The organism is Endozoicomonas montiporae CL-33, assembly GCF_001583435.1.
Classification (GTDB): Bacteria; Pseudomonadota; Gammaproteobacteria; order Pseudomonadales; family Endozoicomonadaceae; genus Endozoicomonas_A; species Endozoicomonas_A montiporae.
The window spans coordinates 1,732,835-1,814,616 of the sequence record NZ_CP013251.1; the positions used below are offsets into that span (position 1 = coordinate 1,732,835).

74 protein-coding genes and 6 pseudogenes (2 of these 80 running past the window's edge) are annotated in these 81,782 nt (G+C 47.6%); 40 read left to right on the plus strand and 40 right to left on the minus strand.

The window, feature by feature from the left end:
• The 3 genes in view from EZMO1_RS07780 to EZMO1_RS07790 are tightly spaced (each overlapping or abutting the next) and all read right to left on the minus strand, a layout consistent with a single transcriptional unit that may run on beyond the window.
• Positions 1-823, minus strand: the 5' portion of a protein-coding gene (locus tag EZMO1_RS07780; RefSeq protein WP_082211835.1) for a PilW family protein. The gene continues 272 nt to the left of window position 1, outside the view; 823 of the gene's 1,095 nt are visible here — the first part of the coding sequence; its start codon is at positions 821-823; its stop codon lies off the left edge, out of view.
• Entirely contained in the window at positions 823-1,314 is a 492-nt protein-coding gene (gene pilV / locus EZMO1_RS07785) for a type IV pilus modification protein PilV (RefSeq protein ID WP_051789680.1), read from the minus strand. The genes EZMO1_RS07780 and pilV overlap by 1 nt, the downstream gene beginning before the upstream one ends.
• Complete coding sequence (locus EZMO1_RS07790) at positions 1,311-1,883, minus strand: GspH/FimT family pseudopilin (RefSeq protein ID WP_061509361.1); 573 nt, start codon at positions 1,881-1,883, stop codon at positions 1,311-1,313. The genes pilV and EZMO1_RS07790 overlap by 4 nt, the downstream gene beginning before the upstream one ends.
• 291 nt (positions 1,884-2,174) lie before the next feature.
• Between EZMO1_RS07790 and EZMO1_RS07795 the strand changes: the two genes are divergently transcribed.
• Positions 2,175-4,259, plus strand: a complete 2,085-nt coding sequence (locus EZMO1_RS07795; RefSeq protein WP_034874293.1) for a GGDEF/EAL domain-containing response regulator — start codon at positions 2,175-2,177, stop codon at positions 4,257-4,259.
• 141 nt (positions 4,260-4,400) lie between these two features.
• The gene (locus tag EZMO1_RS07800; protein WP_034874292.1) at positions 4,401-6,026 is read left to right on the plus strand and encodes an NAD+ synthase; all 1,626 of its coding nucleotides are present in this window, start codon (positions 4,401-4,403) and stop codon (positions 6,024-6,026) included.
• Positions 6,027-6,067: 41 nt separating this feature from the next.
• Here EZMO1_RS07800 and EZMO1_RS07805 read toward each other — a convergent pair whose 3' ends face one another.
• The 7 genes from EZMO1_RS07805 to dgt all read right to left on the minus strand — a co-directional run bounded on the left by EZMO1_RS07805 (position 6,068) and on the right by dgt (position 11,836).
• Positions 6,068-6,895, minus strand: a complete 828-nt coding sequence (locus EZMO1_RS07805; RefSeq protein ID WP_034874291.1) for a hypothetical protein — start codon at positions 6,893-6,895, stop codon at positions 6,068-6,070.
• A 122-nt stretch (positions 6,896-7,017) separates the two neighbouring features.
• Positions 7,018-7,620: a dephospho-CoA kinase gene (gene coaE, locus EZMO1_RS07810; protein ID WP_034874289.1), complete on the minus strand. Its 603-nt coding sequence runs from the start codon at positions 7,618-7,620 to the stop codon at positions 7,018-7,020.
• Positions 7,620-8,492, minus strand: a complete 873-nt coding sequence (locus EZMO1_RS07815; RefSeq protein ID WP_034874287.1) for a prepilin peptidase — start codon at positions 8,490-8,492, stop codon at positions 7,620-7,622. The genes coaE and EZMO1_RS07815 overlap by 1 nt, the downstream gene beginning before the upstream one ends.
• Before the next feature lie 171 nt (positions 8,493-8,663).
• Positions 8,664-9,227 carry a hypothetical protein gene (locus EZMO1_RS07820; protein ID WP_034874285.1) on the minus strand — a complete coding sequence of 188 codons (564 nt, stop codon included), beginning with the start codon at positions 9,225-9,227 and terminating at the stop codon, positions 8,664-8,666.
• Positions 9,228-9,229: 2 nt separating this feature from the next.
• Positions 9,230-9,502, minus strand: a complete 273-nt coding sequence (locus tag EZMO1_RS26150) for a hypothetical protein (RefSeq protein ID WP_145912527.1) — start codon at positions 9,500-9,502, stop codon at positions 9,230-9,232.
• A 56-nt stretch (positions 9,503-9,558) separates the two neighbouring features.
• Positions 9,559-10,374, minus strand: a complete 816-nt coding sequence (locus tag EZMO1_RS07825) for an aldo/keto reductase family protein (RefSeq protein WP_034874283.1) — start codon at positions 10,372-10,374, stop codon at positions 9,559-9,561.
• A gap of 13 nt (positions 10,375-10,387) precedes the next feature.
• Positions 10,388-11,836 (minus strand): dGTPase, encoded by a 1,449-nt coding sequence (dgt, locus tag EZMO1_RS07830; protein ID WP_034874281.1) that lies wholly within the window; start codon positions 11,834-11,836, stop codon positions 10,388-10,390.
• A 71-nt stretch (positions 11,837-11,907) separates the two neighbouring features.
• Here dgt and EZMO1_RS07835 point away from each other — a divergent pair, with 71 nt between their 5' ends.
• From EZMO1_RS07835 to EZMO1_RS28035, 9 genes and pseudogenes are all read left to right on the plus strand, one after another.
• The gene (locus EZMO1_RS07835; RefSeq protein ID WP_236631987.1) at positions 11,908-13,905 is read left to right on the plus strand and encodes a DNA topoisomerase III; all 1,998 of its coding nucleotides are present in this window, start codon (positions 11,908-11,910) and stop codon (positions 13,903-13,905) included.
• A 372-nt stretch (positions 13,906-14,277) separates the two neighbouring features.
• Entirely contained in the window at positions 14,278-15,762 is a 1,485-nt protein-coding gene (locus EZMO1_RS07840) for a hypothetical protein (RefSeq protein ID WP_034874279.1), read from the plus strand.
• Positions 15,763-16,149: 387 nt separating this feature from the next.
• Positions 16,150-16,853, plus strand: a protein-coding gene (locus tag EZMO1_RS25400) for an IS5 family transposase (protein ID WP_145912528.1) whose coding sequence is annotated in 2 segments (ribosomal slippage) — positions 16,150-16,425 and positions 16,428-16,853 — 702 coding nt in all. Because the reading frame shifts where the segments join, the coding sequence is not laid out codon by codon here.
• A gap of 116 nt (positions 16,854-16,969) precedes the next feature.
• Positions 16,970-17,335, plus strand: coding sequence for a hypothetical protein (locus EZMO1_RS07855; protein WP_051789676.1), 366 nt, complete (start codon positions 16,970-16,972; stop codon positions 17,333-17,335).
• Between the two features lie 157 nt (positions 17,336-17,492).
• The gene (locus EZMO1_RS07860) at positions 17,493-17,966 is read left to right on the plus strand and encodes a hypothetical protein (protein WP_145912529.1); all 474 of its coding nucleotides are present in this window, start codon (positions 17,493-17,495) and stop codon (positions 17,964-17,966) included.
• A gap of 29 nt (positions 17,967-17,995) precedes the next feature.
• Positions 17,996-18,307, plus strand: a pseudogene (locus EZMO1_RS07865) (IS5 family transposase); the annotation flags it as partial.
• A gap of 149 nt (positions 18,308-18,456) precedes the next feature.
• Positions 18,457-19,635 (plus strand): IS21 family transposase, encoded by a 1,179-nt coding sequence (istA, locus tag EZMO1_RS07870; protein ID WP_034874476.1) that lies wholly within the window; start codon positions 18,457-18,459, stop codon positions 19,633-19,635.
• A complete protein-coding gene (gene istB / locus EZMO1_RS07875) occupies positions 19,635-20,396 on the plus strand; it encodes an IS21-like element helper ATPase IstB (RefSeq protein WP_034873160.1) in 762 nt (253 codons plus the stop codon). Before istA ends, istB begins: the two co-directional genes overlap by 1 nt.
• 156 nt (positions 20,397-20,552) lie before the next feature.
• Positions 20,553-20,906, plus strand: a complete 354-nt coding sequence (locus EZMO1_RS28035; RefSeq protein ID WP_420809940.1) for an IS5 family transposase — start codon at positions 20,553-20,555, stop codon at positions 20,904-20,906.
• A 19-nt stretch (positions 20,907-20,925) separates the two neighbouring features.
• On the opposite strand, the gene EZMO1_RS07880 is transcribed toward EZMO1_RS28035, so the two are convergent.
• Positions 20,926-22,230, minus strand: a complete 1,305-nt coding sequence (locus EZMO1_RS07880) for a dicarboxylate/amino acid:cation symporter (RefSeq protein WP_034874273.1) — start codon at positions 22,228-22,230, stop codon at positions 20,926-20,928.
• 412 nt (positions 22,231-22,642) lie between these two features.
• Between EZMO1_RS07880 and EZMO1_RS07885 the strand changes: the two genes are divergently transcribed.
• The 3 genes and pseudogenes from EZMO1_RS07885 to EZMO1_RS07895 all read left to right on the plus strand — a co-directional run.
• Complete coding sequence (locus EZMO1_RS07885) at positions 22,643-23,944, plus strand: IS4 family transposase (protein ID WP_160174033.1); 1,302 nt, start codon at positions 22,643-22,645, stop codon at positions 23,942-23,944.
• A 13-nt stretch (positions 23,945-23,957) separates the two neighbouring features.
• Positions 23,958-24,176: pseudogene (locus EZMO1_RS07890) on the plus strand (IS66 family transposase); the annotation flags it as partial.
• A pseudogene (locus EZMO1_RS07895) lies at positions 24,173-24,553 on the plus strand (IS1634 family transposase); the annotation flags it as partial. The pseudogenes EZMO1_RS07890 and EZMO1_RS07895, both read left to right, overlap by 4 nt.
• A 36-nt stretch (positions 24,554-24,589) precedes the next feature.
• Here EZMO1_RS07895 and EZMO1_RS28040 read toward each other — a convergent pair.
• From EZMO1_RS28040 to EZMO1_RS07930, 5 genes are all read right to left on the minus strand, one after another.
• Positions 24,590-25,347, minus strand: a protein-coding gene (locus EZMO1_RS28040) for an IS1 family transposase (protein ID WP_420809906.1) whose coding sequence is annotated in 2 segments (ribosomal slippage) — positions 24,590-25,080 and positions 25,080-25,347 — 759 coding nt in all. Because the reading frame shifts where the segments join, the coding sequence is not laid out codon by codon here.
• Between the two features lie 88 nt (positions 25,348-25,435).
• On the minus strand, positions 25,436-26,647 hold the full coding sequence (locus EZMO1_RS26625) for a hypothetical protein (protein ID WP_034874266.1): 1,212 nt from the start codon (positions 26,645-26,647) through the stop codon (positions 25,436-25,438).
• Positions 26,648-26,892: 245 nt separating this feature from the next.
• A complete protein-coding gene (locus EZMO1_RS07915) occupies positions 26,893-27,561 on the minus strand; it encodes a transposase (protein WP_051789672.1) in 669 nt (222 codons plus the stop codon).
• Between the two features lie 317 nt (positions 27,562-27,878).
• The gene (locus tag EZMO1_RS07925) at positions 27,879-28,256 is read right to left on the minus strand and encodes a hypothetical protein (protein WP_061509365.1); all 378 of its coding nucleotides are present in this window, start codon (positions 28,254-28,256) and stop codon (positions 27,879-27,881) included.
• A gap of 12 nt (positions 28,257-28,268) precedes the next feature.
• Positions 28,269-28,622: a hypothetical protein gene (locus tag EZMO1_RS07930; protein WP_034874264.1), complete on the minus strand. Its 354-nt coding sequence runs from the start codon at positions 28,620-28,622 to the stop codon at positions 28,269-28,271.
• Between the two features lie 355 nt (positions 28,623-28,977).
• On the opposite strand from EZMO1_RS07930, the gene EZMO1_RS07935 reads away from it, so the two are divergent.
• On the plus strand, positions 28,978-29,208 hold the full coding sequence (locus tag EZMO1_RS07935) for a zinc ribbon domain-containing protein (protein ID WP_051789669.1): 231 nt from the start codon (positions 28,978-28,980) through the stop codon (positions 29,206-29,208).
• Between the two features lie 69 nt (positions 29,209-29,277).
• Positions 29,278-30,891, plus strand: a complete 1,614-nt coding sequence (locus EZMO1_RS07940) for a hypothetical protein (RefSeq protein WP_222842211.1) — start codon at positions 29,278-29,280, stop codon at positions 30,889-30,891.
• A 204-nt stretch (positions 30,892-31,095) separates the two neighbouring features.
• On the opposite strand, the gene EZMO1_RS25410 is transcribed toward EZMO1_RS07940, so the two are convergent.
• Positions 31,096-32,519 (minus strand): ISNCY family transposase gene (locus tag EZMO1_RS25410; protein WP_236631984.1). Its coding sequence is split into 2 segments (ribosomal slippage): positions 31,096-32,075 and positions 32,075-32,519, totalling 1,425 coding nucleotides; the frame shifts between segments, so codons are not numbered across the junction.
• Positions 32,520-32,615: 96 nt separating this feature from the next.
• Here EZMO1_RS25410 and EZMO1_RS07955 point away from each other — a divergent pair.
• Positions 32,616-33,140: pseudogene (locus tag EZMO1_RS07955) on the plus strand (transposase); the annotation flags it as partial.
• A gap of 119 nt (positions 33,141-33,259) precedes the next feature.
• Here the strand turns inward: EZMO1_RS07955 and EZMO1_RS07960 are convergent.
• The gene (locus EZMO1_RS07960; RefSeq protein ID WP_034874261.1) at positions 33,260-33,550 is read right to left on the minus strand and encodes a putative quinol monooxygenase; all 291 of its coding nucleotides are present in this window, start codon (positions 33,548-33,550) and stop codon (positions 33,260-33,262) included.
• Positions 33,551-33,714: 164 nt separating this feature from the next.
• Between EZMO1_RS07960 and EZMO1_RS07965 the strand changes: the two genes are divergently transcribed.
• Positions 33,715-35,100, plus strand: coding sequence for a TldD/PmbA family protein (locus tag EZMO1_RS07965; protein WP_051789662.1), 1,386 nt, complete (start codon positions 33,715-33,717; stop codon positions 35,098-35,100).
• 34 nt (positions 35,101-35,134) lie between these two features.
• Here the strand turns inward: EZMO1_RS07965 and EZMO1_RS07970 are convergent, their stop codons facing one another.
• Entirely contained in the window at positions 35,135-35,848 is a 714-nt protein-coding gene (locus EZMO1_RS07970) for a hypothetical protein (RefSeq protein WP_034874259.1), read from the minus strand.
• 261 nt (positions 35,849-36,109) lie between these two features.
• On the opposite strand from EZMO1_RS07970, the gene EZMO1_RS07975 reads away from it, so the two are divergent.
• Positions 36,110-37,405: a TldD/PmbA family protein gene (locus EZMO1_RS07975; RefSeq protein ID WP_034874258.1), complete on the plus strand. Its 1,296-nt coding sequence runs from the start codon at positions 36,110-36,112 to the stop codon at positions 37,403-37,405.
• A gap of 75 nt (positions 37,406-37,480) precedes the next feature.
• On the opposite strand, the gene EZMO1_RS07980 is transcribed toward EZMO1_RS07975, so the two are convergent.
• The gene (locus EZMO1_RS07980) at positions 37,481-37,810 is read right to left on the minus strand and encodes a PBPRA1643 family SWIM/SEC-C metal-binding motif protein (RefSeq protein ID WP_034874256.1); all 330 of its coding nucleotides are present in this window, start codon (positions 37,808-37,810) and stop codon (positions 37,481-37,483) included.
• 326 nt (positions 37,811-38,136) lie between these two features.
• Between EZMO1_RS07980 and EZMO1_RS07985 the strand changes: the two genes are divergently transcribed.
• From EZMO1_RS07985 to gltS, 3 genes are all read left to right on the plus strand, one after another.
• Positions 38,137-40,779, plus strand: a complete 2,643-nt coding sequence (locus tag EZMO1_RS07985) for a M1 family aminopeptidase (RefSeq protein WP_034874254.1) — start codon at positions 38,137-38,139, stop codon at positions 40,777-40,779.
• A gap of 80 nt (positions 40,780-40,859) precedes the next feature.
• Positions 40,860-41,459: an HNH endonuclease gene (locus EZMO1_RS07990; RefSeq protein WP_236631983.1), complete on the plus strand. Its 600-nt coding sequence runs from the start codon at positions 40,860-40,862 to the stop codon at positions 41,457-41,459.
• A gap of 83 nt (positions 41,460-41,542) precedes the next feature.
• Complete coding sequence (gltS, locus tag EZMO1_RS07995; protein WP_051789660.1) at positions 41,543-42,715, plus strand: sodium/glutamate symporter; 1,173 nt, start codon at positions 41,543-41,545, stop codon at positions 42,713-42,715.
• 174 nt (positions 42,716-42,889) lie between these two features.
• Here gltS and EZMO1_RS08000 read toward each other — a convergent pair whose 3' ends face one another.
• Positions 42,890-44,290 (minus strand): IS1380 family transposase, encoded by a 1,401-nt coding sequence (locus EZMO1_RS08000; protein ID WP_034873155.1) that lies wholly within the window; start codon positions 44,288-44,290, stop codon positions 42,890-42,892.
• Between the two features lie 246 nt (positions 44,291-44,536).
• Here EZMO1_RS08000 and EZMO1_RS08005 point away from each other — a divergent pair, with 246 nt between their 5' ends.
• The 6 genes from EZMO1_RS08005 to EZMO1_RS08030 all read left to right on the plus strand — a co-directional run bounded on the left by EZMO1_RS08005 (position 44,537) and on the right by EZMO1_RS08030 (position 50,655).
• The gene (locus EZMO1_RS08005) at positions 44,537-45,571 is read left to right on the plus strand and encodes an aldo/keto reductase (RefSeq protein ID WP_034874249.1); all 1,035 of its coding nucleotides are present in this window, start codon (positions 44,537-44,539) and stop codon (positions 45,569-45,571) included.
• Between the two features lie 135 nt (positions 45,572-45,706).
• Entirely contained in the window at positions 45,707-46,690 is a 984-nt protein-coding gene (locus tag EZMO1_RS08010; RefSeq protein WP_034874247.1) for a DUF2860 domain-containing protein, read from the plus strand.
• Positions 46,691-46,889: 199 nt separating this feature from the next.
• Complete coding sequence (locus EZMO1_RS08015) at positions 46,890-47,201, plus strand: metalloregulator ArsR/SmtB family transcription factor (RefSeq protein ID WP_236631982.1); 312 nt, start codon at positions 46,890-46,892, stop codon at positions 47,199-47,201.
• Between the two features lie 79 nt (positions 47,202-47,280).
• Entirely contained in the window at positions 47,281-48,282 is a 1,002-nt protein-coding gene (locus EZMO1_RS08020; protein ID WP_034874245.1) for an ArsJ-associated glyceraldehyde-3-phosphate dehydrogenase, read from the plus strand.
• A gap of 1 nt (position 48,283) precedes the next feature.
• Entirely contained in the window at positions 48,284-49,510 is a 1,227-nt protein-coding gene (gene arsJ, locus EZMO1_RS08025; RefSeq protein WP_201772160.1) for an organoarsenical effux MFS transporter ArsJ, read from the plus strand.
• 416 nt (positions 49,511-49,926) lie between these two features.
• The gene (locus EZMO1_RS08030) at positions 49,927-50,655 is read left to right on the plus strand and encodes a BamJ family beta-barrel-assembly machinery protein (RefSeq protein WP_034874244.1); all 729 of its coding nucleotides are present in this window, start codon (positions 49,927-49,929) and stop codon (positions 50,653-50,655) included.
• A gap of 82 nt (positions 50,656-50,737) precedes the next feature.
• Here EZMO1_RS08030 and EZMO1_RS08035 read toward each other — a convergent pair whose 3' ends face one another.
• The 10 genes from EZMO1_RS08035 to argR all read right to left on the minus strand — a co-directional run bounded on the left by EZMO1_RS08035 (position 50,738) and on the right by argR (position 60,594).
• A complete protein-coding gene (locus EZMO1_RS08035; RefSeq protein ID WP_051789659.1) occupies positions 50,738-51,298 on the minus strand; it encodes a PqiC family protein in 561 nt (186 codons plus the stop codon).
• Positions 51,295-52,281: an MlaD family protein gene (locus tag EZMO1_RS08040; RefSeq protein WP_034874243.1), complete on the minus strand. Its 987-nt coding sequence runs from the start codon at positions 52,279-52,281 to the stop codon at positions 51,295-51,297. Before EZMO1_RS08040 ends, EZMO1_RS08035 begins: the two co-directional genes overlap by 4 nt.
• 72 nt (positions 52,282-52,353) lie before the next feature.
• Positions 52,354-53,154: an ABC transporter ATP-binding protein gene (locus tag EZMO1_RS08045; RefSeq protein WP_051789657.1), complete on the minus strand. Its 801-nt coding sequence runs from the start codon at positions 53,152-53,154 to the stop codon at positions 52,354-52,356.
• 7 nt (positions 53,155-53,161) lie between these two features.
• Positions 53,162-54,292, minus strand: coding sequence for an ABC transporter permease (locus EZMO1_RS08050; RefSeq protein ID WP_051789655.1), 1,131 nt, complete (start codon positions 54,290-54,292; stop codon positions 53,162-53,164).
• 136 nt (positions 54,293-54,428) lie between these two features.
• Complete coding sequence (locus tag EZMO1_RS08055) at positions 54,429-55,382, minus strand: ABC transporter ATP-binding protein (RefSeq protein WP_034874242.1); 954 nt, start codon at positions 55,380-55,382, stop codon at positions 54,429-54,431.
• Between the two features lie 10 nt (positions 55,383-55,392).
• Positions 55,393-56,397, minus strand: coding sequence for an ABC transporter ATP-binding protein (locus tag EZMO1_RS08060; protein ID WP_034874240.1), 1,005 nt, complete (start codon positions 56,395-56,397; stop codon positions 55,393-55,395).
• Positions 56,398-56,429: 32 nt separating this feature from the next.
• Complete coding sequence (locus tag EZMO1_RS08065; protein WP_082211829.1) at positions 56,430-57,335, minus strand: ABC transporter permease; 906 nt, start codon at positions 57,333-57,335, stop codon at positions 56,430-56,432.
• Between the two features lie 21 nt (positions 57,336-57,356).
• Positions 57,357-58,283 carry a nickel ABC transporter permease gene (gene nikB / locus EZMO1_RS08070; protein WP_034874239.1) on the minus strand — a complete coding sequence of 309 codons (927 nt, stop codon included), beginning with the start codon at positions 58,281-58,283 and terminating at the stop codon, positions 57,357-57,359.
• 120 nt (positions 58,284-58,403) lie between these two features.
• Positions 58,404-59,918, minus strand: coding sequence for a glutathione ABC transporter substrate-binding protein (locus tag EZMO1_RS08075; RefSeq protein ID WP_034874238.1), 1,515 nt, complete (start codon positions 59,916-59,918; stop codon positions 58,404-58,406).
• A gap of 217 nt (positions 59,919-60,135) precedes the next feature.
• Complete coding sequence (argR, locus tag EZMO1_RS08080) at positions 60,136-60,594, minus strand: transcriptional regulator ArgR (protein WP_034874237.1); 459 nt, start codon at positions 60,592-60,594, stop codon at positions 60,136-60,138.
• 179 nt (positions 60,595-60,773) lie between these two features.
• Between argR and EZMO1_RS08085 the strand changes: the two genes are divergently transcribed.
• From EZMO1_RS08085 to artM, 4 genes are read left to right on the plus strand one after another with little or no spacing between them, the layout of a single operon-like run.
• Positions 60,774-61,508, plus strand: a complete 735-nt coding sequence (locus tag EZMO1_RS08085; RefSeq protein WP_034874236.1) for an ATP-binding cassette domain-containing protein — start codon at positions 60,774-60,776, stop codon at positions 61,506-61,508.
• A gap of 54 nt (positions 61,509-61,562) precedes the next feature.
• Entirely contained in the window at positions 61,563-62,348 is a 786-nt protein-coding gene (locus EZMO1_RS08090; RefSeq protein WP_236631981.1) for a lysine/arginine/ornithine ABC transporter substrate-binding protein, read from the plus strand.
• An 18-nt stretch (positions 62,349-62,366) separates the two neighbouring features.
• Positions 62,367-63,065, plus strand: coding sequence for an arginine ABC transporter permease ArtQ (gene artQ, locus EZMO1_RS08095; RefSeq protein ID WP_051789653.1), 699 nt, complete (start codon positions 62,367-62,369; stop codon positions 63,063-63,065).
• Positions 63,062-63,742 (plus strand): arginine ABC transporter permease ArtM, encoded by a 681-nt coding sequence (artM, locus tag EZMO1_RS08100; RefSeq protein WP_236631980.1) that lies wholly within the window; start codon positions 63,062-63,064, stop codon positions 63,740-63,742. Before artQ ends, artM begins: the two co-directional genes overlap by 4 nt.
• Positions 63,743-63,872: 130 nt before the next feature.
• Here artM and EZMO1_RS08105 read toward each other — a convergent pair whose 3' ends face one another.
• The 4 genes and pseudogenes from EZMO1_RS08105 to EZMO1_RS25425 form a co-directional block, all read right to left on the minus strand.
• Entirely contained in the window at positions 63,873-64,421 is a 549-nt protein-coding gene (locus EZMO1_RS08105) for a hypothetical protein (protein ID WP_034874235.1), read from the minus strand.
• Positions 64,422-64,448: 27 nt separating this feature from the next.
• A pseudogene (locus tag EZMO1_RS28045) lies at positions 64,449-64,838 on the minus strand (IS5 family transposase); the annotation flags it as partial.
• A gap of 160 nt (positions 64,839-64,998) precedes the next feature.
• Positions 64,999-65,756, minus strand: a protein-coding gene (locus tag EZMO1_RS28050; RefSeq protein ID WP_420809930.1) for an IS1 family transposase whose coding sequence is annotated in 2 segments (ribosomal slippage) — positions 64,999-65,489 and positions 65,489-65,756 — 759 coding nt in all. Because the reading frame shifts where the segments join, the coding sequence is not laid out codon by codon here.
• Between the two features lie 82 nt (positions 65,757-65,838).
• Positions 65,839-66,063, minus strand: a pseudogene (locus EZMO1_RS25425) (transposase); the annotation flags it as partial.
• 157 nt (positions 66,064-66,220) lie between these two features.
• Here EZMO1_RS25425 and EZMO1_RS08120 point away from each other — a divergent pair.
• The 4 genes from EZMO1_RS08120 to EZMO1_RS08135 all read left to right on the plus strand — a co-directional run bounded on the left by EZMO1_RS08120 (position 66,221) and on the right by EZMO1_RS08135 (position 72,123).
• Positions 66,221-66,706: a helix-turn-helix domain-containing protein gene (locus tag EZMO1_RS08120; RefSeq protein WP_051789651.1), complete on the plus strand. Its 486-nt coding sequence runs from the start codon at positions 66,221-66,223 to the stop codon at positions 66,704-66,706.
• 136 nt (positions 66,707-66,842) lie between these two features.
• Positions 66,843-67,421 carry a transposase gene (locus tag EZMO1_RS08125; protein ID WP_413783212.1) on the plus strand — a complete coding sequence of 193 codons (579 nt, stop codon included), beginning with the start codon at positions 66,843-66,845 and terminating at the stop codon, positions 67,419-67,421.
• 316 nt (positions 67,422-67,737) lie between these two features.
• Complete coding sequence (locus tag EZMO1_RS08130) at positions 67,738-68,949, plus strand: efflux RND transporter periplasmic adaptor subunit (RefSeq protein WP_034874232.1); 1,212 nt, start codon at positions 67,738-67,740, stop codon at positions 68,947-68,949.
• Positions 68,950-68,958: 9 nt separating this feature from the next.
• Entirely contained in the window at positions 68,959-72,123 is a 3,165-nt protein-coding gene (locus EZMO1_RS08135; protein ID WP_082211818.1) for an efflux RND transporter permease subunit, read from the plus strand.
• A gap of 56 nt (positions 72,124-72,179) precedes the next feature.
• On the opposite strand, the gene EZMO1_RS08140 is transcribed toward EZMO1_RS08135, so the two are convergent.
• Entirely contained in the window at positions 72,180-72,380 is a 201-nt protein-coding gene (locus EZMO1_RS08140; RefSeq protein ID WP_034874230.1) for a hypothetical protein, read from the minus strand.
• A 211-nt stretch (positions 72,381-72,591) separates the two neighbouring features.
• On the opposite strand from EZMO1_RS08140, the gene EZMO1_RS08145 reads away from it, so the two are divergent.
• On the plus strand, positions 72,592-74,055 hold the full coding sequence (locus EZMO1_RS08145) for a protein kinase family protein (RefSeq protein WP_034874229.1): 1,464 nt from the start codon (positions 72,592-72,594) through the stop codon (positions 74,053-74,055).
• A 57-nt stretch (positions 74,056-74,112) separates the two neighbouring features.
• Here EZMO1_RS08145 and EZMO1_RS08150 read toward each other — a convergent pair whose 3' ends face one another.
• From EZMO1_RS08150 to EZMO1_RS25430, 3 genes are all read right to left on the minus strand, one after another.
• Complete coding sequence (locus EZMO1_RS08150; RefSeq protein ID WP_034874228.1) at positions 74,113-75,681, minus strand: AbgT family transporter; 1,569 nt, start codon at positions 75,679-75,681, stop codon at positions 74,113-74,115.
• 425 nt (positions 75,682-76,106) lie between these two features.
• Entirely contained in the window at positions 76,107-77,555 is a 1,449-nt protein-coding gene (locus EZMO1_RS08155) for a hypothetical protein (RefSeq protein WP_160174032.1), read from the minus strand.
• Between the two features lie 71 nt (positions 77,556-77,626).
• Positions 77,627-78,378 (minus strand): IS5 family transposase gene (locus EZMO1_RS25430; protein ID WP_413783208.1). Its coding sequence is split into 2 segments (ribosomal slippage): positions 77,627-78,052 and positions 78,055-78,378, totalling 750 coding nucleotides; the frame shifts between segments, so codons are not numbered across the junction.
• A gap of 177 nt (positions 78,379-78,555) precedes the next feature.
• Between EZMO1_RS25430 and EZMO1_RS08165 the strand changes: the two genes are divergently transcribed.
• Positions 78,556-79,653: a radical SAM protein gene (locus EZMO1_RS08165; protein ID WP_145912531.1), complete on the plus strand. Its 1,098-nt coding sequence runs from the start codon at positions 78,556-78,558 to the stop codon at positions 79,651-79,653.
• A 74-nt stretch (positions 79,654-79,727) separates the two neighbouring features.
• On the plus strand, positions 79,728-80,240 hold the full coding sequence (locus EZMO1_RS08170; protein ID WP_034874223.1) for a GAF domain-containing protein: 513 nt from the start codon (positions 79,728-79,730) through the stop codon (positions 80,238-80,240).
• 67 nt (positions 80,241-80,307) lie between these two features.
• Here EZMO1_RS08170 and EZMO1_RS08175 read toward each other — a convergent pair whose 3' ends face one another.
• On the minus strand, positions 80,308-80,865 hold the full coding sequence (locus EZMO1_RS08175; protein ID WP_034874222.1) for a chalcone isomerase family protein: 558 nt from the start codon (positions 80,863-80,865) through the stop codon (positions 80,308-80,310).
• 253 nt (positions 80,866-81,118) lie between these two features.
• On the opposite strand from EZMO1_RS08175, the gene EZMO1_RS26160 reads away from it, so the two are divergent.
• Positions 81,119-81,782 carry the 5' portion of a hypothetical protein gene (locus EZMO1_RS26160; protein WP_145912532.1) on the plus strand. 212 nt of this gene lie beyond the right edge of the window, so the window shows 664 of its 876 coding nt (coding positions 1-664); its start codon is at positions 81,119-81,121; the stop codon falls past the right edge of the window.

Here is an 81,782-nt window from a genome sequence, read left to right on the forward strand (position 1 = left end):
TACGCATGTTTTCAATACCATCTACAAGAGGGATGCCGTTTATGTTCTCGACATCTTTTCGGAAAAGCGTAGGCAGGTCATTTTCCATGCGAATATAATAAGCGACAGAGTCAAGAGGAATAACATACCCCGGGTTAAATGAGGTAATTCCTGTAGAACTGGAGCTATCATAGCAGCGAAAATTACCTTTAAGTTGAACCGTGCAGTTCTGGAAATTTGTTCCACTGCCTGCGGAATACTGGATATTGGTTGTACTCACGGAAGACAATGTGATGAGAGACACCTGATAGCAATCCTGCCGGATAAGCCCAACAGGTCGATCAGCGGCAAGTAAGTTGCTGGCGTCACTATTAAGTGTCAATGTATTTGAGCCAGTGTTATCACGAGTGACTTCAAATGCAACATCGGGATTAAGCTTGAAAATGGTCAGGCCTTCCGTTATTGAGGATGTGTCAATTTTGGATTGCGTATCAGATAGTGAAAGGCCTTGAACTTTGTGATTATTGGTTAACCATTCATGGGTAGTCAGGCTACTGCGCAACGCATTTCCGATTTGTGTTTGTTTAATACAGCCTGTATAGCCTGCCATATAAAGGTCACTGACCATTTTATTGATAGCAAATCTTGCAGCTTCCTGCATCAGCCCAAGCTGCCGATTTAGAGTATTACTGCGATTATTTGCCAAGAATATATGAGTAATGGCTGTAATAATGATCAGGCTGATCAACATGGATATCAATAGTTCAATGAGCGTAAGGCCGCTCTGCCCATTTTTGGAAGGGGCTACTGTCTTTGCAAGGGGGGGCGTTACTCTACCAGTCATTACATTAGTCCCCTCAGAATAACCTCTTGTGGGAGACTTTGTCCTTTACTGTCATCAAAGGAAATGGTGATGGTGTATTCTCTAATCCCGGAAGTATCGGTAAAAGCAATGGTTCCATCACCACTGGGCAAGTGTGTGTTGATTAAGAATTTCCATTGGTTAATATCATACTGAGCCAGTTGAGCTGGAGTACAGGAAGACGTTTCACAAGTAGTCGGGTAAACGGCTGGAATATTGCCTGTTGTAATGGAATAGCCGGTTCCAGTTGTTGAGTATGTTCTATTGGCAATAATTCGGTTCATCATATCGTAAGCGAATTGATTAGCCAGAGTGTTTAGTCTGGCTTGGTTATGATATTGGATACTTTGATTCTGTAAGGCCGCTGCGCCGAGCAAACCGGAACCAACAATTAAAGTGGCGATCATAACCTCAATGAGAGTTAAGCCCCTGTTAGCTTTCTTTCTGGGCAAATGTGCTTGATATTTTATCATGGGCAGCTTACCGAATCTGTAGCCCGAACCCTTCCGGAAAGGCTGATATTAATCCCTTTTGCTATGCTGTTGTTATTTATGTCACAGAGTTTGAATTGACCAGTATTGGCAGAAGGTACTGTCCCATCCCTAAGAAATAGAATGGTGTTATTTTTTTCCCAGGAAATTGTAACACTGGACTCCAGATGTCTCATTAATAACATTTCATCATCTGTTGAGCTGCGCGTTGCTGCTCCGGAACTTCTGTCAAAGGCAGGGTCAAGTGTACCGTTATTATTTTTGTCAATAAATACGATCCATCCGGTTGACCAATCATTGTTTGTTGTTGTACAGCTGACAGAGTTGCTTTTAATTGAATTTGAAGCACAAATCACGACTTGTGCTCCATTTTGAATGGCTTCTGCTCTGGCAAAAAATAGACCGGACATGAGGCTTTGTTGAATCGAGTTTAAATTAATGTTGCGAACGATTAAACCAACCTGAGAAAAAGCAGCAGCTAATATAATGCTACCAATAAGGATAGTTATCATCAGTTCTATTAGTGTAAAGCCATTATGAAAGTGCTTCATGGTTGGAGTCGATATTTATAAATAGTTAGAGTTGTAATTTTCTATGACCGCAGTAGGGCAGACTATTCTCGGTCAGGCTCCTAGTATAAGTCTAGAATAGTATGAGTCTAGAAAAAACAGGCAAGATGTTTGAATGAATCAATGTTTTGTTGTTATTTTTAAATGGTTTTTTGTATGAGAAAGTTTTGTTTGTTTTTTGACATTCAACTGTTTTATAAAAGTGGCAGTTTAGATTAAATAAATAAACCTGATTGAAATTCGAGACTTCAGTGGTTGAACCGGGGCTCCGTAATGGCAGAAAATAATCAAGATATCATCCGGCTTTTGATTGTTGATGGACTTGCCGAAGAGGCTGAAGCCATTCTTAATGTATTTCGTGATGCAGGACATTCAACCCGCGCCCACCATGTTGTTTCCATGGAAAGTCTGGATGAAGCGCTGTCAGGCCGACAGAAGTGGGATCTGTTATTAATTTCTGAACTGGATGTACCAGAGGCGCTGACTATCAGTGGCGTTATCGAGAGAATTGAGCAGCAGGGACGAGATGTTCCGGCCGTCGTACTCAGTGATCAGCAGGATGACGAAGAGCGGCTGTCATTAATGAAGCTGGGAGTACGCTGCGTTATTCCTCAGAATGATGATGAACTGCTGTTGCTGACTGCTGAGCGTGAAATTGCCGATCTCAATACCCGTCGGAATTATCGTCGCATGAGTGTGGCTCTGAATGAATCCGAAAAACAACGCAGAAACCTTCTTGATGATCAGGTTGATGCCATCGTTTATGTCGGAGAGGGCGTCATTCGTTACGCTAACCCGGCTTTTAGCGAGTTGATACGGCTGGATGACGAGGATTCTCTGGTTGGTAAAGCGTTTAAGGAACTTGTGATTGCTTCAGACCAGTCGGATGTTGACGAATTTCTTGCCAGCATTGAAGACAGTGGACAGGCTCTGGCAGCGGTTCAATGCACATTGATGTCTGAAGGGGATGAGCTGCCGGTCAGGGCGATGGTGACGCCCACCTCTTTCGACGGGCGTTTTACCCTGAGTTTGCTGGTGCGCCAGCAGACAGAACAGCAGTCATCCATAGCTCATACTGAAGAAGCCAGAGTATCGAAACCGGACAGTGAAACCCGGTTGTTTGACAAGAAGCAATTTCAGGAACATCTGGATGTTGCCATCCAGAGGGTCATCTCCGGCAAAGAAAAATTTGCCATCATCTGTGCCTCATTGGATACCTTAAAATCCATTCATGCCAAAGGTGGTAAAAGGGTCAGCCAGCCGTTGCTGATGGAAGTAGCTAAAAGGTTGGGTCTTAGCCTGATTGAACATAAAGCGTGCAGTTGGGGTGGTGGTCAGTTTATGGCACTGGTCAAAGCGGCTGATGAAGCGACGGTTCAGAGCATAGCTGATCAGGTTCTGGAAGAAGTGTCAGGCACTCCGGTCACCGTCGGCAAAAATGAGTTGCCTGTTAAGCTCAGTCTTGGTTCGATTTTTCTCACAGATGCCAACAGTGATGCCAAAACCCTTCTGGTCAGGGCTCGAAACGCCTGTGCAGAAGCGCATCGTCAGGGCGGCGGCAGACTGTGTTTTTATCAGAAGCGTAAAGTTAATGTTGTCAGTTCTGTTGAAAAGCAACTGGCCGGGATGGTCAGTCAGGCGATGCAGAGTGACAACATGAAGCTATTTTACCAGCCGGTCGTCAGTCTTAAAGGCTCAGAGTTTGGACATTATGAAGTCATGTTGCGCATGATGGATCCTCGTGGTCGTGAGCATGATGCCGCTAACTTTCGTTCCAAGCTTGATAAAAACAGCCTCTGGGGGAAAGTGGATCGCTGGCAGGTGATTCAGGCGGCTAAAGATCTGATGACTTCTAAAGCCGATAAGCTTAAAACCCGTATGTTTGTTCACCTTGGTGGCAATGTCATCAGTGATAAGGGGTTTTTGCCATGGATGGGGGTGGCACTGAAGGCAGCCGGTATCAAACCCGAAGCTCTGGTCGTGGAGTTGAGTGAGCAGAATGTGGTTCGTTTCAGTAAGGAAGTTCCGGACTTTTTCAAGGCGGTTAAGGATATGGGATGTGGCACATCAGTCTGTGAGTTTGGTTGCAGCCTTAAACCGCTGGAGACTGTCAAAGCCCTCAATCTGGATTTTGTAAAGGTGGATGCTTCCTTCACCAAGGATCTGACGGCGGAGAGTAAAGGGGAAGAGCTGAAGGAGATGGTCAGAAAACTCTCGGACAGCGGCAAGCAGGTTATTGTCCCCAGAGTGGGCAGTGCGGTTGAAATGGCTCCTTTGTGGCACAGTGGTGTCGATTTCATTCAGGGAGAATTCCTGCAGGGACCTGCCGACAACATGAATTACAATTTCGAAGAATAGCGTCAATTTCTCAGAATCATGGCAACTTTGCTTTGCCGCTGCGCCGTTTTATGCCCTTGTCAGTAACTTCAGTTTTACAGAACCTTCATCTTCGTCGAAAATACCCGCCTTGGATTAAAGATACAGACGTTAGGCATTTCAATGTCCGCAGCTACGCTCAATATCGTGATGGCACAGATCAACCTGAAGGTTGGTGACATCGACGGCAATACCTCATTGGTGATCAACGCCGCTGAACAGGCACGGGACTTACATCAGGCCGACCTGGTGGTGTTTCCCGAACTGACCCTGTGCGGTTATCCCCCTGAAGACCTGCTTCTTCGTCCCAGCCTGATTCTCCGTACTGAACAGGCTTTAAATCGACTGAATGCTGTAAAAGGCATTGATATTGTGATCGGTGCGCCAGGAATGGGCGCACAGGGTCTGGAAAATCAGGCCGTTGTCCTGAGAGATGGTCAGGTCAAAGCCCGCTATGCCAAACAGCACCTGCCGAACTATCAGGTGTTTGATGAAAAGCGTTATTTTGTTCCCGGGCACCAGATGACGACTTTTGACTGCAAGGGTGTGAAGCTGGCTTTAACGATTTGTGAAGATCTCTGGTTTCATGAGCCAGCGATGCAGGCCCGGGAAGCGGGCGCAGACCTGATTCTGAGTCTCAATGCTTCACCTTTCCATAAAGACAAACAGAGTGTTCGTCGTGAAACCGTTCGTCAGCGCTGTCAGGAAACCGGTCTGCCTGTGCTGTACGTTAATCTGTTCGGCGGGCAGGATGAGCTGGTCTTTGATGGTGGCTCTTTTGCCATGAACGGCAATGGTCGGGTGATGGCCTGTGGTGACTATTTTACCGAAACATTGACGCCGGTTCGTTTTGACACTGAAACCGGGCAGTTTGCAGAGGAACAGGTAACACCTTTACTCGATCTGCACAGTCGTGTTTACCAGGCTCTGGTGACCGGAGTTCGGGATTATGTCAATAAGAATGGATTTAAAGGCGTTGTTCTGGGGCTTTCCGGAGGCATTGACTCGGCTCTGACTCTGGCCATTGCGGTGGATGCCTTGGGTGCTGCCCGTGTGCAGGCGGTTATGATGCCTTACCGTTATACCTCGGAAATGAGTTTGCAGGATGCTAAGGAAGAAGCTGATATTCTGGGCGTTGATTATAAAATTATGCCTATCGAGCCGATGTTCGATGCCTTTATGCAGACTCTGAGCGGAGAATTTGCCGACAGCGGTCGGGACACTACGGAAGAAAATCTTCAGTCCCGTTGCCGTGGCGTGCTGCTCATGGCGATTTCCAATAAAAAAGGCTACATGGTGCTGACAACAGGCAATAAAAGTGAAATGGCTGTAGGCTATGCGACCCTCTATGGCGATATGTGTGGCGGTTATAATGCATTGAAAGACGTTCCAAAAACGCTGGTGTTTGAGTTATCGGAGTACCGTAATTCATTGGGTTATGTCATTCCCCAGCGAGTCATTGATCGTCCGCCTTCTGCCGAACTGGCTCCGGATCAGGTGGATGAAGACAGCCTGCCACCTTACAGTGAGCTGGATCGTATTATTGAAATGTATGTCGAAGAAGACTGTAGCGCAGAAACCATCATTGACGAAGGTTTTGACCGCGATACGGTCTATCGTGTACTCCGCCTGATTGATATTAACGAATTTAAACGTCGTCAGGCAGTGGTGGGCGTTCGTATTACTCCGAGAGGGTTTGGGCGGGATCGCCGTTATCCGATCACAAACGGATGGCGTCCCGGCGTATAGCCTGATCTGTCAGAGGCTGCATGTAATCGCAGTCTCTGGAATCATTTTTCGACATTATGCAAGTAAGGACAGTGGTTTTCTTCTTCCTCTGTCGTATGTTGTTTGTCGCATATTATAACGGGTATGAACTGTCCGTTTGCTCTAGCTTGTCGCAGCTGTTCTAACTGATGTTGGGGTAAGTGCACTTGCTTGCACTTTTCCCCCCTATAGCAGCAGCCTTTAACATGATCCAGGCAGATAACACAAACATTGAATTTATCTCTTGGAATATGAGTTCGTTTGCATACCTTTCTCGTACATAATTTCGGGTTTTTTGCAAACTCTCCACAATACATGCCTTTCTCAGTTTTTCCTTCAGGGTTAAATTTTAATTGAACTGAATGGGAAAAATTAGGATATGGCTGAGTATTCAGGGAAGCGGCAGCGTGATGTATACCAGCAAACATTGCAGGGGAAGCTACAGGCACAGGAGTGAAACCCGTAGCTCCAGATCCAGTTACAGGCAATTGAGGCATCATGTGCTGCATAGCTTGCTGCTGAAAAACCATGAAGGGCTGAAAAGCTTGCCCACCTGATCCACCGGGGAATACTCTGGTACCAGACAACCCAGGATAAGGTTGCGCATAAAACCCATAAGGAAATACATAAGGAAATACATAAGGAAATACATAGGCATTACAGACAAACTCGGTACCGTCCATCAGTGAAACCGATGTTGCCTTATGCTGAGCAGCTAAGATCATGTCTTTTTCGCAGTCAGGTATCCATCCTATTACAAGCTGGCCATTGAGCTTAATATTAACGAGCTGCCACGAAAATGTCTGGAAAGAGAGGGTTGATAGAAATAATAAAATCATTATTTTAAACATGTTTGGTTGACCGATTGGTTTTTGAAGGAAGAAATATAGACAAGATGTTTATTTTAATAAATAACCAGCCAATCTGATTTTCGAAGTGTTTCCATAGGCTGGCGGAAGGTTTTGTTTTTCCTTCAGGCTGGTTCGGCCAGATGCAGATACAGTTGATGCAACTTATCAAGCTGCTGGTAGAGCTGTTCCAGTGACTGACTGTTATCAACCAGGTCATCAGCCCTGCTCTTACGTTCCTCTCTTGTTGCCTGTTTGGCGATAATACTTCGGGTCTGTGCCTCAGTCATGCTGTCCCGGTTTATGGTACGGGCAATCTGTATGTCTTCAGGCGCATCCACGACCAGAATGCGGTTTGTCAGAAGGTGCTGATCGGTTTCTATCATCAGGGGCGAAACCAGTATGGTGTAAGGAGACTCGGAAGCCTTGAGTTCGGAAATGATCTGTTCACGAATCAAAGGATGTAGTAATTGCTCAAGCCAGACCTTTTCATCATCATTGGCAAAGATAATCTCCCGCAGCTTGCGACGATTCAGGCTACCGTCTTCCGGGTGGAGAATTCCATCATAACGTTGTGCGATTGCTTCCAGAGCCGGTTGCCCGGGCTCGACCACAACTCTGGCAGCCTGATCGGCGTCAACAACAACGATACCCAGAGACGCAAAATAGTCAGTTACTGACGTTTTTCCACTACCGATTCCACCGGTAACACCGATCACCAGACTCATTATATTCCCATTATCTGAAGGTAAGATTCGGTCAGTGTATTACCCCAAAGCAACGCAACAAAGCCTGCCGCAGCCAGATAAGGCCCAAATGGAATCGGTTGTTCTCGCTGGTGCTGTTTGAAAATCATCAGCCCCAAGCCAACCAGTGTTCCGACCAGAGAAGACAACAGTATAATCAGGGGGAGCATCTGCCAGCCCAGCCAGGCACCCAGTGCCGCCAGCAGTTTAAAGTCGCCATATCCCATACCTTCCTTGCCAGTGGCCAGCTTAAAGCTCCAGTACACCAGCCATAACGACAGATAACCCGCTACTGCGCCGAATACAGCATCGGCCAGCGGTGCAAACACATGTTGAGTATTGGCCAGCAAACCCAGCCAGAGTAGTGGCAGGGTCATGCTGTCAGGGAGCAGCTGGGTGTCCAGATCGATCATGGTCAGTGCCAGCAGGGTCCATGCCAGCAGGCAGACCAGCACCGTGGTGACGGACGCACCAAAAGTTATACCGGCCATGACGGCAAGCACAGCACTGAAGAGTTCAATCAGTGGATAACGAATGGAAATAGTCGTTTTGCAGTGTGAGCATTTACCTTTAAGCAGCAGGTAACTCAGAACCGGAATATTTTCCCATGGACGAATGTTGTGGCCACACTCCATGCAATTGGAACCGGGTGTGATCAGGTTATAGGTGATCGGGTTTTCCGGTACCTTATCCGGGTGCAGGGCTTCCAGGCATTCCAGTTTCCACTGCCGTTCCATCATGATAGGCAGGCGCAGGATGACTACATTGAGGAAACTGCCCACAATCAGTCCCAGCAGGGCTAAGGCGAAAAATAGATAAGTGGGTGAAGCTTGCAGAAGTTCAAGAAGTAGCATCAGAAGGGAAGTCCCTTTTTACTCCGGCAAATAGCCGGACAGGCAAGTGATTTGGTATTTGTTTGATCAGCAGTGTAATCGAAGCACTGGTTGAATGGAAGATAACGACCAGCTTCATAAAGCATAGAATTCAGGCGTTATATTATAGTCATAGGCTTATCTGCAAATGGATCAGACCTTTTGTCCGGTTAGCCACTCAGTGGCCGCTTCCAGCGGGTTGGCAGCCATTTCCCATTTCACCTTTTCACCGGACTGTTTAATGACGCCCCAGTGCCCGGGTTGGAAGAATGAGCGACAGATAACCAGTTTTTCATCCGCTGCCAGATGCTTCGCAGCCACGGCATCCTGGCAGGCAATGTAGAGCTGGCTGGTGAGGTCATAGTCGATAATCTGCTTTTCCTGCCAGCCTTCCGGGGCTTCTGGTAGCCCGTCCTGAAACAGCACGGCAATGTGCTCATCAATCATGTAGTAATGCATCGCTCTGGAAGAGAACCCATGACCGGATACGCCAAAGACGACCATGGACGGGCACTGACCGGTCAGCAACTGATTCAGATAAAATTGAAAATGATAAGGGTCAGGCAACGATGGTTCTGTTGTGAACAGCGCTGAATATCGGGTCTGTTGCAGTTTACTGGTAAATTTATGGTGTACAGGAGGGCAGGGTAGCCCTTCGCTGGTCAGTAAAGCTACGGCTGATTGATAACAGTTGCGTGCAGGATCGTGCTCAAACATGATTATAAACCTTTCGTTTGTCCCTGAACGGATAATAGGTAGCTGTCGGGCGCATAGCGACGCTGGAATTGTGCGGGGTTTAGAAGATGAAGCTGTTTTGCAGGGAGACCCTGTGGATGCTGGTGTTGCCGGATCAGATTTTTTTGTACCGGGCGGGAGAAAACCGCCCGATTGAAGGCCTTGCCAATTTTATTAAATGCCTTCTTAACGGTTGGGTTGAGGTGAAAGTTAACCCCCGTATTGGCATTTGACTGTATTCCTCCTGGTTCAGGCATGTTTTTCCCTAAACTAAACCATTCCTGTATTAACGATAGGAAAAAACCGGAAGGTATCAGTCAGAGACAAGAATGCTTTCAATAACGGCTATGTCTTCTTCAGTCAATGGCACACTATCGCAGCCAAGGTCTTCAAGCATATGCTCCGTGCTGGAAGTACCGGTCAAAGGCACTATCTGCATTTTCCGCGCGCACTGGAAGATAATCTGTGCCGGTGTCAGTCCGGTTCTGGCAACGATGGTCTGAAAAGCAGGCTGCTGACCAACGGCAGGATTTGCAGTCAGAAGGGAGAAGCCCTGATAGCCAATGCCATGGCGCTGGCAGACTTGTCTGACATCCTGATCCCAGCCAGTGACAGCAAAACAGCGGTTCTGAATCCAGCCCGGTTTAATGGCGGAGTGATGGTTAAGGTCTTCGAGTTGGCGGGCAGAAAAATTACTGACGCCAATCGCCTTTACTTTACCGGAATGATAAATCGCTTCCATGGCTGACCAGGCTTCAACATCTTCCTGACAAAGTCTGTCTCTGAACATCGGGCCATGAAGCAGCAGGGCGTCGAGGTAGTCGGTTCCGAGATGCTTCAGTGTACTGGCAAATGACTGCTCTACCTGTTCCCTTACAGTGGCATCCGGATCATAGGGCAGTCGATCGTCCTGACCGGGGCGGAATGTGAATTTGCTTTGCAGAAACAGTTCGTTTCGATCAATAGCCGCCTCGTGCAGGGCTTCGCCAACCGCGGCTTCATAATAATGTTTTCGCTGGTTGGCTGTATCAATGGCTCTGAAACCACATTGCAAGGCTTTAAGCACCAGCTCTCTGGTGGCCTGCTCTTTCCAGGCAGTGCCGTAAATCCACCGGGGAACGTTATTCATAGAATTACCTGATTCAGATGGCAGAAAGGCTTTGAAATTCATCAACGACAAAATGGTCGGTCATACCGCTGACATAATCGATCAATAACCGTGAACGGTAATACCATTCCAGATCCTGCTGATCATGGATACTCAGGTCACGGTTTGTCAGTCCCTCGACTGCACGGGTATAGGCCACTTTGTGTTTTCTGGAAAGGCGGTGGTACAAACGCTGTTCGATAAAGTGCTGATGGTCATCCCGGACAACAATGCGTTGAAACTCATCCGGCGGTAGCGTTAGCAGAGGCTTGAACGTATCCAGTAATCCAATCAATGCTGAGTAGCCCCTCAGTTCAGGCGTTTCCTTTTCCATACTGGTAAAGACATGCCGTACTGCTACCGTCTTCAGTGTTTCCAGAGCCATATGCTGATTTGAACCACCTTCAATCAATGGTTCGTCAAGGCTGCCATCAAACACCTCGTTGTGCCTGCTGATATAACGGTTAGCCGCATAATCCACCAGATCGCGAACCAGTCGGGTTCTCATGCGAACAATAAACTCATGCTCGTTGGTGCCTGAGCGCTGGGCAGCGGATTCCATGATGTCGGGTAGGTAAGCGTTGTCTTTTGTGAATTCATTCCAGATCTGGTTAAGCCAGAACTGCAGCTCTTTTAATGACAGAATGCCTTTGTCCAGGGCATCTTCAAGGTCGGCAATGCAGTAAGCAATGTCGTCGGCGGCTTCCATGATATAGACCAGAGGAAAGCGACATCCATCGTCTATATGCAGATGTTGCTGCATCTGTTGAATCAGTGTGGTTTCCGAATAGTAAAATCCGGGTTTCTTCTTCCGGTAGGTAAATGCTTCGCCCTGTTCCGGTGCAGGCTCACAGGGTGGCCGGGTGTACTTAATCAGAGCAGCCATTTGTGAATAGGTCAGGTTTAAATCCTGCAAATGGTGAATAATACGCAGCCCCTGGGCGTTGCCTTCAAATACACACAGATCCGGTAATAGCGTGGTTTTAAACAGAGATTCCGGGTTTGACGTTCTTTGCAGCGATTGATCATGGCTTTGCTCGGCATGATCTTCCATCCAGCGGCTGATGGCCGCTTCGCCAAAATGCCCAAAGGGCGGGTTGCCTACATCGTGCAACAGGCAGGCCATTTCCACCAGATTGGTAAAAGCCAGCTCCTGACCTTCAAGCCCCAGAGATTTTAATTCTCCGCTTTGTCGCCAGCGATCGAGAATCGTCAGTGCCAGAAAACGACCGGTCTGTTGAACTTCAAGCGAATGAGTCAAACGGCTGCGAACGGCAGCATTGGACTCCAGTGGATAAACCTGAGTTTTCTGCTGTAATCGACGAATGGCTGCAGACTGAATAATCCTGCCACGGTTGCTTTCCGTTTCAGTCACCAGATCTCGTTGAGTATCGGCAGAACTGAGGCGTGGCCGCTGACAGGTGAGTTTACGAAGGTAGTTCATGCTGGTTAATTCGGCAGCGAGGCTGATCTGTTAACAAGGTTGGTTAACAGAGCCTAGATCAATATGAGATCATGGCCGCTCAAACAAAAGATACGGACTGTATGCGACTTATTATTGCTGAAAAGCCCAGTCTTGGGCGGGCGATTGCTGATGTGTTGCCTAAACCCCACAAAAAACATGAGGGGTACATTGAAACTGCGCAGGGTGATTACGTGACCTGGTGCGTCGGGCATTTGCTGGAACAGGCCGAACCGGATCAGTATGACCCTGCCTTTAAACAGTGGAAACTGGAACACCTGCCTATAGTGCCAGACCAGTGGCAGCTGAAGCCCCGCAAAGGTGTCAGCAAACAGCTGGCAGTGATTCGCAAGTTGCTGAAAACCGCTGATACCATTGTTCATGCCGGAGACCCTGACCGTGAAGGTCAGTTGCTGGTGGATGAAGTGTTGGATTACCTGAAGCTTTCCGCTGCCCGCAAAAAGCAGGTCCGTCGTCTGCTGATTAACGATCTGAATGGGGCTGCGGTCAGAAAGGCGTTGCAGAGATTACAGGACAACAGTTCTTTTGTGCCGCTTTCGGTATCGGCTCTGGCACGTTCCCGGGCTGACTGGCTTTACGGGATTAACCTGACCCGTGCTTACACCGTGCTGGGTAGAAAATCGGGACATAATGGTTTGTTGTCGGTTGGACGGGTGCAAACGCCGGTGCTGGGGCTGGTGGTTCAGCGCGATGAAGAACGGGATAACTTTGTACCCAAGCCGTTTTATGATGTGTTTGCCCGGCTGGAGGCAAACGACAGCACACGCTTTCTCGCCAAGTGGCAACCCAGTGAAGCTTGTCAGCCCTGGATGGATGAAGAAGGTCGTGTACTGGATCGACGACTGGCCGAGAATGTGGCCGGACGTATAAAAGGCAAACCCGGAGAAGTCAGCAAGGCTCGGAACAAAAAAGGCAAAGAGTCTCCACCCTTACCGTATTCCTTGTCATCGTTGCAGATCGATGCCGCTAAACAGTTGAAAATGAATGCCAAGGAAACACTGGATGTGTGTCAGAAGCTGTATGAAAAAAAGCTGGTGACCTACCCTCGTTCCGACTGTCGTTATCTACCGGTTGAACACTGGCAGGAGTCGCCGGAAGTGCTGGCTGCCATTCGCAGTAACGATGAATCACTGGCCAAGGCGGTGGATGAGGCGTTGCCTGACCGGAAAAGCAAGGCATGGAATGACAAAAAAGTGGGCGCGCATCACGCCATTATCCCAACTGCCCGAAGGACCGATCTTTTTAAACTGGATGCCCGGCAGCGGCAGCTTTACAGTCTGATTGCCCGTCAATACGTTGCGCAGTTTTATGATGACCATCATTTTACTTCCCGCAGGCTGGAGGTGCTGATTGAAGGCGGATTGTTTGTAGCTAAAAGCCGACAATCCATTCAGGAAGGCTGGAAAGTGCTTTTTGCCAGAAAGGGCAAGCCGCAAAGCTCAGAACCGTCTGGAGATGAAAAAGAGGCGTCCAATGCCTTTTTGCCCGATCTTAATCAGGGCGATTCAGTGCAATGCATTGATTCAGACATCAAAGACAAAATCACCCAGCCACCCAAAGCCTTTACGGATGCTACTTTATTGTCGGCGATGACGGGCATTGCACGTTTTGTCAAAGACCCTGACATTCGTAAAATTCTGAAAGAGACTGATGGTCTGGGAACCGAGGCTACACGCGCAGGCATCATTGAGCTGTTATTCACTCGTCAGTTTCTCACCCGTCAGGGCAAGGAAATTCATGCAACAGTGACCGGCAAGGCATTAATCAGGGCATTGCCTGATGCTGTGGGGCAACCGGATATGACCGCGCAGTGGGAGGCGGCACTGAACGATATTGTTGAACGGAAAGGCTCTTATGCCGGGTTTATGGGGAATTTGGATGGGCAGCTCCGCTATTTGCTGCAACAGGCGGTCAATGGAGGCGCTGATTTCAGTCAATTGCCACAGAGTGATCAAAATACCAGAGGTAAACCCTTTCGTCGTAAAAACGTTACACGTCGTAAAAGTGACAGGCGAAAACAGACTGACTGATAGTCATTAATCAATACCAGGAGGCTGTCCGAGAATAGTCTGCCCTACCGGCAACTGCTCCTGCGTTGCTCTAGCTCCGGCATCCATGCCGTCGTGTGGTCGTAGTAAATTGAGGACAAAAATCCGCTTTTGTTCGTCAAATAGCTCGCTATTCTCCTCTCAAAACCGGATTTTTGTCCTCAATTTTCTTCGATCCTCGCTACGGGCGCTATTCTCGGTCAGCCTCCTGATTGAGGCTTGTAGTGGAACTATTTTCTGATCTTTTGTTCAAAAATGAAACTACAGAGTGTTTGTAAGCAGAACATTTGCACAATGGTATAGCACTGATAACACAGTGCTATCTGATGGTTTGATTTAGGGAAGAAATAAAAAATGACGTACCGGATCAGAAACTATTTTATCTTTTCAATTCTGGTGGCTACGCTGTCCACATGGGCTGGACTGGCTTTTCCAGCGGAATCAAAATACAGCCTGACCCATTTCCTCAAGGCGACGGACCCCGTTAAATTACCAGCTTCAGAGGCATGGAAAGAAAAAGCTGAAACCATCGCGGACAATATTCATAGCGCCAACTGGGATGCCCCTTTGTTGCGAAGTCCGGAGGGTTTTGAAGCACTTCGCTACGCCTATGAACACAAATGGGTTGATATAAACGAATTTCTGGATACCCAGGATTGGCTGCAGATTCAGGCAGATTTTGCTGCCCCCGAGACAACCGCGTTTCAAACGCTGGTTGATAAGGGTCTTCTCCCTGTCAGGGTACCAGCGGTCAGTGTAAAGCGTATTTTTTACACAGATGTTGCTGTTGGGAAGCGGCCCAACATTTTAAAATCAAGAGACACTCCTGGCGCAGAGCAATTTGGCTGGTTGACCGAAGTCGTGATTGATAATGGTATTTTTTGGGATTTTGAGGCCGTCAAACTCCGGAGCCAGATGGATGATCAGTTGGGCGATCCCGAAAAAAGCAGGACTCAAATTCAAAGGAAAGTTCGTCAGGCGTTTATCTTTTGGTATCGCAGCTTGCATAATGCCTCACCAGAGTTGAGCCATCTGTCTCCAAATGGTCAGGGAGGAATGCAGATTTTGCTGACAAGTGTTCCTTTTCAGCTTGAGCACATTAGGAGAACCCATTGGTATGCTCTGGATTTCGCGCCCCTTTATGGTCAGCTTGACTGGAATGACCTGATCGCTATGCGGGTGGAGGATGTCAATCCGGGAACCATTTACCACCCGGATGTCGCTACTAACTTCTTTTACCCTCACCATTATTATGGTGGTGCTTCGGTTTTTCTCCGTCATGATCTTTATCATCATAAAGCCCTCAGCCGTTTATCTAATAATGACAGGCGGTTTCTGGCATGGCTGCATCAGCAGGAAGAGGGGATTTTGAAAAGAATGGACCAGGCTATGGTTGCTTTTGATGGGGAAGCCAGAGAGGCAGAATATAACGAAACCGATATGCCTTTAGCAACAAAGATGGCTGATATTTGTCATGTTGATCAGGAGAAGCTCCTCTCTGGTTTTGATTATCGTCGTTATCCTTTAACCGACTACTGGGCAGAGCCGGGAAAACATAGAACCCTCTTCCCCGGGGAGTTTGCTGACATGTTTCACTTCTCTACTTTTAATACAAAGTTCTCAGAATTTATGTCTGCATATGATAAGCGATGGAGTGATGGCTTCGTTAACTGGAAGAAAACGTTACGCATAATCCTGAAGAACCAATGCGAGGACGCCGGTTATTTCTTCAAATCAAGCTTCAATCTGTATCACGCCCTGCTTGAGGAAATGCTAACAAAAAACAGGGATTATATTTACTCTGAGTTTGGAATTTCAGTGGATGAGATGCTCCCGTAAAACGAATGATAAGGCACTGGGATTGCGTCATAATCACCAGGGCGATTTCACACCAGCCACACTTTCAGAATCTGGCAATCTGCAACCTGATTTGCAGGATGACTTAAGTAACCTTTTTTGATAGGGATTGCCCAGTGACCAGAAATGGCTGACTCATGCACAAATTTAGAACGCGGAATAGGTATGAAAGCAATCTGAACAGACGTTATATGAATTTGTAATCAATTTAGCCAAATGAGATCAGCCTGATTAGGGATCGTTCTCATCTGATCGATCAATCAATTTATTAAAAATTATCTGATGATCAATATCGAGCTACAGTATATATTTTGGATTTCTCATGGCTCGTACAGTACTTAGCGAAAAACATGGGATCGCATAAAAGACATGCTGCCCGGCAAAGCTTCTGATTCTGGAACAACCGCTAAATGCAATCGACTGTTTGTTGAGGCCATTCTCTGGATAGCACGTACCGGAGCCCCCTGGCGGGATTTGCCGCCAGAGTTTGGTGACTGGCACAATGTATACAATCGCTTTAGTCGCTGGTGCTCGAAAGGTACATGGGGTGAAATCTTCGGAATACTCAGTGAAGAGTGCGATATGGAGTATCTCATGGTTGATGGCTCAGTGATTCGTGTACATCAGCATGGAGCACCTAAAAAACAGCTCAAACTGCTGAAGCTACTGGCAAATCAAGAGGCGGATTAACCACCAAAATACATGCTGCTACTGACGCCTTGGGGAACCCTGTTCGCTTCATTCTCACAGCAGGGCAAGCATCAGAGTATGGTCAGGCAAATGCTTTGATAGAGGGTATGACACCTGACTTTGTTCTTGCTGACAAAGGATATGATTCTAATGAATTTATTCTTTTGATCAGGTCGTCTGGTGCTGAGCCAGTTATCCCTCCGAGAGGCAATCGACTTGACCAGAGGGCTTACGACAAGGTGATTTATAAAGAACGGAACCTCGTTGAGCGGCTGTTTCAAAAGTTAAAGAATTTTCGTCGAGTAGCTACTCGATATGAGCGATTGGCACGTAATTATATGGGGATACTTCAAATAGCAGCCATCACGATTTGGTTATCTTAAACCGACCAACAAGCAAGCTGGTCGGTTAGTTGAGAACGCTCCCTAGGCATCCAATTCAATAAAACTTTAATCTGTACTATGGTACATTACATCTGCATTTTTATAAGGTTGATTGAATGAAAAACGCTGCTTTCGCTTTTGCCATTGGTCTGGGTTGTTTCTCAACACTGGCCAGTGCCGGGGATAGTTATTCTTACACCTGTGTTCACGGTCGTGACACCCGGGTGATTGATGTGATTTACCTGCAAAGGGAATCACCTGTTCCCTGTGAAGTCCGTTATACCAAAAAGGGCAGAGTCAAGGGTGAAGAAACGCTATGGAATGCCAATTACACCATTGGTTTTTGTGAAGAAAAAGCCGAGAAATTTATGCAGCAGCAAGAAGAGTGGGGGTGGTCTTGTAAGAAAGACGAGCCGGTACAACCTGCTCAATTACCCGAAGATTCAGAAATGCCCAAGCCGGTGCAGTTACCGGAAATGTGATGGTTGAGGCTCTTAAACTAACGCTTATATAAAAACTCAACCACACGAAATCCTGTTTTCTGACAGGGCCGAAGCCATCAGTTAAAACTGGTGGTTTTTTGTGTGTCGCTAGTTCTATCTCGTCCTCTTAATCGTGTGTGAATTACGAGGTTTTAGGATGCGTTTTAAGCGTTGGTTGAGTCGTTGTTTATTTACGCCTTTCCTGATACTACCAGTATCGCTAAGCGTGGCTGATGGTAGTACTCTGAAATATTTGGCGTATTTTGATGGTAAAGGCGTTCCTTATGAAGTGACGACACTGCAGGAGCAGAGTCAAGCTGACACTTCAGAAAATAAAGTTATCGAAGCTGGTGATCAGCCACATACATTAACGAATAATGAAGATGGAATTCCAACGCTTCGAAATGACATGGCTGGCGATACGGAGTCTGAAACGAAAGTAAATCAGACATCAGCCCCGGGGTTCAGTGACTTACAACTCTATACGCAACATCATGGTCTGACTATAAGTGCATGGGCGCATGACTTCAGAGAGGCCATTCAGGGAGTAACGATAGAGTATGTTATCGAAGTTTTGGGTGAGGCCAGATCTAGGGGGGCGTTCTCAATTAGCTCAAGTATGCATGTTTGAGGTATAGTTTGCGGCTTTTTTGGTTCACTATGCCTCGTACAGTTCTCCGCAATGATCAATGGAATCGAATCAAAGACCTCCTGCCAGGAAAATCATCAGACTGTGGAGTAACAGCCAAGGATAATCGCAAGTTTCTCGAAGCTGTTCTGTGGATTGCCAGAACTGGAGCACCATGGAGAGACCTACCAAATTCTTTCGGAAATTGGCACAGAGTTTATGTTCGCTATAACCGTTGGTGCCACAAGGGAACGTGGCGCGACATCTTTGAAGAGCTTTCCAAGGATAAGGATCTTGAGTATCTGATGGTAGACGGCAGTATTGCTCGAGTTCATCAGCATGGAGCACCAAAAAAACAGCTCAAGATGATGAGGCCGTTGGCAATGTTACCTCCGCCAATAAATGACCCCAAATCACCGGTTTGAAATGACCTCTCGATTTACCACTTCATGGCCGAATCCCATAGTGTTATCAGCACTCAGGAAAAGGAGCCATGATCAACCGAGAGGACTACCTTATGATAAAGCAAGCCAGAGACAAAGGCTGCTATCTTGAGGACATTGCCTGCCAGAGAGGTTGCTCTGTCAGTACCGTCAAGAGAGCCCTGCAAAGGCAAGGGCCACCACCCAGACGCAAATCCGGTGTTCGCCAGAGTAAGCTTGATGATTTCAAATCCGTCATTGACGCGTTACTGGCTGAGAATGTCTGGAATGCCGAGGTCATATTTGCCGAAATCAAAGGGCAGGGATATGCCGGTGGCATCACCATTTTACGGGACTATATCCACCCTAAACGCACCCTGCGTGAAAGCAAGGCGACCACCCGTTATGAAACGGCTCCCGGTCACCAGTTGCAGCACGACTGGGGAGAACTGCAGATCGAAGTTGGAGGTGAGCTTCGCAAAGTTTATGTCTCCGTTAATGTTCTGGGCTACTCACGCCGCTTCTATGCCTTTGCTGCTTACAGCAATGATGCGGAACACACTTATGAAAGCCTGATCCGGGCGTTCGAGTGGTTCGGGGGTTCAAGTGCGCAGGTACTGGTTGATAACCAGAAGGCTGCAGTTCTGGAGCATCCTGGTAACGGACAGGTGAAGTTTAATGAAGGTTTTCTGTTGTTGTCTCGACACTACGAGTTTCAGCCTAAAGCCTGCAAACCCTACAGAGCACAGACCAAGGGAAAAACCGAGCGTATGGTGCGCTACGTAAAAGAAAACTTCTTCCAGCGCTATCGCAGCTTTGAAAGCCTTGAGCACTTGAACCAGCAACTGGGAGACTGGCTGACCAACGTAGCAGATGAACGCCATCATGACACTCTGAAAGAAAAAGTGGCTGACCGCTTTGCTAAAGAACAGCCGCACCTTCAAAAGCTACCGGATATTCGTTATGACACCAGCTACCGGGAAACACGACGTGTGCCGGTTGATGGTTACATTAATTTTAAGACGAATCGCTACAGTGTTCCCAGTACTTTGGTTGGTCAGCAAGTCAGTATCCGCATGGGACTTGACCGGCAGCTACGGGTTTATGGCCCGGACGATACCCTCGTTGCCAGCCATCTGCTGGTTGACGCAAAGAACCGCTGGGTACTCGACGCCACCCACCACCGTGCCCTGTATGACGAGATCAAGGTTGAAACCCGTGACCTCAGCCATTATGAGGAGGTGGTGTGATGGAACAGTTAACGACACTGGTCAATCGCCTTAAGCTTGACCACCTGGCTGACAACCTTGATACCCTGTGTGAGCAAGCCAGCAAGAAAGACCTGAATTACCGGGAGTTCCTGGTAGAAGTGCTTTCTACTGAGTGGGCTGGCCGTCACCAGAAAGGGCTTGAGAGTCGTCTAAAGCAAGCCCGGTTACCATGGCTAAAAACATTAGAGCAGTTTGACTACAGCTTTCAGCCGACCGTTGACCGAAAAGTGGTTCGGGAACTCTCCGGTCTTGGTTTTGTTGATCGTGCTGAAAATGTCGTATTACTCGGACCGCCAGGTGTTGGTAAAACACATCTGGCAATAGCTCTGGCTGTTAAGGCAGCAGAAGCCGGACATCGGGTTATGTTCATGAGCCTCGACAAGCTGATGACTACGCTGAAAAAAGCGTTGCAGGAGAACCGGCTTGAAAGACAGATGCAGCAACTGATGTACCCAAAGCTGCTGGTACTGGATGAAATTGGCTACCTTCCTATGGATCAGGATGAAGCCAGCCTTTTCTTCCGACTCGTGACTCGCCGTTACGAAAAGGCAAGTATCATCCTGACCTCGAATAAGAGCTTTGTCGACTGGGGCGAGATCTTTGGCGATCAAGCCATAGCCACTGCGATCTTGGATCGGCTACTGCATCATGCGACAACTCTCAATATCAAAGGTGAGAGTTACCGCCTGAAAGAGAAGCGCAAAGCTGGATTACTGAAAGGCACTTCTGCCAAGAAATAAACCTGAAAACACAGTGAACTTAACCGTTGAAAGCGGGTCAAAAGTATTGCTGAAAACGGGTCATCTCAAACCGGTGGAAGAAGGTCATATTAAAGCGGAGTTAACAGCAAATCAAGAGGTGGTCTGACGACTAAAATCCATGCTGCTGTAGATGCTCTGGGAAATCCGGTTCGCTTAATACTGACAGCAGGTCAAGCATCAGAATATGGTCAGGCAAATGCATTAATAGAGGCTTTTTCTGCAGATTATGTTCTTGCAGATAAAGGCTATGACTCAGATGCATTCATTCTGGCTATCGGCTGTATAGGGGCTGAACCGGTTATCCCGCCGAGAAAAGGAAGACTGCAACCAAGGCTCTATGACAGAGAGCTTTACAAGGAGCGCAATCTTGTAGAAAGGTTATTTCAAAAGCTGAAGCACTTCCGGAGAATCGCAACCCGATACGAACGGTTGGGTCGAAATTACTTGGGAATGCTTCAGTTGACAGCTTCTTTGGTCTGGTTGGCGTAATTGAGAACGCTCCCTAGTCTTACCGGATGTGATGGAAGTCAATCTCTTCTTCTTTTAGCCCGGCTTCAGGGTTATTGAATACAGTGGTATCGAGTGCGCCTTCACTCTTGGCGACGATACAGGTCACCGCACTGTCACCGGTCACGTTGACGGCACTTCGAATCATATCCAGTAGCCGGTCTACTCCCATAATCAGAGCGATGCCTTCTACCGGCAGCCCGACCTGTTGCAACACCATGGCGAGCATCACCAATCCGACGCCTGGCACGCCCGCTGTACCAATGGAGGCGAGCGTTGCCGTCATAATCACCGTCAAATAGTCGGACAATCCCAGATCAATACTGAATGCCTGTGCAATGAAGACCGTTGCCACGCCCTGCATAATGGCAGTGCCATCCATATTAATGGTGCTACCCAGCGGGACGGTAAACGACGCTACCCGGTTAGCGACACCCATCCGGTGCGTAACGGTTTCCATGGTGACAGGAATCGTGGCATTACTGGAGGCGGTGCTGAAGGCAAACATAATCGCGTCTTCCATTTTCTTCAGGAAAACAATGGGATTGAGCCGTGTAAATACATTGAATAGCAGGCAATACGTTACCACCACATGCAGTAACAAAACCCCGATCAGAACCATGACATATTTCAGCAGACTGAATATTGCCCCTACCTCTATGGTCGTAAACAGTCTTGCCATCAGGCAAAACACGCCATAGGGGGCAAGGTTCATCATCAGCGCCACCAGCTTCATCATGACTTCGTTCATGGATTCAAAGATCCGGGCAATCCGTTCACCGGGTTCGCCCGCAGCGGCAATGGAGATCCCGAACAGTACCGAGAAAACGATAATCTGTAGCGTATTGCCGGATGCCAGTGCTTCTATGGGGTTACTGGGAAATAGACGGATGATGACTTCCCCAAGGGACGGCGCCTCACCCGGTGCAAAGCTGCTCGTGGCTTCAAGATTGGCTCCCTCTCCCGGTTCAAACAGCAGAGCAGCAAGAATGGCCAGAGTGATGGCCACTGCCGTTGTCAGCATATACAAAGCCAGTGTCTTACAGCCCAGACGCCCCAGTGTCGAAGCGTCAGACAACGAGCAGGTACCACAGATAATCGAGGTAAAAATCAGTGGCACCACCAGCATTTTCAGCGAGGTAATAAAAATCTGCCCTGCAACATAGAAAAAACCATCGGTGATGTAGTTGGCTACAAAGGCATTACCCTCAAACAACATTCGTACAAGAATGCCCACAAAGAGCCCAGAGATCATCCCCACCATCACTTTGGTGGTCAATGATAATTCTCTCCACTTCTTGAACATGAGACTTTCCCGACAGTAGCAGACGACAGAAGCACAAAAACTTGGCAGGTAGAGATAAAGATAGTCGAATAACAACAGTTCAAGAATTATTCTTGGAAGAGCCACCAACGATGAAAAAACTGGCAATAACACAAAGATCATTGGTATCAATGACGACCACAGTACTGATCACAGACTTCTTGTGTTTTGCGTTACCTCGATACCTGTAATATTCTCAGTTTATCCATCAATCGCAGGAAGCGGCAGGCTATGAAAGTTGACGGACCAACTAATTTACCAAGCTCAGGTAGTCAGGGAAGTAATGATACATAGGGACGACATTAAGCATTAATCACTAGTGAGAGCAATCCTGCAGGTTCACCTCCCATGGTCAAACTTGTTATAGCAACGACAACTGACCATGGTTAAAGAGATGAACCCCTCTCAGATTAGTACCATCAAAAATACTTTGCAGAAGTGCTTCTCAGAAGATGAATTGACCCTGATGGCAGAAGAGCTTGGTTTTACTGTCAGGCATCGACTCATAAAGCCTCTCGAACTCATCATAGCCTTTATTGCCTGCCTTGGTGGTGACGGGTGCTCAACGACACAGGCTGACTTGTACCGGAAGTTTATTGAGATGACCGGTTTGAACATTTCTGACCATTCATGGCGGGAGCAAGTGAAAAAGACTTCTCTTCCCCTGTTGATTCTCTGGCTCTGGCTGCGGTGTCTTGATGCTCTCAGTCGTAAAGTAATTAGCTTTGAACCAAGCAGTCCCTTTTCTGAATTTCAACCTATCCGGCTCCATGATGGTTCGTCTCAGGCCGTCTATGACGAGCTTAAGGACGTTCTGCCGGGGCGGTTTAACAAAGTCAGTCCAGCTGCCATCGAAATGCATGCTACTGTCGATTTGCTTGAAGATAGTTTTGTCCGCGTACAAATGATGGAAGATACTCGTTCGGAAAGAGCTTGTCTGCGGGCACTTCACTCTTCTCTGAAGCGGACGTTGATACTTATTGATGCCGGTTATTTCGAGCTGGAGTACTTCGGGGCTGTTGATGATCGGGAAGGCTGCTTTCTGTGCAGGGCGCCACAAAGTATCAATCCGGTTATTCACAGGTGTGAAAGAGAGGACGGCAAGCAGTATCACCGTTACGAAGGGAAAAAGCTCAATGAGGTATTATCTTCCTTTCCCAAAGACAAGTGCATGGATCTTGACGTGGAGTGGCCTCAACTGAGTAAGCGAACCTTTCGTCTTGTTGTGCGCTGGAATGGTCAGAGAGAGTGCTGGGTATTTATTGTCACCAACTTAAGCAGAGATAATTTCAGTCTGGAGCAAGTCTTCTTGGGGTATTGCCTGAGATGGCAGATTGAACTTATATTCAAGGAAGTTAAATCATACGCAGGCTGGCACCGGTTCAATACTAAATTTGCCACTCTGGTTATCAGTCTAGTATTACTGTCGTTTATTGTAGCAACACTGAAGCGATATCTGGCTCATGCAACGGAAGCCGATATGGATGCTGAAATATCGACCCATAAAGTGGCGAAATGTGGCACTCATCTTTTTGGAAATGTCATGAAATCGCTAATGAAAAAAAGCCGGTGCTTGTCTCGTGACCTGAAAAACCTGATTTCATTCTGGGAGAAGAGTGCAAAGCGTGAACACCCAGCCAGAGATAGGCAAACCGGGCGTTCTGTATTAGGGTTGGTCTCAGGCGGTGCTGCTTAATGTCGTCCCTATGAACATTCCCTTCGACAATAACGGCAGCGAGCAGGATGTTCGGAATGGCAAGGTGAAGCAGAAAATATCAGGCTGTTTCAGGAGTAAGAAAGGCGCAAAATGGTACTGCCGAATACGAAGTTATGTCTCATCGGCGAGAAAGCAGGGACAAAACACTTTTGAAGCCCTACTTATAGCCATGAAGAATTACGGAAATCATCCTTTGCTGGGTGCTGAATAGTTACGACGTATAAATCCCAGCAGCAGGTTGAAAGGGGTTTTCGCTTTCTGAAAAGCCCGGACTTTCTGGTGTCGTCACTCTATCTCAAGAAGCCGGAACGTATTGAGGCACTGTTAATGGTGATGACTCTCTGCCTGATGGTCTATGCTGCTATTCAACATCGAATCCGCTATGAACTGAAGAAGCAGAGTCGAACGTTCCCGGACATGAAGAAAAAACCAGCCCAAAACCCGACGGGTAGATGGGTTTTCCTCTGCTTTGAAGGCATTTATCTCTTGACACCCAGTAGCACGGAGAGGTACGTGATTGGCATATCGGAAAGTCAGGAGACAATCCTGTCTATATTGGGGCCAACATACCAATCAATTTATTCCTGATTGGGTTGGTGAATGGCGGGTAGTGGGCCAGAACTGTTATATCGCGTGAATATTGACCCCAAACTCAACTTTATTAATCAATAATCCAATAACAATATCGTGCATCTTTTCGAGCTTTGAAAAACAAATTGTCTTTCTGGCCAACCGTTTAATCCAAGTCCGAAAATTAAGGTTTTTACGCTCTATCTTCTGAGTGTTTGCTTTACCAATAATATGCATGTTTTCATCAAGGTGTCGCTCATAGGCTCCCCAATCATCGGTGTAAAATTTATTAATACCAAATGGCTTCAGAAGTGTTTTGAGTTCTTTAAAAACTTCATCTTTCCGTTTTCCGAAAACATAAGCAAGCACGGTATTTGTAGCGTGATCAACAGCATACCAAAGCCAGCGTTGGTTCGATTTATCATGAACATACGACCACTGCTCATCTAGCTCAGCCTCTTGGCAGACAAGCCCTACATGAATAATTGCATCTGACTTGAGATCAATAGTTTGAATATTTGGGTTGACCTTTACCAGACCGCTTTCTTTTTTTTTAGAGTCTTTATTACTGTTGTCTTGCTTATTCCGAGTACTTTACTTGTATCCCTGATTCCGCTGCCATTTATTGCCATATCGATGATTTTTTCTTTAACGCCAGGCTCACAGGCCTTGTAGCGATATTCAAGCATGAAGGTTTTGATTTCACATTTGTCATTACAGCAATAGTATCGTGGAACATCATGAGTGCTGTATCCGAAAGGCCGAACTTGGTTACTGCCACATGTTGTACAGAGGACTTGCGTAAGGCACATTTTTAAACCGCATTTTTCAAAGTTGCCGAATGTCGTATTTTAGCAGACAGGGCTAGAATCACAGAACTGTGCCACTACCGAATGGCGGTTACATTGCGTTAAGCAAAGTGGAAAAATAGTCCAGGGGCGCATAGAGTTTTTTCCACTGAGTCTTGGCTGTATCTGATAGCGAATACTCAATAGGATCACCGTAAATGGCGTAATTGGACAAGCTGTTAAACAGGGCAAAACTCAGGGCCAGGGCCAGAGTATAAGAAGCTCTGACAGCCAGGTTATTTGAGTTTATCTTCGAACTGGCGGTAGTAAGTAAGGCTATGGCTAAGGCTGTGGTTCCGACTCCGGCTCCGTATTTAGCTACGGCTCCGGCTCCGGCTACGGCTACGGCTCCCGCTCCGGCTCCGGCCGCAGCTGCGACTCCGGCTGCGACTCCGGCTGCGACTCCGTCTCTGATTACGGGTTCGGCTCTGGCCTCGGCTGAGATTCCGGCTGTGACTCTGGCTCCGATTCCGGCTCCGAGTCCGGCACTGATTGCGTCTCTGGCTATTGACCGGCCGTCCATACCAAGCATGGATGTAGACGCTACAGCTGATATAGAACCTGTTGTAAACGTGCTTATTATAAAGGCCAGTTCAGCCTTTGCAGGACTTAAGCCCCTTCTAATTAATGCTTCATAAAAGATGCCGCCTACCACCAAACCAGTGGCCATTGAAAGCATTCTGTATTGTTCATAGTCATACTGGACAGGCCTAATGGACGTATTACCTGTTTGTCTTAGAATTAATGATGATAAAGTGCTCCCGGCAGTCCTTGTGCCCGCTTCTGCGGTGAAATAAGTCAGAACCGCAGGAAGTTTTTGATTACGGGTTTGATAAGCCATCCCAACGGCACCCGCAAGGCGTAATGGCTGCCACCAGATTTGCTCTAAAGGCCAGGGTGAGACATGCCCTGCAAGCGCCATCTCAGCGGTTGTAATGACAGGAGTCAGCTGAAGACAAAAATGGTTTCTGAGTTCAGCCAGATCTTCTTCGTCATTGCTGTTCAACCCGAATCGCCTGGTCAGGCCCGAGACTATCCCGGGTGTTTGGCAGACACCATGCCAGATACCCATGGTAACCAGGGTTGACAACGATACCCCTGCCACATTGCCCAACAGCTCGAGGCCAGACTCTACCGCGGTGGTATTTTTTTTATAGTATTCCAGAAAAGTAAAATCGTCCTGTTTGGACAGATCGCCCCTCGCCAAAGAACAAACAGCAATCAGACAAAAAAGCAACGGAAATAGTTTGAATGGCGATTTCATGATGATGCTCTTTAAATGACTGAGAGTTAAATGTAGATCATAAATGAGTTGACCTTGGATTTCCGGGCAGCCGGTTTCGCCATCAAACAGCCATATTGCAGCTATTCCCGCTGAATATACGTCTTAAGACGTTTAAGTTGGTGTAGGAGAGAAACATTTAATGCGTTTAGAGAGTGTCCTTCACTTCCAGCGAATCTCGAACGAACAAAAATTTTGAACCCTGAAGCCAGACTGCCCCACATTATTCATGAGCTGTCGTAAGGCACTATTCCCGCGACGGGACGGCTAATGATGGCATCAAACAACCCTTCCCAGGTTTTGATAAGCCAGGTCTGGAAATAACCTTTCATCAACTCCCACAGATGTATTCGTACACCTCGCGTTCGTTCTTTCAGGGCTTTTTGAAACTCCGGGCTGCCCAGTTGTTGCAGCTGGTCAACCAGAAAGGCCAGTACCGTCAGGTAAGCCAGATTGGTGGCAAGGTGCTGTTCACCGTGCCCGTAGTTGTGCTCAAGGTGGTAGTCTTGTTTCTTCAGGGTATTGAACGTTTGGTTTTCAATGTGCCATCGGCATCGTCCTCCTTTCATCAGGGCTTCAATGGTCTTTTCTGTCAGAGGTATGTCAGTGATCCAACTCCAGGTGTGACGATCATCTTTTTTGTCCGTCTCAACAAAATCCAGCACGTTGACATGCTCAACGGGGTTAGACTTATTGAGGGGCACATCGTTAGCAAAACGATACCAATACTTGATGCCAGTCTCCGGATCAGTTTTGAAAAAACGTGCCACTTTTCCTTGCTTATCCAGTTCATCTACAGCTTCAATCAGCGAGCCGTGATTGCCGTCTTTCGCAATGATAATGTAATGCCAGCCGTAACTCTTGATCAGGCGGATAGTTGGTCCGTCAGCATACAAGCCATCGAGTACGATAATCAGTTTCAGGTAGGGGTGGTCTTTTTTTTACGTTGGCAAGAAAGCGCTTAAGGGCACTCTTTTCACAGTCGTTCTTGGTACAACCATCCTGTCGTACAATAGCTTCGGGAGCCAATGGTATAACGACCTTCTGGTCGGGGTGGACAATGCAATCACCCATCAGTTGGTGATAATAAGCTTCATTGGCTTTGCCCTGGTTTTTTACGCAGCAGTCGTCGCAGTGTAGCTTTCCGGAGAAGAAGGTTTGTGTACCATCAATGGCCAGCAAATAATGGTTTTTGAGGTGGCCGATGTGAAACTCAAACTTCTGCAGGTGCCCCGAACGCTGAAAGCGTGAGAAGATTTTTTTTGTAAGGCTTTTGAAACCAGTGTGGAGAAAGCTGGTCAAGTACCTCTCGCATCCGGGTGTCACTGGGAACTCTGCCATTGACGACATCAAACAGGGTTTCCAGATTGTGAGCCTGGACAGGGTCTTCCCGTTGGCTATCAAAGCGGAGCATGGACGGCATTTTCATTTGCATCATGGCAAAAGCGGACTTGGCAAAGTTGCCAAAGGGAATGCCATTCTTGCAGTGATTAGGTCGGTGATCAGGAATGTCACCCAAACAGTCAGTAACCTCTTTAATCAGGTGGCTTGCAGTCAGGTGCGTGCAATTTTTTTGAATGGGCTTGGCCATGGTTGCAACCGGTCAGATCATGCAGCATAAGGTCAAAAATAGTCGTTCAATTGTGCGGTTGCAGATTTTTTTATCACGCTCTAAAGCCTGATAGCTGGGGGCTTTTGATAAAGGTCGGGAATTGCTGCTGGCTGCCTCTTTATTCACCTGCGCCAGATTATTACCCAAATAGTTAAGGTTCAGCTCCATAAACATGTGGAACATTTGTCCACCGGATTTTTGATTGGCTTTGGACAGTTGTCTGAATTCTTCCGATCCATAATAAACTGGCATAAATGTTTCAAACCACTGATTCAGCTCTTCAATGGCGTCATCCGGGTCGATTTCGTATTTTTTAAGATCGAAAGTGAAGGGATTAATCGTCATTTGATATCTGTTCCTAAAAATCAATCAAGCAGTAAGTTGCCTAATCATACAGATATCCGGAAGATATGCCATAAACCCTTAACTCCCTCTTAATTTTGAGGGCTCTTTATGGATTCCGGTGGGTAGTAGAAAACTATCAAAAAGTTCGCTAGCATTCAGCGGGAATAGCTGGTCATTTTTATACTATAATCCGTCGCTTGAAGTGCAAGAAAGAAGATATCATTCTGAACCTGCACAACCGGCTGGCGTTCGAGCTTGTATCCAGTGATGACGTGATTTTCTTACCAACCTTTGAAACCAGAGGGATGGTCACAAGGAAAGATAAGAAGGTATTCGCCGGAATACTTGCCGCCAGATGTTAGACCTTAATCATTACGGGTTTAAAATGCGCCTGAAGTGGTACGCCAGAAAGTACGGAAAGCACGTTGTGGACTGCAATGAAGCCTATGCATCAAAGACCCGTTCATGGGATGGAAGTATTGATGATCAGCTTGGTTCATCAAAAGTTATAAAAGGTGATGGTTTCATTGTTGATCATGATATCAATGGCTCCCGCAATGTATTGCTTAACAGTTTAACAAGGTAGCTTGAGCCTTAACCATAACAACGAATATTGCGTTCGTTGCGGTTTTAATCAAGAGAAACACAAATGTCAATGATTGGATACAAAAGCGAGACAGTCATGAATTTAAAAACCTCATCACCTGACCTTATTCAAATCCTGATTGCTGGTGCGATTATAAGCACAGGTTTTTGCAGTAGCTACGTGGCAGCACGAGTAACCCCGGATGACGTTGGCGCCTCTTTCTTGCCGTTGTCTGCCAAGCATAAGCTAATGAAAGAGGTTATTGAACTGGGAAGCCACAAAAAGCAAGGCTTTAATGTTAACTTAATGACTAACTATAGTGATATTTTCTGTTACCATGTATATGGTTCTGACATACCCATTCCTGAGATTCCTGAGCCTTTCAGAAAATTAATCCAAGGCGGAGCTGACGATAAAACTCTACCAGAGGCTATTACAGCATTGCAGGGCTGGAATAATAAGTATCATTTGAATCTAACTCACGGAGACTACGTTAAAGTAGTAGGTATTGATATCAATAGCGCGCTCCTACTGATACAAACTCACGTAGACGAACAAATACAGCATCATCCGGAGGATAAAGAACTACTAGACTCAATTAATTCGATTATTACCCATATAATCACAGAAATGCAGCAAGATGTAGGAAATTTAAATGATCCAGAAAATGATGCAGAAGGCAATGGCACAAATAATAGTGATCAAAGCTGTCTGCAAGAGAAATATAATGAAGCCGACAAGAAACAGAGGGATATGTTCGCTGCATTGGTCGCAATAATGACTGCCAGAAATCAAAGTTACACGCTTGAACAAATGGTTCAGATGGTCGGGGCGCTGATAAGGGTCGCTCTTGCCGATAGCCACTCACTGATGATTAAACAATTTGAAAAATATCTTGAGCTTGAAAACGAGAATTTTCTGTTTCATACAACCATTGTAGCAAATGATCCTGTTCTTATAGCTCTTACAAGAATACGCGAGCTGGAAAAGTTTCGTTCAGCCTTAAACGACATGGTTCAAAAGCGTAAGAGTAAGGAAAGCAAAGAAATAAGATTGAATAACAATATGGACGCTGCTCCTGATAACTACTTTAGCGCCATCAACCTGAGTTTTCCATTCAACTTTTCTTTATGGGCTCAACAGGTCAAAATTCAGGATTTGTTGAGGCAAACAATTCAAGATTTGTTGAATAATAACCAACTAACTCCTGCATTGTATATCTATACCCGAGAGTTAACTAATGCTATCACTCAGTTAAACTCTTTTGCACAGGGTAATTCTGTGAATTCAATACCATCTTTGAAAAAGATATTATCAAATGTTGTAAACACATATGAAAAAAGAATTGATTTAGTACAAATTACTCATGATTTTTTTGATAAAAACTCTGATAAAAACCCTGACAAACATTCGGCAAGTGCTTCGACTCAATCAGACGAAACAGACGAAACAGACGAAACAGACGAAACAGACGAAAAAGAAGCTAACAAGCTTTTTGTCAAAGAGGTTGTCACTGTGCTAAATCAGATAAGTAATTCATTAAACACTCCTGATTTTAATTTAAAGCCTCTACATAATGGACTGGCAGATATTTTAAAAAGAATATTAGAAACGGCGGAATTAAATTCTGATATGAGACAATTTATGAATCAAGATATTCTCGAAACATGGAGACTAAATTAGTGCCTGTCAGAAAACCTCAGAAAATTCGCAGCGAATTCTGGCTGTCATGCACCCATCGCAGCTGAATTCTACTGTTATGGCAAGTAGAGGCTATTTTTTGTACTCAGCAGCGTGAAGTAAAAGCAAAAATGCCACTTCTGAAGCGTGCAAAACCCTCATGCCAGGCGTGATAAAACAAAAACTGACCGGTAGCTGGCTGAAAAGCTATTGACGATCTCTGGTCAGAAGAAGTTTGCCCAACCGTTTCAGATTGCCGGCAACAACAGCCAGTGCAACGTATCGCTTAAAGCCCTCAATGCCTTTATCCGGACACTTATCGAGGCCGTTGGATTCCAATGCATTTATATCCGACTCCACGGCTGAGTGTTTTCTTTTTGCCCGGATAAATTCCAGATGGGTTTCACGCTTTTTGTCACTGGCTGACAGTCTGCCTTTCTTGGGCAGAACCGGACGTTCAAGAAGAGCTTCCAACTTCTCAAGATTGTCCGGGCTCCAGAAACCCTTGTCGTAGCTCACCTGATTCAATGCTGGAAACCGCTTTTTAGCATCTTCTGCCATAGGTACAGTAACCTGGTCGTCTGTTTGCTTTTGCATGACCTGATGATGCAAAGTAAAACCAAATTGATCCTGTAGCACGCAAACTCGTAGCCCCAGTTCTACCGGTGTACCGGCCTTGCCTTTGCTGATCCACTCGGTGTGTGGTTCAAAAATCGAGAATATCTTCTCGCTATGGGGAATCTGTTCGTGCTCAATAACTCGCCGGTAAATCAGAGCTATCTGGTGCTTGCCGTGAGCAATGTGGTATTTGAGATTTTCCAGCCTTGGTTCATCGGGTTGTTTCTTCACCAACAAAGACAAGGTCACTTCCGCCTTGTGCAGAACGGCGCTGCTGTACTTGATGTACTCAACATGAGCCATCTCAATATCGTGCTGTCGCAGGCGCTTTTTCAGCTCACAGGAAGCGCCGGAGTGTTTCAGGTTCCGCGCTTTGTGGTAACGCTTACGGTGTTGATTCTTGAGATATTCACGCTGGCGCCACCCCGGAAGCTGGTATTGTTCAGCAAGGGTTGATGCAAACTCGATACTTTTACGGCAAGCATCGCTCAACAGGCTGATATCCGTAGGGAAGTGGACATCGGTTTTAACTACGAACGAATCGGCACGGCCATGTAACGGTTCGTCTTTTTTTTAACCAGCATATGGCCTGCTGCCACGACGACCTGATTGATCTGATCGAGAATTTCAGGGGTGAAGTGGCTGATATTATCCTGCAATGTCTGTATATGGTAAGAGCGCGTACAGTAAGGACCGTGGCCAAGCATTTGTCTAAGAGAACCATGTTCATTGGCAAGCTCTCTCAGACGGTCGTAGTCGCAGTTAGTAACCAAACGAAGTGTGCCAAGCACCAGTATTTTCCAGAACTCCATACCGGGACGACCATTGTTCTGGTCAGTGGTGGTCATGGTATCGAGTACCTGAAAAACCTGATTACGCAGTTCGATATTTGTCCATATGTGCTGTAAAGCCCGCAATAGCCGGGGAATATCGTCCCTCGATTTGGCGTCGAAGGTGATGGCAGAGATATCAATCTCTCCCAGCTGCATTTGTGGGTTGATGGTTTGGCGCATAAATTGAGAAAAACAGCCTGTTTTGGGAAATCTTCATGAACTATATGGGGCTGCAGGCTTCTGTATTCAAGTGCTTGAGGGTTTCCGGACAGGCACTATATACGACACAAATTCGATAAGCATTTTGTCATGGCCAGCAAGTCAAACCGGAAGGTTTCGCTGAGTGAGGAAGATATAAGTCAGGGGCGTTCACAGCGTATAGATTCCATTGACTTCTCAGAAGAAAAGCCCATCAAAGGCTGGATTGCAGGCGTGGACTTCCCCGTTCTGCTGTTCCGGCAGGTCTTTACAAACAAAGATGGCAGCAAGGGCATTCTCTATCTGATATGCAGTGATCTTGAGTGTGACGCAGAGGCTTTGAAGGCGATCTACAAAAAACGGTGGAAAGTTGAAGTCTTCCATAAAACACTCAAATCTAATGCGTCAATGGCCAAGTCACCGACTTATACAGTTTTGACGCAGAGTAATCATCTGTTTATGTCGATATATTCGGCATTTCGTCTCGAGGTGCTGGCTAATAAGCTTGATTTAAACCATTTTGAGTTGCGGGCAAAGCTTTATCTTACTGCATTGAAATCATCGTTCCAGAAACTTCAGTTGATGAAGGGGTGCGTAACATGAGTTAATTTAATTGACCAGCTATTTACAGGCACCACTTTAAAGTGGTGTCCATGTCAAAATCATAAGCATTAAAAGGTGCAAGTATCTACTCTTTGAGCTGCTCTGACTTTACATCTTGATCAACTGATATGTGTCATCTCATTCACAGAAAACTGTGCTACAGCTCCTTCTGTTACCTCCATGAAGCCTTTAAAGTGAGCGCTATCCAGATGACTCTGGAGTGATTCGTGATTTTTCCAGTTTTCAAAAACCAAAAAATGAGCTGAATTATTATTATCCTGATGCAAGTCGTAACTGATGCAACCATCCTCAGTACGAGTAATATCGACCAATTTCTGTAACTCCCCTTTAACCTCTTCAACCTTACTGTCACAGGCTATGACATTGGCAACTATAGTCAGTTTTGTCATAAAGTCTCCTCAGCATCATCAACGACTTAAATAACAGAAATAATAGCTGTTCCATGATCGCACATCGACTTTATAATCAAATCATATTCTCAAAGCCTGACATGCTATATCTTTTCCATGAGTGGGCATTTTCAGAGGCATCATAAACTCAGGATTATCAAATAATGACCGTTAAAGACCACCCCATTCCAAACTTCTCCGACCGTTCGCTCTACACTGAGCTGCGTCTTCAGGAAAACTGGAAGCAAACGCTGCAACTGACTAACGGTGATGTCACCAGCAACTCGGTCGAAACCGTCAGCGGTGCTTCAGCCAGAGTTTGTGATCAGGGACAGTGGGGCTTCGCTTCACTGCCGGAAATAACCAGCGAGGCCATTAAAGCGGTTCTGCAGGAAGCAAGTAACAATGCTGCCTTTCTCGCGCGTCATCAGGGGCAATCATCCAGCAGCTTGTCTGAATCTACGTTCTCTGTGAAGAAAGACCTCTCCAGCCGTTTACCTGCAACATCACTGGAGCAACGACTGACTTTTCTGAAAACACTGGATCAATACATTCTGGACCACTGCCCGAACCTTGAAAGCCGGATCCTTCGATTGCACCTGGAAACCATCAGCAAACGAATTCAAACCAGTACCGGCTCGGAAGGCTTCACCTGCGTCCCCAGAACCGTCCTGTATATCTATCTGACCATTAACAACGATCAGCTAGAGCCAGTGGAGCTGATGCACAGTATCAGTGAACGGGGAGAATATCAGGATGTTTTCACGGAACCCTCCAGCCTGTTTGACGACATTGACAATCTATATCAGCAACTGTTGGATAAAAAAGAAGCGATTCCAGCCAAAGCAGGTTATAAAGACGTTATTCTGGCTTCAGAACTGTCCGGTTTACTGGCTCACGAGGCCATCGGCCATCCAACAGAAGCAGATCTGGTGATGGCAGGTTCCGTTGCGGCAGAGCTGCAGGGCAAGCAGGTCGCCAGCCCGCTGATCAGCATGATGGACTTTGCTCACTCCTACCGGGATGAAACCCTGCCCGTTCCTGTTTTTATTGATGATGAAGGCAGCGAACCGGAAGATGCAGTATTGATAGATCAGGGCAAACTGACCGAGTTCATGCACAATCGCTACAGTGCAGCTCAGCTCGGGCAACCGCTCTCAGGCAACGCCCGGGCCTTTAAATACTTTGACGAACCGCTGATTCGTATGCGCAACACCGCTATTCTGCCCGGCAATGACAAGCTGGAAGATATGATTGCCTCCATTGACGACGGTTACTACCTGATTAAAAGCAACAATGGTGAAGCCGATGCCACTGCCGAGTTTATGTTTGGTGTTACCCTTGGTTACGAAATAAAAAATGGAAAACTGGGGCGCGCCATTGAAGACACCACCATTTCCGGCATGGCTTTTGACGTATTAAACACAGTCACCATGGTGTCCAATGACCTGCATTGGGAATGCTCCGGCTACTGTGGCAAAAAACAAGTCATTCCTGTCGCCTGTGGCGGCCCAGCCATAAAGTGCAAAGTGCATATTGGTGGGGAATGACCCTATCTGGAAGCTGAAACTTCTAAAATAAAGGCTATTGTTTGGAACCGGGAAACACTTTGGAAAATGCTCTTTGGAAAAATTCTTTGACAACTATTCCTGATAACGTTGTCGATTCTTTGAAGGTGCTTTCAGTAAGGGTGGGCGGTATATAACTTGTAGTCCTGTAAGTAATCGTTCCAGAGTCCTGAGGTAGTTGCACATCGATCGCTCTGGAACTCTCTCCGGGACGACTGACAGGTTGAATATCAACCCCAAGGGTAATGTTCGTTGGCCAGATGTTCATCCGGACAAACTGGTTGTGACTATTAAACTCTATTGTGCCGGTTATTATCTGATTCATAACTCTCTGGTTATGATATTCGATATCGTAGACTCTACCGCCCCCGCCATCCTGCCTGAATGAAAGACAATGAAACACAGGGTAAAGTGGATACCCGCTCATAGTGATAACCGGTAAGCTCGGCATGAAGAAAAGCCAGTTCGGGTCTGCCGGTTCAGAATAGTCATTTAGATGCATAGCACTGCCTGTGAAGTGATTACTGCTAAATTGCAACCCCAAAAAAGAGCCCGTTGTTATCTGATAGTCCCGAGCATCCAATTCTGTGTCAGGGTCTGTTGAGACGATCAGGTGACTGACAGGCGGGCTTTCTTGCGATCCGACCATGATTTTAAATGCTTGCTCACCAAAAGTGAGCATTGGCATAAACAATAAAGCAAAGAAAAATACTGTTTTCACAGCTTCCACACCTGTCTTCCTCAAGGTCAGTCATTATTAATGAGCCATGTGGCTTATAGAAAGGAGCCTTGCTACCAATCAATCCGATGAAAGATTTAAATGCAGGCAATATTTTGTAAAAAGCAATGCATCATTAACGGATACAGCTTCATTGGCGTGCCCTGAAAAGTTAATTCTATTTTTAAGCGGATAAAGTATAGTGCAGACTGTGAATGGAATGGTTTGGTCAATATACATCGTCTGAACTATCTTTTAAGGCTTCAATAGAAAATGAACCAAGACTCTTATTCTCATTATCTGGATTACGCACAGAAAAAGCTGCAACAGGTTGGCTTTGAAAAAAGCCTGTGCTCACTCTCCAGCGACTACAAACAAGAACTTAATGTTGAAAACGGCGTCATTACGCTACTGCGCAGCGGCAGTGACAGAGAGCTCTACCTCAGCGGGATCATTGACCGAAAGAAAGCATCACTGTCGATTAACGACCTGAGCCACAGTCGCATTGATTCAGCAATTACAGAACTTCTGCACATGGCCAGAGGCTCTGAGGCAGACGATGCCTATGACATTGCTCCGGCACAACCGGCCGGTGTTTTTACTGCCGGGCCACAGCAGGCAGACCTTGATGCAATGTACGACAGCCTTAGTTCGTTTCTGACCTATCTGAAACGCCACCACCCGGATATTGTTATGACCGAGTGTTCGCTGGATTACACCCGCACTCACTCCAGAATGGTGAACAGCAATGGTATAGATTTCACTGAAACCCGTGGTAATTATAATGGCTCCGCGATGTTTAATGCGAAAGACGACCATGGCATTACCTCTCTGAACTATACCGGCTTCATGACGTTCAACCTCGACCAGCCATTCCATCAGTTTGGCTCCATTGAACAACTGCTCCGAAGCGCTGAAGCCGAACTCAGAGCCAGACCTTTACCAGCAAAGTTTACCGGTGATCTGATTATTACCCCGGACGCCATGGATGATTTTATCGGCTTTCTTATTGGCTCGGTGACGGATGGCCCGATGATTGCCAACACCTCACTGTATAAAGACCAACTGCACAAGCCTGTCACCAGTCATTGCCTGACCCTGAAAAGCCTGCCACTGGATGCCAACATGCCCAATGGTTACCCTTTCACCAGCGATGGCTTTAAAGCGGCCAATATGACCCTGCTTAACAACGGCGTTCTGGAAAGCTTTCTGTTGACCGATTACGGAGCCAGAAAAACCGGTCAGAAAAGAGCAGTTAACGAAGGAGGCTGCATGGTTCTGGAGCCGGGCGATCAGCCCTTGGCAGAGATGATTGCCAGTACCGAAGAGGGCGTTCTGCTTGGCCGTTTGTCCGCAGGCGCCCCGGCAGACAAGGGAGACTTTTCCGGGATTGCCAAAAACAGCTACTACATTAAAGATGGCGAGATACAGTTCCCACTGACTGAAACAATGGTATCTGGCAATATGGCAGCCATTTTAAAAAGCATTTCAGACGTATCAAAAGAGGTGGTGGATTTTGGTGACTGCCGCTATCCGTGGTTAAAGGCAAAGACTGTGAATTTTTCCTGACCGGAAGCAGGGCAGGAACAGACCAGAAACAGAAAGGAGGGGGATAAAGCTTATCCCCCACTCATCATTACGCAATTACGCACAACACTTCTTGTACTTTTTACCACTACCACAGATGCAAGGGTCGTTGCGGCCCGGTGTTTTGTCCACAACAGTGGTTTTTGGAGTGTTCTGCAAAACTTCCAGATCAACCAGGTTTTCTTCCTTCTCTTCGTTCAGCTCAATATCCACAATCCAGCCATTTTCACTGAAAATGGTCTGAATCTCTCTGAATCGCTCTTCAGTCTGAACCACAACACTGGCCGGGTTCTTCTCGGTACCCAGTTTGGCGGTTTTCTTACGCTCGAAACCACGGTTGAACTTGTCAGCCTGGTTCATCAGTCGGTTGCCATCAGTATAAAGCATGAATAACCACCATCCACATCAATTAAAAAACGGTTATCAACAGAGACACAAAGGCACTTCAGGAGTCAACCTAAGGTGTTTTCGTTGATCAGAACCGACCTAATTTACTTGATTTACCAGCATTAAGCCAATAAATCCGGAAAAACACAGCCGCTATTCAGCCTCAATGCAGGCCGCTCAGACGCTGTTCAATTAAAGTCAGGAAGTAAATAAACACTCAGACCAGTATCAGCTGGTCTATCTTTATCTCTTTTATTTTTCTCTTAAAAAGAAAACCTACACGGGCTGCTTCAGCCAGAGATAACGAGAAACACAGGAGAGGATGAATGCTCAGGTACTGCCTAACTCTGCTCTGCACAGTCGCCATCAGTGCTGCATTACTGGTCGGGATGGCAGGCTGTCAGTCTTCCAGCGGCCCTGAGCAGCCTGCCCGCAAGGTTCAGATCAGCCCTTCGGAACCATTCCTGAGCCAGACTCAGGCACAACAACGCAAAGCGATGATTCGTCAGGTCAGCTACGATGTGTACTTTGACCTTACTAACAGCGATGCGCCCGAATACACCGGACGAGTGGCAATACATCTGGATATGCACTCCGTCAACAAGCCCTTGGCTATCGATTTCCAACAGGGGCAAATTCACCGGTTGCTGGTTAACGGCACCTCTCAGACCCCAGACTATAACAACCAGTTTCTCACCCTGCCGCGCAATCTTTTAGCCACCGGTGAAAACACCGTCGAGATTGAATTCAGTCATCCATTCAGCGAGAACAACAGCGGACTGGCCACTTACACAGACCCTGAAGATAAGCTTCGCTACCTTTATACCCAACCGGGCTTATACGCTACCAGCCAGATACTGCCGGTGTTTGACCAACCCGATATCAAGGCCAGCTACAAACTAACCGTTAAAGCCCCCGCCCAGTGGCAGGTGGTTACCCAGTCCCGGAAGCGACAGGCCATTGGTGGCGGGCCTGAACGCTGGTGGTATTTTCCGGAAACCCGGGCCATCAGCCCTCATGCCTTCTCACTGTTTGCCGGACCTTTCAAAACTTGGCGGCATGAACAGGATCAGATACCGGTTCGTCTGCTTGTTCGTCAGTCATTCGGTCACGAACAGGCACCTCAAACACTCTTTACCAGCATTGATCACGCCCTGAACTATTATCAGCAATACTTTGAGCAAGCTTACCCGTACTTCAAGTACGACATGATTGCACTGCCCGTTAATGGTGTGAACACAGACCTGATCTCCGCCAATGTGGTTCTGAATGAGCAAAACTTGTTGCCACAGCATTCAGCAGACCTGCCCGAAACCATTCAACACCTGCTTGAACATCTGGCACACAGCTGGATTGGAGGCAGCGTTAGCCCTGAATGGTGGTCTGACCAATGGCTCTGGAACGGACTCGCAAGATATCTCTCTTATCAGGCTATGGCTCACCCCGATGGCAAAAACAGCGTGAATAGCTGGTCAATGTTTAATACCCGGGTCAAACAGCCTGCCTATCTATATGATCAGCTGCCTGCAGCACAGCCATTGCGGCATGACGTCAGCTTGAATATTCAGGCAACCCGGAACCTTGATATTCGCACCAGCAAAGCTGCAGCCATTCTTCAACAGTTGCATCACCAGCTGGGAGACGACGCCTTTCGTCTGGCATTACAGCAATTAATGCAACAATACGCTGACAGAAGCACCGGAGCACAGACCTTTTTTAACCTGATCCAGACGACGTCAGGCCAGTCCTTGAAAAACTGGCAAAAACAGTGGCTGGACACCACTGGCGTGCCCACCCTTACAGCCTCTTATCAATGCAAAAAGGGCATACTGAACAGCCTGACCATTCAACAGGCCGAAGCCCGTAAACGCTCACAATCCGTAAATATAGGGCTATTCCGGAATAAACAGACATCACTCCAACGCTACCGGACTCTGCCGGTTGTTCTGGACAGCAAAACGACGCAGGTTGACATACCCGGTCAACAGCCCTGCCCGGACTTTGTTTACCCCAATGTCGATGACAAAGGTTATGCACAGGTCAGGCTGAACGACGAATCATTAACAACCGTCCTAAAACTGTCGTTTAATGATGTTTTAATGCAAACCCTGATGGATTATCCGATCTATCAGCAACCTGCCAATCTTCAGGCCACGATAAAATACGCCACGACCAGACTGCCGCAGGAAGACAACAGCCATCGATTGAAAAGCCAACTCTCTGAACTGACACAGCTGGCTGATCAACTGTTCCGGCTGAGGTCGGCTAACCCATCGATGCAGGCTGCCAGTACACACTGGCTACAGGCTCTGGAAGAACTGGCGTGGCAACAGTTGAATATTGCTGAACCCGACAGTCCACAACAGAATCTCTGGTTTGATTTCTTTATTCATATGGCTCACTCCGACGACAGCGCCATGCAGTTAAAGCGACTGCTGCAAGGTCACTGGGAAATAGACGGCCTGACAATAACGCCGTACAGACGCTGGACAATCCTTATACGACTGAACGCTTTCACCAGCAAGGCCGCAAAAGGCAGCTGGGAACTGGCTCGCCGGGAGTACCACAAAGACCCCTCAGCCACGGCCACCATAATGTACGCAATGGCTGATGCCATTCGCCCGGATTCGCTGATCAAAAACCAGTGGCTTAATCGTCTGGATCAACTGAACGCGCAAGAAGCTTTAGCAATCAGCCGTGTGCTGCTTCCCGCCACCCAGTACTCACTGGTTCCGGCTCTGAGGCAAAGCGTGTTTGCTGCACTGCGAAGCAATGAGCCCGAAGTACCTTCTAATACATTGGACCAGATGATCAAACACCTGCTAAACGAATGCTCGGTTAACGGTGTCCAGCAACTTCAGTCATTCAGCACTCAGAAAGCAATGGCACATCACCGTATAAGTATTGAGACACAGCTGCAGCAGGCAAAACACTGCCTGCAGCTGCCAAAGAGCGCTGTATTGAAATAAATACTTGCCGATAGCCCCGTTATTCGGTGAACATAATGAGGTTGACCTTTATCAGGGATTGATAAGCGGGGGTCCTGCAAGTGTATATTCTGCGTCTGAACGCAGCCGGTCAGCCGGTTCAGTGGCTGACCTGGCAACAGACTGTGTGCCTTTACTCAAGGGAGCTGGTGCTCTGGAGTCTGGGTGATATCATTTACAAGGTCAGAGGGGGACGCAACCGCTGGCAAAACGCCACCACCGTGATTGAAGTACCCAGCATTGTAGCCTGCGGCGGTCGTCGCCTATTTCCGTTCCGCAACAACCCTGCACTTACCAACGCCTCCCTGTTTGAACGCGATAACTATCAATGCCTTTACTGTGGCAAACATTTCCGCCGGACGATGCTGACCCGCGACCACATTGTCCCGACATCCCGCGGTGGCAAAGACGACTGGATGAACGTTGTCGCCGCCTGCAAACGCTGTAACCAGTACAAAAGTCACTACCTGCTCGAAGAGCTGAATATGTCGCTTCTGGCCCTGCCTTATCGCCCTAACGCTGCCGAATACCTTGCCATGGTAAACAGTCACCGAATATTGCCCGAGCAGGCTGAATATCTGAGCAGCCAGTTCTCTGCCAACTGCCGCTGGAGCTTAAGACACAGAGCAAACAGCTCTCAGCAGAAGGCAATACCAGTGTAAACGTTCGTCACTGAATAAAATCCATTCGATAAATAACTGACTGCTATATTGTCGGTGGCGTTTTTTTATAACAGGTATGATAAATGATACAACTGTCCGGTTTTGCTTTGCTGCTTGCGTCGATTCTCGCCTATAAGCTGGGCAGGTGGATCACTTCCAAAGTGTACTTCCTTGATCACTATCATATCCCTGCGCCGGTTACCGGTGGACTGATCTGCAGCGCCCTTTTGTCATTCAGTGAATATTTTTTCGGGCTGAAAATTCAGTGGGAGTTTGAACTCCGGGATGCCTTTCTGCTGATTTTTTTCTGTACGGTTGGATTAAACGCTCGCGTTCGTATGTTAATCAGCGGTGGCAAAACCCTGCCCACCCTGTTCTGTGTTATGGCAGTGTTTCTGGTGTTGCAAAACACTGTAGGCATCGTAACGGCTCTGGCGATTAACGATGACCCCATACACGGACTTCTGGCAGGCTCCATTTCAATGGCGGGCGGGCACGGCACCGCGATCAGCTGGGGCACCTTTCTGGAAAGCCAGGGCTTTCAGAACGCCACAGAGTTTGGTTTGATGGCTGCTACCATGGGGCTGATTATGGGCGGACTGCTGGGCGGCCCTGTTACCCACGCCCTGATTAAAAAACACAACCTCAGCCCTGCCGATGCGGATCTTGGCGTTCACACTGAAATGGAAACCATTGAAACCCGCAGAATCACCCTGTGTATGCAACAGGTACTCAAGGTCATTATGCTGATCAGTGCCTGTGTCATTGCCGGAAAGTGGATCAATAGCTACTTTCGGGAGGTTGGTCTGATTATGCCGGACTACCTGCCCGTACTGATGATTGCGATTGTCATGATCAACCTTTCAGAAGCGGGCGGACTCAAATTTAATGAACAGTTCATCAACCTGTTTGGAGATATCTGTCTTGAACTGTTTATCACCATGAGCCTGATGTCCCTTAACCTTATCCAGCTCGCGCAAATGGCCACCCCTGCGTTTATCATCGTTATGGTGCAGTCCGTGGTGATTTGCCTGTTTGCGTACTGGATCATGTATCGGGCCGCAGGCAAAGACTACGACGCCAGTCTGATCACCTCCGGTTTTATTGGCCTCGGCCTCGGAGCCACACCGGTGGGTCTTGCCAACGTTCAGGCATTAACAGAACGTTACGGCCCTTCCCCAAAAGCCTTTCTGGTGGTTCCGCTGCTAGCCCGGATATTTCATAAACAAGCAGCAACTACCATCCCATCCTCTTAATTTTGGACTTTTCCGCAAGCCTGTTGCTCTGTTAACCATGTGAAAGACATTGCAGCCCATACTTGCTTACAGATTAGACGCTAATCAACGAATCCTGCTATTTCAGGATAACGGAAAGCCCCAAAGCTCTTTCATCTGGTTGCTATGTACCTTGATTGAGTATTATGAAAGTTGCTACCCCGGTCGAAGTATCGGCATCTGGTAAAAGACTTCTGTCACATGCTGCAAAAGCCTCTTGAATGGGCAGCTACGCGGCAGATGAAGTTTAATTCGGTCTTTATATTCAACCACTTTGACTGCAACTTTACAGAGCTTCATGATCACCGTTGATGGCTGCGCTTTTTCCAGCTCCGTACCTTTCAAAGTCTTGGTTCTTAACTCATAGTGCAAAACATAAGCGGCACAGGCATAAAACATTCTCAAATGGTTAGCCAAAAAGCCCTGATCGGACAATCTGTCGCCGGACAGATCACTTTTCAGATGTTTGATGAAGTTCTCATCCTGTCCTCTTGGACAGTAAAGCTCTTCATAAATTACCTCTGGAGAAGCTTCCTTCATCGACGTCACAATGAAACGAGGGTTGTCGCCTTTTTGGTTGACCTCCGCCTTGTAAATTATCCGGGTATCGAGACCTTTCCAGCTCTTGGCCTGGTATTCTGCTTCCCCGTAAAGTCTGAGCCGATCAGGTTCTGGCATGTTGTTCAGTCTTGCCAGCTCAGTCTTGACCTTCAGAGCTTGACGCGCTTCATCCAACAACTCTTTGGCTTTTGGCCGCAAAGCCGTTTTGTGGCCTGCACCTTTGCCCAGGACATAATCCGAATGAGGGGCATTCTGAACCACCCACATTAACTCTGGTTGAGCGAAGTGGCTGTCTCCCCGAACCAGTAGATGGGTTTTCGGCCACTTTTTCCGAAGCAGCCGAATGACCCGTTCGAGAATGGCTGCATTTTCCTTGCCCGTTGGGGTTTTCCCCGGACGAAGAATCGCCGTAATCAGCTTGCCGCTGAGTCCCTCAAAAATCATCAGGGGCAAGTAGCAGTAGTCCTGATATTTGGCATTAAACAGGTTCATCTGCTGGCCACCATGAGTAATGGCCGGTGTATGATCAAGATCGATAACGATCACCGGAGGTGGCAGCTTGTAACTGCTGATAAAGTGATGCACAAATGCTTCAGCCATCCTGTAAATGTCGGAGCGGGTCATAGATTGTCCCAGCCGGGTAAAAGTGGGCGCTGATGCGAGATGGTTATCGCTGTCCAACGGATTGCGACCAGTGGCCAGTTTGAACATAGGGTCTTTACGCAAACGGTTACTGTCGTTGGCATCTTCATAGCCGCAGGCCATTTGCAGAACCCGCTGAACCAGAAGTTCTTTCAGGGAGTGGTCGATATAGGATTGATGGCGTCTGTCATTGATGGCATCAGTCATTTTGCAGATAAGACCGCTCTGCAGAATGGTTTCCCGTAGCAGCAGAGTGCCAAAGTCAGAAGATAACTCCCCACCATTGAAGTCTGCCCGGATGGTTTTTCCATTTGAGGGATGAAAACGAAGCTGTTCTTGTGTAGATTTGGGCATGGCAAGTTCCGGTTTGCTTCTTCCGAAGCTTTCTTTTGGTCGACCCAATTATATCAAGTGATTGGGCGGAACTTGCCTCCTTTTATGAAATATTCGGGCTAGGCTCAGTCTTCACTGACACATTGAATGCACTGATACTGCAAGGATTCCTCGGCTTGTCTATTTTTAACTAGTTGATCAATATCTATGATGCCGGCAACCCCATGGGTTATATTGAACACCTAATAACATTAGCGGGGTTGTATCATGGAATTTCGTCAGCTGGGCCAGACCGATATCAACGTCAGTTCCCTTTGCCTCGGGACCATGGCCTGGGGTGAACAAAATACAGAACAGGACGCCTTCCAACAACTGGAATGTGCCATCGATTACGGCATCAACTTTATTGATACCGCTGAAATGTACCCCGTGCCTGCCAGAGAGGAAACCTACACAGCCACTGAAACCATCCTGGGCAACTGGCTGAAAAAAAGGGGACATCATGATGATCTGGTCATTGCCACCAAAGTCTGTGGTCCTGGCTTTGACTATATGAACGGCGGCCGCCTTATGACGCCTCAGCATATTCATCATGCTGTAGAGGGCAGTCTTAAACGACTGGGAGTTGACTGTATTGACCTGTTTCAGCTGCACTGGCCAGACCGCAACACGAATTTCTTTGGTCGTCTGGGCTACAGCCTGCAGCCCGGATTGGATGGCACACCTGTCGAAATCACTCTTGAGGCACTGAATGATCTGGTGCAGGCTGGCAAAATCCGTCACTACGGTTTGTCTAACGAAACGCCCTGGGGAGCGATGAAGCACCTCTCTACCAGCAGAGAAAAACAGCAGACTCGACCAGTCAGTATTCAGAACCCTTACAGCCTGTTAAATCGCAGTTTCGAAGTAGGTCTTGCAGAAATCAGCCACAGAGAACAACTTGGGCTGTTAGCTTATTCTCCACTGGCCTTTGGAACCTTAAGCGGAAAATATCTGAACGACCAAAAACCTGCAAACAGTCGTCTGGCACTGTTTGAGCAATATCAACGCTATACATCGTCGCCTCAGTCATTACTCGCCACAGAAGCCTATGTCAATCTGGCAAAAGAGTCAGGCCTTGATCCGGCACAGATGGCACTAGCTTTTGTGACTTCACGCTTTTTCGTTAGCAGTGCCATTATTGGTGCTACGAACCTTGAGCAGCTCAATAGCAACTTACGTTCTTCTGAGCTGACTTTGTCAAACGATGTTCTGGAAGCAATTGAAGAGATTCACCTGCAATACCCGAACCCGGCTCCTTAATGTTTTTCTGGTTAGCATTAGTTTTTCAACCTGACTTTTCTTGAATCGCTGAAGGGCGGCACTCACGCTGCCCTTATTTTGCGCAAGAAAAAATGATATACTTAACATGGCAACAAATAAAAAGAAGAGAAAGTCATGAATACTCGCCTGTTTGTAGTTTTGGTAAGCGCTTTTTCATCCCCGGCTCTTATGGCAGCCCAATCGGGCAACTGGCAACCGGGCTTTAGTGGAGAGGTCTCTTTGCTAACCGGCTATTCTCAATCGAAATCACAATTCAATGCCGACTACAAACAAACCGATGCTTTGGACAGTGCTTCAAAAAGAAAAAGCAAGGCACTGTTTATGCCGCTATTTTCTCTCCAGTACACACTGAATGAAGGAGATAGTCAGTTCTATGTTGGTTCCGACAGAGCCGATGTTGCACTGGGTCGTTTTCATACCGAAATCGGCTATCGCCAGTCCTTGCAGGAAAATGGTGTTATTTCCGCCAGTATCATTCCCGGTGTTATACCGAATAAAACCTGGCAAGACCCTTTTGTTACTGGTCAGAAGAGAAAAGAAACCGATACCTATATTCAGGCATTGCGTTTTCAGTTTACGAATATCATGAATTCCGGCTTTTCCCTGGAGGTGGCCGGAGGCAAACAGAAGCTGGATAAGGAACGCAGTGGTCAGTCTGACTTTGATACAAGCACTCAAAAACAACTCAACAGGGAAGGTAATGTATATCTCGTTGAAGGTGCCTACCGATTCCCTGTCAGTCGGACACTGTTTGTGCGCACAGGCCTGAACCATACCCGGCTCAGTGCCGATGGCGATGCCATGTCTTATCAGGCCAACGCTCTTGAGCTGGGATTGTTCACCCGGTGGCAACAATCCTCCATGGCTTTTAACCTGAGTTACCAAGTGAGTCAGCACGACAAAACCAGCCCTGTGTTTGCCAAGAAACAAAAAGACCATGAGTGGGGGGCCTTTCTGGCTTATTCTTATGCCGAGCCTTTTGGCTGGAACAACTGGGAACTGGTTTCTCTCTCGGGATACAGCAGGAAAAACTCAAACATCGATTTTTATGATGAAGACTCATTAATGGTGAGTGTGGGTATGACCTATAAGTTCTGAGATACACGATTAAAAGTCTACCATTCGCCGAACGACGCTCGATTTGATCGATACATCATCAAATCGAGTGCACTGTGAGATACCAAAACTATTCAGACCACTGAAAATATTTTTATTGACTTGTTTAACTTAGTATATATGATTATACATATATTCGTATATCAACAAGATAGTAATGTTACCCCACGAATTTTTCAAAATGATGGCAGATGAAACCCGGCTTCGCTGCCTGTTACTGCTGAGTCGCAGTGAGCCCCTGTGCGTTCAGCAACTGGTCGAAGCACTGGATGAATCACAGCCAAAAGTTTCAAGACATCTCGCCCAGATGAGAACAATGGGTGTTCTGTCCACTCGCAGAGAAGGCCAGTGGGTCTATTATTCAGTATCAAAAGAGCTGTCAGGCTGGATGACAAAGGTCATTTCCAACCTTGGCCAGTCCAACTGTCTGAAGCAGGAATATCAGGAAGATATTAAACGATTGTCTTCCAGTTCCGGGACACCCTGCTGCTAACTGATATTTCAATTCTGATCACGCATTCTCTCAATTTATTTTTTCATAAACTCCTTCAAATATTCACTGGAGTACAGTTATGACAATTAAAGTTGGTATAAACGGTTTTGGTCGTATTGGTCGTCTGGCGCTGCGTGCCGCTTTTGACTGGCCTGAACTGGAATTTGTACAGATTAACGATGCAGCTGGCGATGCAACCACGCTGGCACACCTGCTGGAATTCGATTCGGTACAGGGTCGCTGGCACCAACAGACTCAGGCGGAAGACAATGCCATTCTCATCAATGGGAAATCCATCCGGTGTACGCAGGAACGCGACATCAGCGATGTTGACTGGTCCGGCTGCGACGTTGTCATTGAAGGTACCGGTGTTCATCGCAAGAAAGCTCTGCTGGAACAATACCTGGATCAGGGTGTTAAGCGTGTAGTTGTCACCGCACCGGTGAAAGAAGAAGGTGTTCTGAATGTAGTGATGGGTGTTAACGACCACCTGTACGACGCTGAACAACACCGAATTGTCACCGCCGCTTCCTGCACCACCAACTGTCTGGCACCGATTGTTAAGGTGATTCAGGAGAAACTGGGCATCGAGCGCGGTTCCATGACCACCATTCATGACCTGACCAATACCCAGACTATTCTGGACGCTCCTCACAAAGATCTGCGCCGTGCCCGCGCCTGCGGTATGTCCCTGATTCCAACCACGACCGGTTCTGCAACCGCTATCACAGAGATTTTCCCGGAGCTGAAAGGTCGCCTGAATGGCCATGCGGTACGTGTGCCTCTGGCCAATGCATCCATCACCGACATGGTCTTTGACGTTGCCCGCGACACCACCGCTGAAGAAGTCAATCAGCTGTTAAAAGACGCTTCTGAAAATGAGCTGAAAGGCATTTTGGGCTTCGAAGAAAAGCCACTGGTGTCCATCGACTACAAAGGCGATGAGCGTTCCACTATCGTTGATGCACTGAGCACCATGGTGGTTGATGGTCGTATGGTAAAAATCTATGCCTGGTACGACAACGAAATGGGCTACTCCGTTCGTACCGCTGAACTGGTGAAAAAAGTAGGAACCGCCTGAGATGAATCGCCTGCTGTCGTCGCTGAATCGTGATGTGCGCCAATACCTGCTGGTCACGTTCAACTACTGGAACTTCACCATCACCGATGGTGCATTGCGAATGCTGGTTGTACTGCATTTTCACGCGCTGGGTTACCAGTCGCTGGAAATCGCTATGCTGTTTTTGTTCTATGAGTTCTTTGGTGTCGTCACCAATCTGGTCGGAGGCTGGATCGGCGCCCGCATCGGGCTGAACCGCACCATGAATGTCGGTCTTGTCCTGCAGATTCTGTCTCTGTGCCTGCTGGCGGTACCCTCGCAATGGTTGTCGGTGCCACTGGTCATGTTTGCCCAGGCACTGTCGGGTATTGCCAAAGACCTGAACAAAATGAGTGCAAAGACGTCTATTAAAAAGCTGGTCTGTGGCGAACAGCAGGGGCGACTCTATAAATGGGTTGCTATTTTAACGGGTTCCAAAAATGCCCTGAAAGGTGCGGGCTTCTTTATAGGTGGTGCCTTACTGAGCCTGGCAGGTTTTCGCTTTGCAGTGCTTGCCATGGCTGCAGTGCTCGCCGTGGTTCTTTGTCTCAGTCTGCTGTGGCTGGACAAAGACATGGGCAAAGCCAAAAGCAAGGCAAAATTCAGCCATATTTTCTCGGGTCAGCGCAGCATTAACATTCTTTCCGCGGCCAGAATGTTTCTGTTTGGCTCAAGAGATGTCTGGTTTGTCATCGCACTGCCGGTTTACCTGTCCACAGTCTTCGACTGGAGCCACTCAGAAACGGGCGGCTTTATGGCAATCTGGGTCATTGGTTACGGTCTGGTGCAGGGTATTGCCCCTAAAATCACAGGCAATCAGGCGGGTCGATTGTCTGCCATTGTCTGGGCAGGGGTGTTACTGGGCGTATCTGTTTTCGTGGCACTGGGTGTTCAGTGGCAATGGCATCCCCAGTTTACCATTGTCGTTGGTCTGCTGGCGTTCGGAGCCGTGTTTGCCATTAACTCATCGCTACACTCTTACCTGATTGTCAGCTATGCCAGAGAAGACGGAGCTTCAATGGATGTGGGCTTTTACTACATGGCCAATGCCATGGGACGCCTGATCGGAACGGTTCTGTCCGGACTGATGTTCGGGATTGGCGGCTTAACGATCTGCCTCTGGATTTCCAGTCTGTTTATCGCCCTGACCGCTATTTTTTCTCTGGCATTGCCGGATCATCGTTCTCACCATAGTACTGCTTCGATATAACTTCCGCTAAGGAGAGCCCTCAGCGCTCTCCTTACTCTCTGTCTGTTCCATGTCAAAAATGTGTCAATATCAATAAAACTGGTGATTAACGGTTCAACAATGGACACCTATGTGCCATCATTCATGACTTGTTGATTTTTGGTAACCGGTGTCGCTAAGTACTCAGCCATATGGAATCGAACATTTCTGGCTTATTGGGCAGGTGCTATGCAAGGAGCAACGACGGGAGCATAGCAATCTATGTGACCAGAGTTGCAACGCAGTCACAACTGCATGGATGCAGGAGATAGGGTAACGCAGGAGCAGTTACCGAGAGCACCTGAGAATGAGTCAGAAAATATGATTTCATATGGCTGAGTACTTATACATCGGCACAGTGATCCCTGCTCCCTCGCAGGACACGTTGGAGATAAAGAGTGAAACAGATTCTCAAGATTTCTGCCCTGGCCGCAGCCGTTGTTCTGGCAGGTTGTAACCAGCAAGGCGCGACCGACGCTGAAGCCAAACTGGATACTCCGGAGCAGACGTCTGCTTATGCGATGGGTGCTTCCATGGGCAGCTACGCTCAGCAAACTCTGGACAGCCAGGATGAACTGGGTCTGAAAATGGATCGTGAACTGGTCATCAAAGGCTTTGCAGATGCCGTTCACGGCAAGAGCCAGCTGACTGAAGAAGAAATTATCTCCGCCCTGCAGGAACACGATCAGGCTCTGCGCCCGCTGATCGAAAAGCGCCAGCAGGAAATGGTGGAAGAAAGCCGTAAGAAAGCAGAAGACTACCTGAAAGAAAATGCTGAAAAAGAAGGTGTTAAAGTCACCGATTCCGGTCTGCAGTATGAAATTATTGAAGCAGGCAAGGACGATAGCAAGAAGCCTACCCTGGAAGACACCGTTACTGTTCACTACACCGGTAAGCTGACCGATGGCACCACCTTCGACAGCAGTGTTGAACGTGGACAGCCAGCCACCTTCCCGCTGAGTGGCGTCATTGAAGGCTGGCAGGAAGGTCTGCAGCTGATGCCGGAAGGCTCCAAGTACAAGCTGACCATTCCGGCCGAACTGGCTTACGGCGATCGCCCGGCAGGCTCTATTCCTCCGGGCTCCGTTCTGGTGTTTGATGTTGAGCTGATCAAGATTGGTGAATAAACACCACACTGATTAGTAAAAAGTTAGTAAAAAGGGTTTTCAGCCAACGCTGAAAACCCTTTTTTTATGCCTGCGGTCTTCTTTACGAAGCGCCTTTCAAACCTTTCTGAAGGTCATCGGTAAACTGCTCTAACTGCTGACTGATGGCTCTTGCCAGTTCAACCGCCGAAGGCTGCTCATTAATAGCCACCTGATAACGATTTACGCGACGCTCACCGTTTATGCGCCAGCTGACCTCAAGCTCCAGCTGCTGGCCTTTCAGCATCAGGTTCTGAATGTCTACCTGAATCTTGATTTTTGGTCTCTGGCTTCGCAACCATGGGCCATGAAAGACATCCGCCTGCGGGTTCTTGTGTTGCAGGTTCTGGGTCAGCACCCGGGTAATCGCTTCAGCCAGAGGTTCTCCCCAGCGATCCAGACTCAACTGATGCAACTGAAAAGCATCGTCAATGTAGCCCATATTGCTACGATCCAGCCATGACGGAATGGACACCGGCATGATGCCAATGGAGTCCGACAAACCGGCTGACTCCCTCTCTGCCACTGGCTGCAGTGTATAGTAACGATAAGGTACAGAGTTGGCACAACCGGCCAACAGTAAAATCAATAACAGTGCAAATGGGCGATACAAAACAGCTCTCATTGATTTCCCCGGTTTTTACCTGATAACAGTGAGTTAGGCTGCTCTTCCAGCATTTCAGCCAGCCCCTGAACCGCCCTGGCTGAACGCCCAAGGTCAGATGTGCTCCGTTCCAGCTGGTACATCAGTGGCGAGTCTGGTGCCACTGTATCGGACAGCAGTTCAATGGTTTCGTCCATAGAGTTCAGTGCTTGCGTCAGTGTTTCCAGCATTCGGTTGATATTGTCGTTCGTTTGCGGAAAACCTTCGGCAATGATATGAGACATCTCTTCCATGCCCTGTGCCATACCAACAAACTCATTACGTATATCCGTCATACTGCTGCCCACCTCGCCAGCCATGACGTCAAAGGAGCGCATGGCCTGATTAAACTCAGCGGGCAGGTTCTTGAACTCGTCGGTACTGGTGACCTCTGTCAGGTTTCTGGCCAGTAAACCCAGATCAAGCATCAATTCCGGCAGGTTCATTTCCTGCAACTCATTGGCAATACTTTCAAAATCGCTGGGCACTGTCGGAAGCTGCGGATATTGGGTTTTAACGTCCATCATCCGCGGTCGGGCATCATGATAGAAGTCCACCTCCATGTACAGAAGACCCGTCAGCAAACTCTGCGCCTTAAGCTTGACCCCCAGTCCCCGCCGGTAAAGATCATCCAGATTCAGTTCGGGTTTGGAATCATCCGATGACATAATGGTGTCGGGATAAATATCAACAAATACCGTGTTCAGCACCCGATAGGGATCATCGTAGAGTTTGGCCTTGATATCTGCCACTTCACCAATTTTGACACCCCGCAGGGTCACCGGCGCTCCAATGTTTAGCCCCATAATGCTAGTGTCGTATATAGCAACCAGACGTTCCTTGTTTCTGCCCGATAGCTTACCCTGACCCACGAAGACCGTGAGTGCCGTGACCAGTGCCACCATGGCCAGCATAAAAACGCCGACCATAATCGGGCGGGATAACTTATTCGCTGTGCGACTCATTACAGCTTGTCCTTACTCCTTAAGTCATCTCTGATGAAGCCAGAAGTCTTTCGAAACCAGTCCGAAAGGCTTTCAGGAAGACACTTCACCTCGGGATAAAAATTCGCGCACCACGGGCTGCTTGCTGTGCCGGAGCATATAAGACGGTGCACCGGTATCCAGCTGGGTTCTGGACTGGGCATCCAGAAAAACACCATTATTGCCAATAGCAAAAATGCTCGCCAGCTCATGGGTAACAATTACTACGGTTGCCCCGGACGACTGACTGAGCTCCAGAATCAGTTCATCAAGGCGTCCTGCACTGAGCGGATCCAGTCCGGCGGACGGTTCATCAAAAAACAAAATACCGGGATCCAGAGCCAGAGCCCTTGCCAGACCAGCGCGTTTGTTCATACCACCGCTGATTTCTGATGGATAATAATCTTCATAACCCGCTAAACCCACCAGCGCTAGTTTATACGCAACCCGGTCGCTGATTTCAGCTTTGCTCCAGCCTGTGTATTGCTGCATGGGTAGTGCAATATTTTCAGCCAAGGTCATGGCACTGAACAGAGCGCCGCTCTGGTAAGTCACTCCCCAACGCGTCCGCATGGATAGCTGATCCGCGTCACTGGCAGAGAAATAGTCCTCCCCGTGATACAAAATCTGCCCCTGCACCGGAGAATAAAGCCCGATCATATGCTTGAGCAGAGTACTCTTGCCGCAACCACTGCCGCCCATGATGACAAACACATCACCTTTTCGAACTAAAAAATTGAGATCCTTCTGGATCAGTTTGTGCCCATACTGCAATCTGAGATTTCGTACCTCAATGACAGGACTATGGTCAGGATCGGTCTCAGGATCACTGCCCAAATATACTTCAGGATTCATATCTCGTTTAAATGCCCAGATGGAAATACAGAATATTCAGTCCCGCATCGGCAACGACCAGATACATAATGGCAGTCACAACGGCCGTCATGGTAGCCTGACCCACGGCAGCCGACGAACGTCCACACTTCATCCCGGCATGGCAACCGGCAAAACCGATCAGGGCTCCGAAGACAACACTTTTCGCTACACCGGTCATAACATCGGTCATGGTGAACGCCTGCGACAGCTGGAAATAATACATCCTCGGCGTAATACCCATGCCAACGGCCACCATGGCCCCGCCCAGCATGCCCAGAATATTGCTATAGATCGTCAGCAGCGGCATCGCCACAATGAGAGCGATCATTCGGGGCATGACCAGATAGTCCACAGGTTTTATACCCAATGTCGTCAGGGCATCAATCTCTTCGTTAACCTGCATGGTACCCAGCTGTGCCGCATACGAAGCCCCGGTGCGTCCGGCCATGATAATGGCTGTCATCAGGGCGCCCATTTCCCGTACCATACCCAGACCAACAAGATTGGCTACATAGACTTCGACGCCAAACTGCCGCAATTGAACAGTTCCCAAATAGGCAAGAATCATCCCCACCAGAAAACTAAGCAGTGTCACAATAGGCACAGCAGAGGGGCCAGCCTGATGCAAAGAATTAATGCCATCAGACCAGCGGGCATCACTGCGCCCGGACAACATTTTCTGAAAACTGAGCCCCACTTCGCCAAAAAAGGCCAACCAGCCCTTAACCCAGCCTGCACTTTGTCTGAAAACCTGAAAGTAATCGGGTTGTTTTTTATTCTCTTCCCGATTCGGGGGAACACTGGTAGCCAGCTTTAGCAACGATTGAATGTCTTCAGGTAAACAACTGATGTCCAGAGTACACCGATGCTGCTGACACAGGCGCTGGCAGGAAAGGATAAATGCCATGGTGCCAGAATCCCAGCTGAAGCGTTCACCTTGACAAAAGTGAATCACCTCAGGATTTTCCTGCTCCAAGTCATTGGACAATTGTTGTTTATAAGACTGAACAGGAGCACTGACCCAGTTGCCACTCAGTTTATAGCAGTACGACAGACGACGACCATTGCTCACATCAGGCATCTGATGATCGTCAGACAAAAAGGTTGGAGATATCATTCAGCTCATCTATCAGTTCAGCGAAACGCTTATAAGCTGTTCAATGGTGCAAGAGGGAACAACTGAGCCAAGAGTATAGACTATTGTCAGCGCGGTAAACCGCACTGACCTACGTTTACATTGGTACCACCCCTGCCTATTGAGTTAACTGATTACAAGCGGCGTAATGATGATGCGCAATCTCTTGCAATGGAATATCCTTCACTGAGCAACTACTGTTCGCCAGCTTACAGCGCCCGGCAAACCGGCAGCCTGGTGCAGGATCCACAGGCGAAGAAATCTCACCTTCCAACACCTCGCGCTCCATGATTTTATCCAGGTCGGTTGTGGGAATCGCTGACAGTAGTGCGCGAGTATAAGGGTGTGAAGGGTTTGAGAACAAAACACCTGCCGAGGCTTTCTCGACCATTTGCCCGAGGTACATTACCGCAATGTCGTCGCAAAAGTGCTTGACCACTGAAAGATCGTGAGTAATGAAAATATACGTCAGACCCAATCTGTCCTGAAGATCCTGCATCAGGTTCAACACCTGAGCCTGAATCGACACATCCAGAGCTGAAACTGGTTCATCACAGATAATAAACTTGGGGTTCAAAGCCAGTGCTCTGGCAATGCCGATACGCTGACGACGCCCGCCGTCCAACTCATGAGGGTAAGTATTAACCAGCCGCGGGCTCAAGCCAACCAGATCCATTAACTCTTCAACCCGTCTGGTTAACTCTTTCTTGCTTTTGACCAGTTTGTGAATAATTAGCGGTTCAGCAATGATCTCGCTGGCGGTCATGCGAGGGTTCAGCGAAGCAAAAGGATCCTGAAAGATTATCTGCATCTCTTCACGTAATAATCGCATCTGCTTTTTATCCAGCTCACGAATATTTTTTCCTTCAAACAGGATCTCCCCTTCCGTCGCTTCCAGCAGCCTTAAAATCACTCGACCTGTTGTTGATTTACCGCAACCCGACTCACCAACAATACCCAGCGTTTTGCCTTTTTCAATGGAAAAAGACACGCCGTCAACGGCATGTAGTTTGCCCTTAGGTGTGTCGAAGTGTTTTTTCAACCCTCTGACTTCAAGCATAATTTCTGACATAACGATTTCCTTATCCTGCACATTCAAGCTGAGGATGTGCCAAATGGCAGCTGACGATATGGTCCCCGCCCACTAACGTACTGACTGGTTTTGGCGATACTTTCGAACACAATGCGGTTGCCTCCGGACAACGGGGATGAAACCGGCAACCCTTTGGCAGATGAGTAGGATCTGGCATTAACCCTTTGATCGGTACCAGTCGTTCAACGTCTTTATTCAAATCAGGTATGGAGCCAAACAAGCCCTTTGTATAAGGGTGCTGTGTGTTTTGATAAACATCACGAATGGGGCCGCTTTCAACAATTTCACCGGCGTACATAATGGCCACCTTGTCACACACCTGAGCAACCACACCAAGATCATGGGAAATCATAATCATGGCTGTATTGTACTTCTGTTTAAGCCCTTTCATCAGATCCAATACCTGCGCCTGAATGGTGACATCCAGTGCGGTAGTCGGCTCATCGGCAATCAGAAGATCAGGATTACAGGCCAGTGCGATGGCAATAACAACCCGCTGCTTCATCCCTCCGGAAAACTGGTGTGGGTACTCACTGTATCGCCCAGCAGGAATGCCCACCATCTCAAGCATTTCTTTCGCTTTATTGATTGACTGGGGTTTATCAACGCTTTGATGAATCAGTACCACCTCTGCAATCTGGTCCCCAACCGTCATCACCGGATTTAATGATGTCATTGGGTCCTGAAAGATCATCGAAACCTTGTTTCCCCGAATCTCCCTCATCCGGTCTTCCGGTAAATCCAAAAGATCACAACCATCGTAAAATACCTTGCCACCTGCCACCCGCCCGGGCGGGTTAGGTACAAGTCTCATGACACCTAGCGCTGTGGTGGTTTTTCCGGCTCCGGTTTCACCAATCAGACCAAGGGTTTCCCCCCGGTTCAGAGTCAGATTTATATGGCTAACGGCCCGAGTAATTTCACCACCCACTTCATAAACAATACTCAGGTTTTCAACGGACAGCAGTGGCTGTCCTTTATTTTGTTCAGACATACTTCAATCTTGTCCTTGTTGTTCCTGATGCATTAATGCTTTAATCTGGGATCGAGAGCATCACGCAATCCGTCGCCTAACAGATTTAATGCCAAAATGGTGATCATAATCGCCAACCCCGGAAACGTCGTTACATGCCAGGCATGACGAAGGTATTGACGACCACCCGCCAACATCGACCCCCATTCGGGTTCCGGCGGCTGAATGCCCAACCCGATAAAGCTGAGCCCTGCGGTGGAAAGAATGGCAAGAGCTACGCCCAACGCACCCTGAACAATGACCGGAGCCAAAGAGTTAGGAATGATGTGACGAAAGATAATACGCACATCACTGGCACCGATGGCGCGTGCAGCTTCTATAAATTCCTGATCTCTGATGGACAGTACAGAAGCCCTAACTACACGGGCAAACGTTGGAATATTTGAAATGGCAATCGCCAACATAAGATTGGTCAGGTTTGCACCCAGAGCCGAGACAATAGCGATAGCCAGCAAAATACTGGGAACAGCCAGAAAGACATCCATCACCCGCATAATGATGTCGTCTAATCGTCCACCGTAATAACCAGCCACTGCACCCAGCGCCCCACCGATAACAATGGAAATGCCAACAGACAAAACACCCACCAGCAACGAAACCCTTGCACCATGAATTAGCCGGGCAAAAATATCACGCCCAAACTCATCAGTTCCCAGCCAGTATTGGGCACCAGGCCCCTGCAAACGGTCAGCCAGGTTCTGGGCAATCACCACCGATTCATAATCGGCAATAAATCCGGCAAACACTGCAGCAAACACAACAAAAGACAAAATCCACAGCCCAAGCATCGCCATTTTGTTTCGCCTTAGGCGCTGCCATACTTCCAACCACGGGCTGCGTTTGCGCGGAGCTTTTTTAACAGACTCCTCATAAGCATCGAACATTACTTCTTCAGACATAAACAACGCTCCCTGTCATTGTCAGGCGTATTGTGACTTGATACGCGGATCAACATAACCATAAAGCAGATCCACCAGTAGATTCACCAACGTAAAAGCAGCTGCCAAAAACATAACAGCACCCATCACCATCGGCGTATCTTTCTGTCGAATAGCGTCAACCATCATTCGCCCAACCCCCGGCCACGAAAACACCGTTTCTGTCAGAACGGCACCGCCGATCAGGTTACCAAACTGAAGGCCAATAACGGTGATCACTGGAATCAAGGCATTTTTCAGAGCGTGCTTATTAATAACCACATTTTCAGCAACCCCTTTCGCCCTTGCCGTGCGAATATAATCTTGACGAATCACCTCCAACATGGATGAGCGTGTCATTCGAGTAATAATGGCGGCAGAACCCGTTCCCAGCGTGATAGCAGGCAAGATCAATGAACTCCAGTCAGAGTATCCACCGGATGGCAGCCAGCCCAGATTGACGGAGAAGACCAGAATCATCATTAAGCCCAGCCAGAAGTTAGGCATCGATACGCCCAGAAGCGCCATTAACATAGAGCTGCTGTCAATAAATGAATACTGACGTGTTGCCGAGAGTATGCCTACCGGAATACCAATGAGCACAGCAATCACAGTACCCAGAGCTGCCAGAATCAAGGTGTTGGGGAAACGTAGAAAAATTTCATTAAACACATCGCGACCAGAGGAATACGAACGACCCAAGTCGCCTGTAACAGCATTACCAACATAGCGGGCATAACGCATGACAAACGGGTCATTCAGCCCCATCTCTTCCCGGAGTGACTCAACAGCATGAGCAGGTGCATTCTCACCCAGAATCAACTGTGCAGGGTCGCCCGGAGTAAACGACATAATGGCAAAGACCAACAATGAAACACCGAGCAGAACCGGTATCAGCTGAAACAGCCTTTTAAGAATAAAATTATGCATGTACCACCAAACAGCCGTTGGCAGTCAACGAAAGTATCCTGCCAACGTAGGTGCTGATTCTATTTTTTTAATAACAGACTGTTATGCCGACAAAGTGAACCCTGCCGACATCAGAGTTGATTAACCTTCAAAGCGAACGCCGCGAAGCTTGTGATGGCCCGGTGGTGCCAACTCAAAGCCCTTCACGTTACTCTGCATACCTGCATTCTGGAATTCATTGAAGATCGAAATGGTCGGCAGCTCTTCCTGCAAGGTGAGTTGGATGTCTCCATACAGTTTGCTACGCTCAGCCATATCACTGGAGACTCTGGCTGCCTGGAGCATGGAGTCTATATCATCGTTACTGTAGAAAGAACGATTACCTGCGCCGCCGTGTGTGGCCGAGTTAAACAACGCGTACAGACCATAATCCGCATCGCCCGTGACAGTTACCCAACCCATCATAAAGGTTTCATGGTCTCCACGGGATGTGCCATCAAGAAAAGCGCCCCACTCAACAACATCTATCGCCATATGGATACCCACTTCACGCAACTGAGCCTGAATAACCTGAGCAATCTGGATCCGAACCGGGTTGTCACTCACCCACAGAGTGGTCTCAAATCCATTCTCATATCCTGCTTCTTTCAGTAATTGACGAGCTTTATCGTAATTTTGTTCATACTGCTTGGCTTCAGGGTTGTGACCGAAAACACGACTGCTTATGGGAGAGTTCGTGGGTAAACCGCCTCCCATCACTACAGCATCAATAATGTCTTGCGTATTCATGGCATAGGCCATTGCCTGACGTACTTTAACATTGTCATAAGGCGCACGATTGACATTAAACCCAAAGTAAGTGATGGACAGAGACTCCCCTTCAATCAACTTGAGCTGTTTGTGATTATGGATGGTGTCCTTATCAATAGGTTCAATATCATAAGCGATATCGACTTCACCAGTTTCCAGGGCAATGGCACGATTGGTGCCTTCTGAAATGTTTCTGAATATGGCATTAGGTACTTCCTGTTTACCACCATAATAGTCATCAAAGGCTTTCAGCGTCACGCTGTCGCCTACTGACCAACTAACAAACTCATAAGGGCCGGTTCCAATAGGGTTCTGACCATAGCTGTCACCCGCTTCTGTGACTGCTTTTTCATTGAGAATGGATGCTGCCGTATGGCTCAGATGGTAAAGCAGCGGGCCAAAAGGCTCACTGGTTTTAACAGTAACAGTGTACTCATCGATGACAGAGACTGACTCGATTGCGCCCACAATATGAGCAACGGTGGGTGAAGCAATCATACGATCAAGCGTAAATTTGACGTCAGATGCCTTTAGCTCTTCGCCATTGTGAAACTTGACACCTTTTCGCAAATGAAGCTTTAGAGTCTTGTCGTCTACTTGCTCCCACGACTCAGCCAAACCGGGCACTATCTCCATATTGGAGTCGGTTTCAACCAGTTGACTGTAAATTTGCACCGCTACCCGTGAAGAAGGTTGGTCGTTGGTGGCGTGTGGGTCCAGTGTTTTTGCATCAGATCGCTGAGCAACCACAACGGTATCCCGGATTCCTGCTGTATCCTGAGGACTACTGCAGGCAGCCAACAACACTGCCGCACATGAGGCAATAGCTACCTTTAGCTTTCTCATTATATTTTCCTTTGTCCATTATTATTCGGGCTGCGCTCTCGCACCCGACCAACTTATTTGCGCAACAACGAAAAAACAATGCGGAAGCTACTGTTTTTGAAAGACTTTTGATCTGGGACAGAGTTTTTTTGTCAATCTCCACTTTAACGTACAAAAAACAGACAAAAAAAAGGGCTATCTCCATCTGACAGCCCTTTTTAATCATCGCAATAGGCTTTCAGCCAAAGAGTTCCTGAATGCTCTCCTGAATAGCCTTGATTTCTTTCACATCGGCAGGAGCAACAAAAATGGTGTCGTCACCGGCAACACAACCCAGAATGCCTTCTGCCCGACTGATGGAATCAAGCAGCCTTGCGACCATCTGGGCAGCCCCCGGGCTGGTTTTGATCACAATCAGGGCACCATTATGAGCCACTTCCTCTACAAGGTCGCGGACAGAGATGTTAGCATCCAGTTTGCCCATTTCCGGAGGCAGGCAATACACCAGCTCGTTGCGGGCATTGCGAGCCCTGACGGCTCCATGGCGGCTCAGCATCCTTGACACTTTTGACTGGCTGATATTATCGAAGCCCTGCTCCTGAAGCACGCTGACAATCTGACTTTGAGAGCCACAACTCTCATCTTTCAATAGCTGCCTGAACGCTTTGACAAGGTCTTCCTGCTTTTGACTGGCCATATTATTCCTAAAACTATGTCCTGAAATGTTGTCCTGAAATGTTGTCCTGAGATCATTTCCGAAAGCTGATCTGTATAAAAAACCGCTACAGATGAATAATTATTCAAACAGGGCTTGATTTCAAGCACTGTAGTATAAGAAAATCTACCGACATTCATAATCAAAGAAACGTACAGGCAATGGGCATTGAAGTACAAAGCCTCAGTAAATCATTCGGTTCTTCTGAAGTCCTGAAAAAGATCAGTTTCTCCATTCCGAAAGGCGAAACCACCATTCTTCTCGGAGCCAGTGGTGCAGGCAAAAGCACGCTGTTGCGGATGCTGAACCTTCTGGAAATACCGGATACCGGCACTATGGACATTGCCGGTATGTCGTTTCAATTTCATGGAAAAGCCGATACCCAACTGAAGCAGCAGGCGTGCAGCCTGAGAAAAAAAGTTGGCATGGTGTTCCAGCAGTACAACCTCTGGCCACATATGACCGTATTGCAAAACCTGATTGAAGCCCCCGTTGTCCAGGGAGCACCCAAAGAGCAGGCCATCGATCAGGCTCATGAATTACTGGAACGCATGGGACTGGCTGATAAGGCTGAAGCCTGGCCATCTTCCCTGTCCGGCGGCCAGCAGCAACGGGTAGCGATTGCCAGAGCCCTGATGCTGTCTCCCGAGATTCTGCTGTTTGATGAACCCACTGCTGCCCTTGATCCGGCCATTACCAATCAGGTCGTGAACATCATCAGGGAATTAAGCGACTCGGGTATTACCATTGTGGTGGTCACCCACGAAGTGGAGTTTGCCAAAAAAGTCGCCAGTCGTGTGATTTATCTTGAAGATGGTCACATTGTCGAAGACGGCCCCGCCAGTCACTTTTCCCAACCGGAAACAGCCGCATTCAAGTCGTTTCTGGAACATTAATTGCGGACACCTGAGTCATTTCAGGACGAATCATACCAACAACAGGACTCTTCAATGAAAACATCAATGAAAAAATCAATGAAAAAGTTGTTTGCTATCGGCGTTACCACCGGCGTATTCACCATGGGCAGTTTACCGATTCAGGCAACCGAAACCATACGCTTCGGTACTGAAGCAACGTATCCCCCTTTCGAATTTCTGGATGAAAATAACGAACTGACCGGTTTCGACATTGATCTGGCGAAAGCCATCTGTGCAGAGATCAAAGCAGAGTGCACGTTCAGTAATCAGCCATTCGACAGCCTGATCCCCAGCCTGAGATATCGTCGTTTCGATGCAGTGATTGCCGGTATGGATATTACTCCGGATCGTCAGGAGCAAGTTGATTTCAGTATGCCTTACTTTGAAAATTCGGCCTCTTTTGTGGCGGCCAAAAACCAACCGTTTAAGTCCGCTGCGGACCTGAAAGGCAAGGCGGTTGGTGTCCAGAATGGTTCTACTTTCCAGACCTACATGATCGACAAGTTTGAAAAGCATGGCGTCACCATTCGTCCGTATGAAACTATCCAGAACGCCTTTCTGGACATGACGAACGGACGTGTCGATGCCGTTTTCTCTGATACTGCCGTTGCTAATGACTGGCTATTGGAGCGAGGCAAAGGCGAGTATGGTCATCTGGGTGAAACCATCCGGGATGCAGAGTATTTTGGCGTAGGCTATGGTATTGCTGTCCGTCAGAAAGACGCTCTGAAAGACAAGATTGACACGGCTCTGTCCACACTGAAGGCAAACGGCACCTGGCAGACCATCCACGACAAGTATTTCCCAGAAGCCAAGTAAAGCGGTAACGACCTACACATGGATGCATCGACCCTTACTGACGCGGTGACGCGCTACGCCGGGCTGTTTTTTGATGCAACACTCATGACCCTCGGGCTGGCGCTGTCAGCCCTTGGGGTTGGCCTTGTGCTGGCTATGGTGTTTGCATTGGGAGAACTGTCCCGTTTCCGACCTCTGGGATGGCTGACAACCTCCGTTGTTACCATCCTGCGCGGGCTGCCAGAACTGCTGATTATTTTCTTTGTCTATTTTGGCTTCACTCACGCGTTCTTTTTATTAACGGATCAGTTTATTGAACTAAGCCCTTTCACGGCCGGTACCATCGCCCTGTCGCTTATTTACTCGGCTTATGCCAGTCAGATCCTCAGAGGCGCCCTGCTCTCTGTCGGCAAGGGACAAAAGGAAGCCGCAAAGGCGCTTGGCGTCCCGACACGCCGGGCTTTTTTTCGCATCGTCTTGCCCCAGGCGTGGCGTCATGCCTTGCCCGGGCTTGGAAATCAATGGCTGGTGCTGTTAAAAGATACGGCACTTGTCGCCTTGATCGGTATCAACGACATTCTGCGTCAGGCACAGCTGATTTCTGTTCAGACCTATGAACCCTTCACCTGGTACTGTATTGCGGCTCTGATTTATCTGGTGATTACCCTGATCAGCCAGAAACTGTTGCAACGCATGAAACAACATTCCAGCCGTTACGTCAGGGAGTTAAAGGCATGAGTATGGACGCTGCACTCTCTTACCTGCCAGAACTGCTGAAAGGTCTGGGAACCACATTGGAACTGACCTTCGCCAGTTTGCTGCTGGGCTGTACACTGGCTCTGTTATTCACCCTGGTATTGACTCTGCGCATCCGGGTGCTGAACTCTCTGGTCCGGTTACAGATTCTTTTGTTTACCGGCACACCCTTGCTGGTACAGATTTTTTTAATCTATTACGGCCCCGCCCAGTTCGACCTGTTTAAAAACAGCCGCCTCTGGCCCTTGCTGAGTGAACCCTGGTTTTGTGCCATGCTCGCCCTGGCGTTGAACAGCGCCGCTTATTCAACCCAGTTGTTTAAAGGCGCTATTGATAATGTCGCTCCGGGGGAATGGGAAGCCTGCTATGCACTGGGCATGACCAAAGCGCAATCGCTGAGAAACGTTATCCTGCCTCACGCGGTGCGTCGTGCGTTGCCAGCCTATGGCAATGAAATGATTCTGATTATGAAAGGGTCTTCTCTTGCCAGTACCATTACGCTGATGGATTTAATGGGCTATGCCTCACGACTCAATGCACGAACCTACGACACCTTGACGGTATTTACGATGGCGGGGGTAATCTATCTGGTGCTGACCGGCATTATGACATTGCTGGTTCGTCTGCTGGAAAGAAAAGCGCTGGCTTTTTCTCGTTGATTGCTTTTTTATTTAAGAGAGCATGGCTGTCAACTCTTCTGATTGTCAGCCATGCTCTTGTGAAATTGAGATTTTTTACTGGATAATATGCCCCTTCCTGCCTGGCAAAAGTATTCATTTTTCTTCACAATTAGTCGTTGCGTTTATGATGTATAAACAGTAACGACAAAATCGTTACCGTCAATGCAGCTGAATCAGCTCTGTGGAAAGACTGATTTAGAATGACAGGCTCTTCTCTGATGGACTCGAGATGAAGGTTAGCAAAGTTCTCGGTACGGCGAAGTGGGTGCACCTGACGAGGAGCATAGCTCGCATCCAACAGCGGCATTGGCGGCACCTCATCAATCACCCTGATATCTTCTTCGTCCTCTTCCTCATAATGAGGGTTTCGAATCACATCAAAGTGCCAGTCGATAGCTCTATGCCTGGCCGTGAACAAATCAAGATAGCCATGATTATCAAATAATATAGATACGTCCCCTGTTCTTCCCTCAACTCTATAGTATGAGTTGTGACCGTCAGGCTCTTGTTCAACATTTATTGAAGTAACAGTAAAAATTGGAAGAATGGGGTCTTGATTCTGAAGGCCTCTTCTTTCTGCAACATCGCGCGATATTATCAAAATTGGAAGATTCGACAGTATGAGATGTTTATTAGCAAACGTTTCAGTTGTTTCCAAGCTATCCGGATTAGGGGGCGTTCTCAATTACGCCAACCAGACCAAAGAAGCTGTCAACTGAAGCATTCCCAAGTAATTTCGACCCAACCGTTCGTATCGGGTTGCGATTCTCCGGAAGTGCTTCAGCTTTTGAAATAACCTTTCTACAAGATTGCGCTCCTTGTAAAGCTCTCTGTCATAGAGCCTTGGTTGCAGTCTTCCTTTTCTCGGCGGGATAACCGGTTCAGCCCCTATACAGCCGATAGCCAGAATGAATGCATCTGAGTCATAGCCTTTATCTGCAAGAACATAATCTGCAGAAAAAGCCTCTATTAATGCATTTGCCTGACCATATTCTGATGCTTGACCTGCTGTCAGTATTAAGCGAACCGGATTTCCCAGAGCATCTACAGCAGCATGGATTTTAGTCGTCAGACCACCTCTTGATTTGCCAACGGCCTCATCATCTTGAGCTGTTTTTTTGGTGCTCCATGCTGATGAACTCGAGCAATACTGCCGTCTACCATCAGATACTCAAGATCCTTATCCTTGGAAAGCTCTTCAAAGATGTCGCCCCACGGGTAGTGGGCCAGAACTGTTATATCGCGTGAATATTGACCCCAAACTCAACTTTATTAATCAATAATCCAATAACAATATCGTGCATCTTTTCGAGCTTTGAAAAACAAATTGTCTTTCTGGCCAACCGTTTAATCCAAGTCCGAAAATTAAGGTTTTTACGCTCTATCTTCTGAGTGTTTGCTTTACCAATAATATGCATGTTTTCATCAAGGTGTCGCTCATAGGCTCCCCAATCATCGGTGTAAAATTTATTAATACCAAATGGCTTCAGAAGTGTTTTGAGTTCTTTAAAAACTTCATCTTTCCGTTTTCCGAAAACATAAGCAAGCACGGTATTTGTAGCGTGATCAACAGCATACCAAAGCCAGCGTTGGTTCGATTTATCATGAACATACGACCACTGCTCATCTAGCTCAGCCTCTTGGCAGACAAGCCCTACATGAATAATTGCATCTGACTTGAGATCAATAGTTTGAATATTTGGGTTGACCTTTACCAGACCGCTTTCATTTTTTTTAGAGTCTTTATTACTGTTGTCTTGCTTATTCCGAGTACTTTACTTGTATCCCTGATTCCGCTGCCATTTATTGCCATATCGATGATTTTTTCTTTAACGCCAGGCTCACAGGCCTTGTAGCGATATTCAAGCATGAAGGTTTTGATTTCACATTTGTCATTACAGCAATAGTATCGTGGAACATCATGAGTGCTGTATCCGAAAGGCCGAACTTGGTTACTGCCACATGTTGTACAGAGGACTTGCGTAAGGCACATTTTTAAACCGCATTTTTCAAAGTTGCCGAATGTCGTATTTTAGCAGACAGGGCTAGAATCACAGAACTGTGCCACTACCGCCCCACGTTCCCTTGTGGCACCAACGGTTATAGCGAACATAAACTCTGTGCCAATTTCCGAAAGAATTTGGTAGGTCTCTCCATGGTGCTCCAGTTCTGGCAATCCACAGAACAGCTTCGAGAAACTTGCGATTATCCTTGGCTGTTACTCCACAGTCTGATGATTTTCCTGGCAGGAGGTCTTTGATTCGATTCCATTGATCATTGCGGAGAACTGTACGAGGCATAGTGAACCAAAAAAGCCGCAAACTATACCTCAAACATGCATACTTGAGCTAATTGAGAACGCCCCCTAGTGCTGGAAAGCTCTAATATACATACACCTCATGTTGTGTTCTGATCTGCATCCATTTTTCGCCCCCAGCTTTGTCAGAAGCAGCACGGATGCAGTCAAAACACACCCAGAAAATCGTCTTGTCAGACCAGCAGCGTAAAGACCTTGAGCTCATAGTCCGCAGACGCAAAAGTAGTCAGTCACTTGTGCTCAGAGCCAAAATCATACTGGCTGGTGCAGAAGGTAAAAGCCTGCTCGGAACAGCTAAAAAATTAAAATGTACCAGAGAAACGGTTACCCGCTGGCGCAAGCACTGGGTCGAACGACCTGATGACCAATCCACCCTGGAAAAGCTGAAAGAAGCCCAAAGGCCGGGCACTCCGCCCAAGTTTACCGCTGAACAGATTTGCCAGATTATTGCCCTGTCTTGCGACAAGCCAGAAGACCATGGCTACCCCTTCAGCCATTGGTCAGAAAGCTTATTAGCCATGGTGGCAGTAGACAAAAAAATTGTCTCATCCATCTCGCAGAGACAGGTGGGGCGTTTTTTAAAATCAGGCCGACATTCGTCCAGACAAGGTCAAAGGCTGGGTTGATACTCCGAAAGATGAAGCGTTTGAAATCCGCTGCGCCGATATATGTGACACCTATCAGAAAGCCGTTGAGCGTGCAGAGCAAGGCATCAATACCTTTTCCTTTGATGAAAAAACAGGCATGCAAGCTCTGGAGCCCGTGAAACCAAACAAACTGGTTAAGCCGGGTCACATAGAAAAGCGTGAGTTTGAGTATACTCGTCATGGAACGCAAGCTTTGCTGGCCGGTATGGATGTGGCTACAGGAAAGATAATTCCTCTTATTAGAGATACTCGAACAGAGCAGGATTTTGCTGACTGGCTGGATCTTGTTCTGGCCAGTGACCCAAAGGCAGCAGGTTGGCATTTGGTCATGGATCAGCTCAATACACACATGTCAGAAGCGGCTGTCATGAAGGTTGCAGCTATCGAAAACACACCAGCTAATGAGCTTGGCGTCAAAGGTAAATCCGGTATTTTGAAAAATATGGAAACTCGGGCGGCTTACCTCAGTGACCCATCCCATAAAGTAGTATTTCATTACACGCCAAAGCACGCATCATGGCTGAATCAAATTGAAATCTGGTTTTCCATTTTGGTGAGACGGTTTTTGAAAAGAGGCATATTTACATCAACTGAAGACCTGAAAACCAGACTTCATGGTTTTGTAGATTTCTTCAATGAGCGGATGGCCAAGCCTTTTAAGTGGACTTATCGGGCTCGGCCTCTGCAAGCATAAGAGTGTATGGATATTAGAGCTTTCCAGCACTAGGAGGCTGTCCGAGAATAGTCTGCCCTACTGTGGTCGTAGTAAATTGGTCTAAAAATCCGCTTTTGTTCGTCAAATAGCTCGCCATTCTCCTCTCAAAACCGAATCTTTATCCTCAATTTTCTACGATCCTCGCTACGGGCGCTATTCTTGGACAGCCTCCTAGCGTTTAAAGAAAGCCGGACGTTTAAATAAAAGCAAAATTTGCTATGATCCCCAAAGGCTGTCACTTTCAATGCCGTGGCAGTTTTCTGAACAATAATAAAAACGACAACGGATTCCCATCATGGCAAGCAGTAATGCACGTCGTCAGCTGTTCATCTCTCTGGCTGTTCTGGCTATTTGTGCAGGCATCGGTTTTGGCTTAACAAAGCTGAGCAAGCCCCCGGAAGAAGAGAAACAAATCACCACTATTCCTCTGGTCGAGTCACGAGTACTGGCAACCGAATCGGTTCGGTTTTCAATCAACAGTCAGGGGGTTGTGCATCCGGCCATTGAAACAACGTTAGTGACACAGGTCTCTGGTTTGATCACCGAGGTGGCACCGGTGTTTGTCAGTGGTGGCGTTTTTCAAAAAGGCGATCTTTTGGTCCGGATTGACGACAGTGACTATCGGGTGGCGGTACGTCAGGCTGAGGCGTCTCTCGCTGCCAGTGAAGCTCGCCTGACCGAAGAAACAGCCCGTTCCAAAGCTGAAAAACAAAGCTGGTTGCGCAGTGGTCGCAAGCTGGAAGATGCGCCCGAACTCCTCCTCCGTGAACCTTATGTAGCAGAAGCCAGAGCTCAGGTGAAGGCAGCCGGTGCCCAGCTGGATAAAGCCCTCAGAGATCTTGAGCGAACAGTTATTCGGGCACCATACGATGGCATGGTGCGAGAGAGGATGGTCAATCTTGGTCAGTTTCTGGGTACAGGAGCCCAGCTTGGTATGGTGTTTTCGGTAGGGTCTTCGGAAGTGCGCCTGCCATTAAAACCGGCGGATCTTGCCTTCATTGATTTGCCTGCAGCCGGACGACAGGTTTCATCCGACATTCAGGTCTCTCTCAGTCAATCTCTGGGGGGGCAAACGGTTACCTGGGAAGCCGATCTGGTCAGGGTGGAAGGAACGGTGGACGAGAAAAGTCGTATGCATTATGTCGTTGCCCGCGTTACTGACCCGTATGCGCTTAATCCTGCCAAAGGGAATGACTCCCAAAACCCTGAACCATTGAAAGCGGGAAGCTTTGTGACTGCCCGGCTACAGGGCGGCGAAGTGGAAGGGCTGTTTCAGATCCCTCGTCGTGCAGTCTACGCCGATGGCAAGGTGATGGTGATTGATGATAACAACAGTTTGCGTTATCGGACGATCCAGCCGGTTTATGCCGATGAAAACAAAGTTTATGTGTCCCATGGACTAATAGCCGGAGAGCGCTTGTGTCTGACACCGCTGACGAACCCAGTGGAGGGCATGAAAGTCAGGCTGTCTTCTAATGCAACGAAATCCATTAATAATAACGGCTAAACAGGTGGCATGATGTCGCACAATCATGATGACAGCGTGTACAAAAAAGGGGTGATCGCCTGGTTTGCCAATAATCCGGTGGCAGCTAACCTGCTAATGCTCACCATTATTGTCGCGGGTCTTCTCAGCACCTATTCCATCAAGAAAACTATATTTCCGGATTTTGCCGCAGACACTATTCAGGTGTCGGTTAGCTATCCCGGTGCTGGTGCTGATGACATAGAACAAAGTGTTGTACTCAAAATCGAGGAAGCGGTCAGGGATCTGTCGGGTATCAAAAAGGTGGTGAGTACCGCCAGAGAAGGACTTGGGCGTGTTCGCATCGAGGTGGAAACCGGTTTTGATCTGGATACACTCTACAACGATGTCAAAGTCTCTGTGGAAGGTTTAACGACACTGCCTGTTGATGTAGAAACGCCGGTGATCACCAAGATCGAGCCTGAAAATCGTGTGTTACTGGTCACCGTATTTGGCGATATTGAAAGACTGTCACTGCAACGAACGGCGCAATCGTTGCAGGAAGCGTTATTGACATTGCCGACGGTGACCAAAACCCGGTTGCTGGGTGAAGACGATCTGGAAATTTCTATTCAATTGTCAGAATCGGCGCTACGAAAGTACGGCTTAACGTTTGATGAAGTGGCAAGGGCATTGAAAAGCGCTTCCATTGATGTTGCCGGAGGTTCAATTAAAACCCGCGATGGGGATATTTCAGTTAAAACCCGCGGGCAGGCGTATACCGGCTTTGACTTTGCCGACTTTGTTGTAAGAACCAATGCCGATGGCAGTCGGCTTTATCTGCGGGATATCGCCGATATACACGACGGCTTTGTCGAGGATGAAGGTATTGTCCGGTTTAATGGCAGGGAAGCGATTACCATCAGTGTGATTTCCGAAGGGGATATCAGCGCTCTGCAAACTTCCAGGGATGTACGTCACTTTTTGGGTAATTATCAGAGTCAGCTGCCGGTCAGTGTGGAGGCCCGACCTTGGGGTGATGGGGCTTATTACCTGAAAAGTCGTCTGAACATGATGATGAAAAACATGCTCAGTGGCGGCGTTCTGGTGTTTCTGCTGTTAACCCTGTTTTTGCGTATGAGGGTGGCGTTCTGGGTAGTGGTGGGTATTCCGGTCTGTTTTCTCGGAGCCATCTGGCTAATGCCCAATGCCCTGATGCCGGTGTCTATCAATATGCTCAGCCTGTTCGGCTTTATTCTGGTGCTTGGGGTGGTGGTGGATGATGCCATCATTATGGGTGAGAGTGCCTACACCAGCATTTCCCGTTACGGGCATACGACGGATAACGTCGTGGCGGGTGTTCATCGGGTGGTGGTGCCCGCTACCTTCGGTGTATTAACGACCATGGCTGCCTTTTTGCCGGTGTTGTTCGTTACCGGTCAGGCGTCGCCATTCTTTCATGCCATTGGTCTGGTGGTGATTCTCTGCCTGTTCTTTTCCCTTGTGGAATCAAAACTGATTTTGCCTGCACATCTTGCCCATATGCGTAAAGTTGAAGCGGGTAAGCCTCCGTCGAACCGTCTGGCAAGGTTGCAAAATCGCGTTGACCACGGATTGCAGTGGTTTGTAAATACGGTTTATCAGCCGCTGATGGAAAAGGCGCTGCGTAATCGTTATGTCACTCTCAGTGTGTTTGCCGGTGTGATGATCATTACGGTGAGCGTGATGGTCAGTCCGCTGATTCGTTTTGTGTTCTTTCCGAAAATTCCCAGCGATATGATCGAAGTGACACTGGATATGCACGCAGGTGTTTCCATTGCCGACCGAAATGACACTTTGATTCGCCTGGAACAGGCCGCTATGCGTGTGGATGAACGTTACCGACAGGAAAACGAAGGCGAAACGCTGGTTGAAAGTCTGATGCTCTGGTCAAGAGGTGATGACGAGGGTGTGATTATTGCCGAGTTGAGCAAAGCGGAAGCGCGTTCTATTGAAGTGGGCGAGGTCGCGAATTTGTGGCGCGATGAAGCCGGAGCCATGGTCGGGGTGCAGAAACTTGATTTTTCTACCGAGCGCCATGCGGGTGGTTCCAAACCCGTCTATTTTCGTTTGAGCAGTAATGACAACGAACAGCTGCAAAAGGCTGCTGCAGAGCTCGAAGCGCAGTTACGATCCTACCGTGGTGTGTACGATGTCGAGAACACGACAGAGTCTGCCATTGATGAAGTGATTCTGGATATTCTCCCAGGAGCCCAGGCGTTGGGATTGAATCTTGCCAGCCTGGGTAATCAGGTGCGTCAGGGCTTTTATGGGCAGGAAGTTCAGAAAATCCAGCGCGGTCGTGAAGAGGTCAAGGTGATTCTGCGTTATCCAAGGGAAGATCGTGATGATTTAACCGATCTGGATAGGGTGCGCATCCGGACAGCGGATGGCAGTGAGGTACCATTTTACCAGGTGGCGACGATTACACCGGGGCAGGGCACCAGCTATATTCGGCGAACCAATGGTAAGCGTGCTCTGGCGGTATCGGCCAACGTTGATGTGAAGCGGATTGAGCCTGATACGGTCATCAAGGATGTCAGAGAGAACTTCCTGCCGGATCTTTATGCCCGTTATCCGGACGTCGCCAGTGGTCTGGACGGTGCCAGCCTGGAACAGAAACAAACGGTTAAGCAATTATCGGTTCTGGGTTCTGTGGCCCTGCTGATGATCTATGCCCTGATTGCTATTCCCCTTCGTTCTTATGTTCAACCGTTGTTGATTATGGCAATTATTCCTTTCGGGCTGGTGGGAGCTCTGATTGGACATCTGTTGATGGGTAAGTCGTTCAGCCTGATGTCCACCTTTGGTCTGATCGCCCTTGCCGGTGTACTGGTGAATGACAGTCTGATCCTTGTGGATTTCATTAATAAGGCGAAGGCAACAGGCAAAAGCGTCTATGAAGCTGCAATATACGCAGGGCGCGAGCGCTTTCGGGCGATTATACTGACGTCCCTGACGACCTTCCTCGGACTGGTGCCCATTACCATGGAAAAAAGCCTGCAGGCTCAGGCGGTGTCGCCCATGGCGATTTCCCTTGGATTCGGGATTCTGTTTGCTACCGCTATTACGCTTATTCTGACACCCACTCTGTATGTGGTGATCAGCGAGCTGGGGCAGGGTTTTCGCAGGCTCTGGCACGGTGCAGGGTCGGCAAAGCCTGTGGAGGACAAGTAGCTTGGGGGCTTGGAGAGTTGAGTGCTTAAGCCTTTTGCCTGCTGTCGGTTAAAACATCAGAGCAGGTAAAGGCAGAGCATAAAAATCAGCCCTGGTGCGAAAAAGCCGATGAGTGCGCCAGATTCACGATCTCCCCACTTTCGTTCAGAGAACTCTCCAACCATATAAGTGGCAAATGTCCAGATACCAAGGCAGATAAGAACGATTATCCAGCCGGTCAGCGTCATGTTTTCCAGCATTTGATGAAGATTGAACATATTACTACCTCATAACTGTTTTATTGTTCGGTCTGGCTTCCTGAGATCAGGATAGTCGCAGTTCGTAAATTTGCTCTGTCATGGTTTAGATATTGAACAACGGGCTGAGTTCCGGTGAACAGATCAACGGATGTCAGATTCACTGACCGGCTTGTTATGAACCTGCTGTATTGGTTTGGCTCAAAGGCTTCAGGCAGAAAGGAGAGTCTGAATGAATGTATCGAATGTAATGAGTTTTACCACTGGACGGCATGATGAGAAATTTGTGGCGCAGTGTAGCTCTTCTGAAACCAGCGACCAGACTTCATCGGATTCAGATACGACTGAAACAAGCAGTACGGACAATAAAAGTGATACTTCAGTATCAAAGGTAAAATCAGAGAAAACCATCGGGTTGGCTGAACCTTGTGAAAGCCAGAACTCCGGATCTTCAAACAATCAGCTGAACAGAACGCCGGGGTTCTTTGAATCGCGTTTAAGAGATAAACCATTTTCCCAGTTTGATTCAAATGATGTTAATGCTCTATTTGGTTTGGATGGTGAGGATGATTCATTTGTTTTAACAGGGACCAAAGTACCGGGTCTGCCTATGCCGGCAGAAACACCGGGTAAGGTGCACTTAATACCGTTTGAACGTGGTAAAAAGCTGGATGAGATTAGTCCGGGAGTCCTTCACAGGCTGAAAGGGCTTCAAAAGCTTGGTGAAGGCAGCTTTGGTCGGGTTTATTTTGTGGACAAGACTGTTAAGGGAGTAGAGAATGGGGCGCTGAAGCAGTTTCTTGCCGGTCAGGAAGGTTTTTCTGAACGCCAGCACAGGCAAGCAGCCAGAGAAGTATTTACGCACATTGAGTTTGACCACCCTAATATTGTTAAAGCGATGGCTTACCATGTTTGCCAAGAGTCTGTGATGCTTCTAATGGAAGCGTTATCCGGTGATCTTGAACAGTTTGTAATGAACTCAAAAGGAGAGTTACTCCTTGTTAATCTACTGGGTATATTGGAAGGTATTTTTTGTGGTGTGGAGTATCTCCATAAAGACTGCAAACTCTTGCATGGTGATCTTAAGCTGAAGAACATTCTTCTGGATAATCAGGGTAAAGCTAAAATTACAGACTTTGGTTTTGCCTCTCGAATTGATAAGCCCAGAACGCTCGCCAGTGAACCCCCCTGTTTTTATATGGCACCGGAATTAACAAGCCAGCAGCGGGAACACATGAGTGAAAAAACCGAGATTTTCTGTCTTGGGATTATTGCTTTACAGTTATTGGAGAATGAGGTGCTGTTTCATGCCTGGGTGAATCAGTCACACCTCCGCGAAAGTGACTTTTCTTACAGCCCCGGGCTTTTTAAAGCCTATCAGGATTATTTTAATAAAGCTGATTCAGCAGAGCTGGATAAAGTAAACGGCAAGCCGGTGATCACCAGTGTAGTTGATGCGAAAGAAATAGCCTCAAAGTATCGTACGGATCAAGGTGTCAGTAAAAAACATCTGGAGGAATTCATTCAGAAGATGGTGTTGCAATGCATGAGCCATTCCCCGGAAGACCGGTTAACGCTGTCAGAGGCTAAAGATTTTCTGATGCAGTTCATAAAGCAGTATCAGGAAGGCTCTGCTACTAAAAAACACAAGACCAGAGGCGCTTCAGACATACCCGCCAAGAAAAAACTGTTTTGATCATCACCAAGGCAACCGAAGTCAGCTGCCTTTAGGATGATCATCAATAAAAGCAGTTTACATCGGCGGATAGGTGTAATGCCCCTGAATCCCCAAAGGTAGCCCCGTTGCCCAGTACAGTAACAGGAAGATTGTCCAGATAACCGTCAGAGCCAGAGAGTAAGGCATCATCAAAGAGGCCAGCGTTCCAATCCCTGCACTTTTGATATAACGCTGGCAGTAAACCACAATCAGCGGAAAGAAAACCATCAGTGGTGAAATGATATTCGATACCGAGTCGCCCAGACGATAAGCAGCCTGCGACAGCTCCGGTGAAATGCCTACTGCCATTAGCATCGGGATCAGGATTGGTCCCATCAGCGCCCATTTAGCCGAGGCTGAACCGATTACCAAATTAACGACAGCTGTCAAAAGAATCATGCCGACAATGGTGACTTGTCCGGGCAGGTTCATGGCTTGTAGTACTTCGGCACCGCTCAGTGCCAGAACAGTGCCCAGATTGGACTGGCCAAAAGCCGCCAGAAACTGGGCGCAGAAAAAGGCCATGACCATATAAGAGCCCATGCCGGACATGGATTTACCCATGGCATCGATAATGTCTTTGGCTTTTTTGAAAACGCCTGAAGCCAGACCGTAAACAACGCCCGGAAGAACAAAAATCAGAAAAATCAGAGGTACGATGGACTGCATAAGGGGAGACGCCAGTGACGTCAGTTCTCCATCGGCAGAACGCATGGGGGACGACTCTGGTAGAACAAAGGCGCACAGCAGGCCGATACCTGCCAGCATCGACAGACCCGCCATACGGAATGCCCGGCTTTCAACAGCGCTGACGGAGCCCATGTCTTCAACGGGCTCTACATCATCGTCAATGGGCATATGACTGTTCAGGCGGGGCTCTACAATCCGTTCAGTCACAAACCAGATAACCACAGTAACGAGCAGGCTGGAGGCAGCTGCAAAGAACCAGTTGCACAGAGGATTTACCTGATACTCGGGGTCAAACAGCTGGGCTGCCGACTGGGTAAACCCTTGCAGCAAAGGATCGGTTGGCGTAGGAACGAAACTGGCAGCAAAACCGCCCGATACACCGGCAAAAGCTGCGACAACTCCGGCCAGAGGGTGACGCCCGGCTGCGTGAAAGATAATCCCGCCCAGAGGAATAACCAGAACATAGCCCGCATCGGCAGCCAGATGTGAAAGAATAGCGACGACTACAAGGGCTGGTGTCAAAAGCGCTTTTGGTGTGACTGCCAGCATTTTTTTCAGGCCGGTATTGATAAAACCGGACTGCTCCGACACGCCCACGCCAAGCATGGCAACCAGCACAATGCCTAAAGGGGCAAAGCCGGTGAAATTACCCACCATTGATGAGAGAAATGCCGCCAGTGACTCTCCGGTTAACAGATTGTTGACCTCTATGGCTTCACCGGTGGTGGGATGAATCATATCGAAACTGACGGTAGACAACAGTGCAGACAAAACCCATACCAGCAGTGTGCCGTATAAAAACATCAGGGAAGGGTCTGGCAATTTGTTGCCGGCTCGCTCGACACCATTGAGGAAACGGTCCATCAGGGTGGGTCGATCCTGAGCAGTAGAGAGAGGGGGAACCTGTTGACTCATAAGACCTCAGAAGATTTTTGTCGGGTTGGCATGATGTGAGCGGAGGTGACAACAGACTTGAGTTTTAATGCCGTGTACCAGTCGATCTGACTTCAAGACTAAAAAAAGTAGCAGCTGGATTGTATTGAATTTTCAGAATAGTCAGTGGAAAAACTGTATGTTAGATGAAGTGGCCTGAAGTCGCCTAAAACCTGATAGTCGTCATATCTTTAACGGATTCACTTAAGGATAGTAATCACCTTATGTTTATCGTCTCTCTAGTTTAGCCGCTGTATTGTGATTTGCATGATGATCATAATATAAGACCAATGTCGTTTTCTAAAAAATGTAGGAGTCTTATGAGCAAGCTTTACTGCGAAAAAAAGCCGACATCTACTGGTCGGCTTTGGGTTAAGAATTAACTTAAGAAGATAATTATTCTATAGCTATTCATTATCCTTTTTTCGTTTGCTATCCGTCAAATCAGTCTGGGCAGCATCATATCCCCGCCTTTTACGAAGCGCTTTTGCGAGTTCGGACTCGTCCTGAGCTTCTTGTGCTGGTCGCTCGGAGGCATGATTAGATTGACTTTTAAGCTGTTTACGAGCCTTGGTATAGTCATTGTCAATATCCATTTCATCAGGAGTGCTATCATTTTTTACGTCTTCGTCTTCTTGGTCTTGCCTGGTGAGGTCGATACCCGTTTTTCTGAGTTGAACGCCTCCCGATAATATTTCTTCGTTTACAGAGAGAGGTTTCGAAGAATCTTTAGGTATCTCTATATTGCCATCTTTCAGCGTGGCTCCTGTCTTTTTAAGCTTTGCATTTCGGAATGCGGCTGCCGAGGGTGATTGGCTGGATGAGTCGGAAGTCGGAGGAGTGACAGCTTCATCTGCAATTGATGCATCCTGACGCTGGGTTTCGATTTTCCTCATCTTGCGATTGACTTTGTCTTGTATGTTCAAAAGCGTTTCAACGGTGGTAACAAGCTCATCCACTTGCTTTTTCTGCTCCTTCATACGTTCCATAAGCTCTTGACGTTCGCTGGATTTTGCACCTTGTTCTTCTTTTAATGTTGCCAGCTTATCGACATTGTTGTTCCAGTCGGTCAGTTCTTGATGGATTGCCTCTAAAATAGGGTTTGCTTTGAGTTCAATTCTTCCTTCTGTACTTTGAAGCGAAGATGCCGCAACTCGTAACTCGTTGAGCATTGCCGGGGAAGCTTTCTCAAAATTTTTGTTCTGAATAAACCTTCTTATTCCGGCCAATACATGCGCCACCTTCTTTTTGATGCCGTTATTTTTCTTGGCAGCCTCTGTACTGGCATCTTCTTTCACAAGTACAGAGCCTTTTGCCTCCTCAGGTACTGAAGCGTCATCTTCTACGTCAGCATTTTTGACCTCTGTTGCATAGGTACGCGGAGGTTTTGGTATCGGGTTTGGTCCACTCAGGTCAGGGCTTGTGGTTGGGTTCTGAACTGCTCCTTTAGCTGATGGAGGCAGTGGCGGTGCTGGAGGAACTGTACCAGGGAGTGGGGGCGGTGTAGGAATATTACCAGTACCAGGCAATGGAGGAGGCGGTGGTGGAGTGGGAATAGTGGACTGTGCTGCACTTCTTTGACCCAGTGATTTCGTCGTCGTAGCTGCAGGCCGTTTGTCATCCTTCTGCTGCTCCTTCAGCAGTAAAGATTTCTTTGGACTTATCTTCCCTACATCATTCGTGTTTGTTGACCCTTTTTGGTCAGAGTCCACACTGGTGCTGTCATCGCTTGTGACTGGGGTGTTAATTGGTAGGCTTTGAGAACCGCCTGCTGGTGGTAAATTTGACATGACACATCCCTGTTTTAACGTCTTGTTGGTAAGAAATATAGCAGGCTGGATAGAAGTCACGGACATCCGCTTAAAGCCGGATTTTTGTGTCAAAACATTAACGCTATCAGGTAGCAGGTATTAGGGGGCGTTCTCAATTACGCCAACCAGACCAAAGAAGCTGTCAACTGAAGCATTCCCAAGTAATTTCGACCCAACCGTTCGTATCGGGTTGCGATTCTCCGGAAGTGCTTCAGCTTTTGAAATAACCTTTCTACAAGATTGCGCTCCTTGTAAAGCTCTCTGTCATAGAGCCTTGGTTGCAGTCTTCCTTTTCTCGGCGGGATAACCGGTTCAGCCCCTATACAGCCGATAGCCAGAATGAATGCATCTGAGTCATAGCCTTTATCTGCAAGAACATAATCTGCAGAAAAAGCCTCTATTAATGCATTTGCCTGACCATATTCTGATGCTTGACCTGCTGTCAGTATTAAGCGAACCGGATTTCCCAGAGCATCTACAGCAGCATGGATTTTAGTCGTCAGACCACCTCTTGATTTGCCAACGGCCTCATCATCTTGAGCTGTTTTTTTGGTGCTCCATGCTGATGAACTCGAGCAATACTGCCGTCTACCATCAGATACTCAAGATCCTTATCCTTGGAAAGCTCTTCAAAGATGTCGCCCCACGTTCCCTTGTGGCACCAACGGTTATAGCGAACATAAACTCTGTGCCAATTTCCGAAAGAATTTGGTAGGTCTCTCCATGGTGCTCCAGTTCTGGCAATCCACAGAACAGCTTCGAGAAACTTGCGATTATCCTTGGCTGTTACTCCACAGTCTGATGATTTTCCTGGCAGGAGGTCTTTGATTCGATTCCATTGATCATTGCGGAGAACTGTACGAGGCATAGTGAACCAAAAAAGCCGCAAACTATACCTCAAACATGCATACTTGAGCTAATTGAGAACGCCCCCTAGTGATGGTGATTGCTTGCGGCTATTCTGGCGTATTTTGGATCATAGGTTTTGCCAGAAGATTTCAGGCATGGCAGACTGCTGCCTGTTTTGGATAGAGTCTGTTTGTCAATGCACGCCCCTCAGCCCGATGTTCGAAAGCTGTCTTCAGGTTATAAATTTGAGCACCAGCCCAGTGAAACCTCTGTCAGACTGGATCATCAGGGGCGTTGGGTGAGTTATCGCTGTGACTCTGGTTTTTACCGGCGATGTATGAACGGGGATATCGTTTGTGATAAAGGGGAAACCCTTCTGTCTCCGGCTGAAAAAACAGGGTTGATCAATAAGGTGGCAGAGACTCTGAATAGCTGGAGCCAGAGCTGGGAAGGTTGTGCCCGGATAAAGAGCCTTTTAGTGACTGCCGGGAAGCTGGATTTTGACTATTTTCAGGGGCTCGCAATACTTTATAAAGACACTTATCCAGAAGGGGTTCCGATTCTTCCCCCCGATCGTTATGGCGATCTTGTGGTTCAGCCGGTGGTTGGCTGCCCGAACCGGGCATGCACTTTTTGCGCCTTTTACAAAGATAAGCCTTACAAAATGCTGTTGGCAGATCAGTTTTCCAGACATCTGCAGGGGGTTCGGATGTTGTTTGGCGAGGGACTGTTAGCCAGAGACGGCCTGTTTGTTGGTTCAGCTAATGCCATGGCATTGTCTCAGCGGCGACTTCTGAACTATCTGGAACAGATTCATGGTGAGCTTGGTGAGTTTAAACGAGGGATTGCTGCTTTTGCTGATCCGGATTTTTCAGCCCCAAGAAGTACAGAGCAATGGCAGGAACTGGCTAATCTCGGATTCGACCGTCTGGTGGTGGGGCTTGAAACCGGATGGGGAACATTAAGAGGCAAGCTTGGCAAGTCTGCAGACCTGAGTAAAGTTCAGCAAGCTGTTTATGATTACAAGCGAGCAGGTATTGGTGTGGGTATAACTGTACTGGCAGGTGCGAGTGAACCTGCTAGTCAGCAGGGAAATGTGCAGCGCACAGCCCGTTTTGTCAAAACACTGGAGCTTGAGAGACAGGATATTGTCTACCTGTCACCATTGGAATCTGCCTCGGTTGACAAAAAACAGAGGGCTCGGGAATTTCATCAACTTAAGGAAAAATTGTCTGCTTGTACTGTCGCAAAGGTTATACCCTATCAAATGCAGAGATTTCGTTATTATTGTTGAGCAGAATTTAAGACTGAATCACCTGATTTTTTGGATCAGAAAAATAGTTGTTCTAATAACTAAAGGATGCATTGATGTTTGAAGCACCTGAATTTCCAGATCATAAGCCGGATTTCTACCGGCTTCTCACTCAACAGGCGGTCGCTTTAATTGAGGGAGAAACCGATACACTGGCAAACCTTGCCAACACCGCCAGCCTCCTGTTCACTTCTATGGCTGATGTAAACTGGGCCGGATTCTATATTGTTCGGGGAAAACAACTGGTGCTTGGTCCCTTTATGGGAAAACCTGCCTGTGTTCGTATACCCATTGGACGGGGGGTATGCGGTACTGCAGCTTGCGAACAACAAACCATAATGGTAGATGATGTTCATGCATTTCCCGGTCATATCGCCTGTGACGGAGCCAGTCGCAGTGAAATTGTGGTGCCGTTGATCGTTAATAATGAAGTAGTGGCTGTTCTGGATATCGATAGCCCGTCAGTACACCGTTTTGATCAGGATGATCAGATTGGGCTGGAGGCCATGGTTCAGCAGTTAGAGGAACAGCTGGCTTTCTCACAGCTTTTTTATTCTGTTGGTCGTTGATTCTGAAAGCTGTCGCCTGTTTTAGTCAGGCGACAGCTTTCAAATACATGGACTTTTGTTATCAGGTTCAGCCTTTTAACATAGCTCGCTTCAGGCTGCGGTCAGCCGGTTTGTTGCCCAACCATATCTTCAACAATGTCTGGCTGAAATCATCGCCTTTTATTGTTGTGAGATGGTCGCCATTTTTATAAGCAGCCAGACCTTCACCGGGCAGTACCAACATAATAAAACGATCACCTTTTACAATATCTTCGTTGAATACATTGATGAACTGATCCAGTCGTTCGCGTACAGGAGCCATGTTGCCACCTGTTGCGGTTTCAAAACCGTCATTGACCGTGCTTGCCATGCGATCCGATGTAATCATGCTGGATACAATATCCAGTTGAATGGCGACGGGTGTCTTGCTGTTTATTATGTCGTCAGCATCACTGGTTTTCGTTTTGGTGTAGAGCGAGCCAGCATAGAGATCCATAAACAGCATTTTCCGAACACCGACACCATTCAGGTTCAGAACCTTGTTATCTATCATCAGCTGATCCTGAATTGAAACGCCTGCTACTTCGTTTGCATACAGGCTAAAACTCATTAATAGAGAGGCAAATAATAGAGTCAGTTTTTTCATGTAATTTCCAGAGAGGGCACTAAGATAAAATCGTAATATACGTCAAAAGCAAAGTAAGTTTGATTGGATTTATGTAACCGGCTTCTTGCAAGACTTTTAGCTATGTACACTTTTTTCTAATTTAGATTAATTCTATTTGATCATTCTTTCTGAAGGTGTTGTCACTTTTTTAAGTAAGAAACTGGCTGAGGTTGACCGCTTAAACTACTTTTACGCGAACGCAATGTTTTGATAACACTGGAGCAGTGTAAAAATGAACAAATCGCTGCTGTTCACTTCGCTCTTGTTTTTTGGTGTTAGCTTACTGTTACAGTCAACTGAGGTGCTTAGCGAGAGCAACGCACTGGCATTATTAACGCTCAAGCCCATTCGAGTTCCACATCAGTTTCTACCTGAAAAGAGTTGCCCCGGATATGTGTCGTTCATCCCGGGAACGCACTCAGTGATTTATGGAGGGCATGACAGACCGTGTGAGTATTGCTTAGCGCATCCACAAAATCCAGATTGTAGCGCTTATGACAGACGGTGTTTATCAGGTATCGTTCATGTCAAAGGGCATAGATCCTCGTTTGCTCACCTTGGCGGGGTTTATAACTGGAAAAAAATGCTGTTTGATAAACACCATAAAGTCATGTGGACTGCAGGTTTGTTTTTCCAGGGGCCTTCATCATCAATGATTAGCACGTCTAATATATTCAGTTATTCGAATCTTTCTGGTTATATGAGGCGCAAGCACATTAAGTTTCTCTATTATAATGACTCTCGGGAACCATACATTGATATAGGGCTTGCTTCTGATGGTTCAGCAGCAGCAATTGTTATAAATCATACGAATACAATGCAGAGGAAGGTGCAGATCATAAATCCCGAGAACAATATAGTAATTCGTACACTCAACTATTCTTCCTACTCAATCA

Bases quoted from the DNA above. Each gene is read 5' to 3' on its own strand.
- artQ (WP_051789653.1), top strand. From the start codon at position 62,367: ATGGATGCATCGACCCTTACTGACGCGGTGACGCGCTACGCCGGGCTG.
- istB (WP_034873160.1), top strand. From the start codon at position 19,635: ATGGAACAGTTAACGACACTGGTCAATCGCCTTAAGCTTGACCACCTG.
- EZMO1_RS08060 (WP_034874240.1), bottom strand. From the start codon at position 56,397: ATGTCTGAACAAAATAAAGGACAGCCACTGCTGTCCGTTGAAAACCTG.
- EZMO1_RS08175 (WP_034874222.1), bottom strand. From the start codon at position 80,865: ATGAAAAAACTGACTCTATTATTTGCCTCTCTATTAATGAGTTTTAGC.
- EZMO1_RS07975 (WP_034874258.1), top strand. From the start codon at position 36,110: ATGAACCAAGACTCTTATTCTCATTATCTGGATTACGCACAGAAAAAG.
- EZMO1_RS08130 (WP_034874232.1), top strand. From the start codon at position 67,738: ATGGCAAGCAGTAATGCACGTCGTCAGCTGTTCATCTCTCTGGCTGTT.
- EZMO1_RS07985 (WP_034874254.1), top strand. From the start codon at position 38,137: ATGCTCAGGTACTGCCTAACTCTGCTCTGCACAGTCGCCATCAGTGCT.
- argR (WP_034874237.1), bottom strand. From the start codon at position 60,594: ATGGCCAGTCAAAAGCAGGAAGACCTTGTCAAAGCGTTCAGGCAGCTA.
- EZMO1_RS08150 (WP_034874228.1), bottom strand. From the start codon at position 75,681: ATGAGTCAACAGGTTCCCCCTCTCTCTACTGCTCAGGATCGACCCACC.
- EZMO1_RS07960 (WP_034874261.1), bottom strand. From the start codon at position 33,550: ATGACAAAACTGACTATAGTTGCCAATGTCATAGCCTGTGACAGTAAG.
- EZMO1_RS08155 (WP_160174032.1), bottom strand. From the start codon at position 77,555: ATGTCCGTGACTTCTATCCAGCCTGCTATATTTCTTACCAACAAGACG.
- EZMO1_RS08035 (WP_051789659.1), bottom strand. From the start codon at position 51,298: ATGAGAGCTGTTTTGTATCGCCCATTTGCACTGTTATTGATTTTACTG.
- EZMO1_RS08170 (WP_034874223.1), top strand. From the start codon at position 79,728: ATGTTTGAAGCACCTGAATTTCCAGATCATAAGCCGGATTTCTACCGG.
- EZMO1_RS08165 (WP_145912531.1), top strand. From the start codon at position 78,556: ATGCACGCCCCTCAGCCCGATGTTCGAAAGCTGTCTTCAGGTTATAAA.
- EZMO1_RS07790 (WP_061509361.1), bottom strand. From the start codon at position 1,883: ATGAAGCACTTTCATAATGGCTTTACACTAATAGAACTGATGATAACT.
- EZMO1_RS08085 (WP_034874236.1), top strand. From the start codon at position 60,774: ATGGGCATTGAAGTACAAAGCCTCAGTAAATCATTCGGTTCTTCTGAA.
- EZMO1_RS07860 (WP_145912529.1), top strand. From the start codon at position 17,493: ATGCGTTTTAAGCGTTGGTTGAGTCGTTGTTTATTTACGCCTTTCCTG.
- EZMO1_RS07805 (WP_034874291.1), bottom strand. From the start codon at position 6,895: ATGTTTAAAATAATGATTTTATTATTTCTATCAACCCTCTCTTTCCAG.
- EZMO1_RS08135 (WP_082211818.1), top strand. From the start codon at position 68,959: ATGATGTCGCACAATCATGATGACAGCGTGTACAAAAAAGGGGTGATC.
- EZMO1_RS07930 (WP_034874264.1), bottom strand. From the start codon at position 28,622: ATGACGATTAATCCCTTCACTTTCGATCTTAAAAAATACGAAATCGAC.
- EZMO1_RS08090 (WP_236631981.1), top strand. From the start codon at position 61,563: ATGAAAACATCAATGAAAAAATCAATGAAAAAGTTGTTTGCTATCGGC.
- EZMO1_RS08065 (WP_082211829.1), bottom strand. From the start codon at position 57,335: ATGTCTGAAGAAGTAATGTTCGATGCTTATGAGGAGTCTGTTAAAAAA.
- EZMO1_RS07885 (WP_160174033.1), top strand. From the start codon at position 22,643: ATGAACCCCTCTCAGATTAGTACCATCAAAAATACTTTGCAGAAGTGC.
- EZMO1_RS07925 (WP_061509365.1), bottom strand. From the start codon at position 28,256: ATGGCCAAGCCCATTCAAAAAAATTGCACGCACCTGACTGCAAGCCAC.
- EZMO1_RS08075 (WP_034874238.1), bottom strand. From the start codon at position 59,918: ATGAGAAAGCTAAAGGTAGCTATTGCCTCATGTGCGGCAGTGTTGTTG.
- pilV (WP_051789680.1), bottom strand. From the start codon at position 1,314: ATGATAAAATATCAAGCACATTTGCCCAGAAAGAAAGCTAACAGGGGC.
- EZMO1_RS07840 (WP_034874279.1), top strand. From the start codon at position 14,278: ATGACGTACCGGATCAGAAACTATTTTATCTTTTCAATTCTGGTGGCT.
- artM (WP_236631980.1), top strand. From the start codon at position 63,062: ATGAGTATGGACGCTGCACTCTCTTACCTGCCAGAACTGCTGAAAGGT.
- EZMO1_RS08055 (WP_034874242.1), bottom strand. From the start codon at position 55,382: ATGTCAGAAATTATGCTTGAAGTCAGAGGGTTGAAAAAACACTTCGAC.
- EZMO1_RS07880 (WP_034874273.1), bottom strand. From the start codon at position 22,230: ATGTTCAAGAAGTGGAGAGAATTATCATTGACCACCAAAGTGATGGTG.
- EZMO1_RS08005 (WP_034874249.1), top strand. From the start codon at position 44,537: ATGGAATTTCGTCAGCTGGGCCAGACCGATATCAACGTCAGTTCCCTT.
- EZMO1_RS07825 (WP_034874283.1), bottom strand. From the start codon at position 10,374: ATGAATAACGTTCCCCGGTGGATTTACGGCACTGCCTGGAAAGAGCAG.
- EZMO1_RS07940 (WP_222842211.1), top strand. From the start codon at position 29,278: ATGATTGGATACAAAAGCGAGACAGTCATGAATTTAAAAACCTCATCA.
- EZMO1_RS07795 (WP_034874293.1), top strand. From the start codon at position 2,175: ATGGCAGAAAATAATCAAGATATCATCCGGCTTTTGATTGTTGATGGA.
- EZMO1_RS08045 (WP_051789657.1), bottom strand. From the start codon at position 53,154: ATGAATCCTGAAGTATATTTGGGCAGTGATCCTGAGACCGATCCTGAC.
- EZMO1_RS07935 (WP_051789669.1), top strand. From the start codon at position 28,978: ATGTTAGACCTTAATCATTACGGGTTTAAAATGCGCCTGAAGTGGTAC.
- EZMO1_RS07965 (WP_051789662.1), top strand. From the start codon at position 33,715: ATGACCGTTAAAGACCACCCCATTCCAAACTTCTCCGACCGTTCGCTC.
- EZMO1_RS07980 (WP_034874256.1), bottom strand. From the start codon at position 37,810: ATGCTTTATACTGATGGCAACCGACTGATGAACCAGGCTGACAAGTTC.
- EZMO1_RS07855 (WP_051789676.1), top strand. From the start codon at position 16,970: ATGAAAAACGCTGCTTTCGCTTTTGCCATTGGTCTGGGTTGTTTCTCA.
- EZMO1_RS08040 (WP_034874243.1), bottom strand. From the start codon at position 52,281: ATGAGTCGCACAGCGAATAAGTTATCCCGCCCGATTATGGTCGGCGTT.
- EZMO1_RS07820 (WP_034874285.1), bottom strand. From the start codon at position 9,227: ATGTTTGAGCACGATCCTGCACGCAACTGTTATCAATCAGCCGTAGCT.
- EZMO1_RS26625 (WP_034874266.1), bottom strand. From the start codon at position 26,647: ATGAAATCGCCATTCAAACTATTTCCGTTGCTTTTTTGTCTGATTGCT.
- EZMO1_RS07800 (WP_034874292.1), top strand. From the start codon at position 4,401: ATGTCCGCAGCTACGCTCAATATCGTGATGGCACAGATCAACCTGAAG.
- EZMO1_RS08010 (WP_034874247.1), top strand. From the start codon at position 45,707: ATGAATACTCGCCTGTTTGTAGTTTTGGTAAGCGCTTTTTCATCCCCG.
- istA (WP_034874476.1), top strand. From the start codon at position 18,457: ATGATCAACCGAGAGGACTACCTTATGATAAAGCAAGCCAGAGACAAA.
- coaE (WP_034874289.1), bottom strand. From the start codon at position 7,620: ATGAGTCTGGTGATCGGTGTTACCGGTGGAATCGGTAGTGGAAAAACG.
- dgt (WP_034874281.1), bottom strand. From the start codon at position 11,836: ATGAACTACCTTCGTAAACTCACCTGTCAGCGGCCACGCCTCAGTTCT.
- EZMO1_RS08020 (WP_034874245.1), top strand. From the start codon at position 47,281: ATGACAATTAAAGTTGGTATAAACGGTTTTGGTCGTATTGGTCGTCTG.
- EZMO1_RS07815 (WP_034874287.1), bottom strand. From the start codon at position 8,492: ATGCTACTTCTTGAACTTCTGCAAGCTTCACCCACTTATCTATTTTTC.
- EZMO1_RS08000 (WP_034873155.1), bottom strand. From the start codon at position 44,290: ATGCCCAAATCTACACAAGAACAGCTTCGTTTTCATCCCTCAAATGGA.
- EZMO1_RS08120 (WP_051789651.1), top strand. From the start codon at position 66,221: ATGCAGTCAAAACACACCCAGAAAATCGTCTTGTCAGACCAGCAGCGT.
- EZMO1_RS08140 (WP_034874230.1), bottom strand. From the start codon at position 72,380: ATGTTCAATCTTCATCAAATGCTGGAAAACATGACGCTGACCGGCTGG.
- gltS (WP_051789660.1), top strand. From the start codon at position 41,543: ATGATACAACTGTCCGGTTTTGCTTTGCTGCTTGCGTCGATTCTCGCC.
- EZMO1_RS08015 (WP_236631982.1), top strand. From the start codon at position 46,890: ATGATGGCAGATGAAACCCGGCTTCGCTGCCTGTTACTGCTGAGTCGC.
- EZMO1_RS26150 (WP_145912527.1), bottom strand. From the start codon at position 9,502: ATGCCTGAACCAGGAGGAATACAGTCAAATGCCAATACGGGGGTTAAC.
- arsJ (WP_201772160.1), top strand. From the start codon at position 48,284: ATGAATCGCCTGCTGTCGTCGCTGAATCGTGATGTGCGCCAATACCTG.
- EZMO1_RS07835 (WP_236631987.1), top strand. From the start codon at position 11,908: ATGGCCGCTCAAACAAAAGATACGGACTGTATGCGACTTATTATTGCT.
- nikB (WP_034874239.1), bottom strand. From the start codon at position 58,283: ATGCATAATTTTATTCTTAAAAGGCTGTTTCAGCTGATACCGGTTCTG.
- EZMO1_RS08145 (WP_034874229.1), top strand. From the start codon at position 72,592: ATGAATGTATCGAATGTAATGAGTTTTACCACTGGACGGCATGATGAG.
- EZMO1_RS08050 (WP_051789655.1), bottom strand. From the start codon at position 54,292: ATGATATCTCCAACCTTTTTGTCTGACGATCATCAGATGCCTGATGTG.